At 70.5% G+C, this 111,536-nt stretch carries 123 protein-coding genes and 1 pseudogene (2 of these 124 cut by a window edge); 101 read left to right on the top strand and 23 right to left on the bottom strand.

All coding sequences use genetic code 11. From position 1 onward, the window contains the following. The 55 genes and pseudogenes from BLA60_RS13345 to truA form a co-directional block, all read left to right on the top strand. On the top strand, positions 1 to 771 hold the 3' portion of the coding sequence (locus BLA60_RS13345) for an MlaE family ABC transporter permease (protein ID WP_075133163.1). Its footprint begins 21 nt before the window's first position; only the last 771 of its 792 coding nucleotides appear in the window; its start codon lies beyond the left edge, outside the window; its stop codon occupies positions 769 to 771. A 2-nt stretch (positions 772 to 773) separates the two neighbouring features. Next, positions 774 to 1,613 (top strand): MlaE family ABC transporter permease, encoded by an 840-nt coding sequence (locus BLA60_RS13340; protein ID WP_075133162.1) that lies wholly within the window; start codon positions 774 to 776, stop codon positions 1,611 to 1,613. Between the two features lie 19 nt (positions 1,614 to 1,632). Continuing rightward, the gene (locus BLA60_RS13335) at positions 1,633 to 2,952 is read left to right on the top strand and encodes an MCE family protein (RefSeq protein ID WP_075133161.1); all 1,320 of its coding nucleotides are present in this window, start codon (positions 1,633 to 1,635) and stop codon (positions 2,950 to 2,952) included. Continuing rightward, positions 2,949 to 3,983 (top strand): MCE family protein, encoded by a 1,035-nt coding sequence (locus tag BLA60_RS13330; RefSeq protein ID WP_075133160.1) that lies wholly within the window; start codon positions 2,949 to 2,951, stop codon positions 3,981 to 3,983. The genes BLA60_RS13335 and BLA60_RS13330 overlap by 4 nt, the downstream gene beginning before the upstream one ends. After that, the gene (locus BLA60_RS13325) at positions 3,980 to 4,963 is read left to right on the top strand and encodes an MCE family protein (protein ID WP_075133159.1); all 984 of its coding nucleotides are present in this window, start codon (positions 3,980 to 3,982) and stop codon (positions 4,961 to 4,963) included. Before BLA60_RS13330 ends, BLA60_RS13325 begins: the two co-directional genes overlap by 4 nt. Then, positions 4,960 to 6,150 carry an MCE family protein gene (locus tag BLA60_RS13320; protein ID WP_075133158.1) on the top strand — a complete coding sequence of 397 codons (1,191 nt, stop codon included), beginning with the start codon at positions 4,960 to 4,962 and terminating at the stop codon, positions 6,148 to 6,150. The genes BLA60_RS13325 and BLA60_RS13320 overlap by 4 nt, the downstream gene beginning before the upstream one ends. Beyond that, positions 6,150 to 7,322, top strand: coding sequence for an MCE family protein (locus tag BLA60_RS13315; RefSeq protein ID WP_075133157.1), 1,173 nt, complete (start codon positions 6,150 to 6,152; stop codon positions 7,320 to 7,322). The genes BLA60_RS13320 and BLA60_RS13315 overlap by 1 nt, the downstream gene beginning before the upstream one ends. Continuing rightward, positions 7,322 to 8,581 (top strand): MCE family protein, encoded by a 1,260-nt coding sequence (locus tag BLA60_RS13310; protein WP_075133156.1) that lies wholly within the window; start codon positions 7,322 to 7,324, stop codon positions 8,579 to 8,581. The genes BLA60_RS13315 and BLA60_RS13310 overlap by 1 nt, the downstream gene beginning before the upstream one ends. 22 nt (positions 8,582 to 8,603) lie before the next feature. Continuing rightward, positions 8,604 to 9,290: a hypothetical protein gene (locus tag BLA60_RS13305; protein WP_075133155.1), complete on the top strand. Its 687-nt coding sequence runs from the start codon at positions 8,604 to 8,606 to the stop codon at positions 9,288 to 9,290. Positions 9,291 to 9,322: 32 nt separating this feature from the next. Further along, complete coding sequence (locus BLA60_RS13300; protein WP_154814322.1) at positions 9,323 to 10,456, top strand: hypothetical protein; 1,134 nt, start codon at positions 9,323 to 9,325, stop codon at positions 10,454 to 10,456. After that, positions 10,450 to 11,070, top strand: a complete 621-nt coding sequence (locus BLA60_RS43160) for a hypothetical protein (protein WP_154814321.1) — start codon at positions 10,450 to 10,452, stop codon at positions 11,068 to 11,070. The genes BLA60_RS13300 and BLA60_RS43160 overlap by 7 nt, the downstream gene beginning before the upstream one ends. Next, a complete protein-coding gene (locus BLA60_RS13290) occupies positions 11,067 to 11,693 on the top strand; it encodes a hypothetical protein (RefSeq protein ID WP_084734892.1) in 627 nt (208 codons plus the stop codon). Before BLA60_RS43160 ends, BLA60_RS13290 begins: the two co-directional genes overlap by 4 nt. Positions 11,694 to 11,983: 290 nt before the next feature. Beyond that, positions 11,984 to 15,475, top strand: a complete 3,492-nt coding sequence (gene rpoB / locus BLA60_RS13285; RefSeq protein WP_075133153.1) for a DNA-directed RNA polymerase subunit beta — start codon at positions 11,984 to 11,986, stop codon at positions 15,473 to 15,475. A 45-nt stretch (positions 15,476 to 15,520) separates the two neighbouring features. Further along, positions 15,521 to 19,420 carry a DNA-directed RNA polymerase subunit beta' gene (locus BLA60_RS13280; RefSeq protein WP_075133152.1) on the top strand — a complete coding sequence of 1,300 codons (3,900 nt, stop codon included), beginning with the start codon at positions 15,521 to 15,523 and terminating at the stop codon, positions 19,418 to 19,420. A 75-nt stretch (positions 19,421 to 19,495) separates the two neighbouring features. Then, positions 19,496 to 20,032 carry a DinB family protein gene (locus BLA60_RS13275; RefSeq protein ID WP_075133151.1) on the top strand — a complete coding sequence of 179 codons (537 nt, stop codon included), beginning with the start codon at positions 19,496 to 19,498 and terminating at the stop codon, positions 20,030 to 20,032. Between the two features lie 99 nt (positions 20,033 to 20,131). Next, the gene (locus BLA60_RS13270) at positions 20,132 to 20,407 is read left to right on the top strand and encodes a type II toxin-antitoxin system Phd/YefM family antitoxin (protein WP_075133150.1); all 276 of its coding nucleotides are present in this window, start codon (positions 20,132 to 20,134) and stop codon (positions 20,405 to 20,407) included. Further along, positions 20,404 to 20,808 (top strand): type II toxin-antitoxin system VapC family toxin, encoded by a 405-nt coding sequence (locus BLA60_RS13265; RefSeq protein WP_075133149.1) that lies wholly within the window; start codon positions 20,404 to 20,406, stop codon positions 20,806 to 20,808. Before BLA60_RS13270 ends, BLA60_RS13265 begins: the two co-directional genes overlap by 4 nt. 334 nt (positions 20,809 to 21,142) lie before the next feature. Further along, entirely contained in the window at positions 21,143 to 21,517 is a 375-nt protein-coding gene (rpsL, locus tag BLA60_RS13260) for a 30S ribosomal protein S12 (protein ID WP_030473471.1), read from the top strand. 1 nt (position 21,518) lies between these two features. Then, entirely contained in the window at positions 21,519 to 21,989 is a 471-nt protein-coding gene (gene rpsG, locus BLA60_RS13255; protein ID WP_075133148.1) for a 30S ribosomal protein S7, read from the top strand. Between the two features lie 61 nt (positions 21,990 to 22,050). Then, on the top strand, positions 22,051 to 24,150 hold the full coding sequence (gene fusA, locus BLA60_RS13250) for an elongation factor G (RefSeq protein WP_075133147.1): 2,100 nt from the start codon (positions 22,051 to 22,053) through the stop codon (positions 24,148 to 24,150). Between the two features lie 117 nt (positions 24,151 to 24,267). Next, positions 24,268 to 25,461: an elongation factor Tu gene (gene tuf / locus BLA60_RS13245; protein ID WP_075133146.1), complete on the top strand. Its 1,194-nt coding sequence runs from the start codon at positions 24,268 to 24,270 to the stop codon at positions 25,459 to 25,461. A 262-nt stretch (positions 25,462 to 25,723) separates the two neighbouring features. Then, positions 25,724 to 26,029 (top strand): 30S ribosomal protein S10, encoded by a 306-nt coding sequence (gene rpsJ / locus BLA60_RS13240; protein ID WP_003938093.1) that lies wholly within the window; start codon positions 25,724 to 25,726, stop codon positions 26,027 to 26,029. A 13-nt stretch (positions 26,030 to 26,042) separates the two neighbouring features. Next, the gene (gene rplC / locus BLA60_RS13235) at positions 26,043 to 26,696 is read left to right on the top strand and encodes a 50S ribosomal protein L3 (protein WP_075133145.1); all 654 of its coding nucleotides are present in this window, start codon (positions 26,043 to 26,045) and stop codon (positions 26,694 to 26,696) included. Between the two features lie 2 nt (positions 26,697 to 26,698). Then, positions 26,699 to 27,586 (top strand): 50S ribosomal protein L4, sunset domain variant, encoded by an 888-nt coding sequence (rplD, locus tag BLA60_RS13230; RefSeq protein ID WP_075133381.1) that lies wholly within the window; start codon positions 26,699 to 26,701, stop codon positions 27,584 to 27,586. Then, positions 27,583 to 27,879, top strand: coding sequence for a 50S ribosomal protein L23 (rplW, locus tag BLA60_RS13225; protein ID WP_075126581.1), 297 nt, complete (start codon positions 27,583 to 27,585; stop codon positions 27,877 to 27,879). Before rplD ends, rplW begins: the two co-directional genes overlap by 4 nt. Positions 27,880 to 27,914: 35 nt before the next feature. Then, positions 27,915 to 28,751: a 50S ribosomal protein L2 gene (gene rplB, locus BLA60_RS13220; RefSeq protein WP_075133144.1), complete on the top strand. Its 837-nt coding sequence runs from the start codon at positions 27,915 to 27,917 to the stop codon at positions 28,749 to 28,751. 19 nt (positions 28,752 to 28,770) lie between these two features. Continuing rightward, on the top strand, positions 28,771 to 29,052 hold the full coding sequence (rpsS, locus tag BLA60_RS13215) for a 30S ribosomal protein S19 (RefSeq protein ID WP_075126579.1): 282 nt from the start codon (positions 28,771 to 28,773) through the stop codon (positions 29,050 to 29,052). Positions 29,053 to 29,068: 16 nt separating this feature from the next. Then, a complete protein-coding gene (rplV, locus tag BLA60_RS13210; protein WP_075133143.1) occupies positions 29,069 to 29,491 on the top strand; it encodes a 50S ribosomal protein L22 in 423 nt (140 codons plus the stop codon). Further along, positions 29,491 to 30,339 carry a 30S ribosomal protein S3 gene (gene rpsC, locus BLA60_RS13205; protein ID WP_075133142.1) on the top strand — a complete coding sequence of 283 codons (849 nt, stop codon included), beginning with the start codon at positions 29,491 to 29,493 and terminating at the stop codon, positions 30,337 to 30,339. Before rplV ends, rpsC begins: the two co-directional genes overlap by 1 nt. A gap of 3 nt (positions 30,340 to 30,342) precedes the next feature. After that, the gene (gene rplP / locus BLA60_RS13200) at positions 30,343 to 30,762 is read left to right on the top strand and encodes a 50S ribosomal protein L16 (protein WP_075133141.1); all 420 of its coding nucleotides are present in this window, start codon (positions 30,343 to 30,345) and stop codon (positions 30,760 to 30,762) included. Continuing rightward, positions 30,762 to 31,010 (top strand): 50S ribosomal protein L29, encoded by a 249-nt coding sequence (rpmC, locus tag BLA60_RS13195; protein ID WP_075133140.1) that lies wholly within the window; start codon positions 30,762 to 30,764, stop codon positions 31,008 to 31,010. Before rplP ends, rpmC begins: the two co-directional genes overlap by 1 nt. Next, complete coding sequence (gene rpsQ, locus BLA60_RS13190; RefSeq protein ID WP_075133139.1) at positions 31,007 to 31,288, top strand: 30S ribosomal protein S17; 282 nt, start codon at positions 31,007 to 31,009, stop codon at positions 31,286 to 31,288. The genes rpmC and rpsQ overlap by 4 nt, the downstream gene beginning before the upstream one ends. Then, complete coding sequence (gene rplN / locus BLA60_RS13185; RefSeq protein ID WP_075133138.1) at positions 31,285 to 31,653, top strand: 50S ribosomal protein L14; 369 nt, start codon at positions 31,285 to 31,287, stop codon at positions 31,651 to 31,653. The genes rpsQ and rplN overlap by 4 nt, the downstream gene beginning before the upstream one ends. A gap of 3 nt (positions 31,654 to 31,656) precedes the next feature. After that, positions 31,657 to 31,971 (top strand): 50S ribosomal protein L24, encoded by a 315-nt coding sequence (gene rplX, locus BLA60_RS13180; RefSeq protein ID WP_075133137.1) that lies wholly within the window; start codon positions 31,657 to 31,659, stop codon positions 31,969 to 31,971. Further along, the gene (gene rplE, locus BLA60_RS13175) at positions 31,971 to 32,534 is read left to right on the top strand and encodes a 50S ribosomal protein L5 (RefSeq protein WP_075133136.1); all 564 of its coding nucleotides are present in this window, start codon (positions 31,971 to 31,973) and stop codon (positions 32,532 to 32,534) included. Before rplX ends, rplE begins: the two co-directional genes overlap by 1 nt. Next, complete coding sequence (locus BLA60_RS13170) at positions 32,534 to 32,719, top strand: type Z 30S ribosomal protein S14 (protein WP_075133135.1); 186 nt, start codon at positions 32,534 to 32,536, stop codon at positions 32,717 to 32,719. Before rplE ends, BLA60_RS13170 begins: the two co-directional genes overlap by 1 nt. Positions 32,720 to 32,789: 70 nt before the next feature. Next, positions 32,790 to 33,188, top strand: coding sequence for a 30S ribosomal protein S8 (gene rpsH / locus BLA60_RS13165; protein WP_075133134.1), 399 nt, complete (start codon positions 32,790 to 32,792; stop codon positions 33,186 to 33,188). 16 nt (positions 33,189 to 33,204) lie between these two features. Then, entirely contained in the window at positions 33,205 to 33,744 is a 540-nt protein-coding gene (gene rplF, locus BLA60_RS13160; protein ID WP_075133133.1) for a 50S ribosomal protein L6, read from the top strand. 1 nt (position 33,745) lies between these two features. Then, on the top strand, positions 33,746 to 34,147 hold the full coding sequence (rplR, locus tag BLA60_RS13155) for a 50S ribosomal protein L18 (RefSeq protein WP_075133132.1): 402 nt from the start codon (positions 33,746 to 33,748) through the stop codon (positions 34,145 to 34,147). 34 nt (positions 34,148 to 34,181) lie between these two features. Next, positions 34,182 to 34,829, top strand: coding sequence for a 30S ribosomal protein S5 (gene rpsE, locus BLA60_RS13150; RefSeq protein WP_075133131.1), 648 nt, complete (start codon positions 34,182 to 34,184; stop codon positions 34,827 to 34,829). Positions 34,830 to 34,833: 4 nt separating this feature from the next. After that, positions 34,834 to 35,019 (top strand): 50S ribosomal protein L30, encoded by a 186-nt coding sequence (gene rpmD, locus BLA60_RS13145; RefSeq protein ID WP_075133130.1) that lies wholly within the window; start codon positions 34,834 to 34,836, stop codon positions 35,017 to 35,019. Next, on the top strand, positions 35,016 to 35,465 hold the full coding sequence (gene rplO, locus BLA60_RS13140) for a 50S ribosomal protein L15 (protein WP_154814320.1): 450 nt from the start codon (positions 35,016 to 35,018) through the stop codon (positions 35,463 to 35,465). Before rpmD ends, rplO begins: the two co-directional genes overlap by 4 nt. 74 nt (positions 35,466 to 35,539) lie before the next feature. Next, positions 35,540 to 36,415: an SDR family NAD(P)-dependent oxidoreductase gene (locus tag BLA60_RS13135; RefSeq protein WP_154814319.1), complete on the top strand. Its 876-nt coding sequence runs from the start codon at positions 35,540 to 35,542 to the stop codon at positions 36,413 to 36,415. A 274-nt stretch (positions 36,416 to 36,689) separates the two neighbouring features. Further along, entirely contained in the window at positions 36,690 to 37,991 is a 1,302-nt protein-coding gene (secY, locus tag BLA60_RS13130) for a preprotein translocase subunit SecY (protein ID WP_075133128.1), read from the top strand. Next, positions 37,988 to 38,542: an adenylate kinase gene (locus BLA60_RS13125; RefSeq protein ID WP_075133127.1), complete on the top strand. Its 555-nt coding sequence runs from the start codon at positions 37,988 to 37,990 to the stop codon at positions 38,540 to 38,542. Before secY ends, BLA60_RS13125 begins: the two co-directional genes overlap by 4 nt. 56 nt (positions 38,543 to 38,598) lie before the next feature. Continuing rightward, positions 38,599 to 39,366, top strand: coding sequence for a type I methionyl aminopeptidase (gene map / locus BLA60_RS13120; RefSeq protein WP_075133380.1), 768 nt, complete (start codon positions 38,599 to 38,601; stop codon positions 39,364 to 39,366). A gap of 326 nt (positions 39,367 to 39,692) precedes the next feature. After that, positions 39,693 to 39,842 (top strand): annotated as a pseudogene (locus BLA60_RS44795) (DUF397 domain-containing protein); the annotation flags it as partial. Between the two features lie 102 nt (positions 39,843 to 39,944). Continuing rightward, a complete protein-coding gene (infA, locus tag BLA60_RS13110; RefSeq protein ID WP_005166804.1) occupies positions 39,945 to 40,166 on the top strand; it encodes a translation initiation factor IF-1 in 222 nt (73 codons plus the stop codon). A 19-nt stretch (positions 40,167 to 40,185) separates the two neighbouring features. Next, on the top strand, positions 40,186 to 40,299 hold the full coding sequence (gene rpmJ / locus BLA60_RS13105) for a 50S ribosomal protein L36 (RefSeq protein WP_010148647.1): 114 nt from the start codon (positions 40,186 to 40,188) through the stop codon (positions 40,297 to 40,299). Positions 40,300 to 40,456: 157 nt separating this feature from the next. Then, positions 40,457 to 40,837, top strand: coding sequence for a 30S ribosomal protein S13 (rpsM, locus tag BLA60_RS13100; protein WP_075133125.1), 381 nt, complete (start codon positions 40,457 to 40,459; stop codon positions 40,835 to 40,837). Between the two features lie 230 nt (positions 40,838 to 41,067). After that, positions 41,068 to 41,475, top strand: coding sequence for a 30S ribosomal protein S11 (rpsK, locus tag BLA60_RS13090; RefSeq protein WP_075133123.1), 408 nt, complete (start codon positions 41,068 to 41,070; stop codon positions 41,473 to 41,475). Positions 41,476 to 41,497: 22 nt separating this feature from the next. Continuing rightward, entirely contained in the window at positions 41,498 to 42,103 is a 606-nt protein-coding gene (rpsD, locus tag BLA60_RS13085) for a 30S ribosomal protein S4 (RefSeq protein WP_075133122.1), read from the top strand. 184 nt (positions 42,104 to 42,287) lie between these two features. Beyond that, complete coding sequence (locus BLA60_RS13080; protein ID WP_075133121.1) at positions 42,288 to 43,343, top strand: DNA-directed RNA polymerase subunit alpha; 1,056 nt, start codon at positions 42,288 to 42,290, stop codon at positions 43,341 to 43,343. Beyond that, entirely contained in the window at positions 43,343 to 44,071 is a 729-nt protein-coding gene (rplQ, locus tag BLA60_RS46530) for a 50S ribosomal protein L17, sunset domain variant (protein WP_075133120.1), read from the top strand. Before BLA60_RS13080 ends, rplQ begins: the two co-directional genes overlap by 1 nt. A gap of 62 nt (positions 44,072 to 44,133) precedes the next feature. Further along, entirely contained in the window at positions 44,134 to 44,910 is a 777-nt protein-coding gene (gene truA / locus BLA60_RS13070) for a tRNA pseudouridine(38-40) synthase TruA (RefSeq protein WP_211288726.1), read from the top strand. A gap of 200 nt (positions 44,911 to 45,110) precedes the next feature. Here truA and BLA60_RS13065 read toward each other — a convergent pair whose 3' ends face one another. The 3 genes from BLA60_RS13065 to eccE all read right to left on the bottom strand — a co-directional run bounded on the left by BLA60_RS13065 (position 45,111) and on the right by eccE (position 48,851). Next, positions 45,111 to 46,622 (bottom strand): S8 family peptidase, encoded by a 1,512-nt coding sequence (locus BLA60_RS13065; protein ID WP_075133379.1) that lies wholly within the window; start codon positions 46,620 to 46,622, stop codon positions 45,111 to 45,113. Between the two features lie 304 nt (positions 46,623 to 46,926). Then, positions 46,927 to 47,634: a hypothetical protein gene (locus tag BLA60_RS13060; RefSeq protein WP_154814351.1), complete on the bottom strand. Its 708-nt coding sequence runs from the start codon at positions 47,632 to 47,634 to the stop codon at positions 46,927 to 46,929. Positions 47,635 to 47,660: 26 nt separating this feature from the next. Beyond that, positions 47,661 to 48,851 (bottom strand): type VII secretion protein EccE, encoded by a 1,191-nt coding sequence (eccE, locus tag BLA60_RS13055; RefSeq protein WP_075133378.1) that lies wholly within the window; start codon positions 48,849 to 48,851, stop codon positions 47,661 to 47,663. 380 nt (positions 48,852 to 49,231) lie between these two features. On the opposite strand from eccE, the gene eccB reads away from it, so the two are divergent. The 3 genes from eccB to BLA60_RS13040 all read left to right on the top strand — a co-directional run bounded on the left by eccB (position 49,232) and on the right by BLA60_RS13040 (position 52,367). Continuing rightward, complete coding sequence (gene eccB, locus BLA60_RS13050; RefSeq protein WP_075133117.1) at positions 49,232 to 50,878, top strand: type VII secretion protein EccB; 1,647 nt, start codon at positions 49,232 to 49,234, stop codon at positions 50,876 to 50,878. Between the two features lie 113 nt (positions 50,879 to 50,991). After that, on the top strand, positions 50,992 to 51,306 hold the full coding sequence (locus BLA60_RS13045; RefSeq protein ID WP_075133116.1) for a hypothetical protein: 315 nt from the start codon (positions 50,992 to 50,994) through the stop codon (positions 51,304 to 51,306). Further along, complete coding sequence (locus BLA60_RS13040) at positions 51,306 to 52,367, top strand: WXG100 family type VII secretion target (protein ID WP_245811961.1); 1,062 nt, start codon at positions 51,306 to 51,308, stop codon at positions 52,365 to 52,367. The genes BLA60_RS13045 and BLA60_RS13040 overlap by 1 nt, the downstream gene beginning before the upstream one ends. 59 nt (positions 52,368 to 52,426) lie before the next feature. Here the strand turns inward: BLA60_RS13040 and BLA60_RS46195 are convergent, their stop codons facing one another. Together BLA60_RS46195 and BLA60_RS13035 are read right to left on the bottom strand one after the other, a co-directional pair. Continuing rightward, positions 52,427 to 52,555 carry a hypothetical protein gene (locus BLA60_RS46195; RefSeq protein WP_281257434.1) on the bottom strand — a complete coding sequence of 43 codons (129 nt, stop codon included), beginning with the start codon at positions 52,553 to 52,555 and terminating at the stop codon, positions 52,427 to 52,429. A gap of 72 nt (positions 52,556 to 52,627) precedes the next feature. Then, on the bottom strand, positions 52,628 to 53,707 hold the full coding sequence (locus BLA60_RS13035) for a magnesium and cobalt transport protein CorA (RefSeq protein ID WP_075133115.1): 1,080 nt from the start codon (positions 53,705 to 53,707) through the stop codon (positions 52,628 to 52,630). Between the two features lie 276 nt (positions 53,708 to 53,983). Between BLA60_RS13035 and BLA60_RS13030 the strand changes: the two genes are divergently transcribed. Both BLA60_RS13030 and BLA60_RS13025 read left to right on the top strand, forming a co-directional pair. Further along, positions 53,984 to 54,490 (top strand): MaoC family dehydratase, encoded by a 507-nt coding sequence (locus BLA60_RS13030; RefSeq protein WP_075133114.1) that lies wholly within the window; start codon positions 53,984 to 53,986, stop codon positions 54,488 to 54,490. Positions 54,491 to 54,495: 5 nt separating this feature from the next. Beyond that, positions 54,496 to 55,611 carry a DUF2332 domain-containing protein gene (locus BLA60_RS13025; protein WP_075133113.1) on the top strand — a complete coding sequence of 372 codons (1,116 nt, stop codon included), beginning with the start codon at positions 54,496 to 54,498 and terminating at the stop codon, positions 55,609 to 55,611. Positions 55,612 to 55,635: 24 nt separating this feature from the next. Here the strand turns inward: BLA60_RS13025 and BLA60_RS13020 are convergent, their stop codons facing one another. Then, positions 55,636 to 56,061 (bottom strand): NUDIX hydrolase, encoded by a 426-nt coding sequence (locus BLA60_RS13020; RefSeq protein ID WP_342744738.1) that lies wholly within the window; start codon positions 56,059 to 56,061, stop codon positions 55,636 to 55,638. 188 nt (positions 56,062 to 56,249) lie between these two features. Between BLA60_RS13020 and BLA60_RS44560 the strand changes: the two genes are divergently transcribed. The 6 genes from BLA60_RS44560 (at position 56,250) to BLA60_RS12995 (ending at position 59,963) form a co-directional block, all read left to right on the top strand. Further along, on the top strand, positions 56,250 to 56,414 hold the full coding sequence (locus tag BLA60_RS44560) for a hypothetical protein (RefSeq protein ID WP_170108396.1): 165 nt from the start codon (positions 56,250 to 56,252) through the stop codon (positions 56,412 to 56,414). A 17-nt stretch (positions 56,415 to 56,431) separates the two neighbouring features. Next, the gene (locus BLA60_RS13015; RefSeq protein ID WP_075133111.1) at positions 56,432 to 56,989 is read left to right on the top strand and encodes a PH domain-containing protein; all 558 of its coding nucleotides are present in this window, start codon (positions 56,432 to 56,434) and stop codon (positions 56,987 to 56,989) included. A 60-nt stretch (positions 56,990 to 57,049) separates the two neighbouring features. Next, complete coding sequence (locus BLA60_RS13010; protein WP_075133110.1) at positions 57,050 to 57,913, top strand: PHP domain-containing protein; 864 nt, start codon at positions 57,050 to 57,052, stop codon at positions 57,911 to 57,913. Between the two features lie 169 nt (positions 57,914 to 58,082). Then, a complete protein-coding gene (locus BLA60_RS13005; RefSeq protein WP_075133109.1) occupies positions 58,083 to 58,691 on the top strand; it encodes a MarC family protein in 609 nt (202 codons plus the stop codon). A gap of 76 nt (positions 58,692 to 58,767) precedes the next feature. Then, the gene (locus BLA60_RS13000) at positions 58,768 to 59,595 is read left to right on the top strand and encodes a RecB family exonuclease (protein WP_075133376.1); all 828 of its coding nucleotides are present in this window, start codon (positions 58,768 to 58,770) and stop codon (positions 59,593 to 59,595) included. A 2-nt stretch (positions 59,596 to 59,597) separates the two neighbouring features. After that, positions 59,598 to 59,963, top strand: a complete 366-nt coding sequence (locus BLA60_RS12995; RefSeq protein WP_084734890.1) for a hypothetical protein — start codon at positions 59,598 to 59,600, stop codon at positions 59,961 to 59,963. A 3-nt stretch (positions 59,964 to 59,966) separates the two neighbouring features. Here BLA60_RS12995 and BLA60_RS12990 read toward each other — a convergent pair whose 3' ends face one another. The 3 genes from BLA60_RS12990 to BLA60_RS12980 are packed head-to-tail and all read right to left on the bottom strand — an operon-like array spanning position 59,967 to position 63,854. Then, a complete protein-coding gene (locus tag BLA60_RS12990) occupies positions 59,967 to 60,851 on the bottom strand; it encodes an alpha/beta fold hydrolase (protein ID WP_075133108.1) in 885 nt (294 codons plus the stop codon). Positions 60,852 to 60,902: 51 nt separating this feature from the next. Further along, positions 60,903 to 62,291, bottom strand: coding sequence for an Rv3212 family protein (locus BLA60_RS12985; RefSeq protein ID WP_211288715.1), 1,389 nt, complete (start codon positions 62,289 to 62,291; stop codon positions 60,903 to 60,905). 6 nt (positions 62,292 to 62,297) lie between these two features. Continuing rightward, positions 62,298 to 63,854, bottom strand: a complete 1,557-nt coding sequence (locus BLA60_RS12980; protein ID WP_425427055.1) for a DEAD/DEAH box helicase — start codon at positions 63,852 to 63,854, stop codon at positions 62,298 to 62,300. 299 nt (positions 63,855 to 64,153) lie between these two features. Between BLA60_RS12980 and BLA60_RS12975 the strand changes: the two genes are divergently transcribed. Both BLA60_RS12975 and BLA60_RS12970 read left to right on the top strand, forming a co-directional pair. After that, positions 64,154 to 64,804 carry a ferritin-like fold-containing protein gene (locus BLA60_RS12975; RefSeq protein WP_075133107.1) on the top strand — a complete coding sequence of 217 codons (651 nt, stop codon included), beginning with the start codon at positions 64,154 to 64,156 and terminating at the stop codon, positions 64,802 to 64,804. A 41-nt stretch (positions 64,805 to 64,845) separates the two neighbouring features. Then, positions 64,846 to 65,070: a DUF3107 domain-containing protein gene (locus BLA60_RS12970; RefSeq protein WP_075133106.1), complete on the top strand. Its 225-nt coding sequence runs from the start codon at positions 64,846 to 64,848 to the stop codon at positions 65,068 to 65,070. A 1-nt stretch (position 65,071) separates the two neighbouring features. Here BLA60_RS12970 and BLA60_RS12965 read toward each other — a convergent pair whose 3' ends face one another. Together BLA60_RS12965 and BLA60_RS12960 are read right to left on the bottom strand one after the other, a co-directional pair. Continuing rightward, positions 65,072 to 65,785 (bottom strand): TetR/AcrR family transcriptional regulator, encoded by a 714-nt coding sequence (locus tag BLA60_RS12965; protein WP_075133105.1) that lies wholly within the window; start codon positions 65,783 to 65,785, stop codon positions 65,072 to 65,074. A 28-nt stretch (positions 65,786 to 65,813) separates the two neighbouring features. Further along, positions 65,814 to 66,464 (bottom strand): TetR/AcrR family transcriptional regulator, encoded by a 651-nt coding sequence (locus BLA60_RS12960; RefSeq protein WP_075133104.1) that lies wholly within the window; start codon positions 66,462 to 66,464, stop codon positions 65,814 to 65,816. A gap of 117 nt (positions 66,465 to 66,581) precedes the next feature. Between BLA60_RS12960 and BLA60_RS12955 the strand changes: the two genes are divergently transcribed. After that, positions 66,582 to 67,568, top strand: a complete 987-nt coding sequence (locus tag BLA60_RS12955; RefSeq protein WP_075133103.1) for an alpha/beta fold hydrolase — start codon at positions 66,582 to 66,584, stop codon at positions 67,566 to 67,568. 246 nt (positions 67,569 to 67,814) lie between these two features. Further along, positions 67,815 to 68,648: a DUF3152 domain-containing protein gene (locus BLA60_RS12950; protein ID WP_245811960.1), complete on the top strand. Its 834-nt coding sequence runs from the start codon at positions 67,815 to 67,817 to the stop codon at positions 68,646 to 68,648. Positions 68,649 to 68,732: 84 nt separating this feature from the next. Here BLA60_RS12950 and BLA60_RS12945 read toward each other — a convergent pair whose 3' ends face one another. Continuing rightward, a complete protein-coding gene (locus tag BLA60_RS12945) occupies positions 68,733 to 68,906 on the bottom strand; it encodes a DUF397 domain-containing protein (protein WP_084734889.1) in 174 nt (57 codons plus the stop codon). An 11-nt stretch (positions 68,907 to 68,917) separates the two neighbouring features. Beyond that, the gene (locus BLA60_RS12940; RefSeq protein ID WP_075133100.1) at positions 68,918 to 69,733 is read right to left on the bottom strand and encodes a helix-turn-helix domain-containing protein; all 816 of its coding nucleotides are present in this window, start codon (positions 69,731 to 69,733) and stop codon (positions 68,918 to 68,920) included. A gap of 299 nt (positions 69,734 to 70,032) precedes the next feature. Between BLA60_RS12940 and BLA60_RS12935 the strand changes: the two genes are divergently transcribed. From BLA60_RS12935 to BLA60_RS12895, 10 genes are all read left to right on the top strand, one after another. Next, on the top strand, positions 70,033 to 70,215 hold the full coding sequence (locus tag BLA60_RS12935; RefSeq protein ID WP_154814318.1) for a hypothetical protein: 183 nt from the start codon (positions 70,033 to 70,035) through the stop codon (positions 70,213 to 70,215). A 43-nt stretch (positions 70,216 to 70,258) separates the two neighbouring features. Continuing rightward, positions 70,259 to 70,606, top strand: a complete 348-nt coding sequence (locus BLA60_RS12930; RefSeq protein ID WP_075133098.1) for a hypothetical protein — start codon at positions 70,259 to 70,261, stop codon at positions 70,604 to 70,606. Positions 70,607 to 70,622: 16 nt separating this feature from the next. Next, entirely contained in the window at positions 70,623 to 70,928 is a 306-nt protein-coding gene (locus BLA60_RS43155) for a hypothetical protein (protein WP_154814317.1), read from the top strand. Between the two features lie 52 nt (positions 70,929 to 70,980). Continuing rightward, positions 70,981 to 71,946, top strand: a complete 966-nt coding sequence (locus tag BLA60_RS12925) for a radical SAM protein (protein ID WP_245811959.1) — start codon at positions 70,981 to 70,983, stop codon at positions 71,944 to 71,946. Then, the gene (locus BLA60_RS12920) at positions 71,939 to 72,658 is read left to right on the top strand and encodes a hypothetical protein (protein ID WP_154814316.1); all 720 of its coding nucleotides are present in this window, start codon (positions 71,939 to 71,941) and stop codon (positions 72,656 to 72,658) included. The genes BLA60_RS12925 and BLA60_RS12920 overlap by 8 nt, the downstream gene beginning before the upstream one ends. A 67-nt stretch (positions 72,659 to 72,725) precedes the next feature. After that, positions 72,726 to 73,508 carry a hypothetical protein gene (locus BLA60_RS12915; protein WP_075133095.1) on the top strand — a complete coding sequence of 261 codons (783 nt, stop codon included), beginning with the start codon at positions 72,726 to 72,728 and terminating at the stop codon, positions 73,506 to 73,508. Next, complete coding sequence (locus tag BLA60_RS12910) at positions 73,505 to 74,113, top strand: AAA family ATPase (protein ID WP_075133094.1); 609 nt, start codon at positions 73,505 to 73,507, stop codon at positions 74,111 to 74,113. The genes BLA60_RS12915 and BLA60_RS12910 overlap by 4 nt, the downstream gene beginning before the upstream one ends. A 45-nt stretch (positions 74,114 to 74,158) precedes the next feature. Further along, the gene (locus tag BLA60_RS12905) at positions 74,159 to 74,638 is read left to right on the top strand and encodes an NUDIX hydrolase (RefSeq protein WP_075133093.1); all 480 of its coding nucleotides are present in this window, start codon (positions 74,159 to 74,161) and stop codon (positions 74,636 to 74,638) included. A 234-nt stretch (positions 74,639 to 74,872) separates the two neighbouring features. Further along, on the top strand, positions 74,873 to 76,051 hold the full coding sequence (gene moeZ / locus BLA60_RS12900) for an adenylyltransferase/sulfurtransferase MoeZ (protein ID WP_075133092.1): 1,179 nt from the start codon (positions 74,873 to 74,875) through the stop codon (positions 76,049 to 76,051). A 54-nt stretch (positions 76,052 to 76,105) separates the two neighbouring features. Further along, positions 76,106 to 76,894, top strand: a complete 789-nt coding sequence (locus BLA60_RS12895) for a TIGR02569 family protein (RefSeq protein WP_245811958.1) — start codon at positions 76,106 to 76,108, stop codon at positions 76,892 to 76,894. On the opposite strand, the gene BLA60_RS12890 is transcribed toward BLA60_RS12895, so the two are convergent. Continuing rightward, on the bottom strand, positions 76,881 to 77,402 hold the full coding sequence (locus tag BLA60_RS12890) for a hypothetical protein (protein ID WP_075133090.1): 522 nt from the start codon (positions 77,400 to 77,402) through the stop codon (positions 76,881 to 76,883). The two genes, BLA60_RS12895 and BLA60_RS12890, sit on opposite strands and share 14 nt — an antisense overlap. 90 nt (positions 77,403 to 77,492) lie before the next feature. Between BLA60_RS12890 and BLA60_RS12885 the strand changes: the two genes are divergently transcribed. The 8 genes from BLA60_RS12885 (at position 77,493) to BLA60_RS12850 (ending at position 88,908) form a co-directional block, all read left to right on the top strand. Continuing rightward, positions 77,493 to 79,529: a molybdopterin oxidoreductase family protein gene (locus BLA60_RS12885; protein ID WP_075133089.1), complete on the top strand. Its 2,037-nt coding sequence runs from the start codon at positions 77,493 to 77,495 to the stop codon at positions 79,527 to 79,529. Then, on the top strand, positions 79,526 to 80,968 hold the full coding sequence (locus tag BLA60_RS12880) for an FAD-dependent oxidoreductase (protein WP_075133088.1): 1,443 nt from the start codon (positions 79,526 to 79,528) through the stop codon (positions 80,966 to 80,968). The genes BLA60_RS12885 and BLA60_RS12880 overlap by 4 nt, the downstream gene beginning before the upstream one ends. Beyond that, positions 80,965 to 82,470, top strand: a complete 1,506-nt coding sequence (locus tag BLA60_RS12875) for an MFS transporter (protein WP_075133087.1) — start codon at positions 80,965 to 80,967, stop codon at positions 82,468 to 82,470. The genes BLA60_RS12880 and BLA60_RS12875 overlap by 4 nt, the downstream gene beginning before the upstream one ends. Before the next feature lie 88 nt (positions 82,471 to 82,558). After that, positions 82,559 to 85,045 carry a nitrite reductase large subunit NirB gene (gene nirB, locus BLA60_RS12870; RefSeq protein WP_075133086.1) on the top strand — a complete coding sequence of 829 codons (2,487 nt, stop codon included), beginning with the start codon at positions 82,559 to 82,561 and terminating at the stop codon, positions 85,043 to 85,045. Then, complete coding sequence (nirD, locus tag BLA60_RS12865) at positions 85,042 to 85,362, top strand: nitrite reductase small subunit NirD (protein ID WP_075133085.1); 321 nt, start codon at positions 85,042 to 85,044, stop codon at positions 85,360 to 85,362. Before nirB ends, nirD begins: the two co-directional genes overlap by 4 nt. Continuing rightward, on the top strand, positions 85,359 to 86,474 hold the full coding sequence (locus tag BLA60_RS12860) for a uroporphyrinogen-III synthase (protein WP_075133084.1): 1,116 nt from the start codon (positions 85,359 to 85,361) through the stop codon (positions 86,472 to 86,474). Before nirD ends, BLA60_RS12860 begins: the two co-directional genes overlap by 4 nt. Positions 86,475 to 86,481: 7 nt before the next feature. Then, positions 86,482 to 87,096 carry a sirohydrochlorin chelatase gene (locus BLA60_RS12855; protein WP_075133083.1) on the top strand — a complete coding sequence of 205 codons (615 nt, stop codon included), beginning with the start codon at positions 86,482 to 86,484 and terminating at the stop codon, positions 87,094 to 87,096. Positions 87,097 to 87,474: 378 nt separating this feature from the next. Beyond that, entirely contained in the window at positions 87,475 to 88,908 is a 1,434-nt protein-coding gene (locus BLA60_RS12850; protein WP_245811957.1) for an NF041680 family putative transposase, read from the top strand. A 222-nt stretch (positions 88,909 to 89,130) separates the two neighbouring features. Here the strand turns inward: BLA60_RS12850 and BLA60_RS12845 are convergent, their stop codons facing one another. Next, the gene (locus BLA60_RS12845) at positions 89,131 to 89,418 is read right to left on the bottom strand and encodes an MGMT family protein (protein ID WP_084734887.1); all 288 of its coding nucleotides are present in this window, start codon (positions 89,416 to 89,418) and stop codon (positions 89,131 to 89,133) included. 65 nt (positions 89,419 to 89,483) lie between these two features. Between BLA60_RS12845 and BLA60_RS12840 the strand changes: the two genes are divergently transcribed. The 5 genes from BLA60_RS12840 (at position 89,484) to BLA60_RS12820 (ending at position 97,793) form a co-directional block, all read left to right on the top strand. Beyond that, positions 89,484 to 92,666: an ATP-dependent helicase gene (locus BLA60_RS12840; protein ID WP_084734919.1), complete on the top strand. Its 3,183-nt coding sequence runs from the start codon at positions 89,484 to 89,486 to the stop codon at positions 92,664 to 92,666. After that, positions 92,663 to 92,896: a hypothetical protein gene (locus BLA60_RS12835; protein ID WP_075133080.1), complete on the top strand. Its 234-nt coding sequence runs from the start codon at positions 92,663 to 92,665 to the stop codon at positions 92,894 to 92,896. The genes BLA60_RS12840 and BLA60_RS12835 overlap by 4 nt, the downstream gene beginning before the upstream one ends. After that, positions 92,889 to 96,137, top strand: a complete 3,249-nt coding sequence (locus BLA60_RS12830; protein WP_075133079.1) for an ATP-dependent helicase — start codon at positions 92,889 to 92,891, stop codon at positions 96,135 to 96,137. Before BLA60_RS12835 ends, BLA60_RS12830 begins: the two co-directional genes overlap by 8 nt. A gap of 79 nt (positions 96,138 to 96,216) precedes the next feature. Continuing rightward, positions 96,217 to 97,284, top strand: coding sequence for a potassium channel family protein (locus BLA60_RS12825; RefSeq protein ID WP_245811982.1), 1,068 nt, complete (start codon positions 96,217 to 96,219; stop codon positions 97,282 to 97,284). A gap of 32 nt (positions 97,285 to 97,316) precedes the next feature. Beyond that, positions 97,317 to 97,793, top strand: coding sequence for a hypothetical protein (locus BLA60_RS12820; protein WP_154814315.1), 477 nt, complete (start codon positions 97,317 to 97,319; stop codon positions 97,791 to 97,793). Here BLA60_RS12820 and BLA60_RS45470 read toward each other — a convergent pair. Further along, on the bottom strand, positions 97,751 to 98,611 hold the full coding sequence (locus BLA60_RS45470) for a neutral zinc metallopeptidase (RefSeq protein WP_245811956.1): 861 nt from the start codon (positions 98,609 to 98,611) through the stop codon (positions 97,751 to 97,753). The genes BLA60_RS12820 and BLA60_RS45470 overlap by 43 nt on opposite strands. 624 nt (positions 98,612 to 99,235) lie before the next feature. Here BLA60_RS45470 and BLA60_RS12810 point away from each other — a divergent pair. Genes BLA60_RS12810 through BLA60_RS12785 form a run of 6 tightly spaced genes read left to right on the top strand, consistent with a single transcriptional unit; the run spans position 99,236 to position 105,477 of the window. Next, a complete protein-coding gene (locus BLA60_RS12810; protein ID WP_154814314.1) occupies positions 99,236 to 100,933 on the top strand; it encodes a DUF2207 domain-containing protein in 1,698 nt (565 codons plus the stop codon). A 22-nt stretch (positions 100,934 to 100,955) separates the two neighbouring features. Beyond that, complete coding sequence (locus BLA60_RS12805) at positions 100,956 to 102,239, top strand: M16 family metallopeptidase (RefSeq protein ID WP_075133075.1); 1,284 nt, start codon at positions 100,956 to 100,958, stop codon at positions 102,237 to 102,239. Further along, entirely contained in the window at positions 102,236 to 103,597 is a 1,362-nt protein-coding gene (locus BLA60_RS12800) for a M16 family metallopeptidase (protein ID WP_075133074.1), read from the top strand. Before BLA60_RS12805 ends, BLA60_RS12800 begins: the two co-directional genes overlap by 4 nt. Further along, positions 103,594 to 104,568, top strand: a complete 975-nt coding sequence (gene nudC / locus BLA60_RS12795) for an NAD(+) diphosphatase (RefSeq protein WP_075133073.1) — start codon at positions 103,594 to 103,596, stop codon at positions 104,566 to 104,568. The genes BLA60_RS12800 and nudC overlap by 4 nt, the downstream gene beginning before the upstream one ends. Further along, positions 104,561 to 104,980 carry a protein-tyrosine phosphatase family protein gene (locus BLA60_RS12790; RefSeq protein ID WP_075133072.1) on the top strand — a complete coding sequence of 140 codons (420 nt, stop codon included), beginning with the start codon at positions 104,561 to 104,563 and terminating at the stop codon, positions 104,978 to 104,980. Before nudC ends, BLA60_RS12790 begins: the two co-directional genes overlap by 8 nt. A 20-nt stretch (positions 104,981 to 105,000) precedes the next feature. Then, positions 105,001 to 105,477 (top strand): DinB family protein, encoded by a 477-nt coding sequence (locus BLA60_RS12785; protein WP_075133071.1) that lies wholly within the window; start codon positions 105,001 to 105,003, stop codon positions 105,475 to 105,477. On the opposite strand, the gene BLA60_RS12780 is transcribed toward BLA60_RS12785, so the two are convergent. From BLA60_RS12780 to BLA60_RS12770, 3 genes are read right to left on the bottom strand one after another with little or no spacing between them, the layout of a single operon-like run. Further along, on the bottom strand, positions 105,465 to 106,067 hold the full coding sequence (locus tag BLA60_RS12780) for a cation efflux transmembrane domain-containing protein (protein WP_075133070.1): 603 nt from the start codon (positions 106,065 to 106,067) through the stop codon (positions 105,465 to 105,467). The genes BLA60_RS12785 and BLA60_RS12780 overlap by 13 nt on opposite strands. Positions 106,068 to 106,117: 50 nt before the next feature. Further along, positions 106,118 to 106,957, bottom strand: coding sequence for an NAD-dependent epimerase/dehydratase family protein (locus BLA60_RS12775; protein ID WP_281257445.1), 840 nt, complete (start codon positions 106,955 to 106,957; stop codon positions 106,118 to 106,120). An 11-nt stretch (positions 106,958 to 106,968) separates the two neighbouring features. Continuing rightward, positions 106,969 to 107,424 carry a hypothetical protein gene (locus BLA60_RS12770; protein WP_154814313.1) on the bottom strand — a complete coding sequence of 152 codons (456 nt, stop codon included), beginning with the start codon at positions 107,422 to 107,424 and terminating at the stop codon, positions 106,969 to 106,971. 105 nt (positions 107,425 to 107,529) lie between these two features. Between BLA60_RS12770 and BLA60_RS12765 the strand changes: the two genes are divergently transcribed. Continuing rightward, positions 107,530 to 108,468, top strand: a complete 939-nt coding sequence (locus tag BLA60_RS12765; protein WP_075133068.1) for a cobalamin biosynthesis protein — start codon at positions 107,530 to 107,532, stop codon at positions 108,466 to 108,468. 9 nt (positions 108,469 to 108,477) lie between these two features. Here the strand turns inward: BLA60_RS12765 and BLA60_RS12760 are convergent, their stop codons facing one another. Then, positions 108,478 to 109,074 carry a CGNR zinc finger domain-containing protein gene (locus tag BLA60_RS12760; RefSeq protein ID WP_075133067.1) on the bottom strand — a complete coding sequence of 199 codons (597 nt, stop codon included), beginning with the start codon at positions 109,072 to 109,074 and terminating at the stop codon, positions 108,478 to 108,480. Between the two features lie 55 nt (positions 109,075 to 109,129). On the opposite strand from BLA60_RS12760, the gene BLA60_RS12755 reads away from it, so the two are divergent. Then, complete coding sequence (locus tag BLA60_RS12755) at positions 109,130 to 109,543, top strand: SRPBCC family protein (protein WP_154814312.1); 414 nt, start codon at positions 109,130 to 109,132, stop codon at positions 109,541 to 109,543. A 72-nt stretch (positions 109,544 to 109,615) separates the two neighbouring features. Here the strand turns inward: BLA60_RS12755 and BLA60_RS12750 are convergent, their stop codons facing one another. The 3 genes in view from BLA60_RS12750 to BLA60_RS12740 are tightly spaced (at most 19 nt apart) and all read right to left on the bottom strand, a layout consistent with a single transcriptional unit that may run on beyond the window. Continuing rightward, a complete protein-coding gene (locus BLA60_RS12750; protein WP_075133066.1) occupies positions 109,616 to 110,422 on the bottom strand; it encodes an SURF1 family cytochrome oxidase biogenesis protein in 807 nt (268 codons plus the stop codon). A gap of 19 nt (positions 110,423 to 110,441) precedes the next feature. Beyond that, positions 110,442 to 111,212 carry a fructosamine kinase family protein gene (locus tag BLA60_RS12745; RefSeq protein WP_075133065.1) on the bottom strand — a complete coding sequence of 257 codons (771 nt, stop codon included), beginning with the start codon at positions 111,210 to 111,212 and terminating at the stop codon, positions 110,442 to 110,444. Further along, a protein-coding gene (locus BLA60_RS12740; protein WP_075133064.1) for a low molecular weight protein-tyrosine-phosphatase crosses the window boundary here: on the bottom strand, positions 111,209 to 111,536 show its 3' portion. The gene runs 167 nt beyond the window's last position; 328 of the gene's 495 nt are visible here — the last part of the coding sequence; its start codon lies off the right edge, out of view — the gene reads right to left on this strand; its stop codon occupies positions 111,209 to 111,211. Before BLA60_RS12740 ends, BLA60_RS12745 begins: the two co-directional genes overlap by 4 nt.

The following is a 111,536-nucleotide window of genomic DNA, read 5'->3' as shown; positions in this document are numbered from 1 at the left end:
CCCTTCCCCGGGTCGGGGGCGTTGCGCGAGACCGGCCGGCTGTTCGCGTTGGCCCTGGACGTCATCGTGCAGACCTTCCGGCGGCCGTTCCAGGTCCGGGAGTTCATCCAGCAGTGCTGGTTCATCGCCAGCGTCACGATCCTGCCCACGGCGTTGGTCGCGATCCCGTTCGGCGCGGTCGTCGCGTTGCAGCTGGGGAACCTGATCGTGCAGTTGGGCGCGCAGTCGTTCACCGGCGCGGCCGCCGTGCTGGCGATCATCCAGCAGGCCGCGCCGCTGGTGACCGCGCTGATGGTCGCCGGGGCCGGCGGGTCGGCGATCTGCGCCGACCTGGGCGCGCGGACCATCCGCGAGGAGATCGACGCCATGAAGGTGCTGGGCGTCAACCCGATCCAGCGGCTGGTGGTGCCCAGGGTGCTGGCCGCGATGGTGATCGCGGTGCTGCTCAACGGCCTGGTGTCGGTCGTCGGCGTGCTGGGCAGCTACGTCTTCAACGTGGTGCTCCAGGACGGCACGCCGGGCGCGTACCTGGCGAGCTTCTCGGCGCTGGCGCAGCTGCCGGACCTGTGGATCAGCGAGATCAAGGCGCTGATCTTCGGGTTCATCGCCGGGGTCGTCGCCGCCTACCGGGGCCTCAACCCCCGGGGCGGTCCCAAGGGTGTCGGGGACGCGGTCAACCAGTCCGTGGTGATCACGTTCCTGTTGCTGTTCTTCGTGAACTTCGTGCTCACCGCCGTCTACCTCTCGATCGTCCCGCAGAAGGGGAGCTGATCATGGCCTCCATCGGGGACACCGCGAAGCGGGTGGCCAACGCCCCGCTGACCTGGCTGGACACCCTCGGTGACCAGCTGTCGTTCTTCCTGCGCGCGCTCGCCTGGATCCCCCGGACGCTGCGCCGCTACCTGCGGGAGACGATGCGGATCCTGGCCGAGGTCAGCTTCGGCTCGGGGGCGCTGGCGGTCATCGGCGGCACCATCGGCGTGATGATCGGCATGACCGTGTTCACCGGCACGGTCGTCGGCCTGCAGGGCTACGCGGCGCTGGACCAGATCGGCACGGCCGCGTTCTCCGGGTTCGCCTCGGCCTACATCAACACCCGCGAGGTGGCGCCGCTGGTCGCTGGGCTGGCGCTGTCGGCGACCGTGGGCGCCGGGTTCACCGCGCAGCTGGGCGCGATGCGCATCTCCGAGGAGATCGACGCCCTGGAGGTGATGGGTGTGCCGAGCCTGCCGTTCCTGGTGACCACCCGGATCATCGCCGGGTTCATCGCGGTCATCCCGCTCTACATCATCGGCCTGCTCAGCTCCTACCTCGCGTCGCGGACGATCACCGTCTACTTCTACGGGCAGTCGGCCGGCACCTACGACCACTACTTCAACCTGTTCCTACCGCCGGAGGACGTGTTCTGGTCCTTCGGCAAGGTGCTGATCTTCGCCGTGGTGATCATCCTGGTGCACTGCTACTACGGCTACCGCGCCACCGGCGGCCCGGCCGGTGTCGGCGTGGCCGTCGGCCGTTCGGTGCGGACCACGATCGTCACGGCGGCGCTGCTCAACTTCTTCATCGGCTTCGCGGTCTGGGGCACGACCGTCACCGTCCGGATCGGTGGGTGATCGGGTGAGGTCCGCGCGTATGGCCACCGTCCGCCGCCGGCTGCTGGGCGTCGGGTTCATCGTGGTGATCGCGGCGCTGGTGAGCCTGTCGATCGCCATGTACAACAAGGCGTTCACGCCGGTGGTGCGGGTGGAGCTGGTCACCGACAAGCTGGGCAACCAGCTCCAGGTGCGCGGCGACGTGAAGATCCGCGGGCTGATCGTGGGGGAGATCCGCCGGATCACGCCGACCGAGCGCGGCTCGGAGCTGGAGCTGGCGCTGGACCCGGACAAGGTCGACGTCATCCCGCGCAACGTCTCCGCCCGGTTCATCCCCAAGACCCTCTTCGGCGACCGGTACGTCGCCCTGCAGATCCCCGACGACGCCGACCCGGTGTCGCTGGGCGAGGGCGACCGGATCGAGCAGGACCGCTCGGAGCCGGCCGTGGAGCTGTCCCAGGCGCTGGACAACCTGCTGCCGGTGTTGCAGGCGGTGCAGCCGCAGAAGCTGTCCACGACCCTGACGGCGATCTCCACCGCGCTCGACGGCCGGGGCGAGGAACTCGGCGAGACCCTCGTCGAGCTGGGCGAACTGGTCGAGGAGATCAACCCGCACGTGCCGCAGCTGACCCATGACCTGCGGGCGCTGGTCGAGGTCAGCGACACCTACACCGAGGCGATCCCGGACTTCGTGGACGCGCTGGAGGACCTGTCGGTCACCTCGCGGACCGTCGCCGAGCAGCGCGCGAACCTGCGGACCCTGTTCGGTGACGTGACCACCGCCAGCCGCGACCTGGAGTCGTTCCTGGAGGCCAACTCCGACAACCTGATCCGGCTGGCCGACAGTTCGCGGCCCACCCTGGAGCTGTTGGCGAAGTACTCGCCGGCCTACCCGTGTTTCCTGTCCCAGATGGGTGACCTGGTGGACGCGGCCAAGCCGGTGTTCGGCGGCGGCACGGACAAACCGGGCCTGCACGCGACGTTGGAGATCGTGGTCAACAAGGGTCCGTACGAGCCGGGCAAGGACGAGGTCGAGTTCGACGAGCACCGGGGCCCGCGCTGCTACGACCCGTCGCAGATGGGCAACCCGTTCCCCGACCAGCCGCCGGACGGCTCGCTGCGGGACGGCACGTCGCAGGGCCCGGCGAACCGGACGGTCCAGGACGGGATCCTGCCGCCGGCCAACACGAGTCCGAGCAGCGCGCCGGCCGCCGGTGGCCTGGCGAACTCGCGCGCCGAGCGGGAGTTCCTGGCCCAGCTGCTGGCGCCGAGCCTGGGGGTGGAGCCCGAGCAGGTGCCGGCGTGGGCGAGCCTGCTGGTGGGCCCGCTGTACCGGGGCGCGGAGGTGAGGTTCGAATGAGGGGCCTCGTCGCGCCGCTGATCAAGCTGATCGTGTTCACCGTGGTGACGGTGAGCGCCACGGCCGTGCTGGCGATCAGCATCGCCAACCTGGACCTGAGCAGCACCTCCAGCTACACGGCCAGGTTCACCGACGCGACGATGGTGCTGCCCGGCGACGACGTGCGGATCGCCGGCGTGCGGGTCGGCCAGGTCGAGGACGTGCGGATCGTGGACCGCCGCCAGGCCGAGGTGAGTTTCACCGTCGAGGCGCACCGCACGCTGCCGGCGTCGGTGGTCGCCCAGATCAAGTTCCGCAACCTGGTCGGCCAGCGGTACGTGTCCCTGACCCAGGGAACTGGCGACCGCCCCTACGACACGCTGGAGCCGGGCGACACCATCCCGATCGAACGGACCCGCCCGGCGCTGGACCTCACCGAGCTGTTCAACGGGTTCAAGCCGCTGTTCCAGGCGCTGTCGCCGGGGGACGTCAACCAGCTGTCCTACGAGATCATCCAGGTCCTGCAGGGCGAGGGCGGCACGGTCGAGTCGCTGCTGGCGCACACCGCGACGCTGACCTCCGCGATCGCCGACAAGGACCAGGTGATCGGCGAGGTCATCACCAACCTCAACAGCGCCCTGGACACCATCAACGCGCGCGGCGACGAGCTGTCGACGCTGGTGGTGCAGGTCCAGCAGCTGGTCTCGGGGCTGGCGGCCGACCGCGAGCCGATCGGCGACGCGATCGAGGCGCTCGGCGGCCTGGCCCAGACCACCTCCAGCCTGCTCGACGACGCCCGCGAGCCGCTCAAGCAGGACATCGCCGCGCTCGGCGCGCTCACCGACAACCTCAACGACAGCGAGCAGTTGGTGGAGCACTTCATCCAGTTCCTGCCGGAGAAGACCGCGAAGCTCACCCGCACCGTCAGCTACGGCTCCTGGTTCAACTTCTACCTGTGCTCGATGGAGGGCTCGGTGGGCATCCCGGGCGTCATCCAGCAGCCGGTCAACGTGCCGCTCTCGGCCGCGTCCGCCGGGAGGTGCACGCGATGAGGTCCTTCGGCTCCCGCAACCCGATCCCGATCGGGATCTCCGGCATCGTCGTGCTGGGGCTGGCGTTCACCGTGGCGATGTTCGCCGACGACCTGCCGATCATCGGCGGCGGCACCAGCTACAGCGCGGAGTTCTCCGAGACCGCCGGCCTGGGCCCGGACGACGAGGTGCGCATCGCCGGGGTGAAGGTCGGTGAGGTCTCCGACCTGGACCTGGAGGGCGACCGGGTGGTGGTGACGTTCAAGGTCAAGGACGCCTGGGTCGGCGACCGCACCTCGGCCGCCATCAAGATCAAGACCGTGCTCGGGCAGAAGTACCTGGCGCTGGACCCGGCCGGCCGCGAGGTCCTCGACCCGGCCGACCGCATCCCGCGCGAACGCACCGCCGCGCCCTACGACGTGCTGGAGGCCTTCCAGGGCCTGGCCGAGACCACCAACGAGATCGACACCGTGCAGCTCGCACAGAGCTTCGAGGTGATCTCGCAGACCTTCGCCGACACCCCGCGCGACGTGCGCGCCGCGCTCACCGGACTCCAGTCGCTGTCGAAGACGATCTCCTCCCGCGACGGGCAGCTCGCCCAGCTGCTGACCAACACCAGGAAGATCAGCAAGACCCTGGCCGAACGCGACGCCGAGGTCGTGAAGCTGCTGGAGGACGGCAACCTGCTGCTGGCCGAGGTGACCAAGCGCCGCGAGGCGATCAGCACCCTGCTGTCGGGCACCCAGGCGCTGGCCACCGAGCTCAAAGGCCTGGTCGACGACAACAACGAGCAGCTGGCGCCGGTGCTGGCCAGCCTCGACCGGCTGACCGACATGCTGGCCCGCAACCAGGAGGAGCTGGCCGCCGGCCTGCGCAACCTGGCGCCGTTCGTGCGGCTGTTCAACAACGCCGTCGGCTCCGGGCGCTGGTTCGACAACTACATCTGCGGCCTGGTGCCGCCCACCACGGGCGGCCTCAACCCGAAGGGGTGTCTCGCATGACCGCCGCCACCCGCCGGGGCCGCGACCTGGTCCGCGGCGTGGCCGTCGCGGTCGTGCTGGCCCTGGTGGTCGCCGGCGCCCTGTGGTGGGTGCTCCTCGACGCCAACCAGCGCCGCTACGTGGCCCTGTTCGACGGCGTGATCGGCCTCTACGAGGACAACGACGTGCGGGTGCTGGGCGTGAAGGTCGGCGAGGTCGACGTCGTCGAGCCGCGCGGTGACCTGGTGCGGGTGGAGATGCTGGTCGACCGGGACGTGCCGATCCCGGCCGGCGCGGACGCGGTGATCGTCTCGCCGTCGCTGGTCAGCGACCGGTACGTGCAGTTCACCCCGGCCTACACCGGCGGGTCGGTGATGGCCGAGGGGACCGTGCTGCCGCTGGAGCGCACGGCCACCCCGCTGGAGGTCGACGAGCTGTACGCGAGCCTCAACCGGGTCAGCCGCACGTTGGGACCCAACGGCGCCAACGCCAACGGCGCGCTGGCCGACCTGCTGGACACCGCCGCCGCCAACCTCGACGGCAACGGCGAGGCGATGAACCAGACGATCGTGCAGCTGTCCAAGATGGCCGACACGCTCTCCGGCAGCGACCAGGACCTGTTCGCCACGGTCGACAACCTGGCCCGGTTCACCTCGGCGCTGGCCGAGTCCGACGAGCAGGTCAACCGCTTCGGCGAGCAGGCCGCGCAGGTGAGCGCGTTCCTGGCCGACGAGCGCGGCGACCTGGCCGAGGCGGTGCGGCAGCTGGGGGTGGCGCTGGGCTCGGTGCAGCAGTTCATCGACGAGAACCGGGGTCGCATCCGGTCCAACGTGGACAAGCTGGCCTCGGTGACCAGGGTCCTGGTCGACGAGCGGGCGGCGCTGGCCGAGGTGCTCGACATCGCCCCGGTCGCCCTGTCCAACATCATCAACAGCTACAACGGTTCCGCCGGCACGCTCGACGCCCGCTCCAACCTCAACGAGCTGACCGACCCGCCGATCGTGATGATCTGCCGGCTGCTGCGCACCGGGTCCCCGGCCGACATCCCGCCGGCGCTGGGCGAAACCTGCGAGGGGCTGGCCTCGGTCGTCGACGGCGCCGTGCCGATCCCGCCGGTGTCCGAGGTGCTGACCGCGTTGCAGTCCGGCGAGCTTCCGCCGCTGCCCCTGCCGCTGGCCAGGGTCTACGGGCTGGGCGGTGCCCGGTGATGCGCCGCCTCGCCCTGGTCGCGGTCGCCGCGCTCACGCTGTCGGGCTGCTCGGAGTTCACCGGCATCTACGACGTGCCGCTGCCCGGTGGCGCCGACCTCGGCGACCACCCGTACACGGTGAAGGCGCGCTTCGCCGACGTGCTGGACCTGGTGCCGCAGTCGGGGGTGAAGGTCAACGAGGTGGCCGTCGGGCGGGTCGAGGACATCCAGCTCGCCCCGGACGGCTGGACCGCCGAGGTGACCATGCGGGTCAACGGCGACGTGACGCTGCCGGCCAACGCGCTGGCGATGCTGCGCCAGTCGAGCCTGCTGGGGGAGAAGTACGTCGAGCTGTCCCCGCCGCCGCCCGACCGCGCGGCCGGCCGGCTGGCCGACGGCGCGCTGATCCCGGTGGAGCGCACCAACCGCAACACCGACATCGAGGAGGTCCTGGGCGCGCTGTCGATGCTGCTCAACGGCGGTGGCATCGAGCAGTTGCAGAACATCGCCCAGGAGCTCAACGCGGCGTTGGCCGGCAACGAGGCCGACATCCGCGCCACGCTGAACGGCGTCGACGACCTGGTGTCCACGTTGGACGAAAGCCGGGACGACGTCACGCACGCCATCGACGGGCTCAACCGGCTGGCCGACACCCTGAACAAGGACAAGGACCGGCTCGCCGGCGCCATCGAGACCCTCGGGCCCGGCCTTCAGGTGCTGACCGACCAGCGCACCCAGCTGGTCACCATGCTCCAGTCGCTGGACTCGCTCTCGGACGTGGCGGTGCGGACCGTCGACGCCAGCCACGAGGACCTGGTCGCCGACCTCACCGCGCTCACGCCCGCGCTGCGCAAGCTCGGCGAGGCCGGCTCGGACCTGCCCAAGGCGCTGGAGCTGCTGTTCACCATCCCGTTCTCCGACGAGGCGGCCAACGGCGTGCACGGCGACTACTTCAACCTCTACCTGCGGGTCGACCTGAACCTGCAGACGATCATCGACAACCTGTCCCGCAGCCGCCGCAGTCCACTTCAGGACATCCCGATCGTCGGCGACCTGACCGGCGGCAAGGACGGCGAGGGAACCCCGCTGCTGCCCGTCCCGATCCTCGGCGGCGGCTCCGGTTCCGGCGCTCCCGGCGGTTCCGGGGGACTGGGCGGGCTGATCGGCGGAATCCTGGGCGGGGGGCGCTGATGCTGACCACACGCGTGCGGCTGCAGATCGCCGCGTTCTTCGTGATCTCGGTGGTCGCCGTGGTCTACGCGCTGTTCCGGTTCACCGACCTCGGCAAGGCCTTCGGCGCCGACGGCTACACCGTGCGCCTTGACCTGGAGGAGTCCGGCGGCATCTTCACCAACGCCGAGGTCACCTACCGCGGCTACAACATCGGCCGCGTCGGCGAGATCCGGCTCACCGAACAGGGCCTGCGGGTCGACCTGGACATCGACCCCGACATGCCGCCGGTGCCGGCCGACCTGGACGCCGTGGTGGCCAACCGGTCGGCCGTCGGCGAGCAGTACGTCGACCTGCGGCCCCGCCACGACAGCGGCCCCTACCTCGACGCCAGCTCGGTGATCCCCGCCGACCGCACCAGCACCCCGGTCGGCACCGACGTGCTGATCCGCGACCTGGACAGCCTCGCCAGCTCGGTGCCCACCGAGTCGCTGCGGACCGTGGTCGACGAACTGGACCGCGCGTTCGCCGGCACCGGCGACGACCTGCGCGTCCTGCTCGACGCCACCGGCGACTTCACCCGCACCGCCAAGGCCCACCTGCCAGAGACCATCTCGCTGATCCACGACGGCGGCACGGTCCTGGACACCCAGAACGTCCAGTCGACCAACATCAGGGACTTCGCCGGCGACCTGGCGGCGCTGTCCGAGCAGCTGCGTGCCTCCGACCCCGACCTGCGCCGGCTGATCACCACCGCGCCGCGGGCGGCCACGGCCGTCAGTGATCTGCTCCGCGAGTCCGGCCCCGGCCTGTCGGCGCTGTTCGCGAACCTGCTGACCGCCACCGACATCGTGGCCCTGCGCCAGGACGGCGTCGAGTACACCCTGGTCGCCTACCCGCTGCTCAGCGCCGCCGGCCAGGGCCTGCTGGCCGCCGACCCCGGGCAGGCACACCTTGGCCTGGCGCTCAACCTGTTCAACCCGCCGCCGTGCACCAGGGGCTACGAGCGCACCGACCGCCACGACGGCACCGACGGTTCCAGCACCGGCACCCCGGTGCCCGCGAACACCTACTGCGCCGAGCCGCCCGGCAGCCCGATCAACGTGCGCGGCTCGGCCAACGTCCCCTACGGCGGCCAGCCGGCCGTGGCCTCGCCGCCCCGGCAGGCTCCGGTCGAGGGTGCCCCCGGGGTGAACCCGACCAGGGTGCCCGGCACCCTGACCGCCCCCGGCATCACCGTGCCGCCGTCCCTGGCCGCCCTGTTGGGACTGCCCGGGTGACCCGGCTCTACCCTGGAGAGTTATGACTTCCCCGGCTGACAGTGACGTCAACCACGACGTCGAAGGCTCGGACGACAGCCCGGATTCCGTCGAGGTCCCCGAGGTCGAGGAGACCGCCGAGCCGGAACCCGCCCCAGGGTCGGACTCCCGCACGAAGCTGCCGTCGATCGTGCTGGCGGCGGCGGTCGCGCTGCTGGTCGCGGCGGTCGGGGTGGCCGGCTGGTTCGGCGTGGCCTGGTTCCGTGCCGCCAACGACGACGGGCTGGAGTACTCGGCGATGCGCGTCGAGGTCGACCGCCAGGCGCGGATCGCCGTCGAGACGATGAACACCCTGGACTACCGCGAGCTGGAGGACGGCCTGGCGAGATGGTCGGCGGTCACCACCGGCACGCTGAACGCCGAGATCACCCGGCTGACCGACGAGGACAAGAAGAGCCTCACCGACGCCAAGTGGGTGACCAGGTCCAAGGTCCGCTCGCTGGCCGTGCGGGAGCTGGACGACCGGGGCGGCAAGGCGATCGTGATCGCCGCCGTCGAGACGACGCTGTCGCTGGGCGGCGGCGAGCCCAAGACCGACTTCAAGCGCGTCGAGGGCACCCTGCTGCGCACCGAGAACGGCTGGAAGCTCGATGTGCTGACCCCCGTGCAGTCCGCGCAGCAGCCGCCGGCCGAGCAGCCAGCCGAGCCCGCCGCGCCGCCCTCCCGCTGACCGGCGACCTCACCGAAAGGACGTGCGCAGCCGTGCCTCCGTCACGCCGCCGCCCCACCCCGAACCCGGGCCAGCAGCCCCCGGTGCGCCGCCCCCGCGTGGCCGGCCTGCGTCACCGCCCGGGCCCCGACACGCCCGCTCCGGAGGACACCACCGCGGACACCACCGCGGAGGACACCGCCCAGGAAGCGAAGGCCGCGCAGTCACCGGCCGCCGAGCCCGAGCCACCGGCGAAGGACGACGACCGGCCCGGCGTCGACCTCGGCACCACCGACCCCGAGCCCGAAGCACCCGAGCCCGAAGCACCCGAGCCCGAAAAAGCCAAGGCTGAAAAAGCCAAGGCCGAGGAAGCCAAGGCCGACGAGGCTGCGCCGCCCGAGCCCGAGTCAGCCAAGGCCGCCGAGTCCGAGACCGCCGAGGCCGAGGAGGCAGCGGAAGCCGAACCGACAGCCCTGGTGGCCCGGTCGGCGCGGCACCGGGCCCAGCGGCCGGCCGGCAAGCGCCGGGCCGCCGGCGTCACCCGCCCGGCCGACCTCAGCTCCGCCGAGTCCGACTCCCGGGCCGCCGCCGACTCCGCCCCCCAGCCGCGCCCGAACCCGCACCGCGCGGCCCGCCGGCGCGGCGTGCGCCACCCGTACCCGGTGGCCGCCGTCCTGGCCGTCGTCGCGGTGCTCCTCGGGGCGGGCGCGTTCTGGTTCCGGGGCGAGGCCAGTGCGCTGGAGAGCCGAGACACGAACACCGCGCTGACCGACTCGTCGACCACCAGCGAGGTCCTTGGCCAGCTGACCACGGCCGTCGAGACGACGCTGAGCTACAACTACACCGACCTGGAGTCGACCAAGAAGGCCGTCGACGCGTCGCTGACCGAGTCCGCGCGCTGCGAGTACGACATGCTGTTCAAGCAGCTGATGCAGCTGGCCCCGGAGCAGAAGCTCATCCTGGCGACCACGGTGCGTGACATCGGTCTGGTCAGGCTGGACGGTGACCGCGCCGAGGCACTGGTGTTCATCGACCTGGTCTCCACCCGTGTCGACACCAACAAGACGGTGCCCGGCGAGGCCGTGTTCGGCGTCCGCGCCCGCCGCGACGGTGACTCCTGGAAGATCATCGAGTTCAACATGTTCGACCAGGAGCTGGTGACCGGAGAACCGGTTCCACAGTGCTGAACGCGCCCCCGTACCCGCCGTCGCCCCAGTCATCGCCCCAGCCGTCGCCCCAGCCGGTCCGCCGGAAGGCGGCCCCGCTGGTCGCCGCCGTGGTGGCGGTGGTGGTGGCGGCCGGGGTCGCGGTCTGGGCGCTGGTCCGGCTGGTGGTGGCCAACGACGACCTGGCCGACGCCGAGCGGGAGCTGTCGACGGTACCGGCCGTCGAGGTCCAACCGGTGGCCACGGTGCGTGACGACGTGTCGGTCGCCGCGCAGCGGGCGATCGCCGTGCTCAACACCCTGGACCACCGCACGGTCGACCGGGACCTGGCGGCGTGGGCCGAGGTGACCACCGGTGAGCTGCACGAGCAGGTCAGCACGCTCGCCGGGGACCAGCGCGCCCAGCTCGTCGAGATGGAGGCGGTCACCGAGGGCCGGGTGGTGCGCCTGGCGGTCCGGGACCTGGACGAGCGGGCGGGCACGGCGACCGTGCTGGCCGCCGTCGAGGTCGTCAAGGAGTCCGCCGGCGCCGGTCCGACCACCGCCCACCAGCGCATGGTCGCCACCCTGACCAGGGCCGGCGACGAGTGGAAGCTGTCCGCACTGTCCAGCCTCCCGTACGAGGAGCCCCGGTGATCCCGCAGCAGCCGCCGCCCCCACGCCCCGGCCGGGCCCCGGTGTTCGCGCTGGTGGCGGTGGCCGTGCTGCTCGCCGGCGCGTCGGTGTGGATGTTCGTCGCCGCCGGCTCGGCCGCGCGGGACGCCGACCGGGTCACCGACCAGGTCCGGCGCACCGAGCGCGCCGCCGAGCAGGCCGCCCAGGCGCCCAACCGGGCGCTGGTCGACACGGCGGCGACCGCCGAGGTCACCGACTGGTTGCGGACCGCGGTCGAGGCGGCGTTCAGCTACGACCACACCGACCTCGACGCCGCGCAGCGGGCCGCCGACCGCTACCTGACCGGCGACGCCCGCTGCCAGTACGACCAGTTGTTCGCCCAGGTCCGGGAGCAGGCGGTGACGCAGCGGATCGTGTTGCGCACGACGGTCCGCGAGGTGGCGCTGGTGGAGCTGACCGGCGAGCGGGCCGAGGCGGTCGTGTTCATCGACCAGACCTCGACACGCGGTGACGGGCCGGCCACGACCGGTGCCTCCCAGTTCGCGGCGCGGGCCGAACGTGACGGCGCCGACAGCTGGCTTCTGACCAGCCTCGACTTCTTCGGACAGTCACCGTCCGGTGGCGTTGGGGAGCCGAAATGTTGAGCCGGACCAGCTGAATGTTCGCTGACGGCGCGGCTGAAACGCGGTGCGATCCTGGCGCGGCATCTTGACTCACTGACGCCCCGGGGTCACGCTATTCACCAAGCGCGCCTTCGGCTTGGAGGACGGTTGAGTGCGGGCCTAGACAGTCGCCGACTTTATGGCTAGACTGCCCCTTTGCGCTGCCCACTTTCGCATGCCCTAGACTGTTGGGCACGACCGCACCCCTGACCAGCTTAGTTACAGTTGCTAACAAGGCTGCTCGACCGCACATAGTCCTGGAAGGACGCATCTTGGCAGTCTCCCGCGCGACCAAGGCCACTGCTGCGACCAACTCCACCATGTCGAACTCGGGTATCCCTGGAGCGCCCCTCCGGGTCTCGTTCGCGAAGATCCGTGAGCCTCTCGGCACGCCCAACCTGCTCGACCTGCAGACCCAATCGTTCCAGTGGTTCACCGGTGCCGAGGCGTGGTTCCAGCGCCGTGTCGACGCCGGTGACGAGAACCCGGTCGGTGGCCTCGAAGAGGTCCTGAACGAGATCTCGCCCATCGAGGATTTCTCCGGCTCGATGTCCCTGTCCTTCTCCGACCCACGCTTCGACGAGGTCAAGGCCTCGACCGAGGAGTGCAAGGACAAGGACATGACCTATGCCGCTCCGTTGTTCGTCACCGCCGAGTTCACCAACCACTCCACTGGCGAGATCAAGAGCCAGACGGTGTTCATGGGTGACTTCCCGGTGATGACCGACAAGGGCACGTTCATCATCAACGGCACCGAGCGTGTCGTGGTCTCCCAGCTGGTCCGCTCGCCCGGCGTGTACTTCGACACCAGCGTCGACAAGACCACCGACAAGGACGTGTTCAGCGTCAAGGTCATCCCCAGCCGCGGTGCGTGGCTGGAGTTCGACGTCGACAAGCGCGACACCGTCGGTGTCCGCATCGACCGCAAGCGCCGCCAGCCGGTCACCGTGCTGCTCAAGGCCCTCGGGTGGTCCACCGAGCAGATCCGCGAGCGGTTCCACTTCTCCGAGACGCTGCTCGCGACCCTGGAGAAGGACCACACCGCCGGCACCGACGAGGCGCTGCTGGACATCTACCGCAAGCTGCGCCCGGGTGAGCCGCCGACCAAGGAGTCCGCGCAGACCCTGCTGGAGAACCTGTTCTTCAAGGACAAGCGCTACGACCTGGCCAAGGTGGGTCGCTACAAGGTCAACAAGAAGCTGGGCCTCGGCATCCCCGGCAGCACCGGTGTGCTGACCGAGGACGACATCGTCACCACGATCGAGTACCTGGTCCGGCTGCACGCCGGCGACACGTCGATGACGATCGACGGCACCGAGGTCCCGGTCGAGGTCGACGACATCGACCACTTCGGCAACCGGCGCATCCGCACGGTCGGCGAGCTGATCCAGAACCAGATCCGGGTCGGCCTCTCGCGCATGGAGCGCGTCGTCCGTGAGCGGATGACCACCCAGGACGTCGAGGCGATCACGCCGCAGACCCTGATCAACATCCGCCCCGTGGTGGCCGCGATCAAGGAGTTCTTCGGCACCTCGCAGCTGTCGCAGTTCATGGACCAGACCAACCCGATCGCGGGCCTGACGCACAAGCGCCGGCTCAACGCGCTCGGCCCCGGTGGTCTGTCCCGTGAGCGCGCGGGCATGGAGGTCCGCGACGTCCACCACAGCCACTACGGCCGCATGTGCCCGATCGAGACGCCGGAAGGCCCGAACATCGGCCTGATCGGCTCGCTGTCGAGCTACGGCCGGGTCAACCCGTTCGGCTTCATCGAGTCCCCGTACCGCAAGGTCATCGAGGGTCAGGTCACGGACCAGATCGACTACCTGACCGCCGACGAGGAGGACCGGCACGTCATCGCCCAGGCGAACGCGCCGCTGGACGAGCTGGGCCACTTCGCCGAGGACCGCGTCCTGGTCCGCAAGAAGGGCGGCGAGGTCGAGTTCATCGAGCCGTTCGACGTGGACTACATGGACGTCTCGCCGAGGCAGATGGTCTCCGTCGCGACCGCGATGATCCCGTTCCTGGAGCACGACGACGCCAACCGCGCGCTGATGGGCGCCAACATGCAGCGCCAGGCGGTGCCGCTGCTGCGCAGCGAGTCGCCGCTGGTGGGCACGGGCACCGAGCTGCGTGCCGCCGTCGACGCCGGTGACGTGGTCGTCGCCGAGAAGGACGGCGTGGTCGAGGAGCTGTCGGCCGACTTCATCACGGTGATGGCCGACGACGGCAGCCGCCGCACCTACGGCCTGCACAAGTTCCGCCGCTCCAACCAGGGCACCTGCGTCAACCAGCGGCCGATCGTCTCCGAGGGCGACCGCGTGCTGGCCGGCCAGGTCATCGCCGACGGGCCGTGCACCGAGAACGGTGAGATGGCCCTCGGCAAGAACCTGCTCGTGGCGATCATGCCGTGGGAGGGCCACAACTACGAGGACGCCATCGTCATCTCGCAGCGGCTCATCCAGGACGACGTCCTCACCTCGATCCACATCGAGGAGCACGAGATCGACGCGCGGGACACCAAGCTCGGCGCCGAGGAGATCACCCGGGACATCCCGAACGTCTCCGAGGAGGTCCTGGCCGACCTCGACGAGCGCGGCATCATCCGCATCGGTGCCGAGGTGGGCGACGGCGACATCCTGGTCGGCAAGGTCACCCCGAAGGGCGAGACCGAGCTGACCCCCGAGGAGCGGCTGCTGCGCGCGATCTTCGGTGAGAAGGCGCGCGAGGTCCGCGACACCTCGCTGAAGGTGCCCCACGGCGAGACCGGCAAGGTCATCGGCATCCGGGTGTTCTCCCGCGAGGACGAGGACGAGCTGCCCCCGGGCGTCAACGAGCTGGTCCGGGTGTACGTGGCGCAGAAGCGCAAGATCCAGGACGGCGACAAGCTCGCCGGCCGCCACGGCAACAAGGGCGTCATCGGCAAGGTGCTGCCCGCCGAGGACATGCCCTTCCTGCCCGACGGCACCCCGGTCGACGTCGTGCTCAACACCCACGGTGTGCCGCGTCGTATGAACATCGGCCAGGTGCTGGAGCTGCACCTCGGTTGGCTGGCCTCCCAGGGCTGGCAGATCGAGGGCTCCCCGGAGTGGGCCAAGGACCTGCCCGAGGACCTGTACGACGTGCAGCCGGGGACGCACACCGCGACCCCGGTGTTCGACGGCGCCAAGGAGCACGAGCTCACCGGCCTGCTCGGTTCGACCCGGCCCAACCGGGACGGCGAGCGGATGGTCGGCGAGAACGGCAAGGCGCGGTTGTTCGACGGGCGTTCCGGCGAGCCGTTCCCGTTCCCGGTGGCGGTCGGCTACATGTACATCCTGAAGCTGCACCACCTGGTCGACGACAAGATCCACGCCCGTTCGACCGGCCCGTACTCGATGATCACCCAGCAGCCGCTCGGCGGTAAGGCCCAGTTCGGTGGCCAGCGCTTCGGTGAGATGGAGTGCTGGGCGATGCAGGCCTACGGCGCGGCCTACACGCTGCAGGAGCTGCTGACGATCAAGTCCGACGACGTGCTCGGCCGCGTGAAGGTCTACGAGGCCATCGTCAAGGGCGAGAACATCCCGGAGCCGGGTATCCCGGAGTCGTTCAAGGTTCTGCTCAAGGAGCTGCAGTCGCTCTGCCTGAACGTGGAGGTCCTCTCCAGCGACGGCGCGGCGATCGAGATGCGCGACGGGGACGACGAGGACCTCGAACGCGCCGCGGCCAACCTCGGCATCAACCTCTCCCGCAACGAGTCGCCATCCGTCGATGACGTCGTGAACTGACCTTGGCCCGCCTCCGGCTTCTAGGAACAAAGGGGAAGACCCGTCTTGCTTGACGTCAACTTCTTCGACGAGCTTCGCATCGGCCTGGCGACCGCGGACGACATCCGTCAGTGGTCCTTCGGTGAGGTGAAGAAGCCCGAGACCATCAACTACCGCACCCTCAAGCCCGAGAAGGACGGACTCTTCTGCGAGAAGATCTTCGGCCCCACCCGGGACTGGGAGTGCTACTGCGGCAAGTACAAGCGCGTCCGCTTCAAGGGCATCATCTGTGAGCGCTGTGGCGTCGAGGTCACCCGCGCCAAGGTGCGCCGTGAGCGGATGGGCCACATCGAGCTGGCCGCGCCGGTCACCCACATCTGGTACTTCAAGGGCGTGCCCTCGCGCCTGGGCTACCTGCTCGACCTGGCCCCGAAGGACCTTGAGAAGATCATCTACTTCGCGGCGTACGTGATCACGAGTGTGAACGCGGAGCTGCGGCACAACGACCTCGCCACGCTGGAGAGCGAGATCGGTGTCGAGCGCAAGCAGGTCGAGAACCGCCGCGACGCGGACATCGAGGCCCGGGCCCAGAAGCTCGAGGCCGACCTGGCGGCGCTGGAGGAGGAAGGCGCCAAGAGCGACGTCCGCCGCAAGGTCAAGGAGGGCGGCGAGCGCGAGATGCGCCAGCTCCGTGACCGGGCCCAGCGCGAGCTGGACCGGTTGGAGGAGATCTGGAGCACCTTCACCAAGCTGGACTCCAAGCAGCTCATCGCCGACGAGGTGCTCTACCGCGAGCTGATCGACCGCTACGGCGACTACTTCACCGGCTCGATGGGCGCCGAGGCGATCCAGAAGCTGGCGGCGGACTTCGACGTCGAGGCCGAGGCCGAGAACCTGCGCGACACGATCCGCAACGGCAAGGGGCAGAAGAAGCTCCGCGCCCTCAAGCGGCTCAAGGTCGTCGCGGCGTTCGCGCACACCAGCAACTCGCCGATGGGCATGGTCCTGGACTGCATCCCGGTCATCCCGCCGGACCTGCGGCCGATGGTCCAGCTCGACGGTGGCCGGTTCGCCACCTCGGACCTCAACGACCTGTACCGCCGCGTGATCAACCGCAACAACCGCCTCAAGCGACTGATCGACCTCGGCGCGCCCGAGATCATCGTCAACAACGAGAAGCGGATGCTGCAGGAGGCCGTCGACGCGCTGTTCGACAACGGTCGTCGTGGCCGCCCGGTCACCGGCCCTGGCAACCGGCCGCTGAAGTCGCTGTCGGACCTGCTCAAGGGCAAGCAGGGCCGGTTCCGCCAGAACCTGCTCGGCAAGCGCGTCGACTACTCGGGCCGTTCGGTCATCGTGGTCGGCCCGCAGCTCAAGCTGCACCAGTGCGGCCTGCCCAAGGCGATGGCGCTGGAGCTGTTCAAGCCGTTCGTGATGAAGCGGCTGGTCGACCTGAACCACGCGCAGAACATCAAGTCCGCCAAGCGGATGGTGGAGCGCGCCCGGCCGGCGGTGTGGGACGTGCTGGAAGAGGTCATCACCGAGCACCCGGTGATGCTCAACCGCGCGCCGACGCTGCACCGACTGGGCATCCAGGCCTTCGAGCCGCAGCTGGTGGAGGGCAAGGCCATCCAGCTGCACCCGCTGGTCTGTGAGGCGTTCAACGCCGACTTCGACGGTGACCAGATGGCGGTGCACCTGCCGCTGTCGGCCGAGGCGCAGGCCGAGGCCCGGATCCTGATGCTGTCGTCGAACAACATCCTGTCGCCGGCGTCGGGTCGTCCGCTGGCCATGCCGCGTCTGGACATGGTCACCGGGCTGTTCCACCTGACCCGCCTCAAGGAGGACGGCGCGGGCGCCGGCCAGGCGTTCTCGTCGCCGGCGGAGGCCATCATGGCCTTCGACCGCAAGGTCATCGACCTGCAGTCGCCGATCAAGGTCCGGATCACCGACCGCGCGCCGAACTCGGCCGACAAGCCGGAGGGCTGGGAGCCGGGTCAGCAGTGGCTGGCGTCCACGACGCTGGGCCGGGTGCTGTTCAACGACCTCCTGCCGGAGGACTACCCGTTCATGAACGAGCCGATGCCCAAGAAGCGGCAGGCGGCGATCGTGAACGACCTCGCCGAGCGGTACCCGATGGTCACCGTGGCGCGGACGCTGGACAAGCTGAAGGACGCCGGTTTCCACTGGGCGACCCGTTCGGGTGTCACCATCGCCATCTCCGACGTGGTGGTGCCGCCGAACAAGCAGCAGATCCTGGACTCCTACGAGCAGAAGGCCGACGCCGTCGAGAAGCGGTACCAGCGCGGTCAGCTCTCCCACACGGAGCGCAACAACGAGCTGGTCAAGGTCTGGGGCCAGGCGACCGAGGAGGTCGCCGAGGCCATGGAGGCCAACTTCCCCGACGACAACCCGATCCCGATGATCGTGAAGTCGGGTGCGGCGGGCAACATGACCCAGGTCCGGTCGCTGGCCGGTATGCGTGGTCTGGTGTCCAACCCGAAGGGTGAGTACATCCCGCGTCCGATCAAGGCCAACTTCCGTGAGGGCCTGTCGGTGCTGGAGTACTTCATCGCCACGCACGGTGCCCGCAAGGGTCTGGCCGACACCGCGCTGCGGACCGCCGACTCGGGTTACCTGACCCGTCGTCTGGTGGACGTGTCGCAGGACGTGATCGTCCGCGAGATCGACTGTGGCACCACCCGCGGCATCAACATGATGATCGGCGAGCCCGGTCCGGACGGCACGATCATCCGTGACCAGCACGTGGAGACCAGCGTCTACGCGCGCACCCTGGCCGAGGAGATCACCGACGCGGACGGCAACGTCCTGCTCAACCGCGGTGACGACCTCGGCGACCCGGCGATCGAGAAGCTGATCACCTCGGGTGTGGTGAAGGCCAAGGTCCGCAGCGTCCTGACCTGCGAGTCCGCTGTCGGCGTGTGTGCCACCTGCTACGGGCGGTCCATGGCGACCGGCCAGCTGGTGGACGTCGGCGAGGCGGTCGGCATCGTGGCGGCGCAGTCCATCGGTGAGCCGGGTACCCAGCTCACGATGCGTACGTTCCACCAGGGTGGCGTCGCCGGTGACGACATCACCACGGGTCTGCCGCGTGTGCAGGAGCTGTTCGAGGCCCGCATCCCGAAGGGCAAGGCGCCGATCGCCGACGTCGACGGCCGGGTGCGGATCGAGGACGGCGACCGCTACTGGAAGATCACGCTGATCCCGGACGACGGCAGCGAGGAGCTGGTGTTCGACAAGCTGTCGAAGCGCCAGCGCCTGGCGGTCACGCCCAGCGGCCCGCTCGCCGACGGCGACCACGTGTCGGTCGGCCAGCAGCTGCTGGAGGGCACGCCGGACCCGCACGAGGTCCTGCGGGTCATGGGTCCGCGCGAGGCCCAGCTGCACCTGGTGGACGAGGTCCAGAAGGTGTACCGGGCGCAGGGTGTGTCGATCCACGACAAGCACATCGAGGTCATCGTCCGGCAGATGCTGCGGCGGGTCACGATCCTCGACTCGGGTGCCGCGGAGTTCCTCCCCGGTGCGCTGGTCGAGCGTGCGTCGTTCGAGTCGGAGAACCGCCGCGTGGTGGCTGCCGGCGGCGAGCCCGCCTCGGGCCGCCCGGTGCTGATGGGTATCACGAAGGCGTCGCTGGCCACCGACTCGTGGCTGTCGGCGGCGTCGTTCCAGGAGACCACCCGCGTGCTGACGGACGCGGCCATCAACGGCCGTTCCGACCAGCTCGTCGGCCTCAAGGAGAACGTGATCATCGGTAAGCTGATCCCGGCCGGGACCGGCATCAACAAGTACCGCAACATCCAGGTCCAGCCGACCGAGGAGGCCCGGGTCGCCGCCTACGCGATCCCGAGCTACGACGACGGCTACTACACCCCGGACGTGTTCGGTACCGGCACCGGCGCAGCCGTCCCGCTGGACGACTACGACTTCGGTCGCGACTACCGCTAGTCAGCTGACAACGACAGGGAGCCCCCGACGCCAGTCGGGGGCTCCCGCGTTTTCGGGGTGCTGGATGCTGGTCGCATGATCGCACCGGACACGAAGGACTGGACCTGGGTACTGCGGCGGCCGTGCCAGGAGTGCGGGTTCGACGCCACGGCGGTTGCGCCCGACGAGGTTCCCGCCCTGCTGCGCCGTACCGCGGCGGCCTGGCCGGCGCTGCTCACCGGTGACCATCTGCCCGACGCCGCCCGGCGGCCGGCACCGGACAAGTGGTCTCCGCTGGAGTACGCCTGCCACGTCCGGGACTGCTGCCGGGTGTACGCCGAGCGCCTGCACCTCATGCGTACCGAGGACGACCCTGCCTACCCGAACTGGGACCAGGACGTCACCGCCGTGCAGGACCGCTACGCCGAGCAGGACCCGGCGACGGTGGCCGTCGAGCTGACCGAGGCGGCGGAGGTTCTCGCGGCGGCCTTCGAGCGGGTCGACGACTGGACCAGGACGGGCTCGCGCGGCGACGGCGCCACCTTCACCATCGACACCTTCGCCCGCTACTTCATCCATGACCCGATCCACCACCTCTACGACGTCACCGGCCAGCGGACGACGACCCGGTAGCTGGCGACGGTCGGTCACGAAACTGGCCAGGGGCGTGACGCCGGCACCCGTCCGTGTGACGCCCAAAGTAAGTACTACTTCCGTAGTAAGATCGATGGCATGGAGCAGGTCCCCATCCGCGAGCTGAACCAGGACACTGCCGGAGTCCTCGCGCGAGTCGAAGCCGGCGAGTCCCTGGAGATCACCAACCGGGGCAAGCCCATTGCTCGCCTCGTGCCCGCCGGTGTGCCGGACGAGGTGAGCGACCTTGTCGCGGCCGGTCGGATGATCCCGGCGAGTCACCGAGGCCCCTTCGTCATGCCGACGCTCAAGGCCCCGGTGGGCGCGGACGCGGGTGAGCTGATCAGCAGGCTCCGGGACGAGGAGAGGTTTTGATCTACCTCGATTCCAACGCCGTGGTGAAGCTCGTTCGCGTGGAGAAGGGCACCGCACAGCTGGTCACGTGGTTGGGCACCCAGCCCGATGGCGAGTTCGTCTCGTCCGTGCTCGCGGAGGTGGAGGCGACTCGCGCGTTGTGGCGTGAACAGCCGGAGGCCATTTCCGGGATGGCGGTCAAACTGCGGCAGGTCTCGCGGATGGAGATCGACGCGACGGTCCGGGCCACCGCCGCGGCCTACATGGATCCACATCTCCGTTCGTTGGACGCGATCCACCTGGCGACCGCCGAGAACCTCGTCGCGTCGGGCAAGCACATCAGCGCGTTCGTGACCTACGACAAGCGGCTTGCCTCGGCGGCGGCCGGGGCAGGGTTCAGCGTGGTCGCGCCGGGGGCCTGACGGGGGCCGGGAGCCGACCGTCTAGCCTGGGGGTGGTTCCCCGCGCGACGTCGAGGTACCCCGGTTTTGACCGCCTCCGAGGTGGCGGGTATCTTGGGTACTCGCGCCCGGCCTAGGTCGGGTCAATCCGCGTGCCTGTGCGCGGAGGTCCACCTCCGGTGGACACCCGGCAGTAACCGCGGAGTTCCTTCCGAGCCTCGTAGGGATGATTCAATCCTGCCCGAGCGTTATGAGGAAGGGCGACACGCCCGACCTCGTGATACGGCGGGATCGGGTGGAACAAGAGCAGCACCGACCACACGCAGTAGCAACACCAGTCGAAGAAAGCCGGTCCATGCCCACGATCCAGCAGCTGGTCCGTAAGGGCCGCCAGGACAAGGTCGCCAAGCAGAAGACTGCGGCCCTCAAGGGAAGCCCGCAGCGGCGTGGCGTGTGCACCCGCGTGTACACCACCACCCCGAAGAAGCCGAACTCCGCGCTGCGCAAGGTCGCGCGCGTCAAGCTGACCAGCGGTATCGAGGTCACGGCCTACATCCCGGGTGAGGGCCACAACCTGCAGGAGCACTCGATGGTCCTGGTCCGCGGTGGCCGGGTGAAGGACCTGCCCGGCGTCCGCTACAAGATCATCCGCGGCTCGTTGGACACGCAGGGCGTGAAGAACCGCAAGCAGGCTCGCAGCCGGTACGGCGCGAAGAAGGAGAAGAGCTGAGATGCCCCGCAAGGGACCAGCCGCGAAGCGGCCGCTGATCTCCGACCCGGTCTACAGCTCCCCGCTGGTCACCCAGCTGGTCAACAAGGTGCTGCGGGACGGAAAGCGCTCTGTCGCCGAGAAGATCGTCTACCAGGCCCTCGAGGGCGCCCGCGACAAGACCGGCACCGACCCGGTGGTCACGCTCAAGCGTGCGCTGGACAACGTGAAGCCGACCATCGAGGTGAAGAGCCGCCGTGTCGGTGGCGCCACCTACCAGGTGCCGATCGAGGTCAAGCCGGGCCGCTCGACCACGCTGGCGCTGCGCTGGCTGGTCAACTTCTCGCGGCAGCGCCGGGAGAAGACCATGACCGAGCGGCTGATGAACGAGCTGCTCGACGCGAGCAACGGCCTCGGGGCGAGCGTCAAGCGCCGCGAGGACACACACAAGATGGCGGAGTCCAACAAGGCCTTCGCGCACTACCGCTGGTGATGCGGCGCGGCCAAACAGGTTTGGGCCGCACCAACGCTTATTGAGACAGGGGAAGACACCCGTGGCACAGGACGTGCTTACCGACTTGGCCAAGGTCCGCAACATCGGGATCATGGCCCACATCGACGCGGGCAAGACCACGACGACCGAGCGGATCCTGTTCTACACCGGGATCAGCTACAAGATCGGCGAGGTGCACGACGGCGCCGCCGTCATGGACTGGATGGAGCAGGAGCAGGAGCGCGGCATCACGATCACGTCCGCCGCGACGACCTGTTTCTGGAAGGACCACCAGATCAACCTCATCGACACCCCGGGACACGTCGACTTCACGGTCGAGGTGGAGCGCAACCTCCGGGTGCTCGACGGCGCGGTCGCGGTCTTCGATGGCAAGGAGGGGGTCGAGCCGCAGTCCGAGCAGGTCTGGCGGCAGGCCACCAAGTACGACGTCCCGCGCATCTGCTTCGTCAACAAGATGGACAAGCTCGGCGCGGACTTCTACTACACCATCCGCACCATCTCCGAGCGCCTCGGCGCGAAGCCCCTGCCCGTCCAGCTGCCGATCGGTGCCGAGAGCGAGTTCGTCGGTGTCGTCGACCTGGTGAACATGCGGGCGCTGACCTGGCGTGGTGAGGTCCAGAAGGGTGAGGACTACACGGTCGAGGAGATCCCGGCCGACCTCGCCGAGCGGGCCGCTGAGTACCGCGAGCAGCTGATCGAGGCCGTCGCCGAGACCGACGACGAGCTGATGGAGGCCTACCTGGGCGGCGAGGAACTCACCGTCGACCAGATCAAGCACGGCCTGCGCAAGATCGTCAAGGACGGCTCCGCCTACCCGGTGCTGTGCGGCTCGGCGTTCAAGAACAAGGGCGTCCAGCCCATGCTCGACGCGGTCATCGACTACCTGCCCGCGCCGACGGACCTGCCCCCGGTCGAGGGTCTGCTGATGGACGGTGAGACCAAGGCCTACCGCAAGCCGTCGACCGACGAGCCGTTCTCCGCGCTGGCCTTCAAGATCGCCGTGCACCCGTTCTTCGGCAAGCTCACCTACGTCCGGGTCTACTCCGGCCAGGTCTCCAGCGGCGCCCAGGTCATCAACTCGACCAAGGACCGCAAGGAGCGCATCGGGAAGATCTTCCAGATGCACGCCAACAAGGAGAACCCGGTCACGGAGGCCCTCGCCGGTCACATCTACGCGGTGATCGGGCTGAAGGACACCACCACCGGTGACACCCTGTGCGACCCGAACAACAAGATCGTCCTCGAGTCGATGACGTTCCCGGAGCCGGTCATCCAGGTGGCCATCGAGCCGAAGACCAAGGCCGACCAGGAGAAGCTGTCGACCGCGATCCAGAAGCTCGCCGAGGAGGACCCGACGTTCCGGGTCAACCTGGACGAGGAGACGGGTCAGACGATCATCGCCGGCATGGGCGAGCTGCACCTGGACATCCTGGTGGACCGCATGCGCCGGGAGTTCAAGGTCGAGGCCAACATCGGCAAGCCGCAGGTGGCCTACCGCGAGACGATCCGCAAGACGGTCGACAAGTACGACTACACCCACAAGAAGCAGACGGGCGGCTCCGGCCAGTTCGCCAAGGTGATCATCAAGCTCGAGCCGCTGGCCACCACGGACGGTGCGCTCTACGAGTTCGAGAACAAGGTCACCGGTGGCCGCGTCCCGCGCGAGTACATCCCGTCGGTGGACGCCGGCGCCCAGGACGCCATGCAGTACGGCGTGCTGGCCGGCTACCCGCTGGTCGGGATCAAGCTGACCCTGCTCGACGGTGCCTACCACGAGGTTGACTCCTCCGAGATGGCCTTCAAGGTCGCCGGTTCCATGGCGCTCAAGGAGGCCGCCCGGCAGGCGAGCCCGGTGCTGCTCGAGCCGATGATGGCGGTCGAGGTGACCACGCCCGAGACGTACATGGGCGATGTCATCGGCGACCTGAACTCCCGCCGTGGCCAGATCCAGGCCATGGAGGAGCGCAGCGGTGCCCGGGTCGTCAAGGCCCTCGTCCCGCTGTCGGAGATGTTCGGCTATGTCGGCGACCTGCGGTCGCGGACCCAGGGCCGGGCGAACTACTCCATGCAGTTCGACTCCTACGCCGAGGTTCCCACGAACGTCGCGAAGGAGATCATCGCCAAGGCAACCGGCGAATAAACAATCCGGTGCGGGCTGCGTGGGTAGCGCCCTCTATGGTTCCGCACAACTGACCCCATTGAGCTGTCGTCGTAAACCAGGGCGGCGGAGAGATACAAGTCCAGGAGGACGAGAGAAGTGGCGAAGGCGAAGTTCGAGCGGACCAAGCCGCACGTCAACATCGGGACCATCGGTCACATCGACCATGGGAAGACCACGCTGACCGCGGCCATCTCCAAGGTTCTGCACGACAAGTACCCCGAGCTGAACCCCTTCACGCCGTTCGACGAGATCGACAAGGCGCCGGAGGAGAAGCAGCGCGGAATTACGATCTCGATCGCGCACATCGAGTACGAGACCGAGAAGCGGCACTACGCGCACGTTGACTGCCCGGGTCACGCGGACTACATCAAGAACATGATCACCGGTGCCGCCCAGATGGACGGCGCGATCCTCGTGGTCGCCGCGACCGATGGTCCGATGCCGCAGACCAAGGAGCACGTGCTGCTGGCCCGCCAGGTCGGTGTGCCCTACATCGTGGTGGCCCTGAACAAGGCCGACATGGTGGACGACGAGGAGATCCTGGAGCTGGTCGAGCTCGAGGTCCGCGAGCTGCTGACCGAGTACGAGTTCCCCGGTGACGACCTGCCCGTCGTCCGCGTCTCCGCGCTCAAGGCGCTGGAGGGCGACGCCGAGTGGGGCGGCAAGGTCATCGAGCTGCTGGACGCGGTGGACGAGAACATCCCCGAGCCCCAGCGCGACATCGAGAAGGCCTTCCTGATGCCGGTGGAGGACGTGTTCACGATCTCCGGCCGCGGCACCGTGGTCACCGGTCGCGTCGAGCGCGGTGTCCTCAAGCCGATGGAAGAGGTCGAGATCGTCGGCATCAAGGAGAAGGCCCAGAAGACCACCGTCACCAGCGTCGAGATGTTCCGCAAGGTTCTCGATGACGCGCGCGCCGGTGAGAACGTGGGTCTGCTCCTGCGCGGTATCAAGCGCGAGGACGTCGAGCGCGGCCAGGTCGTCGTGAAGCCCGGCACCACCACGCCGCACACCCAGTTCGAGGCCCAGGTCGTCATCCTGAGCAAGGACGAGGGTGGCCGGCACACGCCGTTCTTCAACAACTACCGCCCGCAGTTCTACTTCCGCACCACGGACGTGACCGGCGTGGTGACCCTCCCCGAGGGCACCGAGATGGTCATGCCCGGTGACTCCACCTCCATGACGGTCAACCTGATCCAGCCGATCGCCATGGACGAGGGTCTGCGGTTCGCCATCCGTGAGGGTGGCCGGACCGTCGGCGCGGGTCGCGTCGTCAAGATCATCAAGTAGCTACCCTTCCGGGGGCCCCTGGGTCAAGGACCTGGGGGCCCCCGGTTTCGGGTGCCGCATCAGCGTGTGGCATCCTTGACAGGTTGCTCGTCGCGGTCAGCCGCGCGCGGGCGCAGGCTCGCGGTGGTATGCCGCTGACGAGCCATCATGACCACTCCCGTAGGACTCAAGTCCAAGGGGCCGGTCTGTGCGAAGGGCGCGACACACCCGACCGCGTGGACCGGAGCGGCACGAGTCATAAAGACAAGGACGGCAAGCCACCATGGCGGGACAGAAGATCCGCATCCGGCTCAAGGCCTACGACCACGAGGCGATCGACGCGTCCGCGCGCAAGATCGTGGAGACGGTTACCCGCACGGGCGCTCGGGTCGTCGGGCCGGTGCCGCTGCCCACCGAGAAGAACGTTTACTGCGTCATCCGCTCGCCGCACAAGTACAAGGACTCGCGCGAGCACTTCGAGATGCGTACGCACAAGCGTCTGATCGACATCCTCGACCCCACGCCGAAGACCGTGGACGCGCTCATGCGCATCGATCTCCCGGCCAGCGTCGACGTCAACATTCAGTGAGGCCTGAGCACCAATGTCTGACCGGCAGATGAAAGGGATCCTGGGTACCAAGCTCGGGATGACCCAGGTCTTCGACGAGAACAACCGGATTGTCCCGGTGACCGTCGTCAAGGCCGGCCCCAACGTGGTCACCCAGATCCGCACCCAGGACAACGACGGGTACGCGGCCGTGCAGCTGGCGTTCGGCGCCATCGACCCTCGCAAGGTCAACAAGCCGCGCACCGGCCACTTCGAGAAGGCCGGCGTCACGCCGAGGCGCTTCCTCGCCGAGCTGCGTACGACCGACGCCGACTCCTACGAACTCGGCCAGGAGATCACCGCCGAGGTCTTCGAGTCCGGCGTCGTGATCGACGCGATCGGCACCAGCAAGGGCAAGGGCACCGCCGGTGTCATGAAGCGCCACGGCTTCAAGGGCCTGAGCGCCTCCCACGGCACCCAGCGCAAGCACCGCTCGCCCGGCTCGATCGGTGGCTGCGCCACCCCGGGTCGCGTGTTCAAGGGCCTGCGCATGGCTGGCCGGATGGGCCACGTCCGGGTCACGACCCAGAACCTCACGGTCCACCGGGTGGACGCCGAGGATGGCCTGATCCTGGTCAAGGGCGCCATCCCCGGCCCCAAGGGCGGCGTGGTGTTCCTCAAGACCGCCGTGAAGGGTGAAGAGCAGTGACCATGACGGTGGAGGTCAGGACCCCGGCCGGCGCGACCGACGGCACCGTCGAGTTGCCCGCCGAGATCTTCGACGTGCAGGCCAACATCGCGCTGATGCACCAGGTCGTCGTGGCCCAGCTGGCCGCGGCTCGCCAGGGCACGCACTCGACCAAGACCCGCGGTGACGTCCGCGGCGGTGGCAAGAAGCCCTACCGGCAGAAGGGCACCGGTCGTGCCCGCCAGGGCTCGACCCGCGCGCCGCAGTTCGCCGGCGGTGGCATCGTCCACGGCCCGCAGCCCCGCGACTACACCCAGCGCACCCCCAAGAAGATGAAGGCCGCAGCCCTGCGCGGTGCCCTCTCCGACCGGGCGCGTGCCGGCCAGGTGCACGTGGTCAGCGACCTGGTGGACGGGGAGACCCCGTCGACCAAGGCCGCCCGCACGTTCCTGGGGACGGTCAGCGAGGCGCGCAGCCTGCTGGTCGTGCTGACCAGGGGCGAGGACACCGGCTGGAAGTCGGTGCGCAACCTGCCCAACGTGCACACGATCTGGCCCGACCAGCTCAACACCTACGACGTGCTCGTCAACGACGACGTGGTGTTCACCAAGAGCGCGCTGGTCGCCTTCCTGGAGGGCCCCACCCGGGGTCGTGCCAAGGCGAGCGCCCGCTCCGGCGAGGTGGCCGAGGCCGACGCGCCGTACGGCGAGGGCAGCCACGCCGCGCTGGCCGACGGTTCGGAGCCCGACGGCTTCCCGGTCAAGGGCAACCAGAGCTCCAAGCTCTACCACCTGCCGGGGACCTCGTTCTACAACCGCACCGAGGCCGAGGTCTGGTTCGCGAGTGCCGAGGACGCCGAGAAGGCCGGCTTCCAGCTGCCGCCCTCGCAGCGTAAGGAGGACGACAAGTGATCCCCGACCACCGCGACGTACTGCTCGCGCCGGTGATCTCCGAGAAGTCCTACGGGCTGCTCGAGGAGAACAAGTACACGTTCGTCGTTGCGCCCAATGCCAACAAGACCCAGATCAAGATCGCGGTCGAGAAGGTGTTCGGCGTCCAGGTGGTGAGCGTGAACACGCTGAACCGGCAGGGCAAGCGCAAGCGCACCCGCACCGGTTACGGCAAGCGCAAGGACACCAAGCGAGCGATCGTGACGCTCTCGGCCGAGAGCAAGCCGATCGAGATCTTCGGCGGCCCGGCCTGAGCCGGCGAGTAGAGACCTAGAGGGACTGCGTAGAGATGGGCATTCGCAAGTACAAGCCGACGACGCCGGGGCGTCGTGGCTCAAGCGTCTCCGACTTCGCCGAGATCACCCGCTCGGAGCCGGAGAAGTCGCTGGTCCGCCCGCTGCACGGGCGGGGCGGCCGGAACGTGCACGGCAAGATCACCACCCGGCACAAGGGCGGTGGCCACAAGCGCGCGTACCGGCTGATCGACTTCCGGCGCCACGACAAGGACGGCGTGCCGGCCAAGGTCGCGCACATCGAGTACGACCCCAACCGCACCGCGCGCATCGCGCTGCTGCACTACGCGGACGGCGAGAAGCGCTACATCATCGCGCCGGACAAACTGCGTCAGGGCGACCGGATCGAGAACGGTCCCGGGGCCGACATCAAGCCGGGCAACGCGCTGCCGATGCGCAACATCCCGGTCGGCACCGTGATCCACGCGATCGAGCTGCGGCCGGGCGGTGGGGCCAAGATCGCGCGTTCCGCCGGCACCCGCGTCCAGCTGGTCGCCAAGGAGGGCCGGTTCGCCCAGCTGCGGATGCCCTCGGGCGAGATCCGCAACGTGGACGTGCGCTGCCGCGCCACGGTCGGCGAGGTCGGCAACTCCGAGCACGCGAACATCAACTGGGGCAAGGCGGGCCGCATGCGGTGGAAGGGCAAGCGCCCGACCGTGCGCGGTGTCGCGATGAACCCGGTGGACCACCCGCACGGTGGTGGTGAGGGCAAGACCTCCGGTGGCCGTCACCCGGTCAACCCGGCCGGCAAGCCGGAGGGCCGTACCCGCCACAAGGGCAAGCCGAGCGACCGGATGATCGTCCGTCGTCGCCGGACCGGTAAGAAGCGCTAAGAGCAGGAGGGAGTGACAGATGCCTAGGAGTTTGAAGAAGGGCCCGTTCGTCGACGACCACCTGCTCAAGAAGGTGGACGCGCTCAACGAGTCCGGCAAGAAGACCGTGATCAAGACCTGGTCCCGCCGGTCGACGATCATCCCGGACATGCTGGGCCACACGATCGCGGTGCACGACGGCCGCAAGCACGTCCCCGTCTTCATCTCGGAGTCGATGGTCGGGCACAAGCTGGGCGAGTTCGCCCCGACCCGCACCTTCAAGGGGCACGTGAAGGACGACCGCAAGGCGCGCAGGCGCTAGAGGACAGGAGTAAGCGATGAGTAACGAGACCGCCGTGGAAGAGCTTCCGCGCGCGATCGCTCGGGCTCGCTACGTCCGCGCCACGCCGATGAAGGTGCGCCGGGTGGTCGAGCTCATCAAGGGCCGTAGTGCCGGCGAGGCGCTCAACGTCCTGCGGTACGCACCGCAGGCGGCCAGCGAGCCGGTGGCGAAGGTGCTCGCGAGCGCCATGGCCAACGCCGAGAACAACCTCGACCTCGACCCGGAGACCCTCTGGGTCAGCGCCGCGTACGTGGACGAGGGCCCGACGCTCAAGCGGTTCCGGCCGAGGGCGCAGGGACGGGCGTACCGGATCCGGAAGCGGACCAGCCACATCACCGTCGAGGTGGAGTCGCGGCCGGAGCCGAAGAAGGCGGCTGCCAAGAGCCGTAAGTCCAGTGCGAAGAGGAGTGCCAGCTAGTGGGTCAGAAGATCAACCCGCACGGCTTCCGGCTCGGGATCACCACTGACTGGAAGTCCCGCTGGTATGCCGACAAGCAGTACGCGGAGTACGTGGCCGAGGACGTCAAGATCCGTCGCCTGCTCTCGAAGGGCATGGAGCGCGCCGGGATCTCGAAGGTGGAGATCGAGCGCACCCGCGACCGGGTCCGCGTCGACATCCACACCGCCCGGCCGGGCATCGTCATCGGCCGTCGCGGCGCGGAGGCCGACCGTATCCGGGGCGAGCTGGAGAAGCTGTCCGGCAAGCAGGTGCAGCTCAACATCCTCGAGGTGAAGAACCCCGAGGCCGACGCCCAGCTGGTCGCCCAGGTGACCGCCGAGCAGCTGTCCAACCGCGTGTCCTTCCGCCGCGCGATGCGCAAGGCCATCCAGTCGGCCATGCGCAGCCCGCAGGTCAAGGGCATCCGCGTGCAGTGCGGCGGCCGTCTCGGCGGTGCCGAGATGTCCCGCTCCGAGCACTACCGCGAGGGCCGGGTGCCGCTGCACACGCTGCGCGCGGACATCGACTACGGCTTCTTCGAGGCCAGGACGACCTTCGGCCGGATCGGCGTGAAGGTCTGGATCTACAAGGGTGACGTCGTCGGTGGCCGCCGGGAGATCGAGGCGCGTTCGCAGGCTCCGCAGGAGCGTGCGCCGCGTCGCGAGCGCCCGACGCGCGCCCGCCGTTCCGGCTCGGCCGGGACGACGGCGACCAGCACCGAGGCCGGCCGCGCCGCGGCAGAGGCCAGTGCGGAACCCGCAGAGTCGGCGCCGCAGACCCCGTCGGTGAACGGGGCTGACGCCACCAACGCCAACGGGGAGGGCTGAGCAGTGCTCATCCCACGCAAGGTCAGGCACCGCAAGCAGCACCACCCCAAGCGTGGTGGTGCGGCCAAGGGCGGTACCAGGGTCACCTTCGGGGAGTTCGGTATCCAGGCGCTCACGTCGGCCTACGTGACCAACCGGCAGATCGAGTCCGCTCGTATCGCCATCAACCGGCACATCCGTCGTGGCGGCAAGGTGTGGATCAACATCTTCCCGGACCGTCCGTTGACCAAGAAGCCCGCCGAGACCCGCATGGGTTCCGGCAAGGGTTCGCCGGAGCACTGGATCGCGAACGTGAAGCCCGGTCGGGTCATGTTCGAGCTGAGCTTCCCGAACGAGGTCGTGGCGCGTGAGGCGCTGACCCGCGCGATCCACAAGCTCCCGATGAAGTGCCGCATCGTCACGCGTGAAGGTGGTGACTTCTGATGGCCGCCGGAACTCAGGCATCCGAGCTGCGCGAGCTCAACGACGAGGAGCTGGTGCTGCGCCTGCGGGAGTCGAAGGAGGAGCTGTTCAACCTTCGGTTCCAGATGGCCACCGGGCAGATGGACAACAACCGCCGGCTCCGCACGGTCCGGCACGACATCGCCAGGATCTACACGGTCATGCGTGAGCGTGAGCTGGGTCTTTCGGTGTCCCCGGACGAGGTTTCCAGTGATGAGGGTGCCGCATGAGCGAGACGACTGAGCAGACGCAGGAGACGCGCGGCCGTCGCAAGGTCCGCGAGGGCCTGGTCGTGTCCGACAAGATGAACAAGACCATCGTGGTCTCGCTTGAGGACCGCAAGAAGCACCCGCGCTACAGCAAGGTGCTGCGGTCCACCACCAAGGTCAAGGCGCACGACGAGGAGAACTCGGCCGGCGTCGGGGACCGTGTGCTGCTGATGGAGACCCGTCCACTGTCGGCCACCAAGCGCTGGCGGCTGGTGGAGATCTTGGAGAAGGCAAAGTGATTCAGCAGGAGTCGCGACTGCGCGTCGCCGACAACACGGGTGCCAAGGAGATCCTGTGCATCCGGGTGCTCGGTGGCTCCGCGCGTCGCTACGCGGGAATCGGCGACATCATCGTCGCCACGGTCAAGGACGCGATGCCCGGCGCCGGCGTGAAGAAGGGTGACGTCGTCAAGGCGGTCATCGTTCGCACCGCCAAGGAGCGCCGTCGGCCGGACGGTTCGTACATCCGGTTCGACGAGAACGCCGCCGTGCTGATCAAGCCGGACAACGAGCCGCGCGGGACCCGCATCTTCGGACCGGTCGGTCGCGAGCTGCGCGACAAGAAGTTCATGAAGATCATCTCGCTGGCTCCGGAGGTGCTCTAGCTCATGAAGATCAAGAAGGGTGACACGGTTCTCGTGATCGCCGGCAAGGACAAGGGTGCGAAGGGCAAGGTCATCCAGGCCTACCCGGACAACCAGCGGGTCCTGGTCGAGGGCGTGAACCGGATCAAGAAGCACACCCGGATCAGCCAGACCCAGCGCGGTGCGCAGACCGGCGGGATCGTCACCCAGGAGGCGTCGATCCACGTCAGCAACGTGATGCTGGTCGACTCGGACGGCAAGCCGACCCGCGTCGGCTACACGTTCGACGACGAGGGCCGGAAGGTGCGGGTTTCGCGCCGGACGGGCAAGGAGATCTGATGACGACAGCGGAGAAGCTCGTGCCGCGGCTCAAGACCCGCTACCACGAGGAGATCGTGGCCGGTCTGAAGGAGGACTTCTCCTTCGACAACGCCATGCAGGTCCCGCGCGTGGTCAAGGCCGTGGTCAACATGGGTGTCGGCGACGCCGCCCGCGACGGCAAGCTGATCGAGGGCGCCGTCCGTGACCTGTCGCTGATCACCGGTCAGCGGCCGCAGATCCGCCGGGCGACCAAGTCGATCGCGCAGTTCAAGCTGCGCGAGGGCATGCCGATCGGCGCGAAGGTGACCCTGCGCGGCGACCGGATGTGGGAGTTCCTGGACCGCCTGCTGACGATCGCCCTGCCGCGTATCCGTGACTTCCGTGGCCTGTCGCCCAAGCAGTTCGACGGCAACGGCAACTACACGTTCGGTCTCAACGAGCAGTCGATGTTCCACGAGATCAACCCGGACTCGATCGACCGTCCGCGCGGCATGGACATCACGATCGTCACCACCGCGATCAACGACGAGGAGGGTCGGGCGCTGCTGCGGCGCCTGGGCTTCCCGTTCAAGGAGAACTGATGGCCAAGAAGGCTCTGGTCCACAAGGCCGCGCAGAAGCCCAAGTTCAAGGTCCGGGGTTACACCCGGTGCCAGCGGTGCGGGCGTCCCCGCGCGGTGTTCCGCAAGTTCGGCCTCTGCCGGGTGTGCCTGCGCGAGATGGCCCACCGCGGCGAGCTGCCCGGCGTGAGCAAGTCCAGCTGGTAGAGAAGCCACACCTAGGAAAAATCGCCACAGGCCTTCCGGGGAACCAGGCGAGAAAGGTTGACAGGTCACCATGACGATGACCGACCCGATCGCAGACTTTCTGACTCGTCTGCGCAACGCCAACTCGGCGTACCACGACGAGGTCGTGCTGCCGCACTCCAAGCTCAAGGCGAACATCTCGGAGATCCTCCAGCGGGAGGGCTACATCGCCGGCTACCGGACCGAGGACGGCGAGAAGGGCCAGAACCTGGTCGTCGAGCTGAAGTACGGCCCCAACCGCGAGCGCAGCATCGCGGGCCTGCGTCGGGTGTCCAAGCCCGGGCTCCGGGTGTACGCGAAGTCGACCGGCCTGCCGAAGGTGCTCGGTGGTCTCGGCGTGGCGATCATCTCCACGTCCGCGGGCCTGCTCACCGATCGCCAGGCCGGCAAGCAGCGGATGGGCGGGGAAGTCCTCGCCTACGTCTGGTGACGGGGGTTACTGACACATGTCTCGCATCGGAAAGCTGCCGATCGCGGTCCCGTCCGGAGTGGACGTGACGATCGAGGGCCAGCAGATCAGCGTGAAGGGTCCCAAGGGCACCCTGGCGCACGTGATCGCCGAGCCGATCACCGTCGAGCGCGCCGAGGACGGCTCGCTGGCCGTCCAGCGCCCGGACGACGAGCGCCGCAGCCGTGCGCTGCACGGCCTCACGCGGTCGCTGGTGAACAACCTGGTCGTCGGGGTCACCGACGGCTACGAGAAGAAGCTTGAGATCCACGGCGTCGGCTACCGCGTCCTGCTCAAGGGTTCTGACCTGGAGTTCTCGCTCGGGTTCAGCCACCCGGTGAAGGTCTCCCCGCCGGAGGGCATCACCTTCCAGGTCGAGGGCCCGACCAAGTTCTCCGTCAAGGGGATCGACAAGCAGCGCGTCGGTGAGGTCGCCGCCAACATCCGCAAGCTGCGCAAGCCCGACCCGTACAAGGGCAAGGGCGTGCGTTACGCGGGCGAGAAGATCCGCCGCAAGGTCGGAAAGACGGGTAAGTGACATGAGCGAAGCGACTGCTACCAAGCGCAAGCCTGTCGGTCGGGACATTTCCACCCGGCGTCGGATCGCCAAGAAGCGTCGGCACTTCCGGGTCCGCAAGAAGGTCAGCGGCACCCCGGAGCGTCCCCGGCTGGTCGTGACCAGGTCGTCGCGGCACATCGTCGTCCAGCTGGTCGACGACCTGGCCGGCAACACCATCGCGTCGGCGTCGAGCCTGGAGGCCGACGTGCGTGCGATGGACGGCGACAAGAAGGCGCGCGCGGCCAAGGTCGGCTCGCTGGTCGCCGACCGGGCGAAGACCGCCGGCGTCACGAAGGTCGTGTTCGACCGTGGTGGCAACAACTACCACGGCCGCATCGCGGCGCTCGCCGACGCGGCCCGGGAAGCCGGGCTGGAGTTCTAGACATGAACATGCACATCACGGGAAGGATCGCCTGATGCCGGGACGTACGCGGCAATTCGGCGGCGGTCAGGGCGGCCAGGGCGACAACCGCGGCGACAACCGCGGTGATCGCCGGGACCGCAGGGACCGTCGCGACGGTGGCCGTGGCGGGGCGGCCCAGGACAAGACCCCGCACCTCGAGCGCGTGGTGGCCATCAACCGGGTCGCCAAGGTCGTGAAGGGTGGTCGCCGGTTCAGCTTCACCGCGCTGGTCGTGGTGGGCGACGGCGACGGCATGGTCGGTGTCGGCTACGGCAAGGCGAAGGAGGTGCCGGCCGCGATCGCCAAGGGTGTTGAGGAGGCGAAGAAGAACTTCTTCAAGGTCCCGAGGATCGCCGGCACCATCCCGCACCCGATCCAGGGTGAGCGGGCCGCCGGTGTCGTGCTGCTGCGCCCGGCCAGTGCCGGTACCGGCGTCATCGCCGGTGGCCCGGTGCGTGCCGTGCTGGAGTGCGCGGGCGTGCACGACGTGCTGTCCAAGTCGCTCGGCAGCGACAACGCGATCAACATCGTCCACGCGACCGTGGCGGCCCTGAAGGGTCTGCAGCGTCCGGAGGAGGTCGCGGCTCGTCGCGGCCTGCCGCTGGAGGACGTTGCCCCGGCGGGCATGCTGCGGGCGCGGGTCGCTGGTCAGGGGGTGTGAGGCCATGGCTCAGCTCAAGGTGACGCAGGTCCGCAGCACCATCGGGACCAAGCGCAACCACCGTGAGTCGCTGCGGACCCTGGGCCTGCGGAAGATCCGCCAGTCCACCGTCCGGGAGGACACCCCGGAGGTTCGCGGCCTGATCCACACGGTCCGCCACCTGGTGACCGTCGAGGAGGTGAACGGCTGATGGCGATCAAGATCCATCACCTGCGCCCCGCGCCGGGCGCCAAGACCGAGAAGACCCGCGTCGGTCGAGGCGAGGGTTCGGGCAAGGGCAAGACCGCCGGTCGAGGCACGAAGGGCACGAAGGCACGCAAGAACGTGCCGGCCCGCTTCGAGGGCGGCCAGATGCCGATCCACATGCGGCTGCCGAAGCTGCGCGGCTTCAAGAACCGGTTCCGTACCGAGTACCAGCCGGTCAACGTCGGTGACATCGCCCGGGTGTTCCCCGAGGGTGGCGCCGTGGACGTCGACCAGCTGGTGGCGCACGGTCTGGTTCGGAAGAACGAGCTGGTGAAGGTGCTCGGCAACGGGGAGGTGGAGGGCGTGAAACTGGACGTGACCGCCCACGCGTTCTCGAAGTCGGCGTCGGAGAAGTTGTCTGCCGCTGGTGGTTCGGCCACCACGCTGTAGTTGGTTCGTGAGCAACGGCCGGTGGGGATCCCTCCCCACCGGCCGTTGCTTGTTGGGGTAGCAGACTGGCGCCCATGAGCGTTCTTGACGGCAGGGCCGTGGTCATCACCGGTGCGGGCCGTGGCCTGGGCAGGGCGTCGGCGTTGCACGCCGCCGCCCACGGCGCCGCGGTGGTTGTGAACGACGTCGACGACGGGCCGGCCGACGAGGTCGTCTCGGCGATCAGGGAGGCCGGTGGCCGGGCGGTGCCCAGCGTGGGGTCGGTGGCCGACCCCGACCAGGCCCACGCGGCCGTGGCCCGGTGTCTGACCGAGTTCGGCCGGATCGACGGCCTGGTCAACAACGCCGGTGTGCGGTACGAGGCCCCGGTGTGGGAGGACCCGCCCGATCGGGCGCGCCAGCTGATCGAGATCAACGTCCTGGGCTCGTTGTACTGCGGGGCGGCGGCGGCCAGGGCCATGCGTGACCAGGGCTCGGGCTCGATCGTGAACATGGCGTCGCTGGCGATGGTCGGCCAGCCCGGTGCCGCGACCTATGCCGCGTCCAAGGGCGCGGTGTACTCGATGACCGTTGCCTGGGCGTGGGACCTGCGTGATCACGGTGTGCGGGTGAACGGCCTGTTCCCGCTGGCCCAGACCCGCATGTCGGGGGCCGGTTCCGGGGTGCGGCAGACGCCTGGTGAGGTGGCGCCGGTGGTGACCTACCTGCTCAGTGATCTGTCCCGTGCCGTGACGGCCCAGTTGATCCGCTACACGGGGAGCAAGATCCATATCGTTCGTCAGATCGGCGCGATGGATCCGGTTCTGGCCGTCGGCGGGGACCTCGCCGAGATCGCCGAGGCGTTCGACCGGCATCTCGTGCTGGACAACCCCACCCGGGCGACGGTGGACCCCGAGCCGGTGACCAGGGGCCATCACCACGGAACACCACCAGCCGAACCCAACCGGTAACGACCGAGACCGCGGCTCACATCCTCGGGTAAAGCCCCAGGAAACGACTGGACCAAACGGCCTACCAGCGGATTGGGAAAGTCCGGCAATGCCCAGGGGGTGCAAGGCGGCCACGTCATGCTGTTAAAGTCGGTCCCACGCTTCGAGTGGAGTACCTCTCGGAGCGGTTCTGGCTTGCCGGCACCATGGCGGTCAGACCTTTGTTCCGGCCGGGGTAACAACCGGCAAAGCCGATCACCGGCACGAGCGCCGGTGACGCCGAGGAGGTTCCTGCGTGCTCAGCGCCTTCCGCTCGGCTCTCGCGACGCCGGACCTGCGCCGCAAGATCCTTTTCACCCTCGGAATCGTCGCGGTCTACCGGGTCGGGGCGATGCTGCCCTCCCCGGGCGTGTCGTACCCCAACATCCAGAAGTGCATCGACGGGGTTGACGACCAGAGCATCTACCAGCTGCTGAACCTGTTCAGCGGCGGTGCGCTGCTGCAACTGTCTGTGTTCGCGCTGGGGATCATGCCCTACATCACCGCGAGCATCATCATCCAGCTGCTGCGTGTGGTCATTCCGCGCTTCGAGCAGCTGCACAAGGAAGGCCAGTCCGGCCAGGGCAAGCTCACGCAGTACACCCGCTACCTGACCATCGGTCTCGCGGTGCTGCAGGCGACGGGCATCGTCGCGATGGCCGACCGTGGCCAGCTCTTCGGTGAGTGCCCGGACCCGATCATCCCCGGTGGCACCACCTGGGACCTGGTCATGATCGTCATCACGATGACCGCCGGCACGGCGCTGATCATGTGGTTCGGTGAGCTGATCACCGAGCGCGGTATCGGCAACGGCATGTCGCTGCTGATGTTCGTCAACATCGCGGCCCGCATCCCGGCCGAGGGCGGCAACATCCTCAGCAACTCCGGCGGCCTGGTCTTCACGATCGTCTGCATCTTCGGCCTGATGATCATCGTCGGTGTCGTGTTCCTGGAGCAGGGTCAGCGCCGCATCCCGGTGCAGTACGCCAAGCGCATGGTCGGTCGCCGGATGTACGGCGGCACCTCGACCTACCTGCCGATGAAGGTCAACCAGGCCGGCGTCATCCCGATCATCTTCGCGTCCTCGCTGCTGTACCTGCCGGACCTGATCACCAAGCTGGCCGGCGACTCCAACAGCTGGTGGGCGCGCTTCGTCGCCGACCATCTGACGAGCCAGAGCGACTGGGTCCACATCCTGACCTACTTCGCCCTGATCATCTTCTTCACGTACTTCTACATCAGCATCCAGTTCAACCCGACCGAACGTGCTGATGACATGAAGAAGTACGGTGGCTTCATCCCGGGTATCCGCCCGGGCCGCCCGACTGCCGAGTACCTCAGCTTCGTGCTGAGCCGGATCACCCTCCCCGGGTCGATCTACCTGGGCATCATCGCGGTGCTGCCGAACTTCTTCCTGGACATCACCGGAGATGGTCAGAACCAGAACTTCCCCTTCGGTGGAACCGCCGTACTGATCATGGTTGGCGTCGGTCTTGACACCGTCAAGCAGATCGAGAGCCAGCTGATGCAGCGCAACTACGAAGGGTTCCTCAAGTGACACGACTTCTCCTCGTTGGTCCGCCGGGTGCGGGCAAGGGCACCCAGGCGGCCGTGCTGAGCGAGAAGCTCTCGATCCCGCACATCTCCACGGGGGAGCTGTTCCGGGCGCACATCAACGACGCGACCGAGCTCGGTCGCAGCGTGAAGCAGTACCTCGACTCCGGCCAGCTGGTGCCGGACGAGGTGACCAACCAGCTGGTCGTCGAGCGTTTGGGGGAATCGGACACCAACGCCGGCTTCCTGCTCGACGGCTTCCCCCGCAACGTCGGCCAGGCCGACGTGCTCGGCAAGTACCTGGCCGAGGTCGACAAGAAGCTCGACGCGGTGGTTCAGCTGAAGGTCGACGAGGACGTGGTGGTCGGCCGGCTGCTCTCCCGTGGCCGCGCCGACGACAACGAGGACGTCATTCGCCACCGGCAGGGTGTCTACCGGTCGGAGACGGCGCCGCTGCTCGACTACTACCGCGACATCCTGGTCTCGGTGGACGGGGTCGGCGAGGTCGGCGAGATCACCGAACGAGTCCTGAACGCGCTGCGCGATCGGACGTGACGCGAGGTGGGCTGCTGGACAGCCTGCGGCTGTCCCTCCAGTCGTGGCGCGGTCGCATGATCGAGCTGAAGTCGCCGGCCGAGTTCGAGGCGATGCGCGCGGCCGGCAAGGTCGTCGCCAGCGCGCTCGGTGAGGTCACCAGGGCGTTACGGGCCGGGGTGAGCACCGCGGAGCTGGACGAGATCGCCGAGCAGGTCATTCGTGACGCCGGTGCGATCCCGAGCTTCAAGGGCTACCGGGGTTTCCCGGCGAGCATCTGCGCGTCGGTCAACGAGCAGATCGTGCACGGCATCCCCAGCGCGACGCAGGTCCTCGCCGAGGGCGACCTGATCTCGGTCGACTGCGGCGCCATTCTCGACGGCTGGCACGGCGACTCGGCCGTGACCCTGTCGGTCGGCGAGCCCAGCGCGGTCGACGCGGCCCTGTCGGCGGCGACGAAGGCCGCGATGGAGGCCGGTATCAAGGCGGTCAGCCCGGACGGTCGCCTCACCGACATCTCCCACGCGGTGGAGACGGCCGTGCACGCGGCCGAGAAGGCGGACGGGCGGCGGTACGGGATCATCCGCGAGTACGGCGGCCACGGCATCGGCACGGCCATGCACATGGAGCCGTTCCTGCCGAACTTCGGCCGGCCAGGCAAGGGCCCTCGGTTGAAGGTCGGCATGGCGATCGCCATCGAGCCGATGCTGACTCTCGGCGGCGAGGAGACCGAGGAGCTGTCCGACGGCTGGACGGTCGTGACGGTCGACGGCTCCCGCGCCGCCCACTGGGAACACACCGTGGCGATCACCGCCGACGGCCCCTGGGTCCTCACCGCCCCCTGACCCTTTCTTGCGGGCGGTGAAACGAGCCCGCCTCCTTACCCCGATCCGGGGGTCTTCTCTCACCAGCTTTGGCTGCGGAACTCTGCGGGATAACGTCCTGGGCGGATACAGATGGGGCCCGCGCAGGCCCGAGAAGTGGCCGAGGAGCTGTGGTTCTACCGCGAGGCGATGAAGGTTCCGGCGCACGTGCTGGCATCCCGGCTGGGTTGGTCACCCAGCAAATCGAGGGCGATGCTCACGGTCATCGCGAACGAGTACGACCGGCTGGAGGACTCCGATGCCCCCATTGAACTGGCGGAAGAGCACCTTTCGGTTCCGCTCCTGACGGCGACTGCGTCGAGGTGGCGATGGCGGCTGAGGTCGTCGCTGTACGTGACTCGAAGTTCGTCGAGGGGCCGACGTTGGCGTTTGGCTACGGAGCGTGGCGGGGGTTTGTCGGCCCCGATTCGACGGCGCTGGAGGGGCGCGTACACTAGGTCGGTGGCGCATTGACTTTGCGCCCCTTCCGTCATGCGTATCGCCAGTTCAGGGACATGCGCGGCGGTATGTGTATGACCAGCAAGCGAAACGCGGAGGACATGGGCAAGAAGGACGGGGCCATCGAGGTCGAAGGCCGTGTGGTGGAGCCGCTCCCCAACGCGATGTTCCGTGTCGAGTTGGAGAACGGACACAAGGTCCTCGCACACATCAGCGGCAAGATGCGTCAGCACTACATCCGCATCCTGCCAGAGGACCGAGTGGTCGTGGAGCTGTCGCCCTACGACCTGTCCCGCGGCCGAATCGTCTACCGCTACAAGTAGGGCCAGGAGAAACAGGGACGTGAAGGTCCAGCCGAGCGTCAAGAAGATCTGCGACAAGTGCAAGGTGATCCGCCGTCACGGCCGGGTCATGGTGATCTGCGAGAACCTGCGCCACAAGCAGCGCCAGGGCTGATCACCGCGCACCGAGCACGTCGCCGGGACGCACAACAGAAGATGCCCTCCCCACACCTGCCGGGCCACACGGGCCCGGTTCACCCCCGGACCAGGCCGGGGCCCGAGAGCCGTCGGGACGGTGGGGGAGCAGACCTGGAAGACATGAACGAGGAGATATGGCACGCGTTTCTGGCGTCGACCTCCCCCGCGAGAAGCGGATGGAGATCGCGCTGACGTACATCTACGGCATCGGCCGTACCCGCTCCAGGGAACTGCTGGCGGCGACCGGGATCAACCCGGACCTGCGCGCGAAGGACCTGACCGACGAGGACGTCACCAAGCTGCGTGACTACATCGAAGGCAACTACCGCGTCGAGGGTGACCTGCGCCGTGAGGTCAACGCCGACATCCGGCGGAAGATCGAGATCGGTTGCTACGAGGGCCTGCGGTGGCGTCGCGGTCTGCCCGTGCGCGGTCAGCGCACCAAGACCAACGCCCGCACCCGCAAGGGTCCGAAGAAGACCGTCGCCGGCAAGAAGAAGGCTGGTAAGAAGTGAGCTCGGTCGGCTCGGTCGTCGCCCAGCGGCGACGTAACCGCCAGTTCGTGGCCCTTCAGGTGGCGCCACGGACCCGGCCGCGCGCGCTTCGCGACCTCTACCGCGATGCCGGCACGATCCGCCGCGTCGACTCCCACACCGACTCGCCCAGTGACTCACACGGCGACGACGTGCCGGAGCAGACCACCCAGTCTTCCCAGACTTCCCGCTAACAGGAGCAAGCCGAAGCAATGCCACCCAAGTCCCGTCAGGGCGCCGGGGTCAAGAAGGTCCGGCGCAAGGAAAAGAAGAACGTCTCTCATGGCCACGCGCACATCAAGAGCACGTTCAACAACACCATCGTCTCCATCACCGACCCGAGCGGCAACGTGATCAGCTGGGCGTCCAGCGGCCACGTCGGCTTCAAGGGCTCCCGCAAGTCCACGCCGTTCGCCGCGCAGATGGCCGCCGAGAACGCCGCCCGCAAGGCGGCCGAGCACGGCATGCGCAAGGTCGACGTGTTCGTCAAGGGCCCCGGCTCCGGCCGGGAGACCGCGATCCGTTCGCTGCAGGCGGCCGGGCTCGAGGTCGGAACCATCCAGGACGTCACCCCGCAGCCGCACAACGGCTGCCGGCCGCCGAAGCGGCGTCGGGTCTAGGGGCAGGGAGGAGTAGACAGAAATGGCTCGTTACACCGGCCCCGCGACCCGTAAGTCGCGTCGTCTCAAGGTTGACCTCGTCGGCGGCGACCGCGCCTTCGAGCGCCGCCCCTACCCGCCCGGCCAGCACGGCCGCGGCCGGGTCAAGGAGAGCGAGTACCTGCTCCAGCTGCAGGAGAAGCAGAAGGCCCGCTACACCTACGGCGTGCTGGAGAAGCAGTTCCGCCGTTACTACGCGCAGGCCGCCCGCACCAAGGGCAAGACCGGTGAGGCGCTGCTGCAGCTGCTGGAGTCCCGGCTGGACAACGTGGTCTACCGCGCCGGCCTGGCCCGCACCCGCCGGCAGGCCCGTCAGCTGGTCAGCCACGGCCACTTCGTGGTGAACGGCAAGCGGGTCAACGTCCCGAGCTTCCAGGTGTCGAAGTTCGACATCATCGACGTGAAGCCGAAGTCGTTCAACACGCTGCCGTTCGTGGTCGCCAAGGAGTCCTTCGGCGACCGGCCGATCCCCGGCTGGCTGCAGGTCGTTCCCAGCAACCTGCGCATCCTCGTCCACCAGCTGCCCGAGCGCGCGCAGATCGACGTGCCCGTGCAGGAGCAGCTGATCGTCGAGTTCTACTCGAAGTGAGAGAACAGTTCGGGCTAGGCCGACGGTCCGCACGTCGCGAAGGTGACGTGCTTGTGGACGTAGGTCGGCCGACGTTCGAACTGTTCTCTCCCGATCACCCCCGGGAGGCGGTCCTTTTCGGACCGTCTCCCGGGTCAGTTCCAGTGGCGTCAAATAGCGGGCGCCCAAGGAAAGGAAACAGAAAGTGCTGATTTCTCAGCGGCCCTCGCTCAGCGAGGAGCCGGTCAACGAGACGCGCTCCCGGTTCATGATCGAGCCGCTCGAGCCCGGCTTCGGCTACACGCTCGGCAACTCGCTGCGTCGTACGTTGCTGTCCTCCATCCCTGGCGCCTCGGTGACCAGCATCCGCATCGACGGTGTGCTGCACGAGTTCACCACCGTGCCGGGCGTCAAGGAGGACGTCACCGACATCATCCTCAACCTCAAGGAGCTCGTTGTCTCCTCCGAGGAGGACGAGCCGGTGACCATGTACCTGCGCAAGCAGGGCCCGGGTGAGGTCACCGCCGGCGACATCGTGCCGCCGGCCGGTGTCACCGTGCACAACCCGGACCTGCACATTGCCAGCCTGAACGGCAAGGGCAAGCTGGAGATCGAGCTGGTCGTCGAGCGTGGCCGGGGCTACGTGCCGGCCGTGCAGAACAAGCAGGCCGGCGCCGAGATCGGCCGGATCCCGGTCGACTCGATCTACTCGCCGGTGCTGCGGGTCACCTACAAGGTCGAGGCGACGCGTGTCGAGCAGCGCACCGACTTCGACCGGCTGATCCTCGACGTCGAGACCAAGCCGTCGATCACCCCGCGGGACGCGGTCGCGTCGGCCGGCAAGACGCTGGTCGAGCTGTTCGGCCTGGCCCGCGAGCTCAACGTGGACGCCGAGGGGATCGAGATCGGTCCGTCGCCGCAGGAGGCGGACACCATCGCCGCCTACGCGATGCCGATCGAGGACCTCGACCTCACCGTGCGTTCGTACAACTGCCTCAAGCGCGAGGGCATCCACACCGTGGGTGAGCTCGTCTCGCGCAGCGAGGCCGACCTGCTGGACATCCGGAACTTCGGTGCCAAGTCGATCGACGAGGTCAAGATGAAGCTCGTCGGCCTCGGTCTCGCGCTGAAGGACAGCCCCCCCGGGTTCGACCCCACCACCGCCGCGACCGACTACGCGAGCGAGGGTTGGTCCGACTCGGTGAGCGGCGATGCCGGCAACGACGATGGCCAGGACTACGCGGAGACGGAGCAGTTGTAATGCCCACGCCAACCAAGGGCGCCCGCCTGGGCGGCTCTCCGGCGCACGAGCGGCTGATGCTGGCGAACCTCGCCACGTCGCTGTTCGCGCACGGCCGGATCACCACCACCCAGGCCAAGGCGAAGAAGCTGCGGCCCTACGCCGAGCGCCTGATCACCAAGGCGAAGGTGGGTGACCTCCACAACCGCCGGATGATCATGAAGGTGATCCGGGACAAGGAGGTCGTGCACCGCCTCTGCACCGAGATCGGCCCGTTCTACTCCGACCGCAACGGTGGGTACACGCGGATCCTGAAGACGTTGCCGCGCAAGGGCGACAACGCTCCGATGGCGATCATCGAACTCATCCAGGAGAAGACGGTCACCGCCGAGGCCGAGGCCGCGCGCAAGACCCGCTTCGCCAAGGACGAGACCCCGGCCGAGCCGGCCGCCGCCGCGTCGGCTTCGGCTGACGTCGCCGAGCCGGCCGCCGACGTGGTGGTCGAGGAGAGCGAGTCCGACGACGAGCACCCCTACGGCGCCGGCAGCCGTGCCGCGCTGGAGGACGGCTCCGAGCCGGAGGGCTTCCCGATCAAGGGCAACGCCGACTCGATGCTGTTCCACACCCCCGGCAGTGCCTTCTACGACCGCACGGTCGCCGAGGTCTGGTTCCGGACCGAGGAGGACGCGGAGGCGGCCGGCTTCAGCAAGCCGCCGTCGCAGGAGTCCGCTTCGGAGGACGAGTCCTGATTTCCGGTTCGACACCCGACGAGCCCGTTGCCCCCAGGGGTGACGGGCTCGTCCGGTTCCGGCTGGGCATCGCCTACGACGGCACCGACTTCTCCGGCTGGGCCCGCCAACCCGAACGGCGCACGGTGTGCGGGGTCATCGAGGACACCCTGTCGATGGTCCTGCGCCAGGACGTGCGCCTCACCGTCGCCGGCCGCACCGACGCCGGGGTGCACGCCACCGGCCAGGTCGCCCACTGCGACCTCGCCGACGCGCCGCCGACACTGGTCGAACGCCTCGCCCGCGCGCTGCCCGGCGACGTCCGAGTGCACTCGGCCGTCCCGGCCCCCGCCGCGTTCGACGCCCGCTTCTCGGCGCTGCGCAGGCACTACGTCTACCGCGTCTGCGACCACCCGTGGGCGGCGAACCCGTTGCGCCGCAACGACACCGTGAACTGGCCGCGTCGCCTGGACCTGGCGGCCCTCACCGACGCGTCGGCGACACTGTTGGGGGAGCACGACTTCGTCGCGTTCTGCAAACGCCGCGACGGCGCCACCACGATCCGCGAACTCCAGCGTCTGGAGTGGACCCGGGACGCCGCCGGCGTCCTGGAGGCGAGGGTGTCGGCCGACGCGTTCTGCCACTCGATGGTCCGCAGCCTCGTCGGCGCCCTCCTGTCGGTGGGCGAAGGCCGCCGCCCACCCGACTGGCCGGCCACACTCCTGACCGCCGCCGCCCGCTCCAGCGAGGTCACCGTCGCCCCCGCCCACGGCCTGACCCTCGCCGCCGTCGACTACCCACCCGACGAGGCCCTCGCCGCCCGCGCCGCGATCACCCGCAACGTCCGAACCCTGAGCTAGCTCCGCCGTCCCACCACCGGTGGTTGTCCCCAGGCGCCCCGGTCGTCGACGAGAACTGTCGGTGCTCGTCGCTAGACTGGAAAACGGGGGGATCCCCACGGCTTGACCAGGCAAAACGTGGTGAGAAAGAGCCGAGCGACGCGCTCCGGGGGAACGCGCCGCTCGGTCACTTCATCCAGTCAGACCGTACAGGAGGCTGCTCAGAGGTCGAGCGTCCAGCTGTTGATGTAGCCGGTGTCCAGGTACGCCGCGTCGCGAACACGCAGGTTCCAGGTGCCGTTGGCGACCTCACCCGACAGGTTGCGGGTGTAGGTCTGGTTGATGTTGTCGGTGCTGCCACCGGAACGGTTGTGCAGGTTGTACACGGAGCCGTCCGGAGCCACCAGGTCGACGACCAGGTCACCGATGTAGGTGTGCACGATCTGCACCGACACGGTGGACGACGCGCCGCCGTTGCCCTCGCAGCCGGAGATGGTGATCGGGCTGTTCACGGTGGCGTTGTCGCTGATGGTGACGTTGTTGCCGTTGGTCGCGGCCTCACAGCCGGTCGGCGGATCGGGGTCGGTGCCACCGGCACCGGTGTACAGCAGGGTGTTCGGCGAGCCGGTGCCCGGGCTGGTGATCTTGCCGGGGGTGCCGCTCGACTTCAGCGCGGCCTGGACCTGCGCCGGGGTCGCCGACGGGTTGGCGCCCAGGTACAGCGACGCGGCGCCGGCCACGTGCGGCGCGGCCATCGAGGTGCCGCTGATGGTGTTGGTGGCCGAGTCGCTGGTGTTCCACGCCGAGGTGATGTTCTGACCAGGCGCGAAGATGTCCGAGCAGGTGCCGTAGTTCGAGAACGAGGCACGCGCGTCGGTGTTGGTCGACGCGTTCACCGTGATCGCCTCGGCCACGCGGGCCGGGGTGAAGTTGCACGCGTCGGAGTTCGAGTTGCCCGACGCCAGGGCGTAGGTGACGCCGTCGGCGATCGAGTTGCGCACCGCGTTCTCCGTCGCGGCGTCCGAACCCGAGGCACCCAGGCTCATGTTCGCCGTGGCCGGGCCGGAGGTGTGGTGGCTGGTCACCCAGTCGATGCCCGCGGCGACACCGGCGAACGAGCCGGAGCCGGCGCAGTTGAGCACCTTGACCGCGATCAGCTTGACGTCCTTGGCCAGACCGTGGGCCGTGCCGCCGATGGTGCCGGCGACGTGCGTGCCGTGGCCGTTGCAGTCGGTGTTGTTGCCGTCGCCGGTGGTGTTGGTGCCCCACGTGGCGCGGCCACCGAAGTCACCGTGGCTGGTGCGGATACCCGTGTCGATCACGTACGAGGTGACGTTGCCCGCCGTGTTCGAGTACGAGTAGTTGTTGTTCAGCGGCAGGTCACGCTGGTCGACCCGGTCCAGACCCCACGACGGCGGGTTGGGCTGGTCGGCCAGGACCGTGACGGTCCGGTTCTGCTGGACGTAGTCGACGGCCGGGTCGGCGGCCAGACGCTGGGCGTCCTGCTCGCTCATCGTGCCCGCGAAGCCGCGCAGCGCGGCGGTGTAGGTGTAGTCGACCTCGCTGCCGTACTTGGCGGCGGTGGTCGCTACCTGGTCCTCGACGCTCTGCGTCGACATCGTCGAGTCCTTGAACACGACGACGTAGCTGCCCTCGATGGCGTCCGCCGATCCGGCGTAGAGGACCTGACCCACGGCGGCCTGCGCCGTGGTCCCGAGGCTGACACTCATCATCGCGGCGGTGGCCGCGGCGAGTGAGGCCCCGACAATGCGTCGTTTCGTGATGACGCGGGACTTGCTCGTCACCTTGTCTCCTTTGCAGGGCACGACCGAACCTCTGCCCTCGCGGGTTCGGTCGTGGTGGGAGGGGATGTTCGCGAGCGAACAAGCTCAACACTTGTCCGCCGATCCCGGTGACGCAAGGGAACCAAGCGCGTTCGCTCCGCGACTTATGAACAAATCCACAAGCCGTGGGAAGAAGTTGGACCGACCGGACCTGCTGATTCGTCCGTCTGCCGCGTCCCGTGCCCTGACGAGGTCAGTCGCCCCGGCGCACCGGGCCGAGGATCGCCTGCTCCTTCTGCGTGGTGACCAGCCGCAGCGGCTTCCACAGGTTGCGGCCCAGCGCCACGACCTGGTCGTCGGCCAGCGTGGTGAGCTGGTGGACCATCGGCGGCGGCAGCCGCCAGATCCGCGCCGCCAGCTGCGCCTGGCCGACCGGCAGGCGCTGCAACAGCACCAGGTCGGCGGCGTTGGCCGTCGCACCGGCCTGCGGGTGCATGTAGGGCAGCACGTACACGGTGGTCTGCCACGGCGAACGCGGCGGGAACAGCTCCTGCGGGGTCGGCCCGCCGTCGTGCACGACCAGCAGCGGCCCGTCCTCGGACGGGCGGGGCAGCTCGACCGGGGAGAGCCGGCGGATCTGCACCAGCGGCGCCGGCCGGCCGTCCGGCCCGTTGCCGGCGGCCTTCTGCAGCACCTGCCAGGCCGCCGGGCGCCCGGTGGCCACGACCACCCACGCGCCGACCGCCATCGCCCGCAACGCCACCTGCCGCGCCATGTACAGGCCGCCGACCAGCACGATCCTGGTCGGCGCCGGGCGCAGCGCGGAGATCGTCAGCGGCTCGCCCTGGAGGCCCGAGCCCAGCATCATGCCGCCGCGGTCGCCGCTGGGGCTGATGGCGTCCAGCATGGCCGCGTCGACCAGGTACTCCTGGCTCAGCCCGGTGCCGTTCTGGGTGTCCATCAACCGGCTGGAGCCACCGCCCGTGGTCATGCCCTACCTCCCAGCGGCAGTGTGGCGGCCAGGCCGCTGACCTGGAGGCCGCGCAACGGGGTGAGCGTCACGCCGAGGCGGTCGGAGATCGACGACAGGCGCCCGTCGGCGTACTCCAGCTCGGCGGGGGTGCGGGCGCTGACGCGGACCAGGCCGCGCAGGCCGACCTTGTTGTCCTCGGCACCCGGCGAGATCGACACCGCCACGGTGGAGGACAGCGCGCGCACACCGGTCAGCGCGTTGAGGTTCTGCGCGACCTTGCCGCGCGACCAGCCGGTGATCGCGTAGCTGGCGTGGCCGACCCCGGCGGCGGTGACGCCCGTCCAGCGTTCGCGCAGCGCCACCCGCTGGTTGGAGCCGGCGACGGCGGTCAGTTCGGCGGCCGAGATACCGGCCTTGAGCAGCTCGTCCGGGTCGAGCGGGCGGGTGGTCACGCCCCGGGACTCCAGGGCGTTGCGCACCCGGGACAGCGCGCCGATCAGCGCGCGGTGCGCGCCGAGCACGCCGCCGCCGCGTTCCCGCACGGCCGCCGGGCAGCGGCGCGGGTCCAGCCGGACGGCGACCCAGGTGGTGCGCCGCGCGGCGGCCGGCAGCGGGCCGAGCACCTCCATGTAGGAGGCCAGCGCGGGGGAGTTCGGGGGCAGCGCGGCGCTGCCCGGGTAGCAGTGCCAGATGACCTGGATGGCGTCGAGCACCACGCCGCGGTCCTCCAGGCAGGGGGCGAGCGCGCCGAGCGGCAGGTTCGGCGAGCCGCCGACCTGGGTGACCAGCGCGGGCGCCGGGTCGACCAGCAGGACGGCGGTCCAGGTGCCGTCGTGCCAGGCCAGGCCGAGCGGGCGGCGCTCGTGGTCACTGCCGTGCGCGACGACCAGGTCGGGCACGGCCAGGCGCAGCAGACTGACCCTCGGGTCGTCCGGGCCGGTGACCTGGGTGCCCTCGTCGGCGGCGATCTGCTCCATGCTGATCGTGTTGGTGGGCCGGGAGACCCTGGCGTGCTGGCGGAACGCGTAGCGGACCGTCAGCTTGATCCACTGGGTGAACCAGCGGCCGCGCCAGCGGATCGCGGCGATCACCAGACCGATCAGCGCTATGACGATCGCCACGTAGGCCATGACGGCGGTGTTGTCGATGGCCAGCAGCACCAGCCCGACGGCGACTGCGATCTCCACCACAACGAGGTTGGACACCGGCAGCGCGCCCAGGCTCGCGCCGCTGGTGCGGCGGCGGGCGGTCACCGGCTGGCGCGGCGGCTGGGCGGGGGGACCCGCCGGTCCGGCGCCGGGCGGGGGGCCCTGCGGAGGACGTGGGCCGCCCGGCCCGTTCGGGCCGTTCGGGCCGTTCGGGCCATTGCCGCCCGGACCACCAGGTCCCGGCGGTCTCGGCGGTTGGCCCGGTGGAGGCGTCCTGCCCTGACGTGGAGGAGTGCTCACCGACATCCGCTCGAATCTTCCCCTCGTGTGTGCTCCCGGCGCACGATTGTGCCGATCCGTGCGAACCCGCCTGCAACCGACGCCGGTAGGTCTATCCTGCGGAACGGTACCGCGAGTGGGGAGCTGTAGAGGCCGGAATGCCATCGACACCGACTACGAAGTCCCAAGTTCAGGCGTATCGCTTCGTGCTGCGCCGGATGCAGTCAGCGCTGGTCCGCAAGGACGCGGTGATGCTGCACGACCCGATGCGCACGCACAGTCGTGCGACGATCGTCGGCGTCTGCCTGGCCGGCATCGGCCTGATCGGCTTTCTCATCTGGGGCATCCTGTCGCCCAAGCCGAAAGCGCCCAACGAGGACGGCATCATCATCGCCAAGCCGTCGGGCCAGGTCTACGTGCTGATCGCCAAGCCGGAGAAGAAGCTGATCCCGGTGTTCAACCTCGCCTCGGCGCGGTTGCTGCTCCAGGCCCAGCAGCAGCAGGCCCAGGCGGAGCAGGGCGGTCAGGCGCAGAAGCCGACTGCGGGCAGCGCCGAGGTCGTCGCGCCGAAGATCATCGACGACAACGAGCTGCGCGACATCCCCACCGACCGCAAGGCCGGCATCCCCGAGGCACCGGAACTGCTGCCCAGCGCCGACCAGCGGATCGGTCCACCGTGGACGGTGTGTGACGAGACCACGCTCAACCGTGACGCCGCGGAGGACGAGGTCGACAAGAACGTGGCGACCGAGAAGAACTCCGAGACCACCGTGATGGCCGGGGTCGACCAGCTCGGCGCCGAGCTCAGGCAGAACGAGTCGCTGCTGGTGCGCCTGGACGTCGAGTCGCCGGACCAGAATCCGGAGGACCAGCCGGCCTACCTGGTGTACCGCACGCCCGGTTCGGCCAACCTGCCCAACACCAGCGCGGTGCGCGCCAGGGTCGACCTGTCCGACCCGGCGGTGACCGAGGCGCTCGCCCTGGAGGGCATCGAGCCGCGTGAGATCAGCGTCGGCCTGCTCAACGCCATCCCGGAGAAGCAGGCACTGGCCGTGCCGCAGATCTCCGGCCAGGGCGGGGACTCCAGCGTCGACACCGGCAACTCCGAGCTGAACAAGGTCGGCGCGGTGTTCGAGGTGCAGCGTGCCGGCAGTGCCGCGGAGTACTACGTGGTGCACCGCGACGCGATCGAGCGGATCAAGAAGACCACCGCCGACATGCTGCGCTTCCGGCACAGCCCCAACAGCGAGATGGAGGCGGTCAGCCCCGAGGTGGTCACCCGGTCCGAGACCGACGACAAGATCCCGGACACGACCTTCCCCGAGCAGCAGACCGAGGTGCTGCTGGCCAAGAACTGGCCGGTCGCCTGCCTGAGCTGGAAGACGATCGGCGAGGGCGACAACCGCGAGGAGCGGACGGCCGTCTACATCGGCAAGAAGGTTCCCGGCAACCCCAAGCCGGTCGCCATCTCCACGCCCGGCGCCGACGGCGTGCGCATCGACTACTTCTACATGCCCGCGCACCGGGGCGCGGTCGTGCGCCAGGCCACCTCCAAGGCCGACTTCGACACCGGGCAGATCACGCTGGTGTCCGACCGGGGCGTCAAGTACGGCATCCCGGACGCCGGCACGGCCGCGATCCTCGGTCTCAACGACCAGAAACCGGCGCCGCGCAACATCCTGAGCCTGCTGCCCGACGGCGAGACGCTGTCGGTCGAGAAGGCCCAGCAGAGCTACGACGCGTTGCGCTACGGCCAGGGCGAGTACCCGGGCGAGGACGAACAGCAGGGTGCCGCCGGCGGTTGACGGCACCTTGGGCCGGGCGGCCCAACTTTCGCGGGTACGGGAACCCTCTCGAGGGGCCTATCGTCGGAACACTCGACGTGTCTTTCGACCCCGCCTGCCGAGAGGGGCCGCCCGTGACCGGGATCAAGTTCGACGCCGACTGGGTCGGCGGCTACGCGAAGCTCACCGACGCCAGCGCGTCCGCACTCGACGAGGGCGTGCGGACCATGGCCACCGATCCGCTGACCGACGAGTCGTTCGGCCAGCTCGGCCGGACCACGCGCAGCACCGAGGCCTACGGGCGCGCCGCACAGGCCCTGCGTGACCAGCTGGACCGGGCCGTCGAGGCGCTGCGGTCGGCGTCGACCGGCCTGGGCGAGGTCAGCAAGGTCTACCAGGACACCGACGACGAGGGCGCGGTGACGGTGGTCCGCGGCAAGGAGGCGTGATGAGCGACCAGACCCTCGCGGCGACCCTCCCGGAGGAGACGGCGCCGCGCTGCGGGCCCGACGGCCGCGACGTCGCCGACGGGTGGGCCGGGCACCTGGAGTACCTGTCCCGGCTCTCGGCCGACCTCGGGGTGTCCGACCCGGTCGAGGAGTACTTCTCGCCGGTCGTCGGCCGGTGGAGCGACCTGCACGCCGAGGCCGACCGCTGGCGGCTGGTCGGCGACGCGGCCCAGGACGTCACCACCTCGCTCGGCTCGCCGCTGGGCGGGCTGGACGCGGCGTGGGACGGCAAGGCGGCCGACTCGTTCATCGACTACATGCAGAAGTTCGGTCTCGCCGGCCAGGATCTGTCCGACGCGATGCTGGGCATCGCCGACGTCCTGGACATCACCGGCGAGGGCATCCGCGAGGTCGTCATGCAGCTGGCGTCGATCCTCGGCGAGACCGCCGAGTCGGCCTCCCAGGCGATGGTGATGCCGGTGCAGGGCGATGACCGCACCCGGCTGTACCTGGACGAGATGCGCCGCCCGACCAAGGAACTGTTCGAGGCGGTGCGCCAGATCCTGGAGGCGTTCGTGCGCCTGTGCGAGGGCGTCGACGGGGCCAAGGCGTTCGAGCAGATCACCATGGCGCACACGTTCCCGGAGAACAACTGGACGTTCGAGGCGCCCAAGCCGCCGGCGGTGGCGACCCCGGACACCCCGGCGGAGACCGGCAAGTCAGGGGCCGGCGGTGTCGGCGGTGGTGGCGGCGGCGGAATGGGTGGCGGTGCCGGCGCGGCGGCCGCGTCCGGTCCGGCCGCGCCCGGCGGGTTCACCTCGGCCACCGAGCAGCCGCCGGCGCCCAAGCAGCCCGGGGGAGCCGCGCCGGCGTCGACGACGCCCGCCGGCGCCGGCGGGCGGGGCATGGGCATGATGCCGATGGCGCCGATGATGGGCGGCATGGGCGGCCAGAACGGGGCCGGCGACCACAAGAGCCGGGTCCGGGTGATGGCCGACCCGGTCGACGTGTTCGGCAAGCCGGACAAGGCCTCCGCGCCGGTCATCGGCGACGAGGACTAGGTGCCCGGGGGCCGCTGTCCGGCCGGACAGCGGCCCCGCCGGGAGCTGGGTCAGGGTCGTCAGCGGGGTGGCGCGGCGTCGGTCGGCGCGATCGTCGGGCTGAGGGCGATCAGCACGGTCACGAGGATGAGCCAGGTCACGACGAAGGCGAGCATCCAGAAACGTGAGTTGGTCAGCAGCCGGTTCATCGGGGGGACCTCCCGTCGGAGTCGGGCGGAGAAGCGGGGCCACGGTGAGGGCGGCGACCGGGGGGAACCCGGTCACAGCCATCGGTTCCGACGGAATATTCGGTACAGGATGAGGCAGGCGCCCAGGATCACCAGCAGCACGCCGGGATAGCCGAAGCGCCAGTGCAGCTCGGGCATGTAGTCGAAGTTCATGCCGTAGACGCCGACCGCCATCGTCGGCACGGCGATGATCGCCGCCCACGAGGTGATCTTGCGCATGTCGGCGGCCTGCTGGAGGTTGATCTTCGCGAGGGTGGCGTCGACCAGGGTGGTGAGCAGTTCGTCGAAGCTCGCCACCCGCTCGGAGACCGTCGTGAGGTGGTCGTCGACGTCACGGAAGTAGGAGCGGGCCTGCTCGGGGATCAGCGGGGTGTAGCCCTCGGCGAGCCGGCGCAACGGGACGGCCAGCGGCACGACCGCGCGGCGCAGCTCCAGGATCTCGCGCTTCATCAGGTACATCTGCTCGGCGCTGACCGGACTGCGCGGGGCGAACACGCTGGTCTCGATCACGTCGATGTCGTTCTCGAAGTCGTCGGCGACGGCCAGGTAGCTGTCGACGACGCGGTCGGCGATGCCGTGCAGCACGGCGGCCGGGCCGACCCGCAGCCGCTCCGGCGCGGCCTCCATCTCCTCGCGCAGCTGACCGAGGCCCGAATGCCGGCCGTGCCGGACGGTGACGATGTAGTCGCGGCCGAGGAAGGCCATGATCTCGCCGGTGTCGACCAGTTCGCTGGCGCTGGTCGGCGACTCGTGGTCGATGTAGCGGACCGTCTTGAGGACCATGAACAGGTTTTCCTCGTAGCGGTCGAGCTTGGGGCGCTGGTGCGCGGTGACCGCGTCCTCGACCGCCAGCTCGTGCAGGCCGAAGGTCTCGGCGATGCCCTGGATCTGTTCCTCCGCCGGCTCGAACAGGCCGATCCAGACGAAGCCGTCGCGCCGGCGGCGGACCTCGGCGATCGCCGCCGCGTACGAGAACTGGCCGGGCAAACGCTTTCCGTCCACGTAGACGGCACAGTCGATGACGTGCGTACTGGACGAGACCCGGTCCAGGACCGAGGCGGCGGCACGCCGGTTGGCGCGGCCCCGCAGGCCGAGCGAAGGGATGGCAGGCATGTTTCCTCCAGCGATGGACGTCGATCACGACGCGCCGGAGTACTCCGGCGCCGGAGCGTCCGGCCGGAAACCTCGGGCCTGCCCTAGTGGGTGAACCCTCCGGCGAGGACGCGGGTCGTACTGCAACCGGTCGCACCGTCATGGTTATGCGGGTCGCTCACGCGTCCTCACCTCCTCAGGGTCGGCGATGGTGGTGGTAGCTGTCTCACACACCAGTTGTCAAGGGTACTCCACCTGGCAGACTGCGTTGAGTTCGGACGGTCCGGGGAGGCAACTGTGCAGTTCGGCCGGTACTACGAGGAGTTCGAGGTCGGTGCGGTGTACAAGCACTGGCCTGGCAAGACGGTCACCGAGTACGACGACCATCTGTTCTGCCTGTTGACGATGAACCACCATCCGCTGCACCTGGACACGAACTACGCGGAGAACACCACCGACTTCGGCAAGAACGTCGTCGTCGGCAACTACGTGTACTCGCTGCTGCTGGGCATGTCGGTGCCCGACGTGTCCGGCAAGGCGATCGCGAACCTGGAGATCGAGTCGCTGCGGCACGTCAAGCCGACCTTCCACGGCGACACCATCTACGGCGAGACCGAGGTGCTGGACAAGACGCCGTCGAAGTCGAAGGACGACCGGGGCGTCGTGTACGTGGAGACACGCGGTTACAAGCAGGACGGCACGATCGTGTGCATCTTCCGCCGGAAGGTGATGATCCCCAAGCGTTCCTACGGTGAGGCGCGGGGCGGCGAACAGCCGGGCCGGCCGGAGCCTCGGGCAGACTGATCGTCATGCCAGCGGCCACGCTCGACCAGATCCAGGAACGGTTGCGGCGCTTCGCCGCCGACGACACCGCCGCGATCTCCCCGCTGTACAGCCATCTGGCTGGTCACGTCGCCGACGAGCCGGAGATCGCCGGGCTGCTGACGGCGACCTCCGCCGAGTCCGCGCACCCGACGCTGCTGTTCGCCGCCGTGCAGCGGGTGTTGCAGGCCGAGCCGTTCCACGAGCTGGCGAACTACTACCCGTCCCTCGGCGGCAGCTACGGGCCCGACAACGGGACGTGGCCACTTTTCCGCACGTTCGTGTTGGACCGCGCTGATCGGGTGAAGGACCTCATCGCCACCCACGTGACCCAGACCAACGAGGTCCGGCGCGCGGCGATGCTCTACCCGGCGGTGGCGCTGGCCGCCAAACAGGCCAGGGCGCCGGTGGCCCTGCTGGAGGTCGGCACGAGCGCCGGTCTGCTGCTGGGGATGGCGAGCTACTCCTACCGGTACCAGACCGAGCAGGCCGGCCAGCTGGTCGCCGGCCCGGCGCGCTCGACGGTCGGCGTGCACTGTGCCCTGGCGGTGGCCCCCGGCGCGACACTGCCCACGATCCCGAAGAAGCTGACGGTGGCGACCAGGATCGGCCTGGACCCCAACCCGGTGGACCTGGCCGACGAGGACCAGTACGCGTGGCTGGAGGCGTGCATCTGGCCCGACCAGCCCGAGCGGCTGCGGCTGTTCGGGGCGGCGGCCGCCGCCCAGCGCAAGTCGCCGCCGGAGCTGGTCCGGGGCGACGCCGTCGGCGACCTGGCGGCGGTCGCCGGGCGGGTGCCCGCCGATGAGCCGATCGTGGTCCTCACGTCGAACGTGCTGTGGCTGCTGTCCGAACAGCGGCGCGGCGAGTTCATCGCCGAGCTGGGCCGGCTGGCCGCCCGCCGCCCGGTGTGGTGGGTGAGCATGGAGGGCTACCGCGCCGCGTTCCACCGGTTGCTGCCCGACCGCGACGACCTGACCTCGGCGCCGGGGGAGCGCACGTTCGGAGTACTGGGGTTGGTCCGTTGGGTCGATGGTGCCCCGAGGGCCACCGCGCTGGCCAGGACCGCCTGGCACGGCGAACGCATGGAATGGCTTGTCTGAACTGGTTCGCCGCTGGCGTCTGGCTCAAGCGGCGGGAAGCACGTTCCATTCACGTAATGTGACCGCTAGCTGCTCGACAAGCTGGCCTTTTCGCTCCATGGAGTGAAAATCGTCGAAGTCAATCCAGGCGACGGCCGCGGCGTCGTCACCGGGACGGGGTTCCCCTGACAGGGCCGTTGCCGCGTAGTCGAAGATCTCGTACACCCCGGCGGGGGCGGCCCGTTCCACGCGACCCACCAGATTCCCTGGTTTCACACGCAGTCCGGTTTCTTCAAGCAACTCGCGAACAAGTGCGTCGTGGTCCGTTTCGCCCGACTCCACCCGGCCACCGGGCAGGGTCCAGAGACCCCGTCCGGGCGAGGTTCCCCGCCGGACCATCAGCAATCGTCCCGCTGCGTCATGAACAACCGCCCCGACACACCTGATCATCGGAAGATCGGCACCCGTCACGGGTACCGAGCGTAGCCGAATCGAGCTACCACACCATGCCACTGCCCCAAGAGCGGGACTAGGCTCCCGTTTGGCTGCGCGGTGCGGTACAAGTGTTTCAAGCTATGTCATGTCAGTCATGTCAGTAGTCAACCAACCGACGATCACGGATCGCCTAGCACGGATCGCGTAGGACACGGAGTAGCCGCGTGAATGTCAAGAAGGTTCTGATTATTTCCGGCGCTGCGTTGGTGGTGTTCTTCCTGGTGACCCAACCGGTCCAGTCGGCCGCGCTGGTGACCTCGATCCTGAACACCCTCAAGGATGCCGCCGAAGCTGTGATCATGTTCGTTCGCTCGGTCTTCGCGACCTGAGCCGGTACCGTTCGAACATGTTCGCGCCACGGGATTCAGACGAGTACCTGTTGGACACCGAACGACGGGTGATCCGGGTGCGCCTGCACTGGGCGTGCCTCACCTGGGACCTCTTCGAGGCGGTGGCACTGCTCGCCGTCGCGGTGATGGTCTCCTACCTGCTGCCGCCGTCGCTGTGGCTGCTGCAGAACGTGCTCTGGTACGCCGCGTTGTTCGTGGTGTTGCGCCTGGCCTACGTCGTGCTGATGTGGTGGGTCGAGCGCATCGTGGTCACGGACAAACGCATGATGATGACGACCGGCATCATCACCACCAAGGTCCTGATGATGCCGATCGGCAAGGTGACCGACCTCACCTACGAGCGGCCGGTGATGGGCCGCATCCTCGGCTACGGAACCATGATCGTCGAGTCGGCCGGTCAGATCCAGGCGCTGAACCGTCTGGACTACCTGCCCAAGGCCGAACAGGTCTACGACGCCATCTCCGAACTCGTCTTCGGGGACAAGGACGCCCAGGCCAAACGGTTCTCGATGGTCCGGGCCCAGAAGCTGGCCAAACGCCGCGCCAAGGCGTGAGCGGGGCGTGACCGGTCACCTCGGCGGGACGCCGGCGGGCCGGTCACGTTCAATGGCGGTGTGAGGATCGATCTGCACACCCACTCGACAGCGTCCGACGGCACCGACACCCCGGCCGAGTTGGTCGCCAACGCGGCCGCCGCGGGCCTGTCGGCGCTGGCCATCACCGACCACGACACCACCGCCGGCTGGGCGGAGGCCGTCGCCGCGCTGCCGCCCGGCCTGCGGCTGGTGCGCGGGGCGGAGCTGTCGTGCGTCAGCCAGGACGGCCGGGGCGGGTTCTGCACCGTGCATCTGCTGGCGTACCTGTTCGACCCGCAGGCCGAGGCCGTGGTGGCCGAACACGCCAGGACCAGGGCCGCGAGACGGGTCCGCCTGACCACGATCGCCGGCCGGATGGCCGCCGACGGTCTGCCGGTCGACGCCGAGACCCTGCTGGCCGGCGTCCCAGAGGACTCGACAGCCGGGCGCCCGCACATCGCGATGGCCCTGGTCAAGGCGGGTGTGGTGTCCACAGTGGACGAGGCGTTCGCGAAGTACCTGAACGACCGGGGCCGCTACTACGTGCCCAGCTCCCGGACCCCGGTCGAGGACCAGATCGAGATGATCAGCCTGGCCGGCGGGGTCACGGTGCTGGCCCACGCGTTCGCCCACCGCCGGGGCCCCACGGTCACCGCCGAGGTCATCAAGGACCTGGCCGGCGTTGGCCTGGCCGGCGTCGAGGTCGACCACCCTGACCACGACGAGACGGCCCGCGCCGAACTCCGCGCCCTGGCCGCCGACCTCGACCTGATCATGACCGGATCGAGTGATTACCACGGCACCAACAAGGTGATCCGTCTCGGCCAGGAAACCACCGACCCCACCCAGCTGGACGCCATCACCGCCCGCGCCACCGGCGTGGACGTGGTCACCGGCACCTGACCGGACCCGTCCGCGCGCGTCGGTCGCACCGACGGGTGACAGGCCGGTCCGCGCTGGTCGGCTCGTGCGGACGGGCTTGTGTGCGCTGGCGGGGCCGGGTGAGGGTGTGCGGGCCGTGGTGTCGCGGCGTGGTGTCGAGGCGTGGTGTGGGAGCTGGTGAGGTGGGCTGATGTTCGACCTGCGGTTGTTCGCGGAGGTGACGATCACCCTGGTGGTGATCATGGATCCGCCGGGGACCGTGCCGGTGTTCCTCAGCCTGGTGGGGCGGCGGCCGAAGGCGGCGCGGACGCGGGCGGCCCGGCAGGCGGTACTGGTGTCGCTGTCGGTGATCAGCCTGTTCGCCATCGGCGGGGAGGTGATCCTGTCCTACCTGCACATCGGGATCCCCGCCCTGCAGGGCGCCGGCGGGTTGCTGCTGCTGCTGATCGCGCTCGACCTGCTCACCGGGCGGGGGACCACCGAGCCGCAGGTCGTGGACGACGTCAACGTCGCGCTGGTGCCGTTGGGAACCCCGCTGCTCGCCGGGCCGGGCGCCATCGCGGCCACGATCGTGTTCGTGCGCCAGGCCGAGGGCTCGTTCGGGTCCTACCTGGCGTTGGCCTCCGCGATCGTCGCGGTGCACCTGGTGCTGTGGCTGTGCCTGCGGTACTCCGGCGCGGTCATCCGGGTCATCAAGGACAGCGGGATCACCCTGCTCGCCAAGATCGCCGGTCTGCTGCTGGCCGCCATCGCGGTCCAGCTGATCGCCGACTCGGTGCGCGGGTTCATCGCCGGGTAGTCCTCGCGGCACAACGGGTCGCGGGACTGTCGGTGCGCTGCTCTACCGTTGTGGGGTGCAACTCGGGTTCGATGCCATGCCGCGCAAGCTCATCAAGGTCACGCCGTCGCGCATCGCGACCTGGATGGACTGCCCCCGCCGGTACCGCATGGCCTACGTCGACCGGCCGACGCCGCCGCGCGGCGGCGCGTTCGCGCACAGCACCCTCGGCGCCGTGGTGCACAACGCGTTGCGCGCGCTGTTCGACCTGCCCGCCCGCGACCGCACCCCCGACGCCGCCGCCGCGCTGGTCGGCCGGCACTGGAAGGACGACGGCTTCGCCGGCCCGACGCAGGCCGCCACCTACCGGGAGCTCGCCGGCGACTGGGTCGCCGGCTACGTCGCCGAGACCGACGTGTCGCAGGACCCGATCGGCCTGGAGCGCTGGGTGTCCGCGCCGATCGGCACGATCGTGGCCGAGGGCCGGGTCGACCGCATCGACGAGCGCGACGGCGAACTGGTCATCGTCGACTACAAGACCGGCCGTTCGGTGCTCACCACCGACGACGCCAGAGCGTCACAGGCGCTGGCACTCTACGTACTGGCCGCGCGGCGGACCTTGCGCCGGCCGTGCCGGCGTGTTGAGCTGCATCACCTACCGAGCGGGACCGTGGCGGTCTGGGAGCACTCCGAGGAGTCGCTGACCAGGCATCGCACCAGGGCGGAGGAGGCGGCCGAGGAGTTCAACCTCGCGACGGATACCCTCCACGCCGGCGGCGACCAGGACGTGTTGTTCCCGCCGAACGTGGGGCGGCAGTGTTCGTGGTGCGACTTCCGGCGCAGCTGTCCCGAGGGCCAGGCCGCGGGTCCGCAGGTGGAGCCGTGGGCGCTGCTCGCCCGCACGGACGAGGTGACGAAGGGGTAGGCGTGGCTCAGGACAACTCACCGACGGTCCCGCTGGCGTCGCCGGGCGCCACCACGGTCGCCCTCGACGCCCAGCACCCCGATCGGACCCGCGCCGCCCGGGGCGGATTCGGCCGGGAGCTGGCCGGCGCGCTGACCGTCGGCCTGTGCGTGCTGGCGGTCGTGGTCGTGGTCTTCCAGGTCCTGGCCTGGGTCCGGGGCATGCCAGGCCCCGGCGCGGCGATGGTCCTCGGCCACGTCGGCGCGGCGATGATCGCGGTGGTGGTCCAGCGGGTCGCCGACCGGGCCAGCGGCCTGCGGGTGACCCTCGCGTCGCTGGCCGTCGTGCTCGTCACCGGGCTGACGCTGTGGCTGCTGTGGTGGGCCTGATCGTCAGGCGTTGAGCCAGGACCGCCAGGTCGGCAGCAGGGTCGCCAGCAGCATCGGCGGGTTCTCGGTGTTCGGCGAGTGTCCCGCGTCCGGGATGACGGCGAAGTCCGCGTCCAGCCGGTCGGCCATGTCCCGCTGGGCCGGCACCGACCAGGCGTCGTCGTACTCGCCACAGGTGACCAGGCACGGGATGCCCTGGGTGTGCAGCTGCCTGGCCAGCGTCGAGACCTGGTCCGGTTCGGTGCGCAGCGCCTGGCCCATGCCCAGCAGCGCCTCGGGCCTGGTGCGCAGGAACCGTTCCCGCAGGAACGCCGCGAGCGCCGGATCCTTGGCGGGGGCGTTGCGGGCCAGCTCCTCCTGAAGCCGCTGGGCCGCGGCGATGCCGTGGCGGCGCAACATCGGGTCGCCGGCGTCGAGGGCCCTGCGGCGCTGGCCGTCGGGCAGCTCGGACGGGCCGGAGTCCAGCAGGGTGAGGCCGACGACCGGCGCCCCGGCCAGGACGGCGGCGCGGGCGACCAGACCGCCGAACGAGTGGCCGAGCAGGACCACCCGGTTGCCCTCGGCGGACAGCTTGCCGGCCAGCTCGGCCAACACCGCCCCCAGCGCGGCCGGCAGGTAGGCCGACTCCTCGGCCGGGCCGTCGGACTCGTACTGGCCGGGCAGGTCGATCGCGACCGCGTGCATCCCGGCGTCGGTGATCGGGTCCAGCAGCGGTGCGAAGTCCTCCTTGGAACCGGTGTAGCCGGGGACCAGCAGCGCGATCGGCGCCGGGTGCCCGTGGATCTCGGGGGTCCTGGCGCGCAGCGCGGCGATCGGGCCGTAGCGGCCCGGCAGCTCGACGCGCAGCCCACGGTGCGGGCTGATCTGCGACGGCGGTAGCTGGCTCACCTCTCGAGTGTGCAGCAGAAACCCTCGAAGCGCCGTAGAGGGTCGTTGAAATCAGCGAAGCGCTACCAACACGTCACCGCGCTGCTCCAGGACCATCGGGCCGGTGGCCGACATCGTCACCAGCTCGCGCGAGCCGCCCCGGTCCACCGGGATCCGGCCCCGGACCTCGCCGTCGACCGGGTTCAGGACGACGATCCCGTCGACCACCGGCACCAGCATCCGGTTGGCGAACAGCGTGCCGGGGCCGACCGCGTTCTCGACCGTCCACAGGGGACGGAGGTCGGCCTTGGACAGGGCGATCGTGCGGGAGCCGGTGAACCAGTAGATGGCGCCGGGGGCCTCGTAGGTCGCCACGGCGTGGCCGGGCGGATCCTCGTCGGGCAGGTCACCGGGCGACAGCGACAGCGGGTGCTCGCCGACCTGCTCGCCCTCCTCGTCGAACACCAGCAGCCGCGCCGGGTTCGGGACCACGACCACCGAGCACTGCTGGGTGGAGTTCTCGTCCTCGGCGCCGATCTTGCACTCGTCACTCAGGGCGATCAGTCGGGAACCATGAGTACCGATGATCTTGCTGGAGACTTCCTCCGGCTTGTCGGAGCCGTCGTTGCCGGTGGCGCGGTAGACCGTCAGCCGGTCGGCCTGCTCGTCCGGGCAGCGTTCGATCACGCCGACCCGACCCTCGTCGACGGCGACCGTGCCGTACTCGCAGTCGGTACGCGGCTGCTTGTCCGGGTTCTGCAGCGCCGGGACCCGGCCGTACTCCATGGTCTGCACCAGGTCCGAACGCCACGTGGTGAGCAGCCGGCTGCCGGTGGTGGTCACGTAGTTGCCGTCGAACAGCAGCCGCGTGCCCAGTTCGGCATCGGAGTTGCGTTGGCCCAGGTCGGGGCGGGTCCGCTGGTCGTCGGGCTGCGCCGGCTTGCCGCGCTGGCCGGTGGCCGGGTCCAGCGCGGTGACCTCGCTGCACCCGCCCGCGCGGCGCGGATCGCCGGCCGGTAGCAGGTCCGACTTCTTCTCGTACACCGCGATCGACAGCGACCAGGCACTGGTGACCGTGCACAGCGGCAGGTCACGGCTGTAGCGCCAGCGTTCCTCGCCGGTGATCGGGTCCCGGCCCACGACGTCGCCGCCGTCGCCGGTGACCACCGCCGGGCCGACCGTGACCGGCTCCGGCGTCGCGGGGCTGTTCGCCCGCCAGGACTCGCCCAGCGAGGGCGGGAACGTGGTCGGCAGGGCCGGGGACGGCGCCGGGCCGGAGTAGGTGGTCGACGTGGTGGCGCGAACGTCGCTGGACTGCCACACGAGCAGGCCGGCGGCCACCGCGACGGCGGCGATCACCGCCGCCGTCGCCACGTCCCGCCTGCGCCGGAAACGGGTGCGTTCACCCGCGGACTCCGGCTCAGGACCGTCGAGCACGTCCTCGTCCCCGTAACCTCTCACGAGGGGTCAGTCTGCCGAAGACGCTGTTTCGCTCGCGTTCGGTGCCTCGCCACCGGCCACCTCGACGCCCGCGCGACGGCGACGCCGCCGGCGGGGGCCGTCGGTGCGGCCGCTGGGCGAGGTGGTCTCGGCCGCCGCCTCGGACTGCTGGCCGGTCTCCGCACCGCCCCGGCGACGCCGCCGCCGGGGACGCTCGCCGCCGCCCTCGCCGTCGGTGGTGTGCTGACGCTCGCCGCCGCCGGTGGCCTTGGTCTCACCGGCGCGCCGGCGGGTCCGCGAACGGCCACCCCGGCCCCGGCCCCCCTTGGTCTTGCCGCCCAGGTCCTCCTCCGGCTCGGCGGACAGGCCGGCGCGGGTCCGCTTGGACAGCGGCAGCCGGCCGGTCGAGCCTTCCGGGATGCCCAGGTCGGAGAACAGGTGCTCGGAGGTGGAGTAGGTCTCCACCGGCTCCGGAATGCCCAGGCCGAGGGTGTCGCTGATCAGCTTCCAGCGCGGCTCCTCGTCCCAGTCGACCAGGGTGATCGCGACGCCCTCGCGCCCGGCGCGGCCGGTGCGGCCGATCCGGTGCACGTAGGAGCCGTCGTCCTCCGGGCACTGGAAGTTGATCACGTGCGTGACGCCCTCGATGTCGATGCCGCGACCGGCGACGTCGGTGGCGATCAGCACGTCGACCTTGCCGGCGCGGAACGCGCGCAGCGCCTGCTCGCGGGCGCCCTGACCCAGGTCACCGTGCACCGCGGCGACCGCGAAGCCGCGCTCGGTGAGGTCGTCGGCGACCTTCTGGGCGGTCCGCTTGGTGCGGCTGAAGATCATCGTCAGGCCGCGGCCCTCGGCCTGCAGCGCACGGGCGACGACCTCGATCTTGTCCAGCGAGTGGGCCCGGTAGACGAACTGGCGGGTGCGCTCGTGGATGGCGCCCGCGTCGGTCTCCTCGGCCCGGATGTGCGTCGGCTGGTGCAGGAACGTGCGGGCCAGCGTGATGATCGGGCCGGGCATGGTCGCCGAGAACAGCATCGTCTGCCGCTCGTCGGGGACCATCCGCAGGATCCGCTCGATGTCGGGCAGGAAGCCGAGGTCGAGCATCCGGTCGGCCTCGTCGAGCACCAGCGCGGCGACCTTGCCGAGCACCAGGTGGCGCTGTTCGGCCAGGTCGAGCAGCCGGCCCGGTGTGCCGACGACGATGTCGACGCCCTTGCGCAGCGCCTCGATCTGCGGCTCGTAGGGACGGCCGCCGTAGATGGACAGCACCCGCACGCCGAGGTGCTTGCCGGCGTCGGTGAGGTCGTGGGTGACCTGCAGGCACAGCTCGCGGGTCGGCACGACCACCAGGACCTGGGGGGTGCCGTCGCCGGGGGTGGTGAGCCGCTGGAGCAGCGGGACGCCGAAGCCCAGCGTCTTGCCGGTGCCCGTACGGGCCTGGCCGATGACGTCCTCGCCGGCCAGCGCCAGCGGCAGGGTCAGCTCCTGGATGGCGAAGGTCCGCTCGATCCCGGCCTCGGTGAGCGCCCGGACGATCTCCTCGCGGACGCCGAACTCGGCGAAGGTGGGGGAGTCGTCGCGCACCGGCGCGCCGGCCTGCAGCGGGTGTGAGGTGTCCGACTCCGGAAGCCCTGCCTCGCTGTGCTCCAGCGTGACGGCGTCGGTGTCGGTGTCCTGTTGGTTGTCGTGGTTGTCGGTTGTGACGGTGATGAGATTCTCCTCTTGGTCCAGCGCGCTCCGCCCTGGACGGGCCGCTCGACCGCACGCGCGAAAATCGGTGCGGGAGGGCCGGCGAGGCGCGCACACCCTCTTGTGGACGCGGCCGGTGACAGCTCACGTCCTGGCCAGTCTACCTGCGTCGGCGTGCCGATACCCTCTGCCCCATGAGCGAGTCGTCACTCGACCCCGGGACGGTCGATCTTCTGGGCGTGCTGGCCTACGGCGAGCTCTCGGCCTTCGACCGCCTCGCCGAGGACGCCCGGCAGGCGCCGACGCTGTCGGGCCGGGCGGCGCTGTCGGCCATGGCCGCGGCCGAGATCGCGCACTACACGCTGATCGAGACCTTCCTCGCCGGCTACGACCTGGACGTGCAGGAGGCGATGCGGCCGTTCATCGGGCACTTCGACACCTGGCACGCCTCCACCGCGCCGAGGTCGTGGCTGGAGTCGCTGGTCAAGGCCTACGTCGGCGACGGGCTGGCGGCCGACCTGTACCGGGAGATCGGGACCTGGCTGGAGCCGGCGCCGCGCGAGCTGGTGACCGAGGTGCTGGGTGACACCGGACACTCGGCGTTCGCGCAGCGGGAGGTGCTGGCGGCCATCGAGCGGGACCGGACCGTGCGTGACCGGCTGACGCTGTGGGGCCGGCGGCTGCTCGGCGAGGCGCTCACCCAGGCGCAGTACGTGGTGGCCGAACGTGACGGGCTCGCCGAGCTGATCGTCACCGGCACCGGGGACCTGGCGGGAATCGCGGCGCTGTTCCGGCGGTTGCAGCAGGCACATGGCAAGCGGATGACCGCTCTCGGTCTCGGCTAGCCTTGGCAGGTCAACATTTCGGGGACGAGGCGGAGGTCAGCGTGGAGGTCAAGGTCGGAGTCGCGGACACCGCACGGGAACTGGTGCTCAACAGCGACCAGTCGCCCGACGAGATCGAGTCGCTGGTGGCGGCCGCTTTGAAGGACTCCTCCGGGACCCTGAGCCTGGTCGACGACAAGGGGCGCCGCTACGTCGTGCCGGCCGGCCGGGTCGCGTACGTGGAGATCGGCACGGCCGACAGCCGCCGGGTCGGTTTCGCGACGTAGGTCAGCCCGCGTCGCTGGTCCGGTCGACCTCGGTGAGCTTGACCACCTTGTTGACCTCCAGCGGCTTGTTCGGGTCGAGGACGATGCCGTTGGCGCGGGTGAACCCGTCGATCGCCGACCAGATGATCTGGGTCAGGTACTCGACGACCGCGTCACGGCTCATCGTCCGCCGTTCCAGCCACCACTCGCTCACGTTCTGGACCATGCCGACGATGCCGTGCGCCCACGGCTCGGCCCCGCCGGAGTCCATGTTCAGCGCGCGCAGGTAGTCGCCGAGCAGGGCGGCGATCGCGTTGGCGATCAGCTCCTTGTCCTCGCCGACGATGTCCTGTTCGAGCTGGGTCTTGGCGAAGCTGCGGCGGACCAGCACCCGGTACAGGTGCGGGTGCTCCTCGACCGTGGTGAAGAAGGCGTCCAGGCTCTTGCGGATGCGCGGGACCGGCGCCTCCTCGTTGTTCAGCGCCGGGATGAGCCGCTCGAACAGGATCTCGGTGCCTCGCTGGCCGAGGGCGACGAACAGGTCGGCCTTGTCGGCGAAGTGCCGGTAGAGCACGGGTTTGGTGACCCCGGCCTCGGCGGCGATGTGTTCCATGCCGACATCGGGGCCGTGTTCGGTGAGGGCGCGCATGGCGGCCTCGACGAACTCGGCCCGGCGGGCGGCCCGGTGTGAGCGCCAGCGGTCCCGTCTGGCGTCCCCGGTGCTGTGCTCGGGCATTCCGTAGAGGTTACCCGTCCCGGGGGCGCTACGTGCTCTGCAACGGGTAGCCGCCGCCGATGCCCTTCCAGGCCAGCGTGGAGATCAGCGCGACGGCCTCCTCCTTGGGCATGGACCGGTTGTTGGCCAGCCAGGAGCGGGCGGCGACCTGGCTGATCCCGACCAGGCCGACGGCCAGCAGCTGGGCGCGTTCCTCGTCGAGGCCGGCGTCGGCGGTGATGGTGGTGGTGATGGCCGCCGTGCACGCGTCGGTGCCGCGGTCGATGGCGGCCTGGACGGCCGGCTCGCCCCGCAGGTCGGACTCGAAGACCAGCCGGTAGGCCTGGCTCTCGCCGTCGACGAAGTCGAAGTACGCGCTGACCGCGTTGCGCACCCGAGCCTTGTTGTCGCTGCTGGACTCCATGGCGTCGTTGACGCGCGTGATCAGCTCGTCGACGTGCATCTCCAGCAGCGCCATGTACAGCTCAAGCTTGCCGGGGAAGTGCTGGTAGAGCACGGGCTTGCTGACCCCGGCGCGCTCGGCGATCTCGTCCATGGCGGCGGCGTGGTAGCCGTTCCTGGCGAACACGTCCTGCGCCGCGGCCAGCAACTGGGCCCGCCGCGCGGTTCTGGGCAGCCTGGCTGCCCGGTTGACCTGGCCTCCGCTGGCCAGGCCGCCCTGTTGCACCATCTCCGACATGCCGCCTCCCAACCAACCCGTGCGGGTGATACGACCTTACTCGTGGGTAACGGTCGGCCGCGATCGTCCGCCAGTGTTATGGACAACCGGGGTACCCGGGGAGGGACACTGGTCCCCATGAGCACCAGCGCCGCCACCAGGCCTCCGGTCACCCGAGTCCCGCTGTCCGACGCCATGCTCCCGCCGGTGGACATGTCGACGCCACCATGGCCGGGCCGAGACGAGACCGTTGGTGGCGTCACGCTGCACGTTCGCCGCACCCCCGGCCCGGCCGACGCGGACACGACGGCCGTGTACGTGCACGGGCTGGGCGGCTCGGCGACCAACTGGACCGACCTGGCCGGCCAGCTGGCGGGTCACGTTCCCGGCGTCGCGCTGGACCTGCCCGGCTTCGGCCACACCGAGCCACCGCCCGGATTCGACTACACGATCCCGGCGCACGCCGACGTCGTCGCCCGATACATCCGAGGTCTGGGCGTGGGCCCGGTGCACCTGTTCGGCAACTCGATGGGCGGCGCGATCTCGGTCCTGGTCGCCGCCCGCCACCCCGAACTGGTCCGCGACCTGGTGCTGGTGTCGCCGGCCATGCCGGACCTGCGGCCGTGGCTGTCGCGGATCTCCGATCCCCGGCTGCCGCTGGCCTACCTGCCGCTGGTCGGGACGTTCGTGCGCCGGCGCCTGGCCGCCGAGGACACCCAGGTGCGGGTGATGCGCCTGCTGCGCCTGTGCTTCGCCGAGCCGGACCGGATCCCGCTGTCGCGGCGCGAGGAGGCGGCCAGGGAGATCGTCGAGCGGGAGGCGATGGCCTGGGCCAACCCGGCGCTGGCCCGCAGCACGGTCGGCCTGATCCGCAGTTGGCTGGTCCCGCCGTCGCGGTCGCTGTGGACGCTCACGCCCAGGATCGACGTGCCGACCCTGGTGGTCTGGGGGACCGAGGACAAACTGGTCACCGTGCGCAAGGCCCCCCGCACGGCCGAGCTGCTGCCGCGTGGGCGGCTGCTCGTATTGCCCCGGACGGGTCATGTCGCGCAGATGGAGCGCCCGGCGACAGTTGCCAGGGCAACGCTGGGAATGTGGGAGCAGGTGGCGGCCGGGACGTGGTGAACGGAGTCACCCACCTCGGCGGTACATCCACACGTCGTTATCAAGCTGTGGCATGGTGGTCGCGTGACGAAGCGCGTCCAGGATCGGTACCGCGCGGGAGCGCGCCGCACCTCGGCGCAACCACTGGCGGCCTCATGGCAGCCCGATGGTGAGACTCCACGCGGACAGCGGCGAAAGCGCAGGCCCCGGAGACGGGGGGTCCGTGGCTTCCTGTCGGCCTACGGGTGGCGGATCTACGCCGTCCCCGTGCTGATCGCCATCACCGTGCTGGTGTTCATGGACATCCGGCGCGGCGGCGATCCGGCCGAGGACGCCGGGCTGGCCGGGGTGCGCAGCGAGCAGCCACCGGCCTCCGGCGAGGAAGTCGTCGAGGAGCCGAAAGCCACGGAGAAGCCGGCTGTTCCGCCGGACCTGAACATCCCCACCGCCGAACTGCCGAAGGGCGCGCCGTTCGCCCAGGCCGGCCAGGGCGAGTTCGACATCCTGCCCGGGAAGGGCAAACGCCTGGGCAGCGGCGGTGAACTGTTCACCTACACCATCGAGATCGAACGCGGCATCGACCTGCGCTCCCAGGGCGGCGAAGGCACCTTCGCGTCCCTGGTCGACGGGACCCTGGCCGAGCCGCGCGGGTGGGCGGCGACCGGTCAGGTGTCGGTGCAGCGGGTCGACGGTTCGCAGGGCGAGCCCGACATCCGGATCACGCTGGCGACACCGGAGACCGTGCACAAGGCGGAGTACTGCGGGTACTCGATCCGCTACGAGACGTCCTGCTGGCGACGCAGCGAGGGCCGGGTGATGATCAACCTGGCGCGCTGGGTGCGCGGGGCGGTCGCGTTCGGCGGCGACATGGGCAACTACCGGGCGTACGCGATCAACCACGAGATCGGGCACGCGTTCGGCAACGGGCACGTCGGGTGCGCGAAGTCCGGTGAGCTGGCGCCGGTGATGATGCAGCAGAGCTTCGGGGTGGCCAACGACTACGTCGCCCGGCTCAACGACCAGGTGGGGAACTCGGACCCGGTCCAGGCCGACGGCAAGACGTGCCGGTACAACCCCTGGCCCAATCCGCAGGCCCAGTGAGTCCCCAGGCGAGTGCGGAGGTCAGCGGCCCCAGCGCTCATTCTGCGGAGGCGCCGGGGGCCACTGAGCTCCGTTGGTCTCTGGCTACTCGCCTCGTGAGTCCACCCTGCCGGCCTTGATGGCGGCCGTCAGGGTCGCAAGATCAACCCGAAGGTGCGGGCCAGACCGCTGCTTGCTGTCGCGGACCAGCCCCTGTGGGTGGATCTCGACGCAGTTCGTCTGCCCTTGAGTCCGCGATGACTTACGCCACTCCTCCACTTCTTCCTCCGTCAGTTGCCGATGTGCCTGCGGAGGATCGTCGCAGACTCCTCCTCGTCGAGCGCCGTTGACCAGTCGCTTTCGAAGTCTTCGACGTACACGGCGACCTCGTCTGGATCTGCGATGTAGGTGGCGTGTGTCTGGCCTTCCAGGTACACGCGGCTGATGTCTGGGGACGTGAGCCGCAGATGTGTGAACGGCACGCCGAGGAGGCGGTGTGCGCCGACGGTGAACGGCAAGATCCTGAGCCGCACGTTCGGTAGCTGACCGAGTTCGAGGAGTAGTTCAAGCTGCGACCGCATCGTGCGTGGGCCGCCGATCTGTTGCCAGACGGCAGCCTCACCGAGCATCAACCGAACCTCTGGGCCTTCATCGCGGGTGATCAGCAGCCGTCGTGCGATCCGGTCCGCGACGCTTCCCTCGATGTCCTGCGTCCTGGCCCACGTGAGCAGCGCCCGCGCGTAGTCGTGGTGCTGCATCGGTCCCCACACCAGGTCGGGGGCGTAGTAGCTGACCGCGACGGCGGCACGTTCCATCGTGATGTAGGACTGCGCGAAGTCGGCGACCCTTGCCGGCGACTCCTTCTTGCGGGCGGCGTCCGCGAGCAGGTGCAGCCGCTTGCGCCCTTCCTCGTCAAGGTCGTACAGGTCGGCGAGCTTGTCAGCCTCTGCGCGGGCGATCGCGCGCACTCCGCTCTCGACTCTCGAAACCTTGCCTTCGTACCAGCCGAGTTCGGCGGCGACCTCTGACGCGGCCAGTCCTGCTTTCAGGCGTGCGCGGTTGAGCGCTTCGCCGAGTGCGACTCGCTGTGGGTTCTTCGTCGCCAACCGCGCTCCTCATGTCCAACTGTCTGGCCACGCCGGAGTACATCCTGCCGCAATCCGGTCGCCCCGCGCATCACCCATTTCGGCCATAGCCAACTGTGCATGCACAGTTGTACTGTCTCAATAGTCGACGCCGTAGTCGACTCCTCCGGAGCTGATGTGCCAGCGGTGGCCGACCTGGGCCGGTGGGCGGGTTCGCGCTCGCTCGCCGGTTCCTGTCTGGGAGAGCGCTACAAGGGAGTGACTGCACCATGACTGCTCACGACACACTTCGGCCCGTCCTGGCCGGTGCGGTCGACTCCATGGACCGCACGATCAGCCTCGTCGTGACCGTCATGGACGACGGACGCGTCGAGTTCGCCTGGTGGCGGCCTGAAGTCGATCGGTACCCCTCGTATCGCTGGTATGTCAGCTCTGTCGATGAGTGCGTATGGCTGATGAAGGCGGCCCGTACGGCGATACGGGAGTTGGAGCGGCGGGCATGACCGCCATCAACCCTCAATACAAATTCCACAAAGGAGCCCCGGTATGACCCTGATTACCGACGATGAACCACCCGTGACGGCGGAAACAGAACTGAAGTACGTGTTGCTTCTCGCTGGGGCTGTCAATGGAACCGACGAGACCGTCACGACCCTCGACGTGACCGGCACCGTCGGTGAACTGACCGTCGGTCTCCGGCCGTGGCTGCTCGCGACGCTCCGGTCCAAGGAACACACCAACGGCTGGTACATCGCCTGCCTGGTCACCGTCAACCACGACCGAACCTACGACACCTACCTGTCCCTCGCGATGGAAAGCACCCTGTGGTTCTGGGACGAGGAATGCGTGCCGATATCGCAGGCCCGACAGATGACCCGCAACCACCAGTCCTGACAACGGAGAACCCGCGATGAACATCGTCCCCTTCACCCTCAGCTCCACCGAGGACACCGCCAACGGCGTCTACGCCGCCTGCATGTGGATCACCTCGGACAACGGTGACTCAGAAGTCGTCGTCTTCCGCCGAGGAACCGACGGACATCCCATGCTCGGAATCTCCGACAGCCCCGAACGAGCCCTCCGCCTCCACAGCATGGTCACCCCACTGCGCATCGAATGGTGCGACGACACCAATCGCCGAAGTGGTGTATCGGCTCGGGGCCAGCGGACTGGACCGGTCGTCAACGGGCGACGCGCAGAAGACTCAGATTTGTAGTTCTGGCAACGAGAAACAGGGAGTTCACGTGACTGATCTTGGTATGCCGACCATGCCCGCCGCGTTGAGCATGTCTGGGCAGTCCTCAGGTCCGGTCGTGTTCACCGGGGGGCATCATTTCCAGCTCGCTGGCGGGGCGTCGCTGGACGAGGTGCTGGGTGGCCTGACCGCGCCGTTGTCGGTGATCTTGCAGGTGACGAAGCGGTGCGACTTCGACTGCAACTTCTGTTCGGAGATCCTGCAACGGCCGGACCCGACGCTGGACCAGCTCGACACCATGCGCGCCAATCTCGCCGGCGTGGGCCGGGTGTTCCTGTCCGGCGGGGAACCATTGATGCGCCGCGACTTCGGCGACATCGTGGACATGTACTCGCCCGACTTCATCCTGGGCATACCCACGAACGCCACCAGGGCGCTCCAGCACGCGCCTCGAATGGTCGGGAAGGTCGGTTACGTCAACGTTGGGTTGGAGGGGCCGCGGGCGATCACCGCGCGGGTCCGGGGTGACTACGACAAGGTGATGGCCGGCATCCGCGTGTTCCAGGAGCACGGTCTGCCGCTGTCGCTGTCGTGCGTGGTGCTGCGCAGTGACCTGCACGGTCTGCCGTTCACCTACCAGATCGCCGACACCATCGACGCGGGCAAGCTAAAACTGATCATGCCGTTGCGAAAAGGCAACGCATTGGACCTCGCCGAGCACGAGTTCATCAGCAACGCCGAAGCGGAGGCCAAGTTCGCCGAACTGCGCAGCATGGCCGCCACCTATGCCTGGCGTCCCGCGCTGCGACTGACGGCTTGGACGCCGGAGACCGAGGGCCACATGATCTGTATCGAGCCGCACGGGGTGGCCAATGCGTGGCCGGTCTACGACGCGCCCGACCTGTTCGAGCCGTTGGGTAACGTGTTGGAGGAGTCGATCAGCGAGATCTGGGCGCGCTATCGCTTCCAGCGCAACCACGTCGCCAAGTACCTGGGCAGCAGCATCTACACCACCCCGCACGGCGGTGGCCATGCGTAGCACCACCAACCTCGCGTGGCCGACCGTGCCGTTTGGAGCGGGACAGCGACCGTTCGGCAAGGACCGGCCGATGCTCGCGGCGGTCGGTCTGGCCTGGTCGGACTACGTGCCCCGACCGACATGGGGTTGCACGGTCTACCTCACGGTCGAGAGCACGCGCACGCTCGTGCTCGACGACCACCAGCTGAACTTCGGCTACCAGGTGCTTACCCCCGATCCCGGCGACGGGCCTGGCGCGCTCGCCGAACGGATGGATCATTTGCTGGTGGCCTGTCGTAGACAGGCGAAGTTCCTGGCCGGGCATGACTTCGTCGTCGACCTGCAACGTCTGGCCACCGTTGGTGGCCGGCTTCGCGGTGTGGATGGCGTGCGTCAACAGTGGACCGACCGCGCGGACAAGGGGCGGGGTATGGCCAGGATGATCGACACGGCGCACGATGGCGACTTCCCCGGCCCGGCCGCGCTCGCCGCCGTGTGCGAACACGCCGACCTCAAGGTCGCCGTCGGCGTTCACGCCGATGCCGATCCCGGGAATGACGGTGTGGCCGCCACCGTTCGCCGAGCCCTCACCCGCATCCTTGCGGTCGCTCTGATAGCGGCTCGCAGCACCGGCCGCTACCGCTGGGCATCGCCGATCGACGTCGACCAACTGGTGACTGACGCCGCGTGGGACCGTCTCGCTGAACTCGGTGAGAGCCCACCCGTGTCCTGAACCATCCCACGATGGTGGCCCGGCAGGATGGCTGGGCCATCACCACCGACTCGTTCAGGAAGCGGACATGATCGTCACGACCAACCTTCCCGCGCGGCGCCGCGCGGCGCCGCACCGCCCGGCCGGATCGACGTTGTGGGCCAGCATCGACGTGGAGTGGACGAAGAACTACCGGATCAAGAATGGCAACCGGCCCTTCTGCTACTCGGTGGTGTACGCCGCGCTGCCCGATATGGACCAGCCTGTCGAGCTGACCGAGCTGCCCTTCTCCTACACGAGCATGTACGTCGAAGAACCCGACGAGACCGGCGTACTGCTCGCCTCGGCCAACGACGCGGTGCGCGCAGCGTTCGCCGCTGCCGATCACGTCACTGGCCACCAGTTCACCAGCGATCTCGGCGTGCTGGCCAACGCGAGCGCCGAGCCACTGCATCACGTGGCCGCCGCCCGCGAGAATTGGCTGTCCCGTCGCGTCGGCGAGTTGGCCGACCGCAGGGTCATCGATACCCGCTACGACACCGATCACGTCCTGACCTGCACGTCCCGTCGCCTGGTTGACGTGTGTGCCGACCTCGATCTCGATGTCACCCAACCCGAGCTGCGCCGCGCTTCCATGACCGCGTTGCATCGCGCCTACCTCGAAGACGGCTCGGTCGAGGCGCGCGAACGCATCAGCGTCCTGAACCTGCGCCACAGCGTGTCCACCGCGCTGGTCGCGTTGCGCGCCACCGGCCGGGCTCGCTGGCGCGGCACCCTCAACGTGAACCAGCTGCTCGCCGACCAACTCGACGGCTCCTTTGCCTGGCTCTCGCACCCCACGTTCACCGACCTGCTGCGCGAGGCTCCATGACCATCCGCGACTGCCCGACCGTCGCCATTGACGGCACGCATGCCTCGGGCAAGACCACCCTCATCCATGCCTTGACCGCGCATTATCGGCGTCAGGGCGTCAACGTCGCCGCCATGGGCGAACCCGCCCGGTCCAGCCCCTTCATGGAGGAGATCGTCATCCACGGTCGCGGCAGCTTCGACCTCGTCGCCGAGGTCGACGTGTTCGCCGCCCACCTCCGCTACCAGCTCCGCACCGCGCGCAACCACCAGCTCCTCATCGCCGACAAGACCATCGTCAACGTGCTCGCCTACGCTCGGATGCTGCTGGACATCGCGCCCGGCAGCAACGATGCCACGGTGCTCGACGCGATGGAGCACTTCTGCCGCGCCTGGGCACCTACCTACGACCTCGTGTTCTTCACCCACGACCACTACGACCAGCCCAGCGACGGCTTCCGCGCCAAGGTCGCCGGCCTCCAGGACACTGCGGCGACCACCCTCCGCACCCTCTACGACCAGCTCGGTGTCGCTGTGATCGATGTCCCGCTCGGGCTCGAAACCGATCAGCGCGTCGAATGGGTCGCCGGGCGAGTCGCCGAGTCCGGGCTGGTCTCCACTCGATAACCTGCGGCGTCCACACCGACACTCAGCCCAGGAAGAACCTCGCGCGTGCCTTACACCAGCGTCGTTGACGTCCTGCTCCTCCTGGTCCGCGATGGGCATGTCCTGCTGGCCCAACGCCACAACACCGGCTACGCCGACGGTCAATGGAACCTGCCCTCCGGCAAGCTCGAAGACGGCGAAGATGTGGTCGCCGCCGTCATCCGCGAAGCCCGCGAAGAGATCGCCATCGACCTGGACCGCGGCGACCTCGACATGGCCACCGCGCTCCACTGCCGCAACCCGGAAGGTGAAGGCCGTGTCGGCTTCTTCTTCCACGCCCGCCAGTGGCGCGGCGAACCCCGTAACGCCGAGCCGCACAAGTGCTCGCAGCTCGAATGGTTCCCCCTCGACCAGCTCCCCACCAACACCGTGCCCTACACCCAGGCCGGCATCGAGCTGTTCGGCCGAGGCGAACCATTCGGCCTGCACGGCTGGCTACCCACCGCGGGGCCGGCGTTGGCCGGGCACTGGCAAACCCGAGCCTGACCTGGCCATCTCGCCCGTAGGTCCACCCAACGTGTCGGTACACCGGCGATCGCGTAACGGCTGGGGCTTGCGGCCGGACCGTCGGTGACGGCCACCACGCCATCGGGCAAAGCCGGGCCACTCGCTCCCGGCCATCGGGTGAACCCGTCCCGGAATATGGGAATGCGGAAGCCCTGATGGGACCGGAGCGTTGAACCGACCAGACTGGGGGGACGGTAGACCGAGGAGGGACTCATGGCAGGCACCTTGCCGCCGCTTGTCGAGCCAGCTGAGGAGTTGACCAAGGACGAGGTGGCTCGTTACAGCCGTCACCTCATCATCCCGGATGTCGGGGTTGATGGTCAGAAGCGCCTCAAGAACGCGAAGGTCCTGGTGGTGGGGGCGGGTGGGCTGGGTAGTCCGGCCCTGCTCTACCTCGCGGCGGCCGGGGTCGGGACGTTGGGCGTGATCGACTTCGATGTGGTGGACGAGTCGAACCTGCAGCGGCAGGTGATCCACGGGCAGTCCGACATCGGCAAGCTCAAGGCGCAGTCGGCCAAGGAGTCGGTGGCCGAGATCAACCCGTTCGTCACGGTCAACCTGCACACCCAGCAGCTGACCTCGGAGAACGCGCTGGACGTGTTCCGGGACTACGACCTGATCCTGGACGGCACCGACAACTTCGCCACGCGTTACCTCGTGAACGACGCGGCCGTCCTGCTGGGCAAGCCGTACGTGTGGGGGTCGATCTTCCGGTTCGAGGGCCAGGTCAGCGTGTTCTGGGAGGACGCGCCCAACGGCCAGGGCCTCAACTACCGGGATCTCTACCCGGAGCCGCCGCCGCCGGGGATGGTGCCCTCGTGCGCCGAGGGCGGTGTGCTCGGTGTGCTGTGCGCCTCCATCGGGTCGGTCATGGTCACCGAGGCGATCAAGCTGCTCACGGGCATCGGCGAGCCGCTGCTCGGCCGGCTGATGGTGTACGACGCCCTGGAGATGTCGTACCGGACCATCAGGATCCGCAAGGACCCGGAGACCAAGCCGATCGAGGGGCTCATCGACTACGACGCGTTCTGCGGGGTGGTCTCCGACGACGCCCAGAGCGCCGCCGCCGGGCACACGATCACCCCGATCGAGCTGAAGCAGAAGATCGACCGGGGCGAGGACTTCGCGCTGATCGACGTCCGGGAGCCGCACGAGTACGAGATCGTCTCCATCCCGGGCGCGGTGCTGATCCCCAAGGACCGCATCCTGACCGGGGAGGCGCTGGCGGAACTGCCGCAGGACAAGCCGATCGTGTTGCACTGCAAGTCCGGTGGCCGGTCGGCCGAGGCGCTCGCCGCGCTGCACAAGGCCGGTTTCGCGGACGCGGTGCACGTCGGCGGGGGTGTGCTCGGCTGGGCGCGGGAGGTCGACACCAGCCTGCCCACCTACTGACGCCCCGCGAGTCCACCGACGGGTTCGCCGCGCGCGCGGGTAGCGTGCGGGGTCGTGAGTTCGCCCCCACCACCCCTGCACGTGCGTGCGGCGTTCGGTGTCAAGGAGATCGAGCCGGAGCTGGTCGAGGTCGGGACGCAGTGGCGCTGCGGCGACCTCGCCCTGCGGCCGGCACCCAACCCCGCCGAGTCCTCCTGGGTCGCGCAGACCCTGGGTGACCTGCATGTCGCCGACCTGAGAGTGGCCAGACCGGCCCGCGCGTCCGACGGGCGCTGGGTGGTCGGCGGGTGGGCGGCGTTCCGGTTCGTCGAGGGCCGGCCGGAGCCCCGCTACGACGAGATGGTCAGCGCGTCGCTGCGGCTGCACCACGCCACCGGCGGCCTGGCCGTTCCCCGGTTCCTGACCTCGCGCGACGACGTGTTCGCCGTGGCCGACCGGGTCGCGGCCGGCGTCGACGAGGCGCCGCTGAACCCGGCGCTGGGCGGGCGGCTGTTCGACGTGCTCACCGGCTCACGCAAGCCGCTGAGCCTGCGCCCGCAGGTCGTGCACGGCGACCTGTTCGGCAACGTGCTGTTCGCCGGCGCGTCCTCGCCGGGGATCGTCGACTTCACCGCGTTCCACCGGCCGGCCGAGTGGGCGGCGGCGGTGATCGTGGTCGACGCGCTGGCCTGGGGCGGGGCCGACCCGGGGATCCTGCGCCGGTGGGGTCACCTGCCGGAGTGGCCGCAGGCGCTGCTGCACGCCCTGCTGTTCCGGCTGGCCGTGCACGCCCTGCACCCGCACTCGGACGAGCGGTCGATGCGTGGCCTGGAGCGGGCGGCCCACCAGATCACGGAGCTGTGAGCACCACCAGCAGCCGCACGCCCTCGCGCAGCGTCTCCGGCGCCACGGCGAACCCGGTGACCAGCAGCGCGACGGCCAGTACCAGGCCGGCGCCGGACGCGGCCACGGGCCGCAGCAGCACCGTCGCCACGACGGTGAACGGGAGGCCGCCGACGGTGAAGGCCATCATGAGCTGCACGTCCAGCGGCAGGTCGACGACGAACGTCGCGGCGGCCGCGTAGGACCAGCCGGCCAGGCCGGCGGCGGCGACCAGGACCACCCACAGCGCCCGGCCCCGGGCGGTGTCGGGCAGCCACGTCGTGCCGGGGGTGCCCCAGGCCAGCAGGCCGAGCGCGGCGACCAGCGCGACCAGGACCCCGATCACCCCGGCCAGGGACAGTGTCGACAGGTCGGCCAGCGGCTGGAGGCGGCGCGGGCCCCGGTGGACGGTCAGCAGCACCGCCAGCGTGCCGGTGAGCACCGAGCCGATGACCCACACCCCGAGCAGCTGTCTGGGTGTCGGGCTCACCGCGCACCTCGTCCTCGTCGGCAGGCAATGTCGCGTGCCGGAAACATGACCGCATCCTGAGGTAACACGGGCTCCCTAGCGTTTCGGGCCATGCCGGTCGACACGCACTGCCCCTACTGCGCCCTCCAGTGCGGCCTGCGGCTGTCCGGGGGCGTGGTGGGGCCGCGCGATTTTCCCACCAACCGGGGTGGGCTGTGTCAGAAGGGGTGGACGGCCGCCGCGCTGCTGGACTCGCCGGGGCGGTTGACGCGGCCGCTGGTCCGCGCCGGCGGTGAACTGCGGCCGGCGTCCTGGGACGAGGCGCTGGGGGTGGTGGCCGCGCGGATCGGGGACGTCCAGGCCCGCCACGGGCGGGACGCGGTCGGGGTGTTCGGCGGCGGTGGGCTGACCAACGAGAAGGCCTACCTGCTGGGCAAGTTCGCCAGGGTCGCGCTGGGCACGTCGACGATCGACTACAACGGCCGGTTCTGCATGTCCTCGGCGGCCGCGGCGGGGACACGGGCGTTCGGCCTTGACCGGGGCCTGCCGTTCCCGGTGTCCGACCTGGACGACGCGGGCGCGGTGCTGCTGGCCGGCGCGAACCCGGCGGAGACCATGCCGCCGTTCACCCAGCACCTGAGCGGCGCGGAGCTGGTCGTGGTGGACCCGAGGCGCACGCCGACGGCCGAGGCGGCGACCTTGCACCTGGCGCCGGTCCCGGGCACCGACCTGGCGTTGGCGCTGGGCATCCTGCACGCGGTGGTCGCCGACGGTCACCTGGACAAGGAGTACGTCGCCGAGCGCACCACCGGGTTCGACGAGGCGTGGCGGGTCGCGGCGGCCTGGTGGCCGGAGCGGGCCGAGCGGGTCACCGGGGTGGCGGCGGCCGACCAGCGGCGGGCGGCCGCGCTGCTGGCCGAGGCCGGCGGGGCGTACGTGCTGACCGCGCGCGGCACCGAGCAGCACGCCAGCGGCACCGACACGGTCAGCGCGTGGATCAACCTGGCGTTGGCGCTGGGCCTGCCCGGCCGCGCCGGCTCCGGTTTCGGCTGCCTGACCGGGCAGGGCAACGGGCAGGGCGGGCGCGAGCACGGGCAGAAGGCCGACCAGCTGCCCGGCTACCGCCGGATCGACGACCCGGCCGCGCGGGCGCACGTCGCCGGGGTGTGGGGCGTGGACCCGGCGTCGCTGCCCGGTCCGGGGCCCTCGGCGGTCGAACTGCTCGACTCGCTGGGGGCCGCCACCCGGGCGCTGTTGGTGTTCGGGTCGAACCCGGTGGTGTCGGCGCCGCGCTCGGCGCACGTCGCGCGGCGGCTCGCGGCGCTGGACCTGCTGGTGGTGGCCGACGTCGTCTACTCGGAGACCGCGCGGCTGGCCGACGTGGTGCTGCCGGTGACCCAGTGGGCCGAGGAGGACGGCACGCTGACCAACCTGGAGGGCCGGATCCTGTTGCGCCGCAAGGCCCTCGACCCGCCGCCGGGGGTCCGGACGGACCTGGGGGTGTTGGCCGGGCTGGCCGGTCTGCTCGGGCAGCCGGCCGGGCGGTTCCCTTCGGACGCGGCGACGGTGTTCGACGAGCTGCGGGCGGCCTCGGCCGGCGGGCCGGCCGACTACTCGGGTGTCACCTACGGGCGGCTGGCGGCGGGGGAGGCCCTGCACTGGCCGGTGCGCCACACCGCGCACGCCGGCACGCCGAGGCTCTTCCTGGATTCCTTCGCCCATCCGGACGGGCTGGCGAAGTTCGTCGCGGTCGACCACCGGGGGCCGGACGAGCCGCCGGACGCGGAGTTCCCGTTGCGGGTCACCACGGGCCGGGTGCTGGCGCACTACCAGTCGGGGGCGCAGACCCGGCTGGTGGCCGAGCTGGTGGCGGCGGTGCCGGAGGCGTTCGTCGAGGTGCATCCGGACACGGCCGCGCGCGCGGGTCTGGCCGACGGTGACCTGGCGCGGGTGGACTCGCGGCGCGGGTCGGTGGTGGCGCGTGTGCGGGCGGTGGGTTCGCTCCCGCTGGACGTGCTGTTCCTGCCGTTCCACTTCCCGGGGGCGGGGCGGGCGAACCTGGTGACCAATCCCGCGCTGGATCCGGTCAGCCGGATGCCGGAGTTCAAGGTCTGCGCCGGTCGTTTGTCCACTGTGGAGGCTGAATGAGTCGCCGGGTCGTCGTTGTGGGGTACGGAATGGCCGGTTCGCGGCTGGCCGAACAACTGCGCCGGCGGGATCCCGGCGGCGAACGGGTCGCGCTGACCGTCATCGGCGAGGAACGCCATCCCGCCTACAACCGGGTGCTGCTCTCGGCCGTGCTCGGCGGCTCGCTGCGCCCGGAGTCGGTGCTGCTCCAGAACTCCGACTGGGCCCGCGAGCACGGCGTCGACCTGCGGACCGGGGTGACGGTCACCGCCCTGGACCGCGCCGCGCGCACCGTCGCCCTGTCCGACGGGTCGACGGTGGACTACGACGTGCTGGTGCTGGCCACCGGCGCCCGGCCGTGGCTGCCGCCGGTGGAGGGCCTGACCACCGAGGAGGGCCTCGCACCCGGCGCGGTCGCGTTCCGCACCCTCGACGACTGCCAGGCCATCCTCGACGCCGCCCGCCCCGGCGCGCCGGTCGCCGTGCTCGGCGGCGGGCTGCTCGGGCTGGAAGCCGCGCGCGGTCTGGCCCACCGGGGCTGCCTGGTCACCGTCGTGCACCCGGTCGGGCACCTGATGGAACGCCAGCTCGACCCGGCCGCCGGCCGGGTACTGGCCGCCACCCTGGCCACCCTGGGCATCGAGACCCGCCTGGGTGTGACCGCCGCCCGCCACCTGCCCGGCGACGGCCTCAAACTCGCCGACGGCAGCCACGTGCCGGCCGACCAGGTGGTCGTCTCCGCCGGGGTCCGGCCGGACACCGCGCTGGCCGTCGCCGCCGGGCTCACCGTCGACCGGGGGGTGGTCGTCGACGACGCGCTGCGCACCAGCGACCCGCGCGTGCACGCCATCGGCGACTGCGCCCACCACCCGGGCACGGTGTCCGGGCTGGTGGCGCCGGCCTGGGAGCAGGCGGCCGTGCTCGCCGACCTGCTCACCGGCACCGACCCGGCCGCCCGCTACCGGGGCACCCCGGTGGTCACCCGGCTCAAGGCCCGCGACGTCGACCTGGCGGCGCTGGGCGACGTGCACACCGACGTCGACTCCCCGGACGCCGAGGTCCTGTGCGTGCAGGACATCACCCGTGGCCGGTACGCCAAGCTCGTGCTGCGCGAGGACCGGGTCACCGGCGCGATCGTGCTCGGCGCACCGGACGCCGCCGCGGCCATCACCCAGCTCTACGACCGGGGCATCCCCGCCCCCGCCGACCGGCTGGCGCTGCTGCTGGGCCGCGCGGGCACCGGGCAGCCGGCGAGCCCGGTCGACCTGCCGGCCTCGGCCACCGTCTGCCGCTGCAACACCGTGAGCAAACGCCAGCTGGTCGCCGCGTGGCGCGGCGGCGCCCGGTCGCCGGGCGAGCTGGCGACCGCGACCAGGGCCACCACCGGCTGCGGCGGCTGCCGTGACGCGGTCCGCGTCATCGCCGACTGGCTTTCCACCACCGACCCGGAGGGCACATGACCACAGACACCGCCGCGCGCAATGGGCGCTGGATCGACGACTGGAACCCCGACGACGAGCGGTTCTGGGAGCGCACCGGCCGCCGGATCGCCCGCCGGAACCTGGTCTTCTCGATCTTCGCCGAGCACCTGGGGTTCGCGATCTGGGTGCTGTGGTCGGTGGTGGTGCTCAACCTGGGCAACGCCGGCCTGCCGATGTCGCTGTCGGAGACGTTCTGGCTGACCGCCCTGCCCAACCTGGTCGGCTCCGCGCTGCGGATCCCCTACACCTTCGCCGTTCCGCGTTTCGGCGGCCGGCTGTGGACGACGGTCAGCGCGGCGCTGCTGCTGGTGCCCTCGCTGCTGCTGGCGGTGGTCGTGCCCAGCGGCTGGCTGGCCGCCCAGACCCACGACACCCAGTTCCTGGTGCTGCTGGTGTGCGCGGCGACGGCCGGGGTCGGCGGCGGGAACTTCTCCTCGTCGATGGCCAACATCTCGTTCTTCTACCCCGAGCGCCGCAAGGGTTTCGCGCTCGGGCTCAACGCGGCCGGCGGGAACCTGGGCGTCGCGGTCGTGCAGCTGGTGGTGCCGCTGGTGGTGATCATCGGCGTGCCGGCGGCGGCCGCGCGGCTGCCCCGCCACGAGGTGCACCTGGCCTACGCGGGGCTGATCTGGATCCCGTTCGTGGTGGCGGCGGCGCTGTGCGCGTGGCTGTTCATGGACAGTCTCACCCAGGCCCGCTCGGACGCCCGCTCCTACGTGGCGGCGCTGCGCCACAGCCAGACGTGGATCATGTCGGTGCTCTACATCGGCACGTTCGGCTCGTTCATCGGGTACTCGTTCGCGTTGCCGCTGGTCATCAAGAACACCTTCCCGGAGTTCCTGGCGGCCAACCCGTTCATCGCGACCTACCTGGCCGGGCTGGGTTTCCTCGGCGCGCTGATCGGGTCGGTGTCGCGGCCCTTCGGCGGGTGGCTGTCGGACCGGATCGGCGGTGCGCGGGTGACGTTGTGGTGCTTCACCGGGATGATCGCGTGCACGGCGCTGGCGATCGTCGGGGTGAACGAGCACAGCTTCGGGCTGTTCTTCGCCTCCTACATGGTGATCTTCCTGCTTTCCGGTGCCGGCAACGGGTCCACCTACCGGATGATCCCGGTGATCTTCGGCGAGCTGGGCCGGCGGGAGGCCGAGGAGAAGGGCCTTGACCGGGCGCGGACCGCGCTGCGGTTCAAGCGGGAGGCGGCCGCGGTGATCGGCATCGCCGGGGCGATCGGCGCCTTCGGCGGGTTCCTCATCCAGGTGATGTTCCGCGAGGCCAGCCTCGGGGTCACCTCGGCGGTGGCGGCGGCCGGATCGGCGGCGGAGAAGACCGAGGTGGCGCGGGCGAACGCGGACTGGTCGACCAGCGCGCTGTGGGTGTTCCTCGTCGGCTACGTCGTGTTCGCGTTCCTGACCTGGTTCTACTACCTGCGCCGGTCCTTCGCGGTGGTGCGGGTGCCGAGCCTGGCCGGGGCCGGGGTGTGAGCGGGGCGTAACAGCGGCGAAACGGTGGTGACGCGCCGGTGAAACGGCCGCCACCGAGCATGGGTCGACTCGAAAGGGGCACGGACAGATGACAGCGTCACTCGTCGTGGTCGGCAACGGGATGGTCGGGCACCGCCTGGTCAGCTCGGTGCGCGAGCGTGACCGTGCCGGCCGGTGGCGGGTCGAGGTGTTCGGCGAGGAGCGCCGCCCGGCCTACGACCGGGTCGCCCTCACGTCCTATGTGGACACCTGGGACGACTCGGCGCTGCTGCTGGCCGGGCACGACCCGGACGTCACCGTGCACCTTGGCGACCCGGTCGTGGCCATCGACCGGGCCGCGCGCACGGTGACCTCGGCCTCGGGTCTGGTCCGCGAGTACGACGCGCTCGTGCTGGCCACCGGCTCGTCCCCGTTCGTGCCGCCGGTGCCCGGCCACGACCTGCCCGGCTGCCACGTCTACCGCACCCTCGACGACCTCGACGGCATCCGCGAGTACGCCGCCAGGGTGCCCCACGGGCGGCGCGCGGCCCTGGTCGTCGGCGGCGGGCTGCTCGGCCTGGAGGCCGCCAAGGCCCTGCGTGACCTCGGCCTGTCCCCGCACGTCGTCGAGCTGGCGCCGTGGCTGATGCCGCTGCAGGTCGACGAGGGCGGCGGCGCCCTGTTACGGCGGTTGATCACCGCCCTGGACGTCACCGTGCACGCCGGCACCGGCACCACCGCCATCGAACGCGACCGGGGCCGGCTGCTCGCCCGGCTGGGCAACGGCACCGAGCTGGACGTGGACCTCGTGGTGTTCGCCGCCGGTATCCGCCCGCGCGACGCCCTGGCCCGCGCGGCCGGCCTGGACCTGGGGGAACGCGGCGGCGTGCTGGTCGACGAGGCCTGCCGCACCGCCGACCCGCACGTGTGGGCCGTCGGCGAGTGCGCCTGTGTCGGCGGCCGGGTGCACGGCCTGGTCGCCCCCGGGTACGCGATGGCCGAGGTGGTCGCCGACCGGCTGCTGGGCGGCGCGGCGACGTTCACCGTGGCCGACACCGCCACCAAGCTCAAGCTGCTGGGCGTGGACGTCGCCAGCTTCGGTGACGCGCACGCCCGCGCCGAGGGCGCGCTGGAGGTGGTGCTCAACGACGCGGTCGCCGGCTCGTACAAGAAACTCGTGCTCTCCGACGACGCCAGCACGTTGCTCGGCGGCGTCCTGGTCGGCGACGCGTCGGCCTACGCCGCGCTGGCGCCGATGGTCGGCCGCCCGCTGCCCGGCGACCCGGCGGCGCTGCTCGCCCCGGCCGGCGAGACCCTGGGCGCCGGCGCGCTGCCGCCCGACGCGCAGGTGTGTTCGTGCCAGGCGGTGACCAGGGCGGCGGTCGACGGCGCGATCGCCGAGGGCTGCGCGGACGTGCCGGCGCTCAAGGCGTGCACCAGGGCGGGCACGGGCTGCGGGTCGTGCGTGCCGATGCTCAGGCAGCTGCTGGCCAGCGCGGGGGTGGCGCAGTCGAGCGCGCTGTGCGAGCACTTCACCCACAGCCGGGTGGCGCTGTTCGAGATCGTGCGCTCCACCGGCATCCGCACGTTCAGCGAGCTGGTGGCGAGGTATGGCCGTGGCCGGGGCTGTGACCTGTGCAAACCGGCGGTCGCGTCGATGCTGGCGTCGCTGGGCGGGCACGTGCTGGACCGCGAGCAGGTGGCGTTGCAGGACACCAACGACCAGTTCCTGGCCAACATCCAGCGCAACGGGACGTACTCGGTGGTGCCCCGGATCCCCGGTGGCGAGATCACCCCGCACAAGCTGATGGTGATCGCCGAGGTGGCCCGGGACTTCGACCTGTACACGAAGATCACCGGCGGGCAGCGGATCGACCTGTTCGGCGCGACCGTCGAGGACCTGCCGGCGATCTGGCGGCGGCTGGTCGACGCGGGGTTCGAGTCGGGGCACGCGTACGGGAAGGCGTTGCGCACGGTCAAGTCGTGCGTGGGCAGCACGTGGTGCCGCTACGGCGTGCAGGACTCGGTGCGGCTGGCGATCGAGCTGGAGCTGCGGTACCGGGGGTTGCGTTCGCCGCACAAGCTCAAGGCCGGGGTGTCGGGCTGTGCCAGGGAGTGTGCCGAGGCACGGAGCAAGGACTTCGGCGTGATCGCCACCGAACACGGCTGGAACCTCTACGTGGCGGGGAACGGCGGCTTCAGCCCGAGACACGCGCGCCTGCTGGCGTCCGATGTGGACACTGAGACGCTGGTCCGGCTGATCGACCGTTTCCTGATCTTCTACGTGCGCACGGCCGACCGGTTGCAGCGCACGGCGGCGTGGGTGGAGGCCATGGACGGCGGCCTGGACCACCTGCGCGCGGTGATCGTCGACGACACCCTCGGCATCTGCGCGGATCTGGAGGAGGCGATGACCGCCCATGTCGGCTCGTACGCCGACGAGTGGCGCGGTGTCCTGGAGGACCCGGAGAAACTGGCCAGGTTCACCTCGTTCGTCAACGCCCCCGGCACCCCCGACCCGACGGTCGCCTTCCGCGAGGAACGCGGCCAGCGGGTGCCGGTGTCCCTGGGGGTCCCGCAGGTGAGCGCGCGATGACCGTCGTCTGCCGCCTGTCCGACCTGCCCCCCGACCGTGGCGTGGCGGCGCTGCTGCCCGACGGCGCCCAGGTCGCGGTCTTCCACACCGGGGCGGGGGAGCTGTTCGCCCTGTCCAACATCGACCCGTACAGCGGCGCGGCGGTCCTTTCGCGCGGCATCGTCGGTGATCTGCGCGGCGTGCCGGTGGTGGCGTCCCCGATGCACAAACAGCACTTCGAGCTGCACAGCGGCGAGTGCGTCGAGGACCGTGCCGTGACCGTGCGGGTGTATCCGGTGCGGGTGGCCGCCGGCCAGGTCGTCGTGGAGGACCCGTGACGTTACCCCTGGCCGGCTACACCGTCGGCGTGACGGCGGCCCGCCGCGCGGACGAACTGGGGGCGCTGCTGGAGCGGCGGGGCGCGACCGTCATCCACGGCCCCGCCATCCGCATCGTGCCGCTGGCCGACGACGCCGACCTGTCCCACGCGACCCGCAGCCTGCTCACCGACCCGGCGGACGTCGTCGTGGCCACCACCGGCATCGGCTTCCGAGGCTGGATGGAGGCCGCCGAGGGCTGGGGCCTCGGCGACGACCTCCGCGCGGCCCTGTCCACGACGACCCTGCTCACCAGGGGCCCGAAGGCCAAGGGCGCGGTCCGCGCGGCGGGCCTGGTCGAACGCTGGGCCCCGGAGTCCGAGTCGAACGCCGAGGTCCTGGAGTACCTGCTGGACTCCGGGGTGGCTGGCCGGCGGATAGCGGTGCAGCTGCACGGCGAACCGTTGCGCGAGTTCGTGGACACCCTGCGCGGGGCCGGCGCGTCGGTCCTGGAGATCCCGGTGTACCGCTGGACCACGCCCGCCGATCCGGCGCCGCTGGAACGCCTGCTGGACGTGGTCCTGGCCGGCGGGGTGGATGCGCTGACCTTCACCAGCGCGCCAGCGGCCGCGAGCCTGCTGGCCGCCGCCGGCCGCCGGGGTAAAGCCGAGGCCCTGGTGGAGTCGTTGCGCTGCAAGGTGTTGACCGGCTGCGTCGGCCCGATCACGGCCGGCCCGCTGACCAGGGTGGGGGTGCCGGTGGTGCAGCCGGAGCGCGCCCGCATCGGCGCCCTGGTCCGCGAGCTGGTGGTGGCGCTGCCCGCACGGGCGCTGCGCGTCCGGGCCGGCCAGAGCGAGTTGGAGCTGCGAGGCCAGGCCGTCCTGGTGGACGGTGACCTGCGCCCGGTCCCACCGGCGCCGATGGCGGTCCTGCGGGCGCTGGCCGAAAGCCCGGGGACGACACTGCCCAGACCGGTCCTGGGGGCGGTCCTGCGCCGGCACTCCGGCCGAACCGACGCGGTCGACGAACACGCCGTGGAGACGACGGTCGGCAGGCTCCGTTCGGCGCTGGGCGCGGCCGGCCTGGTGCAGACGGTGGTGAAGCGCGGCTACCGCCTGGCGCCGTCGACATGAGGTCGTCGTGAGACTGGTTTTGGCCGCGCACGGAACCCGCGACCCCGCCGGCGCCGAGACGGTCGAGTCCCTGGCCCGGGCCGTGCGCCACCGACTGCCCGAGGTGCCGGTCGTGGTCGGCTACGCCGACGTACGCCGCCCCACGGTGGCGGAGGTGACGGAGGAGAGGTCGATCGTGGTCCCGGCCTTCCTGGGCAACGGCTACCACGTGCGGGTCGACGTGCCGGCCCAGGTAGGCGGGCGAGGGCGGGTGACCTCGGCGCTGGGCCCCGACCCGGACCTGGTGGGGGTCGTGCGTGACCGCCTGGTCGAGGCCGGCTGGACCGGGGAACCGGTGGTGCTGGCCGCCGCCGGGTCGCGGGAGGTCGGCGTCCGCGCCGAGGTCGAGAAGGTCGCGGGCCTGCTGGGCGAGATGCTGGGGGTCCAGGTTCGGGTGGGATACGTCATGGGCCGACCCACCGTCGGGGAGATGGTGGAGAAGGGCTGGGCAGTGGGCTCGTGGCTGCTGGCACCGGGAGTCTTTCACCGCATGGTTTCCGAGCACGGACCGGTGGTGGGCGCACCGCTGGGCAACCACCCCGCAGTAGCCGACCTGATCGTGCGGCGATTCCTGTCGGCGTGACGACCTCGCCCACAACCACCAACGACCACCAACGACAAGCAACGACCACCAACGACCAGCAACGACCTCCACCCACAAACCAGCCTCCAACGGACAGACACAGGCCAAACCAGAACCCCCCACCACAGAGCCCCCGCCCACCCGGGTCTGGCGGTGGACACCGCCAGGGGCAGGGCGCAGCCCTGCCCCTTAAGGCCCTGCCTCAGGGCGGCGGAGGCTCACGGGTCAAGAGGCCCACAGGTGAACACGAACCCAGACAAAGCCCAGCTCAGGGCCTCTTGAGGCGTGAGCTTGAGTTTTAACGTTGGGGTGGGTGTGTCTGGCCCTGGGTGATCATGGGTGCAGCCCTTGGTTGATCATTCGTCTTGCGACAGAACGATGATCGACTCAAGGGCTGCGGTGGTCAGTGTGCACGATGCTGGGGTGGGTGCTGCGTTCGGGGAGTTGGCCGGGTTCCGGACGGAGTTGTATCGGTGTCTGCCACGTCGTGGTGATGTGTTGTTCGAGTTGTGTGACGCGGTGTTATGCGCTGAGGGCCCGGTGACCACGCTGGTCGGGTTGTCGTTGACGGCGGAACATCGACGTGGTCACGGTGCTCTGTATGACGGTCTGGCCTCGGGTCGGGTCGACGTCACCCGGTTACGGCAGGCGGTCACGAGTGTGAGCGTGCCGCGGGACCACGCGGGCCGGATCGTGTTGGCGGTAGACGTGTCGGCGTGGTTACGACCGGACGCTCCGACCAGCCCGGACCGGTCTTACTGTCATGTCTCCGCGCGGGGCAAAGGCCAAGCGCAGATGATCCCTGGCTGGCCCTACTCGTTTGTCGCCGCGCTGGAACCAGGCCGGACGTCCTGGACCGGGCTGCTGGATGCTCAACGACTACGTCCGGGTGATGACACGACGGCGGTGACCGCCGGACAGGTCCGGGACGTGCTCGAACGACTGAAACGGGCCGGGCACTGGCGGGCGGGTGACCCGCCCGTGCTGGTGGTCTGCGACGCCGGCTATGACCTGCCCCGACTCGCTCATCTCCTCACCGACCAGCAGGTCGAAGTGCTGGGACGGTTGCGGTCAGACCGCACGTTCCGGTTCCCGCCGCCGCCACCACGCCGTCGGGACGGCGGACCAGGCCGCGACGTCGGACGACCCCGCAAACACGGACCGACGTTCAAACTGCCTGACCCGGCCACTCACCCCGAACCCGAGACCACGACCGTCACCGTCACCGACCGTTACGGACTGGCGCGCGCGGACGGCTGGACCCGGCTCTCCCCGCTCCTGGCCCGCCGGGACGGCTGGAAACACCACACCGGCCCACTGCCGACCATCCCAGGCTCCATCATCCGCCTGACCGTGGAGCGGTTGCCAGGCACCCGAACCCCGAAACCCGTCTGGCTCTGGCACTCCCACCCCAGCCTCGACCCCACCAGCATGAACCGGCTCTGGCAAGCGTTCCTACGCCGGTTCGACCTCGAACACACCTTCCGATTCCTCAAACACACCCTCGGCTGGACCCGCCCCCGCACCCGCTCACCCGAACAAGCAGACCGCTGGACCTGGCTCATCCTCGCCGCCCACACCCAACTCCGCCTCGCCCGCCACCACACCCACGACCTACGCCGCCCCTGGGAGAAACCCCCCACCCACCCCCACCCACTCACCCCCAACAGAGTCCGCCGCGGATTCCCCTACCTCCACCGGAAAACCACCCACCCCACCCGCGCACCAAAACCCACCCGACCCGGCCCAGGACGCCCACCCGGCACCCGAAACCACCACCCCGCCACCCACCACCCCATCGGCACAGGTTAAAACTCAAGGTGAGTGGCCGCCCGTAAAATCCACCGCCAGACCCGGGCAAGACAGACAAAACCCCCCACAACCCACACCCGAAGGAAACCCACAACCCCCACCCCAAGAACCCACAACCCGCACCCCCACGAACCCGCACCCACGACCCAAACCCGCACCCCAGAAACCCACAACCCACCACCAAGCCCCTACGACCCAAACCCACAACCCACAACCACAAACTCAAGGACGCCAACGGTAAACACGCATGTCCACCCGACTGCCGTCAGCCAACACCCCCTCCCCCCGCAGCAACTCCAACTGCTTGTGAACAAGATGCGGCGCCGGCGTCCCGTCAGCCCTCAACACCCGATGCCACGGCAGGTCATGCCCGTCCTCCCCCAACACGCGCCCGACCAACCGAGGCGTCGACGCCCCGGCGATGGCCGCGATGTCGCCGTAGGACGCCACCCGCCCGGCCGGGATCGACGCGATCACGTCCCGCACCCGCTCATGCAACTCTTCGTCCACATCCGCATTGTGACGGCGTGCCGGTGCGACCGCGTCCACCCCGCCGTGTTTTCATCGTCCGCGTGGTGACCAAGGCTCCCCGGCTGGTTCGCCGGCCGGCGCCACCTCGGCCTCCTGCCCGGTGGGACACGGCCGCCCAGCGCGTGCTGGACGGCGCGGACGGGTTCGTGCGGGTTCTGGGTGGTCCGGGCACCGGTAAGACGACGTTGCTCACCGAGGTCGCGGCGGATCGGATCCTGCGGGGCGGGGTCGATCCGGAACAGCTGCTGGTGATCACCGCGAATCGGCGGGCGGCGGTCGAGGTTCGGGCGGCGATCACGGCTCGGTTGACCGAAGGTGATGGGATGCGCACGAGCCGTGAGCCGCTGGTGCGCACGGTCCATTCGTACGCGTTCGCGGTGTTGCGGTTGCACGCCGCGCAGCGGGATGCGCCGGGGCCCCGGTTGTTGTCCGGGCCCGAGCAGGACGCCGTGGTGCGGGAGCTGCTGGCCGGGGACGTGGAGGACCGGGCGGGCCACTGGCCGAAGCGGCTGTGGCCGGCGCTGGTGGTGCCGGGGTTCGCCGAGGAGCTGCGGGACCTCATGTTGCGGGCGGCCGAGCGTGGGCTGGGGCCGGAGGACCTGATTCGGGTGGGGCGGCAGGCGCGGCGCGAGGAGTGGGTCGCGGCCGGGTACTTCGCGCGGCAGTACGAGCGGGTGACGTTGCTGGCCGGGGCGGCGGACAGTGCGCTGGCGCAGGAGTCGGCGCCGGCGTTGGACGCCGCCGAGCTGGTGGCCAGTGCGCTGTTGGCGTTCGAGACCGACGAGCGGCTGTTGGCGGCCGAGCGTGACCGGGTGCGTTATCTGCTCGTCGACGACGCCCAGCACCTTGACCCGTTGCAGTACCGGCTGTTGGCGCGACTGGGGTTGGCGGCCAAGGAGTTCGTGCTCGCCGGGGACCCCGACCAGGCCGTTTTCTCCTTCCGGGGCGCCGATCCCCGGCTGCTGGCCGACACCCGACCCGAGGGCGGCACGGTCGTGCTGCGCACGCCGCACCGGCAGGCGCCGGCCGTGCACCAGGCGGTGGCCCGGTTGGCGGCGCGGCTGCCGGGGGTGGCGCCGCAGCGTCCGCAGCTGGATCCGGACGAGCCGCCGGCCGAAGACGGGCGGGTGGAGATCCGGCTGCACGCCACGGACGCGGCGGAGGCCGCGTGGGCGGCCGACCAGCTGCGCCGCGCGCATCTGGTCGACGGTGTGCCGTGGTCGGAGATGGCGATCCTGGTGCGCTCGGCGACCCTGGCGATCCCGGTGCTGCACCGCGCGCTGTCGATCGCCGGTGTGCCGGTGGCGACCGACGCCGACGAGCTTCCGCTGGCCCGCCAGCCGGCGGTGCGGCCGCTGCTGGAGCTGCTGCGGGTGGCGGCGAACCATCGGCTGCTCGATCCCGCGCGCGCCGAGCTGTTGTTGACCTGCCAGTTCGGTGGGGCGGATCCGTTGGCGCTGCGCCGGTTGCGCCGGGGTCTGCGGCGCCTGGAGCTGGCGGCCGGGCGGGACCGGCCCAGCGACGAGCTGCTGGTCGAGGTGCTCAACGACAACGACACGCTCGCCGCGCTGGAGGACGCGGAGGCGGCGAGCGTGCGGCGGATCGCCGGGCTGTTGGCGACGGCCCGCGCGGCGATCGCCGACAACGTCGGCATCGAGCAGATCCTGTGGCTGGTGTGGCAGCAGAGCGGGCTGGAGGGCCGGTGGGTCGCCCAGTCCCAGCGCGGCGGGACTCTCGGCGCGCAGGCCGACCGCGACCTCGACGCGATCGTCGGGCTGTTCCACGCGGCCGCCCGCTACGCCGACCGGCTGCCCGGCGCCGGCGTCACCGGGTTCGCGGATTTCCTTGCGGCGCAACGGATCGTGGGGGACACGCTGGCCCCGTCGGCGCAGCGCGGCGAGGCGGTGTCGGTGCTCACCGCGCACGCCGCCGTCGGTCGCGAGTGGACGGTGGTGGCGGTGTTGGGGGTGCAGGAGGGCAGCTGGCCGGACCTGCGGCTGCGCGGCACGCTGCTGGGTGTCGAGCGGCTGACCGACCTGCTCGCCGGCATCGACGAGGGCGAGGTGTCGCAGAAGGCGCCGCTGCTGGCCGAGGAACGCCGGCTGCTGCTGGTGGCGGCGAGCCGCGCCCGCCAGACCCTGCTGCTCTCGGCGATCCGCGGCGAGGACGAGCAGCCGTCCCGGTTCCTGGCCGAACTCGCCGGTGGGGACATCGAGGAGGCGTCGCGGGCCGGCGGCCCCGATCGTTCCCGCCGGGCGCTGGTCCTGGCCGACCTGGTCGGCGAGCTGCGCCGCGCGGTGTGCGACGGCACCTCGGCGCCCGACCGGCGGCGGCGGGCGGCCCGTCAGCTGGCGCGCCTGGCCGAGGCCGGTGTGCCCGGCGCGGACCCGGACACCTGGTACGGCCTGCCGGAGCTGTCGAGCTTGGACCCGGTGATGCCGGTGGGCGAGCGGGTCGTGGTGTCCCCGTCGACGGTCGAGGTGCTGGCCAAGTGCCCGCTGCGCTGGATGGTCGAACGCCACGGCGGCTCCGACCCGGCCGAGCTGGCGTCGATCACCGGCGTGCTGGTGCACGCCCTGGCCCAGGCCGCCGCCGACGGCGCCGACGAGGTGCGCCTGCGGGCCGAGCTCGACCGCGCCTGGGACGCGGTCGACGCCGGCGCCCCGTGGTTCTCGCGGCGGGAGCGGGCCCGCCTGCACGCCATGATGGACACGTTCCTGGGGTGGCTGCGCGCCTCCCGCACCGACCTGACCCAGGTGGGTGTGGAGAAGGGCTTCGGCGTCGACGTCCCAGCCACCGAACCCCCGGTGCGCCTCAAGGGCCGGGTCGACCGCCTCGAGTCCGACCCCGACGGCCGCCCCGTGATCGTCGACGTGAAGACGGCGCGGGTCCCGGTCAGCGCCGACGACGCCCGCGAACACCCCCAGCTGGCCGTCTACCAGCTCGCGGCCGCCTACGGCGCGTTCGTCGACCTCGGCCTGGACCGCGACCCGGGCGGCGCCCGCCTGCTGTACGTGTCGAAGGCCAACAAGAAGACCCACGCCACCGAACGCCGCCAGGACCCCCTCGACGACACCGGCCTCAAACACTGGACCGGCGTCGTCGCCGAGGCCGCCGCCGCCAGCGTCGGCCCCGACTACGTCGCCCGCCAGAACCCCGACTGCCCCCGCTGCCCCGTCCGCTTCAGCTGCCCCATCAACCCCAGCGGCCGCCAGGTGACCGAGTGATCCACACCTGCTCCGCCCTGGACGACCGCGACCGCCGGGTACTCGACGAGGTCGGCGTTGGTGGGTGGAGCCCGACGCGCGACGCCCGTCCCTGGGTGGGCTGGCGCGACCCGGAGGGCGAGAAGCGTGGGCGCCGCTACCGGCCGGCGCAGCGGTTGCGGGACGCGGCGGGCGAGGTCCGCGAGGAGGTGAATCGCCGGTTTCCCGTGGCCGGTGATCCGTATGCCTGAGTCGATCAGTCCCCGGTTGTTGGCGGCCGAGTTGGGTTTGCCGGCGCCGACCGACGAGCAGGTGGCGGTGATCGCCGCGCCGGTCGAGCCGGCGTTGGTGGTGGCGGGGGCGGGCGCGGGGAAGACGGAGACGATGGCCGCGCGGGTCGTGTGGCTGGTGGCCAACGGGATCGTCACGCCGGACCGCGTCCTGGGGTTGACGTTCACCCGTAAGGCGGCCCGGCAGTTGGCCGACCGGGTGCGGGCCCGGCTGCGGCGCCTGGCCGGCTCGGGGTTGTTGGCGCGGCTGGACCCGACCGGGGTCCGGCTGGCCGATCTGCACGCGGGGGAGCCGACGGTGCTCACCTATCACGCCTACGCCGGGCGGCTGGTCGCCGAGCACGGGCTGCGGTTGCCGGTCGAGCCCGGCGCGCGGCTGCTGACCGAGACCGCCTGTTGGCAGCTCGCGCACCGGGTGGTGTCCACCTGGACCCGGGACCTGGACACCGACCGGGTGCCGGTGACGGTCACCCGCTACCTGCTGGAGCTGGCCGGCGAACTGGCCGAGCACCTGGTCGACGAGGACGCGTTGGCCGACTACACCGAGCGGGTCTGCGCGGCCATCGAGGACGCGCCGCGCGGGCCGCGTCAGCGCGCCGAGCTGTCCCAGGATCTGCGTGAGGTTGTTGCCACGCAACGGTTCCGGTTGGCGTTGCGGCCGTTGGTCGCGGCCTACGCCGAGCAGAAGCGGCGGGCCGGCGCGCTGGACTTCGCCGAGCAGATGGCCCTGGCGGCGCGGTTGGCGGCCGGCTATCCGGAGGTTGTGCGCGGCGAGCGGGAACGCTGGGGCGCCGCGCTGCTCGACGAGTACCAGGACACCGGCCACGCCCAGCGGATCCTGCTGCGTTCGCTGTTCGGCGGCGACGGCGACCCGGTGCCGGTGACCTCGGTCGGTGACCCGGTGCAGGCCATCTACGGCTGGCGCGGCGCCAGCGCGGCCAACCTGCCCCGGTTCGCCACCGACTTCCCCCGGGGGCCTGACCGACGGCCGGCGACCCGGTACGGGCTGCTCACCAGCTTCCGCAATCCGCCCGAGGTGTTGGCGTTGGCCAACGCGATCTCCGCGCCGCTGCGGGCCGCCGGGATCGAGGTCGACGAGCTGCGGGCGCCCGAGCACGCCGGGCCGGCCGACGTGCGGTGCGCGTTGCTGCCCGACGCCGAGGTGGAGACCGAGTGGGTCGCCGACCAGATCGCGCTGCGGTGGCGGGAGGCGGTCGCCGAGACCGGCCGGCCGCCGACGGCCGCGGTGCTGGTGCGCCGCCGCGCCGACATGACCGATCTGGCCGCCGCGTTGCGGGTGCGTGGGCTGCCGGTGGAGGTCGTGGGCATCGGCGGGCTGTTGGACGAGCCGGAGGTGCGGGACCTGGTCTCGGCGCTGCGGGTGTTGATCGACCCGCTGGCCGGGACGGCCGCCGCGCGGGTGGTGACCGGGGCGCGTTGGCGGCTGGGCGCGGCGGACCTGGCGGCGTTGTGGCGCCGCGCCGCCGAGCTGGGGCAGGCGTTCCGGACCGGCGACGGGGCCGGCGCGCTGGTGGACACCGTGCCGGGTGAGGGCGCCGAGCAGGCGGGGCTGGTCGACGCGATCGACGACCCGGGCGAGGCCGACCGGTACTCGCCGGAGGGGCACCGGCGGATCAGCGCGCTGGGTGCCGAGCTGCGCGCGTTGCGCCGCCGGCTCGACCAGCCGCTGCCCGAGCTGGTGGCCGAGGTGGAGCGGGTGATGCTGCTCGACGTGGAGGCCAAGGCGCGGCCGGGTGGCGCCGGGCGGGCGCACCTGAACAAGTTCGCCGACGTCGTGTCCGACTACGCCCAGACCAGCCCGGCGGCGAGCCTGTCGGCGCTGCTGGACTACCTGGCCGCCGCCGAGGCCGCCGAGGACGGGCTGGAGCCGGGCGAGGTTGAGGTCGCGCAGGACCGGGTGCAGATCCTCACCGTGCACTCGGCCAAGGGGCTGGAATGGCAGGTCGTGGCGGTGCCGCACCTGGTGACCGACGTGTTCCCCAGCCGCAAGCGGACCTCGTCGTGGCTGCGCGCGGTGACCCAGCTGCCGGCCGCGCTGCGGGGCGACGTCGCCGACCTGCCGACGCTGAACCTGGAGGGCGCGGCCAACCGCAAGGAGGTCGAGCTGGAGCTGACCCGGCACGCGGAGGCCTTCGCCGAGCGGGACCTGGTCGAGGAGCGCCGGCTGTGTTACGTCGCGCTCACCCGGGCCGAGCGCACGCTGCTGGTGTCGGCGCACTGGTGGGGGCGCACCGGCTCGAAACCCAAGGGCCCGTCGGACTTCTTCACCGAGGTCGCCGACCTTGTGTCCACAATGGACGAACAGGTGGCCTCGGTCGACCAGCTCGCCCCGCCGCCGGCGCAGGACGAGGAGAACCCGCTGGTGGGCGCCGACCGCGCCGCCACCTGGCCGTCCGACCCGCTCGCCCTGGGCCGCGACGACGTCCGCGCCGGCGCCGTCCTGGTCCGCGCCGAACTCGCCGCGCTGCGCGCCGGGGTCACCCAGCTGTCGATGCTGGAGGAGGACCCGGAGGGCTGGGAGGCCGACGCCGACGTCCTGCTCGCCGAACGCGCCCAGGCCGCGCGCGGCCGCGAACAGGTCGCGCTGCCCGCGTCGCTGTCGGTCGTGCAGCTCGTCGAACTCGCCCGCGACCCCGACGCGCTGGCCCGCCGGCTGCGCCGCCCGCTGCCCTTCCCGCCCAACCCGACCGCCCGCCGGGGCACCGCCTTCCACGCCTGGCTGGAACAACGCTTCGGCGCCCGCGCCCTGCTCGACCTCGACGAACTGCCCGGCTCCGCCGACGCCGACGCCGCCCCGGACACCGACCTCGACGGCCTCAAGGAGTCCTTCCTCGCCAGCGCCTGGGCCGACCGGGTGCCGCACGAGGTCGAGGTCTCGTTCACCTGCGACGTCGCCGGGATCGCGTTGCGCGGCCGGATGGACGCCGTGTTCGCCGACCCCGGCGGCGGCTGGACGGTCGTCGACTGGAAGACCGGCGCCCTGCCCGACGACGATGACCTGCCGGCGCTGACCGTGCAGCTGGCCGCCTACCGGCTGGCGTGGGCCGCGATGAGCGGCACCGACGTCGACGACGTGCGCGCCGCGTTCCACTACGTCCGCCTCGACCACACCCTGCGCCCGGCGGACCTGCTGACCGGCGAGGGCCTCCGCGACCTGCTGGCGACCGTCCCGGCACCCTGAGGCCGCGCACCGGCGCTCGCGTGGTTACGCTCCGCCCGTGACGAGCCCTGACGAGCGGGGGCGCCGGCTGGTGCGCAAGCTGGGTGCGCGCCTGGGTGCCGACTCGCTGACCGGCCGGCCCGACCACTCGCTGGTCGGCGTGATCCGCATGCCGGAGAGCTCGGTCAGCCCGATGACCTCGATCGTGCGCCGGGTGGTCTGGGCGTTCGTCGCGCTGCTGGTGGCCGTGCTGCTGGTCTACCTGGACCGCGACGGCTACCGCGACGGCAACGGCGACGGCCTGTCGCTGCTGGACGCCTTCTACTACGCGACGGTGTCCCTGTCGACCACCGGTTACGGTGACATCACCCCGGTGAGCGACACCGCCAGGCTGGTCAACATCCTGGTGATCACGCCACTGCGGGTGATGTTCCTGATCGTGCTGGTCGGCACCACCCTGGCGGTGCTCACCGAGCGCTCCCGCCAGACGTTCAAGCTGCAACGATGGAGGACGAAGGTGCGCGATCACGTGGTGGTCGTCGGCTACGGCACCAAGGGGCGGTCGGCGGTCAGGTCGGTGCTCGGCGACGGCGTCGAGCCCGAGCGGATCGTCGTGGTGGACACCGACCAGGCGATGCTGGAGGTGGCCTCGGCGCTCGGGCTGGTGACCGTGCACGGCTCCGGCACCCGCTCGGACGTGCTGCGGGTGGCCGGGGTGCCCCGGGCGCGCGCGGTGGTCGTGGCCGCCAACCGGGACGACTCGGCCGTGCTGGTCACCCTGACCGCCCGCGAGTTGGCGCCCAAGGCCAGGATCGTGTCGGCGGTGCGTGAGGCGGAGAACGTGCACCTGCTGCGCCAGTCCGGTGCCGACTCGGTGGTGGTCTCCAGTGAGACGGCCGGGCGGCTGCTGGGCATGGCCACGCACACGCCGACGGTCGTGGACATGGTGGAGGACCTGATCACCCCCGAGTCGGGTCTCGCGATCGCCGAACGCGACGTCGAGGGGTCCGAGATCGGCGGCTCGCCCCGGCACCTGCCCGACATCGTGCTCGGCGTGGTGCGCGGCGGGAAGCTGCACCGCGTCGACCACCCGGACATGGACGCCATGGAAGCCGGCGACCGACTCCTCTACGTCAAGAAGATCACCCCGGCGAGTGACCCCGACTGAGCTTCGGTCGCTTTCGGTGCGACCATTTCCCGGTGCGCATTCCCGGGGTGCCGGCAACACCGGGACAGGTGCGGCCGGCGATGCTCCTCGCCGCGGTCGCGGTGTTCGCGGCACTGGTCACTCTCCTGGCGAACCTGTTGGGGTTAACGGGTTTCACCGCCGAGGAGGAGACCGTGAACCGGGTCAGGGCGACCGTCTCGGCCGCCGCGCCCTGCACGGATTCCGGCGGCGAACGCGTCACCTTCACCCAGGACGGCCGCGACCGGGAAGCCCGCTTCGACGGCTGCGGACACACAGAGGGTGAACAGGTCGAGATCAATGTCCCCGACGGGGCGACAGGAGATGACCTGACCGTGCAGGCCGCGCACAACGCCGTCGACAGCGGGGGTTCCGGCGGAGTGCCGGGCGTGGTGCTGCTGTTCGGCGCCGCGGTGGCCGGCGGGATGATCGCGCGCTGGTGGTGGCGTCAGCCGACGTCGTCCGGCGGCGAGAGCCAGGTGTTGCACTGATAGGTGCGGTTCTTCTGCGCGCCCTGCTCCCACCAGGCCGAGGTGTGCGCGTCGGTGCCGTGGTCGCGCGGGGCGTTCGGGTTGTGGTCGCCCCGGTCCTGGGAGCCCCGCGCCTCGCCGAGAACGACGTCGTCGACCGAGCCCCGGGGGTAGGCGGCGGCGAAGAACATGCCGGAGAAGCACTGCGCCTGGAGTTCGAGCCGGCGCGACAGTTCCAGCCCGGCCTCGCTGTCGACCCCGGCGTCGTAGCGGGCCCTGGCGTAGGCGTCGAGCACGCCGCTCATGGACTGCACGTGGTGGCCGTACTCGTGGGACAGGACCGCGAGGTACACGCCGGGGTGCGGGCCGTACATGTCGGTCTGCAACCCGGCGAAGGGCATGTAGAGGGTGTTGTTCTCGCCGCAGTAGAAGGCGGCGACCGTGCCCGCGCCGCCGGCCACCGAGCCACACGGGCTCGACCAGTCGGTGCCGGCCGGGAACTGGAGTCCCGGCGGGAAGAACGGCAGCCCGGCGCGGTCCATGACCGGGGCCCAGGCGGCGTCCAGGCACGGCAGGGCGGCGGTGAAGAACCGGGCGGCGCCGTCGGGGGAGGTGTCCCAGGCCGGGAGGTCGCAGCTGACCCGCGGGGCGCCGTTCTCGCCGAGGAACAGGGGGTTGTCGCCGAGGGCGAGGACCGGGCCGTCGGTTCGGGTGGGGGGCTGGGTCTGTTCGGTCCGCTCGGCGGTGGTGGTCGTGGTTGTCGTGGTGGTGGTCGTGGTTGTCGTGGTGGCGGCGCTGCTCGGCGGGCCGGCGGTGGTCTCCGGCGGTTCGTAGCCCACGTCGGCCACCGGGGCGCGCCGGTCACTGACCGAGAGGAACCCGACGAGACCGACCGTGACCAGCAGGACGCCGACCAGGATGGTGGCGAGCAGGGGGCCGGAGTTGGACTTCGGGCGTGGGCGCGGGACGTGGCCCGGGTAGTCGAGCCAGGGTGGGGCGGTCGGCGTAAACGTTTGCGGCCAGGGCGAGGGGGCAGTGGGTAACCAGCGTTGGCCCTGGCCTGGTCCGTGGTGGGTTGGCCAGGGGGCCTGACCCGTGTGGCCTGGACCAGGCGGCCAGGGGGCCGACCCTGGCGGTGGGGGTTGGCCAGGCGGCCCCGCTGGGCCGAAGGCCGGGCCCGGCTGCGGGGTTGGGCCTGGCGGTGGGGTTGGCGGTGGGGTTGGGCCGAAGGCCGGGCCCGGCGGTGCGGGTGGATGGCCTGGTGTCGGGCCGAAATCCGGGGCCGGTGCCGGCGGTGTCGGGCCGAACGGCGGGCGGGGGCCGGCGTGGGCGCCGGGGCGCACGGTGAGGGGACGCGGCGGCAGGGGGCGCGACCGTGGTGGGGGCAGCGGGCCGCTCGGCTGCCACGGCTCGGTCATCCCGTGTCCCCCCAACACCCGACTGGCCTGACTGGCGGTGAGCATATGGCCCCTGCACTATCCTCCGCAGGCGTGTTGGCGAAGTGGGGGGCCGCTGCCCTCGTGGCGGGCGTTCTCGCTGTGGCGCAACCAACTGCGCAACCGAGCCCGCCACCAGGTCCGACACCCGGTCAGCCGTCGCTCGACTTCCCCGTGCCGCCCAGCGGCGAACCCAGTACCGAACCCAGTGGCGAACCCGGTACCGGACCAGGCGCACCGCCGAGTCAGATCGTTCCGCGCAGTGTCAACCTCGCGCTTCGGGTCGAGCCGGACGGGCGGCTCTCGGTCACCGAGCAGGTCTTCGTGCACGGCGTGGCGGGCATGACCCGGCACGCCGCCCTGCGGATCAGGGCCGGCGACCGCGACCGCGTGTTCACCATCGACGATCTCGCCATCGACGGGAACGGCTCGGCCGAGACCACCGACGACGAGCTCATCCTGCGGCTGCGCGAGGGCGTCACCACCGTCAAGTACACAGTGGACGGCGCGGTCGGTGACGTCGGCGGACACCAACAGGTCCGCTGGCAACTCGCCAGCGGCTGGGACGTCGACCTGCGTCAGGTGCGGGCCTCGTTCGCCGCGCCCAGCCCGCCGGAGAACGTCGTGTGCCGGGCCGGACGACAGGGTTCGGACACGCCCTGTGAGTCGGCGATCACCGACCACGGGCAGGTTCTGCGGGTCGTCCAGCCGGATCTGCCGGCCGGGGAGCGGGTCGACCTCCAGGTCACGCTGCCGGGCGGGACGGTCGGCGCGAACGCCCGGTTCGACGAGGTCGCCCGGCCAAGCGCGTTCGCCATCACCCCGGTGTCCGGGATCGGGCTGGGGGTGCTCGCGCTGGTCCTCGTCGGCGGGTTCGGGCTGCTCTGGCTGGCCAGGGGCCGCGACACCAGAGCCACCGCCACCGACATCGGCTCGGTCGAGCCGCTGGTCGAGGAGGGTGGCCGGGTCGCGTTCGCCTCGCCGGACGGGGTGCTGCCCGGCGAGGTCGGCACGGTGATCGACGAGCACGTCGACGTCGCCGACGTCACCGCCACCGTCGTGGACCTCGCGGTGCGCAACTACCTGGCCGTCCGCCGCACCGCCGCCGGCTGGACGCTCGTGCGCCGCAACCCCGCCGACGCCGCGCTCACCGGCTACGAGACCGCCGTGCACACCGCCCTGTTCCGCGACGGCCCCGAGGTCGCCCTCGCCGGCCTGCGCGTCGACCTCGCCCCGGTACGTGAGGACCTCTACGCCAGCATGGTCCGCCACGGCTGGTTCACCCGCCGGCCCGACCGCGAACGCACCCGCTGGACCGTCGCCGGGGCGCTGCTGGCACTGGTCGGCGCGGTCACCACCGTCGTCCTCGCGCTCACCGTCGGGCACGCCCTGCTCGGGCTGGCGGTCGTCGCCGGCGGGCTCGGGCTCACCGTCGGTGCCCGGCTGATGCCGGCCCGCACCGCGCGCGGCAGCGTGCTCGTGCAGCAGGTCCGGGGGCTGCGGGGCTTCCTGCGCGGCGACCTCGCCGCTGTCCCGGCGGCCGACCGGGAGATGGTGCTGTCCCGCTCCCTGCCCTACGCCGTCGTCCTCGGCGAGTCGACCCGCTGGCTGGCCCACCTCGCCGGGCTGGAGCGCGTCTACTGGTTCGAGGGCGACCTCGCGGCCTTCCCCGAATTCCTCCGAGAGCTTGACGCGGCGTTCGCCGCCTCGGGCCAGCTTCGGTGACGTTTGCCCGTAGGCTGCGGACATGCCAGTAACCGAGCTGAACAGGTTCACGCTCCCCAACGGGCTGCGGGTGGTGGTGGCACCGGACCCCACCGCGCCGGTGGTGGGCGTGAGCGTGCACTACGACGTCGGGTTCCGCTCCGAGCCGCAGGGCCGCACCGGGTTCGCGCACCTGTTCGAGCACCTGATGTTCCAGGGCAGCGAAAGCCTGGAGAAGCTCGCGCACTTTCGGCACGTGCAGTCCTCCGGTGGCACCTTCAACGGGTCCACCCACCCGGACTACACCGACTACTTCGAGGTGCTGCCCTCGGCCGCGCTGGAGCGCGCGCTGTTCCTCGAGGCCGACCGGATGCGCGCCCCCAAGATCACCGAGGAGAACCTGCGCAACCAGGTCGACGTGGTCAAGGAGGAGATCCGGCTCAACGTGCTGAACCGGCCCTACGGCGGGTTCCCGTGGATCCTGCTGCCTCCGGTGCTCTACCAGACCTTCCCCAACGCGCACAACGGCTACGGCGACTTCTCCGAGCTGGAGCAGGCCGACCTCGACGACTGCGCCCAGTTCTTCGACACCTACTACGCGCCGGCCAACGCGGTGCTCACCGTCGCCGGTGACGTGACCGTCGACCAGGCGCGGGAGCTGATCGACCGGCACTTCGGCGACGTCCCGCACCGCCCGGCGCCGGTGCGGCCCTCGTTCTCCGAGCCGGTGCCGACCAGCGAGCTGCGCGGGGAGCACCTCGACCCGCACGCGCCGCTGCCGGCCTTCGCCGTCGGCTACCGGATGCCCGACCCGATCAACGAGCTCGACGGGTACCTGGCCAACCTGGTGCTGGCCGCCGTGCTCGCCGAGGGTGACGGGTCGCGCCTGCAGCAGCGGCTGCTGCACCGCGAGCCGCTGGTCACCGACATCAACGCCGCGTGCGGGCTGTTCGGCCCGTTCGAGGCGCGCGACCCGGACACGTTCATCGTCACCGCCGTGCACTCGCCGGAGGTCGCCCAGGAGCGGGTGCTGACCGCCGTCGACGAGGAGCTCGACAAGCTCGCCGCCGCCCCGCCCAGCGAGCAGGAGCTGGCGAAGGTCACCGCCCGCTGGGTCGCCGGCCTGCACCGCGAGCACGACCGGCTGATCGCCCGCACGCTCGCGTTCGGCTCGCTCGAACTGCTCTACGGGGACCCGGGCCTGGTCCACCAGCTGCCCGAGCGGATCTCGGCGGTGACCCCGGACGCGGTCGCCGCCGCGGCCAAGGCGTTGCGCCCCGACGCTCGTGCGGTGCTGACCGTGACCCCGGCAGGAGGAGACCAGTGACCAGTTTTCGCACCGCGTCCGAGATCGGCCGTACCGAGCTCGGCCCGCGTCCGCTGCCGGCCCTGGGCGTGCAGCGCTCGGCGACCGGGCTGTCGGTCCAGGACACCGTGCTGGACAACGGCCTGCGGGTGATCGCCGTCCACCAGCCGACCGTGCCGATGGTGGAGCTGCGGCTGCGGATCCCGTTCGCCGGCACCGACCCGCTGCACGCGGCGGTGGCCGAGGTGCTGGCCTCGACGCTGCTGACCGGCACCGAGCGCCGCGACCGGTTCGCCATCGACACCGACCTGGCCCTGGTCGGCGGCGAGTTGGACGCCAGCGTCGACCCGGAGCGGCTCGCGATCGCCGGCAACGCCCTGGCCAGCGGTTTCGACACGCTGCTCGACGTGCTGGCGGACACCCTGACCGGCGCGTTGCACTCCGAGGACGAGGTGGGCCGCGAGCGGGACCGGCTGGTCGAGCGGATCGCGGTGGCCCGGTCGCAGCCCAGCGTGATCGCGCGTGAGGCGTTGCAGCGCCACCGTTACGGCGACCACCCGTTCACCCGGGAGATGCCCGACGCGGCCGATGTCGCGGTGGTCACCGCGCAGCGGGTGCGGGAGCTGCACGCGGGCGCCGTGCTGCCGCGCGGGTCGCTGCTGGTGCTGGTCGGTGACGTGGAGCCGGCGGACGCGGTGGCGCGGATCGCGTCGGCCCTCGCCGGGTGGGCGTCGGACGCCTCGGCGGTCGAGCTGCCGCCGCTGCCGGAGCTGTCCGGCGGCGATCTGCTGTTCGTGCCGCGGCCGGGGGCGGTGCAGTCGCAGCTGCGGTTGTCCGCGCAGGCGGTCCCGCGCACCGACGAGCTGTATCCGGCGTTGCAGCTGGCGAACCTGGTCTACGGCGGGTTCTTCTCCTCGCGGCTGGTGGAGAACATCCGTGAGGACAAGGGCTACACCTACCACGCGCGGTCGTCGGTGGAGTTCACGCCCAGCGGCGCGACGCTGCTGGTGGAGTCCGACACGGCCAGTGACGTGACCGCGCCGGCGCTGCTGGAGATGCGCTACGAGCTGGGCCGGCTGGGAGTCGTGCCGCCAACGGAGTCCGAAGTGGACACCGTGCGCCGGTACGCGGTGGGCACGCTGCTGATCTCGACGGGTTCGCAGACCGGGCTCGCCTCCCAGCTGGCGGCCGTTGCCGCCTACGGCCTGGGAATGGACTGGCTGGTCGGCCACCCGGCGCGGCTGGCGGAGGTCACCGCCGACCAGATCGCCGAGGCGGCGCGCCGGTTCTTCTCGCCACCGCGCTACACCGGCGTGATCGTCGGCGACGTCGCGCAGCTGCCGTACCTGAGCGCACTGGGCGGCGTGCGAGCGGAATGAGCACGCCGTTCGCCCTGTCCGGCTTACCGACCCTCTCTCGGTCCACAGTGGACCGCGAGGAGGTGCTGCGGACCGACCTGCCCCGCCTGGCGACGCTGTGGACCAACGGCAGGGTCCTGCTGTTGGACGACCGGGGCCGCACCCCGGTCCTGCCGGGTGCCACGGCCCTGGCCCTGCGCCCGGCCGCCGCCGTCGGCCCCGAGGCTCCGCCCGAGGCGTTGTTCCTCGGGGAGCACGGCGGCGTCGGCCACTGGGCCTTGCGGCACGCGGCGGACCTGCGGGAGGGCGTGGCGTCCCCGGACAGCGCCTGGGGCCGGTGGAGCGGCGCCGAGACACCGGACGGCGAGCAGTGGCACGACCTGCGCACGGTCGGTGCCCTGCTCGACGACATGTCCGCCGGCCTGTACACCACGGCGGTGGCCCTGGCCAGCTGGCACGCGGCGGCCGGTTTCTGTGCCCGTTGCGGCAGCGTGACCGCGCGGATCAACGCCGGCTGGGCGACCCGGTGCACGGGCTGTGGGCGGGAGGAGTACCCGCGCACCGACCCGGCCGTCATCTGCCTGGTGCACGACGACGTCGGCGTGAACGGCGAGCACGTGCTGTTGGCGCGTCAGCCGGTGTGGCCGGCGCAGCGGTACTCGGTCCTGGCCGGTTTCGTGGAGGCCGGCGAGTCGCTGGAGGCGTGCGTGCGCCGCGAGATCGGCGAGGAGGTGGGCGTGGAGGTGAGCGGAATCCGTTACCTGGGAAGCCAACCGTGGCCGTTCCCCCGCTCGGTCATGATCGGCTTCGCGGCCGTGGCGCCGGCCGGCGCGACCCTCACCCCGGCCGACGGCGAGATCGAGGAGGCCCACTGGGTGTCCCGCGAACGCCTGCGCGCCGCGATCGCCGCCGGCGGCGAGCTGCCCGGCCTGCGCCTGCCCGGCCCGACGTCGATCGCCAGGATGATGCTGGAGGGCTGGGCCGATGCCTGAGGTTCTCCCCGGGGCGATCAGCCTCCCCGACGGCTGCGTGGTCCGCGGCCGGGGCCTGCGCAACCCGCCGCCGCCGGGCACCCCCGACCGGGCCCTGTACCTGGGCGCCAAACACCGCGACCACCGCCCGCCGTGGCCCCACGAATGGCTGGACTGGCCCGATTTCCGCCTCCCCGCCGACCCGGCCGGGGCCGCCGAGGCGATCCGCGCCCTGCACGCCGCCGCGCGGGCGGGGGAGCGGGTGGAGGTGGCGTGCGGGGGTGGCATCGGCCGGACCGGGACGGTGATCGCGTGCCTGGCGGTGCTCTCGGGCGTGCCCGCGCGTGATGCCGTGTCCTGGACCAGGAAGCACTACCACCGCCGAGCGGTCGAGACCCCGTGGCAGCGCCGCTGGGTTCGCCGCTTCGCCTGATCCCGCAAGGAGTTCCGCCGGTGCTCGTGGCCGACACCCGAACCCAGCTGGACACGTTCGTCGAGCAGGGCCGCACCGCCATCGAGGCGACCCTGGTCGGTCTCACCGAGGACCAGGCCCGCCGCCGCCTGGTCCCGTCGGCGACGACGTTGCTGGGGCTGCTCAAGCACGTCACGTGGATGCAGCGCATCTGGTTCGAGGAGTGTGTCGGTGGCCGCCCCCGCGCGGACCTGGGCCTGGTGAACTCTCCCGACGAGTCGTTCCAGCTGGCGGCGCACGACACCATCGAGTCGGTCACCGCCGCGTTCCGGTCGGCCTGCGCGACGGCGCGGACGATGGTCGCCGACCTGCCGCTGGACGCGGTCGTCACCGGCCACCGAGGCGGCCCGCGCACCCTGCACTGGGTGTACCTCCAGGTCCTGCGGGAACTGCACCAGCACTGCGGCCACGCCGACATCCTGCGCGAACAGATCCTCGCGCCGTCTCAGCAGCACTGATCTCCGCGCCAGGCCTCCCGACCTTCGCGCACCGCCACCCCCGCGATGACCAGCGCGGCGACCGGGTCGGCCCAACTCCAGCCGAACAGGCTGTTGAGCAGCAGGCCGGCGAGCAGCACGCCGGACAGGTACGTGCACAGCAAGGTCTGCTGGGAGTCCGCCACGGCGCTGGCCGACCCGAGTTCGCGGCCTGCCCGTCGCTGCGCGTAGGACAGCCCCGGCATCACCGCCAGCGAGACCGCCGCCAGCACGATCCCGACGGTGGAATGGTCGGCCGTCGCGCCGCCCAGCAGCGCCCGGACCGACTCCACGCCGACGAAGGCCGCCAGCGCGAAGAACGACACCGCGATGACGCGCAGTGCCGTCCGCTCCCTGGCGTGCGGATCGGCGCCGGAGAACTGCCAGGCCACGGCCGCCGCCGAGGCCACCTCGATCACCGAGTCCAGGCCGAAGCCCACCAGTGCCGTCGATGACGCGATCGTTCCCGCGCTGATCGCCACCACGGCCTCGACGACGTTGTACCCGATCGTCGCGGCGACGAGCCAACGGATCCGCCGCGTCAGCACGGCCTGCCTCTGTGAGTTCAGCACGAGGAGAACAGTACATCGAGCAGTGAACTATCGGAACCGGTGCGCCGGTGTCACGACCGCCAGGCGTCCTCCACGATCCTGCGGACGTCGGAGCGCGCCGGCCGCCACCCCAACTCCCGCCGCGCCGACGTGGGATCGGCGACCAGCACCGCCGGCTCGTCCACCGCCGGAGCGTGCTGAACCGGCACCGCCCGCCCCGTGACGTCCTCGACGACCCGCACGACCTCCAGCACCGACGTGCGCCGCCCGCTCCCGATGTCGTAACCCCGCCACCCGCCCGCCGCGCAGGCGTCCAACGCCAGCACGACGGCGTCGGCCATGTCCTCGACATGGACGAAGTCGCGGATCACCGACCCGTCACCGTTGACCACGAACTCCCCGCGCCCCGCCGCGACCGCCAGGATCTTCGGGATCAACCGCCGCTCGTCGGGATCCCCCGGTCCGGCCAGGTTGTAGGCGCGCAGGCTCACCGCCCCGAGACCACCGGCGGCCGCGACATCCGCGCACGCCCGGTCGGCGGCCCACTTGGTCGCCGCGTAGGGACTGCTGTCCCGCCCGGCGGCCGTGGACGCGACCACCAGCCGTCCACCGTCGCCGCCCAGCGCCGCCAACACGTTGACCGTGCCGCCGACATTGGTCAGCCAGTACTCCAACGGCTCGGCGAACGACGCCCGCACCCCGGTCAACGCCGCGAGATGACACACCGCGTCCACCCCACCGACCGCCTCGGCGACCCGGTGGGCGTCCCGGACGTCACCCCGAACATGCCGATCGGCACCCTCCGGGACCGCGCCGTCCCCCCGGGTGAACGCCGTCACCGAATGCCCCCGCCCGGCCAAGGCCCGAACCACGGCACGCCCGAGAAACCCCGCCGCCCCGGTAACCAGCACCTTCGCCGGGTTCACGAGGAGGCGGCGGCCGCGGCGGCCGCGCGCTCCCACATCATGAGCACGACGTAGTGCGCGAACACCCGAATGGCCAGCGGCAGGTCGCTCGGCAGGTCCGCGTACGACGTCCGCGTGAACACTCCGTCATACGCGATCCGCCCGACGGGCTGGCCACCGCGACCCAGTTCCCACGCCGACTTCCACATCGACGGTCGGGCCAGTTCGAGTCGGCCGGTCGGGGTGGTGATCGCCCAGCGGCGGCTGGTTTCGCGGTCGGCGGTGGCGAGGCGTCCGGTGGGGCCGTCGAGCACGAACCGTTTGCCGCGTTCTCTGGTGACGCGCAGCGTCACGCCCTCGACCAGGAACTCGCAGCTCTCCCGCCGGAACCTGGCCAGCTCGGTGACCGGATTCCCGTCGTCGGACAGTTCGTAGCGGCGCCGGAACACGCCGTATCGACTCGCACGCAACATGCCTCACATCCAATCAGCGCCCGTGCGCGGGCGCCCCGGCGTTGGCGCTACGGTGACGAACGCGTGGCCCGGAATCGGTTCGGGGGCGTGGGGGGTGGTGACGTAGTGGGCGTGGCGCGCGCGTTCGGCCTACTGCTCGGGGTGGCCGCCGACGGGGCATTCGGCGATCCACGACGCGGGCATCCGGTGGCCGGCTTCGGAAAAGTGGCGCAACGGGTGGAGCGAACGCTCTACCGCGACAACAAGACGGCGGGCGTACTGCACGTGGCGGTACTGGCCGGCGGCGCGACGGCGTTGGGCGTGCTGGCCGAACGTGCCGGCCGGGGTCGTCCGGCCGTCCGCGTGGTGACCACGGCGGCGGCGACCTGGCTGGTCCTGGGCGGACGCTCGCTGGCCGTCGAGGGCGCCGCCATCGGCCGCGAACTGGACGCCGGAAAGCTCGACGCGGCAAGGGATCGGCTGCCACACCTGTGCGGCCGCGATCCGTCCGATGTGGACGCTGACGGTCTGGCGAGGGCGGCCGTCGAGTCGGTGGCCGAGAACACCTCCGACGCGGTCGTGGCGCCGTTGGTGTGGGGGGCGGTGGCCGGCGTCCCCGGCCTGCTCGGCTACCGCGCGATCAACACCCTCGACGCGATGGTCGGCTACCGCAACCAGCGTTACCGCCGTTTCGGCTGGGCCTCCGCCCGCCTGGACGACGTGGTGAACCTCCTGCCGGCCAGGCTCGCCGCCGCCCTCACCGTCACCGGAGCACCGGTGGTGGGCGGGTCCTGGCGAGGGGCGTGGCAGGCCTGGCAGGCCGACGCGGCCGCCCACCCCAGCCCCAACGCCGGGCGGGTCGAGGCCGCGTTCGCCGGCGCGCTGGAAGTCCGCCTTGGCGGTCGAACGGTCTACGCGCACGGCGTGGAAGAACGCCCCGTCCTCGGCGAAGGCCGCACTCCCGACTCCGGCCACGTGACAAGGGCGGTCGAACTGTCACGAGTGGTGGGTGGCCTGACCACCGTCCTGGCGGCGCTGGTCGCCCTGTTCCGCGCCCGCCGCTGAATCGACCCGTCAGGAGCGGGTGCGGTGGGCGGCGACCTTCGCGCGGTTGCCGCAGCGCTGCATCGAGCACCAGCGGCGGTTGCCCGGCCGGGACGTGTCCACGAACAGCAGTTGGCAGTTGTCCGCCGAGCACTGGCGTAGGCGGCCGGCCGGTGCGTTGGCGAGGACCTCGATGGCGTCCACGGCCGCCGCGCCGAGCACCTGGACCCCGTGGACCGGCGTCCCCCAGGTCTGGGTCAGGGTCGCGGGGTCGAGGCGGGGCACGGGGCGGCGGTCGGCGGCGGCGTTGATGACCGTCAGGTCGATGCCGGACGGGTGGTCGCCTCGGATGACGGCTTCGGCCGCCCTCCACAGGCAGTCGCGGAACTCCCTGATCCTGTCCAGGTCGGTTCGGGTGATGTGGAGGTCCTCGACGCGCAGGGGAGCGGTGTCGGTCAGGCGGGAGGTGGTCAGCCACCGCGCCAGGTCGGCCGGCTCGTGCAGGATCTCCCAGATCGCGTAGGCGCCCGGGCCGCCGGTCAGCAGCAGTTCGATGGCGAAACTTCCCGGGTCGAACGTGAACCGCTGCCCGTTGTGGCCGGTGAGTACCCGGGGACCAACACTCATGTAACCACTATAGTAGGTTACGACCTACCGGTTTAAGTGGTTACAGTGAGAGGTGATGACGATGGTGGGGCTGACCCAGGGGGCCGGATGGGAGATCGGGGTCTCGGGGACCGTGCGGCACCCGGTGGAGCAGGTGTGGGAGTTGCTGGTGAGCCCCCGGGGACTTCGGCTCTGGCTGGGGGTGACGGAACTGGGGACGAGCAGGGGCGATCGGTACGAGAGCGCGGACGGCACCGTCGGCGAGGTGCGGAGTTTCCGGCCGCACGACCGGATGCGGATCACCTGGCGCCCGGCCGGCTGGGACCACGACTCGACGGTTCAGGTCGCCCTGTCCTCCCGGGGCGAGGGCCGCACCGTGCTCCGCTTCCACCAGGAACGCCTGGCCGACGAGGCCGAACGAGTACGCCAGCGCGACCACTGGCGCGCCGTCCTGGCCCGAATCGTCGACGCCCTCGACCAGGACCACTGAGCAGGACCACTGAGCAGGCCCGCTGAGCGCCCGCGACCTCACCACTTCCTCGGTGACGCCCTCCGGCGGTGGCTACTGAGCGGCCGCCGCCCGTTCGCGGGCCTCCTCCTCGGCGATCTGCAGTGCCACCGACCGGCGCTGGGTCGGCGAGCTCTGCCTGGTCAGCGCGCCGCCGGGGCGTGCCTCACGCCAGGTGAAGTACAGCCACGCCAGCAGGGTCATCACGCCGAAGGTGATCCACTGCAGGGCGTAGCCCAGGAACGGGCCCGCTTCCAGAACCGGCAGCGGCAGCGGGGCCAGGACCCCGGGGGCCTCGTCGGTCAGGGCCAGGTAGCCGGGCCGGATCGTCAGGTCGGTGGCCGTTGCCACCGCGCGTGAATCGACCGCGTAGACCTGGAGATGGCCGTCGCGGCCGGGCAGAATCTCCCGGGAACGCGGGTCACGCTCGTCAGGGCGGTAACGGGCGGTGACTGTCACCTCGCCCGACGGTGGCTCGGCGTAGCGGGGGACGTCACCCTGATCGGGTCGGACGTAGCCGCGATTGATGAGCGCCACCGAGCCGTCCGCCAGGCGAAGCGGGGTGAGCACCTCGAACGCGGGCTCGCCGAGCACCGTGCGTAGGCGGGCTACGACTTCGTCATCCGTCAGGTAGGTGCCGGTGGCGGTCACGGAGCGCCACTCGGCGGGCGGCTCGGTGAACTCGGCCAGCGGCGCCGGCGTGGCCGTCGTGGAGGCGGTGACGGCGTCGTTGGTCGTCTGGCGTTCGGCGTGGCGGGAGAACTGCCACGGTGCGAGCACGGCGAAACAGGCGATGGCGAACAGCATGACCACCGCCGTCAACGCCAACCAGCCTGGCTTCAGCAGGAACCGCAGACGCACACCCCAACGGTAGGGCAGGTCATCCGCGCAACGCGGCCCGGGCGGCCTCCGACGCCTGCCGCGCGTAGCCGCCGCCGAACAACACGGTGTGCACCAGCAGCGGGAACAGCAGATGCAGCGGCCGGCGCGCCTGCCAACCGTCGGCCAGCGGGGCGGTCTCGTCGTAGGCGGCGACGATCCGCTCCAGGTGCGGGCAGCCGAACAGGTGCAGCATCGCCAGGTCGGTCTCGCGGTGCCCGCCGTGGGCCGCCGGGTCGATCAGCCACACGCCGTCCGCCGACCACAGCACGTTGCCGTTCCACAGGTCACCGTGAAGTCGTGCCGGCGATTCGGCCGGTCCAGCGACCGAGTCGACGCGGTCGCTGACCCGCGCCACGTCCGGCAGGGAGATTCCCTGGTCGGCGGCCAGGCGCAGGTACGGCTCGATGCGGTGGGCGGCGTACCAGGACGGCCAGTCCTCGCCCGGCACGTTCCGCATCGGGGCGCGTCCGATCCAGGCGTCGACCGGTCCGCCGGGGGGTGGCGACCCGAACGCCGGGGCGCCGGCGGCGTGCAGCCGGGCCAGGCCTCGCCCGAACTCCTCGGCGGCCGCCGGGGTGGCGGGCGCCGAGGTGACGTAGTCGATGACCAGCCACTCGTCGTCCTGCGAACGCACCGCCGGAACGCGCACCGCGCCCGCGTCGGCCAGCCAGCCGAGCCCGGCGGCCTCGGCGGCGGCGGCCCCCGGGTCGGTGTTGTGCTTGATGGCCACGACCGTGCCGTCGGGCCGCTCCTCCCGGGCGACCGTCACGGGGTGAGGTGGCCGCGGACCCAGGTGACCAGCCCGGGGGATGCGGCTTCGATCATGCCCAGGACCTCGGCGAAGCCGTCGCCGTGGCCGTAGTAGGGGTCGGGAACGTCGAGGTCACCGTGCGCTTGCGGGTCAAAGGACCGGAACATCCGTACGCGGGACGGGTCATCACCCTGGTGGGTGAGGAGGTCACGCAGTGCGGTCTCGTGGCTGGTGTCCATCGCGAGCAGCAGATCCGCGGACAGGTGCTCCGAGTCGACCTGCGCGGCGCTGTGCCCGGTCGGATAGTCGTGCGCGGCGAGGATACGGGCGGCGCGCGGATCG

The sequence above is a fragment of the Actinophytocola xinjiangensis genome, from assembly GCF_001921215.1.
In the GTDB taxonomy this organism is placed as follows: Bacteria; Actinomycetota; Actinomycetes; order Mycobacteriales; family Pseudonocardiaceae; genus Actinophytocola; species Actinophytocola xinjiangensis.
The sequence above is the reverse complement of the archived record's forward strand: the minus strand, read 5'-3'. Positions and strand labels throughout refer to the sequence as shown.

Bases quoted from the DNA above. Each gene is read 5' to 3' on its own strand.
- eccB (WP_075133117.1), top strand. From the start codon at position 49,232: ATGCCATCGACACCGACTACGAAGTCCCAAGTTCAGGCGTATCGCTTC.
- nudC (WP_075133073.1), top strand. From the start codon at position 103,594: ATGAGCACGCCGTTCGCCCTGTCCGGCTTACCGACCCTCTCTCGGTCC.
- rplX (WP_075133137.1), top strand. From the start codon at position 31,657: ATGAAGATCAAGAAGGGTGACACGGTTCTCGTGATCGCCGGCAAGGAC.
- rpmD (WP_075133130.1), top strand. From the start codon at position 34,834: ATGGCTCAGCTCAAGGTGACGCAGGTCCGCAGCACCATCGGGACCAAG.
- BLA60_RS12810 (WP_154814314.1), top strand. From the start codon at position 99,236: ATGGCCCCTGCACTATCCTCCGCAGGCGTGTTGGCGAAGTGGGGGGCC.
- rplV (WP_075133143.1), top strand. From the start codon at position 29,069: ATGAGTAACGAGACCGCCGTGGAAGAGCTTCCGCGCGCGATCGCTCGG.
- rplQ (WP_075133120.1), top strand. From the start codon at position 43,343: ATGCCCACGCCAACCAAGGGCGCCCGCCTGGGCGGCTCTCCGGCGCAC.
- BLA60_RS12955 (WP_075133103.1), top strand. From the start codon at position 66,582: ATGAGCACCAGCGCCGCCACCAGGCCTCCGGTCACCCGAGTCCCGCTG.
- BLA60_RS13320 (WP_075133158.1), top strand. From the start codon at position 4,960: ATGACCGCCGCCACCCGCCGGGGCCGCGACCTGGTCCGCGGCGTGGCC.
- rplB (WP_075133144.1), top strand. From the start codon at position 27,915: ATGGGCATTCGCAAGTACAAGCCGACGACGCCGGGGCGTCGTGGCTCA.
- rpsG (WP_075133148.1), top strand. From the start codon at position 21,519: ATGCCCCGCAAGGGACCAGCCGCGAAGCGGCCGCTGATCTCCGACCCG.
- BLA60_RS13305 (WP_075133155.1), top strand. From the start codon at position 8,604: ATGACTTCCCCGGCTGACAGTGACGTCAACCACGACGTCGAAGGCTCG.
- BLA60_RS13325 (WP_075133159.1), top strand. From the start codon at position 3,980: ATGAGGTCCTTCGGCTCCCGCAACCCGATCCCGATCGGGATCTCCGGC.
- rplF (WP_075133133.1), top strand. From the start codon at position 33,205: ATGTCTCGCATCGGAAAGCTGCCGATCGCGGTCCCGTCCGGAGTGGAC.
- rpsQ (WP_075133139.1), top strand. From the start codon at position 31,007: ATGAGCGAGACGACTGAGCAGACGCAGGAGACGCGCGGCCGTCGCAAG.
- BLA60_RS13025 (WP_075133113.1), top strand. From the start codon at position 54,496: ATGCCAGCGGCCACGCTCGACCAGATCCAGGAACGGTTGCGGCGCTTC.
- BLA60_RS13275 (WP_075133151.1), top strand. From the start codon at position 19,496: ATGATCGCACCGGACACGAAGGACTGGACCTGGGTACTGCGGCGGCCG.
- BLA60_RS13040 (WP_245811961.1), top strand. From the start codon at position 51,306: ATGAGCGACCAGACCCTCGCGGCGACCCTCCCGGAGGAGACGGCGCCG.
- BLA60_RS13340 (WP_075133162.1), top strand. From the start codon at position 774: ATGGCCTCCATCGGGGACACCGCGAAGCGGGTGGCCAACGCCCCGCTG.
- BLA60_RS12790 (WP_075133072.1), top strand. From the start codon at position 104,561: ATGCCTGAGGTTCTCCCCGGGGCGATCAGCCTCCCCGACGGCTGCGTG.
- rplC (WP_075133145.1), top strand. From the start codon at position 26,043: ATGTCTGACCGGCAGATGAAAGGGATCCTGGGTACCAAGCTCGGGATG.
- BLA60_RS12920 (WP_154814316.1), top strand. From the start codon at position 71,939: ATGCGTAGCACCACCAACCTCGCGTGGCCGACCGTGCCGTTTGGAGCG.
- map (WP_075133380.1), top strand. From the start codon at position 38,599: ATGATCGAGCTGAAGTCGCCGGCCGAGTTCGAGGCGATGCGCGCGGCC.
- BLA60_RS12880 (WP_075133088.1), top strand. From the start codon at position 79,526: ATGAGTCGCCGGGTCGTCGTTGTGGGGTACGGAATGGCCGGTTCGCGG.
- BLA60_RS13065 (WP_075133379.1), bottom strand. From the start codon at position 46,622: ATGATGAGTGTCAGCCTCGGGACCACGGCGCAGGCCGCCGTGGGTCAG.
- BLA60_RS12755 (WP_154814312.1), top strand. From the start codon at position 109,130: ATGACGATGGTGGGGCTGACCCAGGGGGCCGGATGGGAGATCGGGGTC.
- rplD (WP_075133381.1), top strand. From the start codon at position 26,699: ATGACGGTGGAGGTCAGGACCCCGGCCGGCGCGACCGACGGCACCGTC.
- rpsJ (WP_003938093.1), top strand. From the start codon at position 25,724: ATGGCGGGACAGAAGATCCGCATCCGGCTCAAGGCCTACGACCACGAG.
- BLA60_RS13005 (WP_075133109.1), top strand. From the start codon at position 58,083: ATGTTCGACCTGCGGTTGTTCGCGGAGGTGACGATCACCCTGGTGGTG.
- rpsD (WP_075133122.1), top strand. From the start codon at position 41,498: ATGGCTCGTTACACCGGCCCCGCGACCCGTAAGTCGCGTCGTCTCAAG.
- rpsL (WP_030473471.1), top strand. From the start codon at position 21,143: ATGCCCACGATCCAGCAGCTGGTCCGTAAGGGCCGCCAGGACAAGGTC.
- BLA60_RS13170 (WP_075133135.1), top strand. From the start codon at position 32,534: ATGGCCAAGAAGGCTCTGGTCCACAAGGCCGCGCAGAAGCCCAAGTTC.
- rpsM (WP_075133125.1), top strand. From the start codon at position 40,457: ATGGCACGCGTTTCTGGCGTCGACCTCCCCCGCGAGAAGCGGATGGAG.
- rplR (WP_075133132.1), top strand. From the start codon at position 33,746: ATGAGCGAAGCGACTGCTACCAAGCGCAAGCCTGTCGGTCGGGACATT.
- moeZ (WP_075133092.1), top strand. From the start codon at position 74,873: ATGGCAGGCACCTTGCCGCCGCTTGTCGAGCCAGCTGAGGAGTTGACC.
- BLA60_RS12930 (WP_075133098.1), top strand. From the start codon at position 70,259: ATGACCCTGATTACCGACGATGAACCACCCGTGACGGCGGAAACAGAA.
- nirD (WP_075133085.1), top strand. From the start codon at position 85,042: ATGACCGTCGTCTGCCGCCTGTCCGACCTGCCCCCCGACCGTGGCGTG.
- infA (WP_005166804.1), top strand. From the start codon at position 39,945: ATGGGCAAGAAGGACGGGGCCATCGAGGTCGAAGGCCGTGTGGTGGAG.
- BLA60_RS12830 (WP_075133079.1), top strand. From the start codon at position 92,889: ATGCCTGAGTCGATCAGTCCCCGGTTGTTGGCGGCCGAGTTGGGTTTG.
- BLA60_RS13000 (WP_075133376.1), top strand. From the start codon at position 58,768: ATGCCGCGCAAGCTCATCAAGGTCACGCCGTCGCGCATCGCGACCTGG.
- nirB (WP_075133086.1), top strand. From the start codon at position 82,559: ATGACAGCGTCACTCGTCGTGGTCGGCAACGGGATGGTCGGGCACCGC.
- BLA60_RS12875 (WP_075133087.1), top strand. From the start codon at position 80,965: ATGACCACAGACACCGCCGCGCGCAATGGGCGCTGGATCGACGACTGG.
- BLA60_RS13315 (WP_075133157.1), top strand. From the start codon at position 6,150: ATGCGCCGCCTCGCCCTGGTCGCGGTCGCCGCGCTCACGCTGTCGGGC.
- BLA60_RS13015 (WP_075133111.1), top strand. From the start codon at position 56,432: ATGTTCGCGCCACGGGATTCAGACGAGTACCTGTTGGACACCGAACGA.
- rpsH (WP_075133134.1), top strand. From the start codon at position 32,790: ATGACGATGACCGACCCGATCGCAGACTTTCTGACTCGTCTGCGCAAC.
- BLA60_RS12760 (WP_075133067.1), bottom strand. From the start codon at position 109,074: ATGAGTGTTGGTCCCCGGGTACTCACCGGCCACAACGGGCAGCGGTTC.
- BLA60_RS13035 (WP_075133115.1), bottom strand. From the start codon at position 53,707: ATGCCTGCCATCCCTTCGCTCGGCCTGCGGGGCCGCGCCAACCGGCGT.
- rpsK (WP_075133123.1), top strand. From the start codon at position 41,068: ATGCCACCCAAGTCCCGTCAGGGCGCCGGGGTCAAGAAGGTCCGGCGC.
- BLA60_RS13310 (WP_075133156.1), top strand. From the start codon at position 7,322: ATGCTGACCACACGCGTGCGGCTGCAGATCGCCGCGTTCTTCGTGATC.
- BLA60_RS12975 (WP_075133107.1), top strand. From the start codon at position 64,154: ATGAGCGAGTCGTCACTCGACCCCGGGACGGTCGATCTTCTGGGCGTG.
- BLA60_RS12915 (WP_075133095.1), top strand. From the start codon at position 72,726: ATGATCGTCACGACCAACCTTCCCGCGCGGCGCCGCGCGGCGCCGCAC.
- rpsE (WP_075133131.1), top strand. From the start codon at position 34,182: ATGCCGGGACGTACGCGGCAATTCGGCGGCGGTCAGGGCGGCCAGGGC.
- BLA60_RS13060 (WP_154814351.1), bottom strand. From the start codon at position 47,634: ATGGACACCCAGAACGGCACCGGGCTGAGCCAGGAGTACCTGGTCGAC.
- BLA60_RS12925 (WP_245811959.1), top strand. From the start codon at position 70,981: ATGCCCGCCGCGTTGAGCATGTCTGGGCAGTCCTCAGGTCCGGTCGTG.
- BLA60_RS13335 (WP_075133161.1), top strand. From the start codon at position 1,633: ATGGCCACCGTCCGCCGCCGGCTGCTGGGCGTCGGGTTCATCGTGGTG.
- BLA60_RS12935 (WP_154814318.1), top strand. From the start codon at position 70,033: ATGGACCGCACGATCAGCCTCGTCGTGACCGTCATGGACGACGGACGC.
- BLA60_RS12965 (WP_075133105.1), bottom strand. From the start codon at position 65,785: ATGCCCGAGCACAGCACCGGGGACGCCAGACGGGACCGCTGGCGCTCA.
- BLA60_RS12850 (WP_245811957.1), top strand. From the start codon at position 87,475: ATGATCGACTCAAGGGCTGCGGTGGTCAGTGTGCACGATGCTGGGGTG.
- BLA60_RS13330 (WP_075133160.1), top strand. From the start codon at position 2,949: ATGAGGGGCCTCGTCGCGCCGCTGATCAAGCTGATCGTGTTCACCGTG.
- rplE (WP_075133136.1), top strand. From the start codon at position 31,971: ATGACGACAGCGGAGAAGCTCGTGCCGCGGCTCAAGACCCGCTACCAC.
- BLA60_RS12910 (WP_075133094.1), top strand. From the start codon at position 73,505: ATGACCATCCGCGACTGCCCGACCGTCGCCATTGACGGCACGCATGCC.
- rpmC (WP_075133140.1), top strand. From the start codon at position 30,762: ATGGCCGCCGGAACTCAGGCATCCGAGCTGCGCGAGCTCAACGACGAG.
- rpsS (WP_075126579.1), top strand. From the start codon at position 28,771: ATGCCTAGGAGTTTGAAGAAGGGCCCGTTCGTCGACGACCACCTGCTC.
- BLA60_RS13135 (WP_154814319.1), top strand. From the start codon at position 35,540: ATGAGCGTTCTTGACGGCAGGGCCGTGGTCATCACCGGTGCGGGCCGT.
- BLA60_RS12885 (WP_075133089.1), top strand. From the start codon at position 77,493: ATGCCGGTCGACACGCACTGCCCCTACTGCGCCCTCCAGTGCGGCCTG.
- BLA60_RS43155 (WP_154814317.1), top strand. From the start codon at position 70,623: ATGAACATCGTCCCCTTCACCCTCAGCTCCACCGAGGACACCGCCAAC.
- BLA60_RS46195 (WP_281257434.1), bottom strand. From the start codon at position 52,555: ATGAACCGGCTGCTGACCAACTCACGTTTCTGGATGCTCGCCTTCGTC.
- BLA60_RS12805 (WP_075133075.1), top strand. From the start codon at position 100,956: ATGCCAGTAACCGAGCTGAACAGGTTCACGCTCCCCAACGGGCTGCGG.
- BLA60_RS12770 (WP_154814313.1), bottom strand. From the start codon at position 107,424: ATGTTGCGTGCGAGTCGATACGGCGTGTTCCGGCGCCGCTACGAACTG.
- BLA60_RS12960 (WP_075133104.1), bottom strand. From the start codon at position 66,464: ATGTCGGAGATGGTGCAACAGGGCGGCCTGGCCAGCGGAGGCCAGGTC.
- BLA60_RS13270 (WP_075133150.1), top strand. From the start codon at position 20,132: ATGGAGCAGGTCCCCATCCGCGAGCTGAACCAGGACACTGCCGGAGTC.